The organism is Variovorax sp. 3319 (assembly GCF_031456585.1).
Classification (GTDB): domain Bacteria; phylum Pseudomonadota; class Gammaproteobacteria; order Burkholderiales; family Burkholderiaceae_C; genus Variovorax; species Variovorax paradoxus_P.
On the sequence record NZ_JAVDUZ010000001.1, the window covers coordinates 391713 to 503583 of the forward strand.

The 111871-nt window shown below is 65.1% G+C and carries 109 protein-coding genes (2 of these 109 only partly in view); 53 read left to right on the forward strand and 56 right to left on the reverse strand.

The features are described from left to right. On the reverse strand, positions 1–1173 hold the 5' portion of the coding sequence (locus J2X67_RS01885; protein ID WP_309949975.1) for an aminotransferase class I/II-fold pyridoxal phosphate-dependent enzyme. It extends 102 nt beyond the left edge of the window; only the first 1173 of its 1275 coding nucleotides appear in the window; it begins with the start codon at positions 1171–1173; its stop codon lies beyond the left edge, outside the window. A 95-nt stretch (positions 1174–1268) separates the two neighbouring features. Then, entirely contained in the window at positions 1269–2267 is a 999-nt protein-coding gene (locus J2X67_RS01890) for a DMT family transporter (protein ID WP_309949977.1), read from the reverse strand. Here J2X67_RS01890 and J2X67_RS01895 point away from each other — a divergent pair. Continuing rightward, positions 2238–3122, forward strand: coding sequence for a LysR family transcriptional regulator (locus J2X67_RS01895; protein ID WP_309949978.1), 885 nt, complete (start codon positions 2238–2240; stop codon positions 3120–3122). The two genes, J2X67_RS01890 and J2X67_RS01895, sit on opposite strands and share 30 nt — an antisense overlap. A 22-nt stretch (positions 3123–3144) precedes the next feature. Here the strand turns inward: J2X67_RS01895 and J2X67_RS01900 are convergent, their stop codons facing one another. From J2X67_RS01900 to J2X67_RS01910, 3 genes are all read right to left on the reverse strand, one after another. After that, positions 3145–4302, reverse strand: coding sequence for an alpha-hydroxy acid oxidase (locus J2X67_RS01900; RefSeq protein WP_309949980.1), 1158 nt, complete (start codon positions 4300–4302; stop codon positions 3145–3147). Positions 4303–4439: 137 nt separating this feature from the next. Further along, a complete protein-coding gene (locus J2X67_RS01905) occupies positions 4440–5324 on the reverse strand; it encodes a LysR substrate-binding domain-containing protein (RefSeq protein WP_309949982.1) in 885 nt (294 codons plus the stop codon). 26 nt (positions 5325–5350) lie between these two features. Next, the gene (locus tag J2X67_RS01910) at positions 5351–5953 is read right to left on the reverse strand and encodes a helix-turn-helix domain-containing protein (protein WP_309949985.1); all 603 of its coding nucleotides are present in this window, start codon (positions 5951–5953) and stop codon (positions 5351–5353) included. A gap of 85 nt (positions 5954–6038) precedes the next feature. Between J2X67_RS01910 and J2X67_RS01915 the strand changes: the two genes are divergently transcribed. Further along, the gene (locus tag J2X67_RS01915) at positions 6039–6461 is read left to right on the forward strand and encodes a nuclear transport factor 2 family protein (RefSeq protein ID WP_309949988.1); all 423 of its coding nucleotides are present in this window, start codon (positions 6039–6041) and stop codon (positions 6459–6461) included. Positions 6462–6522: 61 nt separating this feature from the next. Beyond that, positions 6523–6966: a cyanase gene (gene cynS / locus J2X67_RS01920; RefSeq protein WP_309949992.1), complete on the forward strand. Its 444-nt coding sequence runs from the start codon at positions 6523–6525 to the stop codon at positions 6964–6966. 32 nt (positions 6967–6998) lie between these two features. On the opposite strand, the gene J2X67_RS01925 is transcribed toward cynS, so the two are convergent. From J2X67_RS01925 to J2X67_RS01935, 3 genes are all read right to left on the reverse strand, one after another. Continuing rightward, positions 6999–7748, reverse strand: a complete 750-nt coding sequence (locus J2X67_RS01925) for an SDR family oxidoreductase (protein ID WP_309949995.1) — start codon at positions 7746–7748, stop codon at positions 6999–7001. Positions 7749–7893: 145 nt separating this feature from the next. Beyond that, entirely contained in the window at positions 7894–8271 is a 378-nt protein-coding gene (locus tag J2X67_RS01930; RefSeq protein ID WP_309949997.1) for an Atu4866 domain-containing protein, read from the reverse strand. 344 nt (positions 8272–8615) lie between these two features. Beyond that, the gene (locus tag J2X67_RS01935) at positions 8616–9206 is read right to left on the reverse strand and encodes an NAD(P)H-dependent oxidoreductase (RefSeq protein ID WP_309949999.1); all 591 of its coding nucleotides are present in this window, start codon (positions 9204–9206) and stop codon (positions 8616–8618) included. 90 nt (positions 9207–9296) lie between these two features. Between J2X67_RS01935 and J2X67_RS01940 the strand changes: the two genes are divergently transcribed. Beyond that, complete coding sequence (locus J2X67_RS01940) at positions 9297–10103, forward strand: hypothetical protein (RefSeq protein WP_309950001.1); 807 nt, start codon at positions 9297–9299, stop codon at positions 10101–10103. 19 nt (positions 10104–10122) lie between these two features. Here J2X67_RS01940 and J2X67_RS01945 read toward each other — a convergent pair whose 3' ends face one another. The 3 genes from J2X67_RS01945 to pbpC form a co-directional block, all read right to left on the reverse strand. Beyond that, entirely contained in the window at positions 10123–11403 is a 1281-nt protein-coding gene (locus J2X67_RS01945) for an MFS transporter (protein ID WP_309950003.1), read from the reverse strand. A gap of 10 nt (positions 11404–11413) precedes the next feature. Then, positions 11414–12094 (reverse strand): FadR/GntR family transcriptional regulator, encoded by a 681-nt coding sequence (locus tag J2X67_RS01950; RefSeq protein WP_309950004.1) that lies wholly within the window; start codon positions 12092–12094, stop codon positions 11414–11416. Between the two features lie 105 nt (positions 12095–12199). Further along, entirely contained in the window at positions 12200–14479 is a 2280-nt protein-coding gene (gene pbpC, locus J2X67_RS01955; protein WP_309950006.1) for a penicillin-binding protein 1C, read from the reverse strand. Positions 14480–14749: 270 nt separating this feature from the next. On the opposite strand from pbpC, the gene J2X67_RS01960 reads away from it, so the two are divergent. Beyond that, a complete protein-coding gene (locus J2X67_RS01960) occupies positions 14750–14959 on the forward strand; it encodes a thrombospondin type 3 repeat-containing protein (RefSeq protein WP_258504674.1) in 210 nt (69 codons plus the stop codon). Between the two features lie 18 nt (positions 14960–14977). Here the strand turns inward: J2X67_RS01960 and J2X67_RS01965 are convergent, their stop codons facing one another. The 8 genes from J2X67_RS01965 to J2X67_RS02000 all read right to left on the reverse strand — a co-directional run bounded on the left by J2X67_RS01965 (position 14978) and on the right by J2X67_RS02000 (position 20852). Further along, positions 14978–15604: a LysE family translocator gene (locus J2X67_RS01965; protein WP_309950009.1), complete on the reverse strand. Its 627-nt coding sequence runs from the start codon at positions 15602–15604 to the stop codon at positions 14978–14980. A 34-nt stretch (positions 15605–15638) separates the two neighbouring features. After that, positions 15639–15908, reverse strand: a complete 270-nt coding sequence (locus J2X67_RS01970; RefSeq protein WP_309950011.1) for a DUF2277 domain-containing protein — start codon at positions 15906–15908, stop codon at positions 15639–15641. A 14-nt stretch (positions 15909–15922) separates the two neighbouring features. Continuing rightward, positions 15923–16348 (reverse strand): GNAT family N-acetyltransferase, encoded by a 426-nt coding sequence (locus tag J2X67_RS01975; RefSeq protein ID WP_309950013.1) that lies wholly within the window; start codon positions 16346–16348, stop codon positions 15923–15925. A gap of 61 nt (positions 16349–16409) precedes the next feature. Then, positions 16410–17483 (reverse strand): tRNA 2-selenouridine(34) synthase MnmH, encoded by a 1074-nt coding sequence (gene mnmH / locus J2X67_RS01980; protein WP_309950015.1) that lies wholly within the window; start codon positions 17481–17483, stop codon positions 16410–16412. Further along, positions 17476–18279 carry a phosphonate ABC transporter, permease protein PhnE gene (phnE, locus tag J2X67_RS01985; protein WP_309950017.1) on the reverse strand — a complete coding sequence of 268 codons (804 nt, stop codon included), beginning with the start codon at positions 18277–18279 and terminating at the stop codon, positions 17476–17478. Before phnE ends, mnmH begins: the two co-directional genes overlap by 8 nt. Continuing rightward, complete coding sequence (locus J2X67_RS01990; protein ID WP_309950019.1) at positions 18276–19118, reverse strand: ABC transporter permease; 843 nt, start codon at positions 19116–19118, stop codon at positions 18276–18278. Before J2X67_RS01990 ends, phnE begins: the two co-directional genes overlap by 4 nt. A gap of 5 nt (positions 19119–19123) precedes the next feature. Continuing rightward, on the reverse strand, positions 19124–19963 hold the full coding sequence (locus J2X67_RS01995; protein WP_309950020.1) for an ATP-binding cassette domain-containing protein: 840 nt from the start codon (positions 19961–19963) through the stop codon (positions 19124–19126). Positions 19964–19994: 31 nt separating this feature from the next. Then, positions 19995–20852, reverse strand: coding sequence for a putative selenate ABC transporter substrate-binding protein (locus J2X67_RS02000; RefSeq protein ID WP_309950022.1), 858 nt, complete (start codon positions 20850–20852; stop codon positions 19995–19997). Positions 20853–20970: 118 nt separating this feature from the next. Between J2X67_RS02000 and selD the strand changes: the two genes are divergently transcribed. From selD to J2X67_RS02020, 4 genes are all read left to right on the forward strand, one after another. Beyond that, complete coding sequence (selD, locus tag J2X67_RS02005; RefSeq protein WP_309950820.1) at positions 20971–22059, forward strand: selenide, water dikinase SelD; 1089 nt, start codon at positions 20971–20973, stop codon at positions 22057–22059. A 101-nt stretch (positions 22060–22160) separates the two neighbouring features. After that, entirely contained in the window at positions 22161–22634 is a 474-nt protein-coding gene (locus tag J2X67_RS02010; RefSeq protein ID WP_309950024.1) for a hypothetical protein, read from the forward strand. Between the two features lie 13 nt (positions 22635–22647). Next, entirely contained in the window at positions 22648–23091 is a 444-nt protein-coding gene (locus J2X67_RS02015) for a ribonuclease HI family protein (RefSeq protein WP_309950026.1), read from the forward strand. Between the two features lie 41 nt (positions 23092–23132). Further along, positions 23133–23381 carry a DUF3297 family protein gene (locus tag J2X67_RS02020; RefSeq protein ID WP_021006088.1) on the forward strand — a complete coding sequence of 83 codons (249 nt, stop codon included), beginning with the start codon at positions 23133–23135 and terminating at the stop codon, positions 23379–23381. Between the two features lie 47 nt (positions 23382–23428). Here the strand turns inward: J2X67_RS02020 and J2X67_RS02025 are convergent, their stop codons facing one another. After that, on the reverse strand, positions 23429–23761 hold the full coding sequence (locus J2X67_RS02025; RefSeq protein ID WP_409050454.1) for a c-type cytochrome: 333 nt from the start codon (positions 23759–23761) through the stop codon (positions 23429–23431). 55 nt (positions 23762–23816) lie between these two features. Then, entirely contained in the window at positions 23817–29822 is a 6006-nt protein-coding gene (locus J2X67_RS02030) for an MG2 domain-containing protein (protein WP_309950029.1), read from the reverse strand. A gap of 153 nt (positions 29823–29975) precedes the next feature. On the opposite strand from J2X67_RS02030, the gene opgC reads away from it, so the two are divergent. Beyond that, positions 29976–31118: an OpgC domain-containing protein gene (gene opgC / locus J2X67_RS02035; RefSeq protein ID WP_309950031.1), complete on the forward strand. Its 1143-nt coding sequence runs from the start codon at positions 29976–29978 to the stop codon at positions 31116–31118. A gap of 6 nt (positions 31119–31124) precedes the next feature. Here the strand turns inward: opgC and J2X67_RS02040 are convergent, their stop codons facing one another. Further along, on the reverse strand, positions 31125–31934 hold the full coding sequence (locus tag J2X67_RS02040) for an SGNH/GDSL hydrolase family protein (RefSeq protein WP_309950824.1): 810 nt from the start codon (positions 31932–31934) through the stop codon (positions 31125–31127). Between the two features lie 270 nt (positions 31935–32204). Here J2X67_RS02040 and J2X67_RS02045 point away from each other — a divergent pair, with 270 nt between their 5' ends. The 3 genes from J2X67_RS02045 (at position 32205) to J2X67_RS02055 (ending at position 34712) form a co-directional block, all read left to right on the forward strand. Next, positions 32205–32759, forward strand: a complete 555-nt coding sequence (locus J2X67_RS02045; RefSeq protein ID WP_309950033.1) for a DUF3455 domain-containing protein — start codon at positions 32205–32207, stop codon at positions 32757–32759. 96 nt (positions 32760–32855) lie between these two features. After that, positions 32856–33392, forward strand: coding sequence for a hypothetical protein (locus tag J2X67_RS02050; RefSeq protein WP_309950035.1), 537 nt, complete (start codon positions 32856–32858; stop codon positions 33390–33392). 18 nt (positions 33393–33410) lie between these two features. Continuing rightward, positions 33411–34712, forward strand: a complete 1302-nt coding sequence (locus J2X67_RS02055; protein WP_309950038.1) for a hypothetical protein — start codon at positions 33411–33413, stop codon at positions 34710–34712. 18 nt (positions 34713–34730) lie between these two features. On the opposite strand, the gene J2X67_RS02060 is transcribed toward J2X67_RS02055, so the two are convergent. Both J2X67_RS02060 and argH read right to left on the reverse strand, forming a co-directional pair. Further along, positions 34731–36206 (reverse strand): rhomboid family intramembrane serine protease, encoded by a 1476-nt coding sequence (locus J2X67_RS02060; protein WP_309950040.1) that lies wholly within the window; start codon positions 36204–36206, stop codon positions 34731–34733. A 15-nt stretch (positions 36207–36221) separates the two neighbouring features. After that, complete coding sequence (gene argH, locus J2X67_RS02065; RefSeq protein ID WP_309950042.1) at positions 36222–37619, reverse strand: argininosuccinate lyase; 1398 nt, start codon at positions 37617–37619, stop codon at positions 36222–36224. Between the two features lie 22 nt (positions 37620–37641). Between argH and J2X67_RS02070 the strand changes: the two genes are divergently transcribed. From J2X67_RS02070 to J2X67_RS02080, 3 genes are read left to right on the forward strand one after another with little or no spacing between them, the layout of a single operon-like run. Next, the gene (locus J2X67_RS02070; protein ID WP_309950044.1) at positions 37642–38742 is read left to right on the forward strand and encodes a histidine kinase; all 1101 of its coding nucleotides are present in this window, start codon (positions 37642–37644) and stop codon (positions 38740–38742) included. Then, entirely contained in the window at positions 38739–39485 is a 747-nt protein-coding gene (locus J2X67_RS02075; protein ID WP_309950047.1) for a LytTR family DNA-binding domain-containing protein, read from the forward strand. The genes J2X67_RS02070 and J2X67_RS02075 overlap by 4 nt, the downstream gene beginning before the upstream one ends. Beyond that, on the forward strand, positions 39482–40777 hold the full coding sequence (locus J2X67_RS02080; protein ID WP_309950049.1) for an AI-2E family transporter: 1296 nt from the start codon (positions 39482–39484) through the stop codon (positions 40775–40777). Before J2X67_RS02075 ends, J2X67_RS02080 begins: the two co-directional genes overlap by 4 nt. A 19-nt stretch (positions 40778–40796) precedes the next feature. Here the strand turns inward: J2X67_RS02080 and J2X67_RS02085 are convergent, their stop codons facing one another. Both J2X67_RS02085 and J2X67_RS02090 read right to left on the reverse strand, forming a co-directional pair. Beyond that, entirely contained in the window at positions 40797–42053 is a 1257-nt protein-coding gene (locus J2X67_RS02085) for an MFS transporter (protein WP_309950051.1), read from the reverse strand. Continuing rightward, entirely contained in the window at positions 42040–42564 is a 525-nt protein-coding gene (locus J2X67_RS02090) for an N-acetyltransferase family protein (protein ID WP_309950053.1), read from the reverse strand. The genes J2X67_RS02085 and J2X67_RS02090 overlap by 14 nt, the downstream gene beginning before the upstream one ends. Before the next feature lie 49 nt (positions 42565–42613). On the opposite strand from J2X67_RS02090, the gene J2X67_RS02095 reads away from it, so the two are divergent. Continuing rightward, positions 42614–43573, forward strand: coding sequence for a LysR family transcriptional regulator (locus tag J2X67_RS02095; RefSeq protein ID WP_309950055.1), 960 nt, complete (start codon positions 42614–42616; stop codon positions 43571–43573). Here J2X67_RS02095 and J2X67_RS02100 read toward each other — a convergent pair. The 3 genes from J2X67_RS02100 to ppc form a co-directional block, all read right to left on the reverse strand. Beyond that, a complete protein-coding gene (locus J2X67_RS02100; protein ID WP_309950056.1) occupies positions 43536–44792 on the reverse strand; it encodes an MFS transporter in 1257 nt (418 codons plus the stop codon). The genes J2X67_RS02095 and J2X67_RS02100 overlap by 38 nt on opposite strands. A gap of 158 nt (positions 44793–44950) precedes the next feature. Further along, entirely contained in the window at positions 44951–45493 is a 543-nt protein-coding gene (locus J2X67_RS02105; protein WP_309950059.1) for a hypothetical protein, read from the reverse strand. Between the two features lie 31 nt (positions 45494–45524). After that, a complete protein-coding gene (gene ppc / locus J2X67_RS02110; RefSeq protein WP_309950061.1) occupies positions 45525–48371 on the reverse strand; it encodes a phosphoenolpyruvate carboxylase in 2847 nt (948 codons plus the stop codon). 81 nt (positions 48372–48452) lie between these two features. On the opposite strand from ppc, the gene hemC reads away from it, so the two are divergent. The 4 genes from hemC to J2X67_RS02130 are packed head-to-tail and all read left to right on the forward strand — an operon-like array spanning position 48453 to position 52553. After that, positions 48453–49379 (forward strand): hydroxymethylbilane synthase, encoded by a 927-nt coding sequence (gene hemC, locus J2X67_RS02115; protein ID WP_309950063.1) that lies wholly within the window; start codon positions 48453–48455, stop codon positions 49377–49379. A gap of 17 nt (positions 49380–49396) precedes the next feature. Beyond that, the gene (locus tag J2X67_RS02120; protein ID WP_309950065.1) at positions 49397–50179 is read left to right on the forward strand and encodes a uroporphyrinogen-III synthase; all 783 of its coding nucleotides are present in this window, start codon (positions 49397–49399) and stop codon (positions 50177–50179) included. Then, a complete protein-coding gene (locus J2X67_RS02125) occupies positions 50176–51267 on the forward strand; it encodes a uroporphyrinogen-III C-methyltransferase (RefSeq protein ID WP_309950066.1) in 1092 nt (363 codons plus the stop codon). Before J2X67_RS02120 ends, J2X67_RS02125 begins: the two co-directional genes overlap by 4 nt. A 2-nt stretch (positions 51268–51269) precedes the next feature. Beyond that, positions 51270–52553 (forward strand): heme biosynthesis HemY N-terminal domain-containing protein, encoded by a 1284-nt coding sequence (locus tag J2X67_RS02130; protein ID WP_309950067.1) that lies wholly within the window; start codon positions 51270–51272, stop codon positions 52551–52553. A gap of 128 nt (positions 52554–52681) precedes the next feature. On the opposite strand, the gene J2X67_RS02135 is transcribed toward J2X67_RS02130, so the two are convergent. Beyond that, positions 52682–55915, reverse strand: coding sequence for an Rne/Rng family ribonuclease (locus tag J2X67_RS02135; RefSeq protein ID WP_309950068.1), 3234 nt, complete (start codon positions 55913–55915; stop codon positions 52682–52684). 559 nt (positions 55916–56474) lie between these two features. Here J2X67_RS02135 and J2X67_RS02140 point away from each other — a divergent pair. Genes J2X67_RS02140 through J2X67_RS02155 form a run of 4 tightly spaced genes read left to right on the forward strand, consistent with a single transcriptional unit; the run spans position 56475 to position 59683 of the window. Next, positions 56475–57587 carry an RluA family pseudouridine synthase gene (locus J2X67_RS02140; RefSeq protein ID WP_309950070.1) on the forward strand — a complete coding sequence of 371 codons (1113 nt, stop codon included), beginning with the start codon at positions 56475–56477 and terminating at the stop codon, positions 57585–57587. After that, on the forward strand, positions 57580–58251 hold the full coding sequence (locus J2X67_RS02145) for an HAD-IA family hydrolase (protein ID WP_309950073.1): 672 nt from the start codon (positions 57580–57582) through the stop codon (positions 58249–58251). Before J2X67_RS02140 ends, J2X67_RS02145 begins: the two co-directional genes overlap by 8 nt. Before the next feature lie 14 nt (positions 58252–58265). After that, a complete protein-coding gene (locus J2X67_RS02150; protein ID WP_309950075.1) occupies positions 58266–58637 on the forward strand; it encodes a Rieske 2Fe-2S domain-containing protein in 372 nt (123 codons plus the stop codon). A 2-nt stretch (positions 58638–58639) separates the two neighbouring features. After that, positions 58640–59683 (forward strand): S49 family peptidase, encoded by a 1044-nt coding sequence (locus J2X67_RS02155; protein WP_309950077.1) that lies wholly within the window; start codon positions 58640–58642, stop codon positions 59681–59683. Between the two features lie 21 nt (positions 59684–59704). Here the strand turns inward: J2X67_RS02155 and J2X67_RS02160 are convergent, their stop codons facing one another. From J2X67_RS02160 to J2X67_RS02170, 3 genes are read right to left on the reverse strand one after another with little or no spacing between them, the layout of a single operon-like run. Further along, positions 59705–60856 (reverse strand): MFS transporter, encoded by a 1152-nt coding sequence (locus J2X67_RS02160; protein ID WP_309950078.1) that lies wholly within the window; start codon positions 60854–60856, stop codon positions 59705–59707. Between the two features lie 2 nt (positions 60857–60858). Continuing rightward, positions 60859–61623 (reverse strand): SAM-dependent methyltransferase, encoded by a 765-nt coding sequence (locus J2X67_RS02165; protein ID WP_309950080.1) that lies wholly within the window; start codon positions 61621–61623, stop codon positions 60859–60861. Beyond that, a complete protein-coding gene (locus J2X67_RS02170) occupies positions 61620–62201 on the reverse strand; it encodes a Maf family nucleotide pyrophosphatase (protein WP_309950081.1) in 582 nt (193 codons plus the stop codon). Before J2X67_RS02170 ends, J2X67_RS02165 begins: the two co-directional genes overlap by 4 nt. Before the next feature lie 82 nt (positions 62202–62283). Here J2X67_RS02170 and J2X67_RS02175 point away from each other — a divergent pair, with 82 nt between their 5' ends. The 22 genes from J2X67_RS02175 (at position 62284) to nagZ (ending at position 81723) form a co-directional block, all read left to right on the forward strand. Beyond that, positions 62284–62841: a DUF177 domain-containing protein gene (locus J2X67_RS02175; protein WP_309950082.1), complete on the forward strand. Its 558-nt coding sequence runs from the start codon at positions 62284–62286 to the stop codon at positions 62839–62841. Positions 62842–62987: 146 nt separating this feature from the next. Further along, entirely contained in the window at positions 62988–63170 is a 183-nt protein-coding gene (gene rpmF, locus J2X67_RS02180) for a 50S ribosomal protein L32 (RefSeq protein ID WP_007830466.1), read from the forward strand. Between the two features lie 61 nt (positions 63171–63231). After that, positions 63232–64329: a phosphate acyltransferase PlsX gene (gene plsX / locus J2X67_RS02185; protein ID WP_309950083.1), complete on the forward strand. Its 1098-nt coding sequence runs from the start codon at positions 63232–63234 to the stop codon at positions 64327–64329. Continuing rightward, the gene (locus tag J2X67_RS02190) at positions 64329–65306 is read left to right on the forward strand and encodes a beta-ketoacyl-ACP synthase III (RefSeq protein WP_309950085.1); all 978 of its coding nucleotides are present in this window, start codon (positions 64329–64331) and stop codon (positions 65304–65306) included. Before plsX ends, J2X67_RS02190 begins: the two co-directional genes overlap by 1 nt. 47 nt (positions 65307–65353) lie before the next feature. Further along, on the forward strand, positions 65354–66307 hold the full coding sequence (gene fabD, locus J2X67_RS02195) for an ACP S-malonyltransferase (protein ID WP_309950086.1): 954 nt from the start codon (positions 65354–65356) through the stop codon (positions 66305–66307). A 27-nt stretch (positions 66308–66334) separates the two neighbouring features. Then, complete coding sequence (fabG, locus tag J2X67_RS02200; protein ID WP_309950087.1) at positions 66335–67078, forward strand: 3-oxoacyl-ACP reductase FabG; 744 nt, start codon at positions 66335–66337, stop codon at positions 67076–67078. Positions 67079–67180: 102 nt separating this feature from the next. Further along, entirely contained in the window at positions 67181–67420 is a 240-nt protein-coding gene (gene acpP, locus J2X67_RS02205; RefSeq protein WP_007830471.1) for an acyl carrier protein, read from the forward strand. Between the two features lie 96 nt (positions 67421–67516). After that, the gene (fabF, locus tag J2X67_RS02210) at positions 67517–68761 is read left to right on the forward strand and encodes a beta-ketoacyl-ACP synthase II (RefSeq protein ID WP_309950089.1); all 1245 of its coding nucleotides are present in this window, start codon (positions 67517–67519) and stop codon (positions 68759–68761) included. Between the two features lie 13 nt (positions 68762–68774). Next, a complete protein-coding gene (locus J2X67_RS02215) occupies positions 68775–69257 on the forward strand; it encodes a hypothetical protein (RefSeq protein ID WP_309950091.1) in 483 nt (160 codons plus the stop codon). 9 nt (positions 69258–69266) lie between these two features. Beyond that, complete coding sequence (gene rpoE, locus J2X67_RS02220) at positions 69267–69941, forward strand: RNA polymerase sigma factor RpoE (protein ID WP_309950094.1); 675 nt, start codon at positions 69267–69269, stop codon at positions 69939–69941. A 29-nt stretch (positions 69942–69970) separates the two neighbouring features. After that, on the forward strand, positions 69971–70621 hold the full coding sequence (locus J2X67_RS02225; protein WP_409050455.1) for a sigma-E factor negative regulatory protein: 651 nt from the start codon (positions 69971–69973) through the stop codon (positions 70619–70621). Positions 70622–70644: 23 nt separating this feature from the next. Further along, entirely contained in the window at positions 70645–71712 is a 1068-nt protein-coding gene (locus J2X67_RS02230) for a MucB/RseB C-terminal domain-containing protein (RefSeq protein WP_309950100.1), read from the forward strand. Positions 71713–71802: 90 nt separating this feature from the next. Beyond that, positions 71803–73305 carry a DegQ family serine endoprotease gene (locus J2X67_RS02235; protein ID WP_309950102.1) on the forward strand — a complete coding sequence of 501 codons (1503 nt, stop codon included), beginning with the start codon at positions 71803–71805 and terminating at the stop codon, positions 73303–73305. A gap of 521 nt (positions 73306–73826) precedes the next feature. Further along, positions 73827–75638 carry a translation elongation factor 4 gene (gene lepA / locus J2X67_RS02240; RefSeq protein WP_126745754.1) on the forward strand — a complete coding sequence of 604 codons (1812 nt, stop codon included), beginning with the start codon at positions 73827–73829 and terminating at the stop codon, positions 75636–75638. A gap of 8 nt (positions 75639–75646) precedes the next feature. Beyond that, on the forward strand, positions 75647–76612 hold the full coding sequence (lepB, locus tag J2X67_RS02245) for a signal peptidase I (RefSeq protein WP_309950105.1): 966 nt from the start codon (positions 75647–75649) through the stop codon (positions 76610–76612). A gap of 31 nt (positions 76613–76643) precedes the next feature. Next, complete coding sequence (locus J2X67_RS02250) at positions 76644–77012, forward strand: DUF4845 domain-containing protein (RefSeq protein ID WP_309950108.1); 369 nt, start codon at positions 76644–76646, stop codon at positions 77010–77012. Between the two features lie 17 nt (positions 77013–77029). Beyond that, complete coding sequence (gene rnc, locus J2X67_RS02255) at positions 77030–77716, forward strand: ribonuclease III (protein WP_309950110.1); 687 nt, start codon at positions 77030–77032, stop codon at positions 77714–77716. A 7-nt stretch (positions 77717–77723) separates the two neighbouring features. Then, positions 77724–78683 (forward strand): GTPase Era, encoded by a 960-nt coding sequence (gene era / locus J2X67_RS02260; RefSeq protein ID WP_309950111.1) that lies wholly within the window; start codon positions 77724–77726, stop codon positions 78681–78683. Between the two features lies 1 nt (position 78684). Then, positions 78685–79458 (forward strand): DNA repair protein RecO, encoded by a 774-nt coding sequence (gene recO, locus J2X67_RS02265; RefSeq protein ID WP_309950112.1) that lies wholly within the window; start codon positions 78685–78687, stop codon positions 79456–79458. Continuing rightward, complete coding sequence (locus tag J2X67_RS02270) at positions 79455–80234, forward strand: pyridoxine 5'-phosphate synthase (RefSeq protein WP_309950115.1); 780 nt, start codon at positions 79455–79457, stop codon at positions 80232–80234. Before recO ends, J2X67_RS02270 begins: the two co-directional genes overlap by 4 nt. Beyond that, the gene (acpS, locus tag J2X67_RS02275; protein WP_309950119.1) at positions 80231–80632 is read left to right on the forward strand and encodes a holo-ACP synthase; all 402 of its coding nucleotides are present in this window, start codon (positions 80231–80233) and stop codon (positions 80630–80632) included. The genes J2X67_RS02270 and acpS overlap by 4 nt, the downstream gene beginning before the upstream one ends. Beyond that, a complete protein-coding gene (nagZ, locus tag J2X67_RS02280) occupies positions 80629–81723 on the forward strand; it encodes a beta-N-acetylhexosaminidase (RefSeq protein ID WP_309950122.1) in 1095 nt (364 codons plus the stop codon). The genes acpS and nagZ overlap by 4 nt, the downstream gene beginning before the upstream one ends. A gap of 7 nt (positions 81724–81730) precedes the next feature. Here nagZ and J2X67_RS02285 read toward each other — a convergent pair whose 3' ends face one another. The 4 genes from J2X67_RS02285 to J2X67_RS02300 all read right to left on the reverse strand — a co-directional run bounded on the left by J2X67_RS02285 (position 81731) and on the right by J2X67_RS02300 (position 85889). Beyond that, a complete protein-coding gene (locus J2X67_RS02285; protein ID WP_309950123.1) occupies positions 81731–82270 on the reverse strand; it encodes a YgjP-like metallopeptidase domain-containing protein in 540 nt (179 codons plus the stop codon). Further along, positions 82267–83535, reverse strand: coding sequence for an Hsp70 family protein (locus J2X67_RS02290; RefSeq protein WP_309950126.1), 1269 nt, complete (start codon positions 83533–83535; stop codon positions 82267–82269). The genes J2X67_RS02285 and J2X67_RS02290 overlap by 4 nt, the downstream gene beginning before the upstream one ends. After that, positions 83532–85094, reverse strand: coding sequence for a lysine--tRNA ligase (gene lysS / locus J2X67_RS02295; RefSeq protein ID WP_309950127.1), 1563 nt, complete (start codon positions 85092–85094; stop codon positions 83532–83534). The genes J2X67_RS02290 and lysS overlap by 4 nt, the downstream gene beginning before the upstream one ends. A 123-nt stretch (positions 85095–85217) precedes the next feature. Next, on the reverse strand, positions 85218–85889 hold the full coding sequence (locus J2X67_RS02300; RefSeq protein ID WP_309950128.1) for an LON peptidase substrate-binding domain-containing protein: 672 nt from the start codon (positions 85887–85889) through the stop codon (positions 85218–85220). A 25-nt stretch (positions 85890–85914) separates the two neighbouring features. On the opposite strand from J2X67_RS02300, the gene J2X67_RS02305 reads away from it, so the two are divergent. Continuing rightward, entirely contained in the window at positions 85915–86472 is a 558-nt protein-coding gene (locus tag J2X67_RS02305; protein ID WP_126745766.1) for a YggT family protein, read from the forward strand. 27 nt (positions 86473–86499) lie between these two features. On the opposite strand, the gene accD is transcribed toward J2X67_RS02305, so the two are convergent. The 19 genes from accD to J2X67_RS02400 all read right to left on the reverse strand — a co-directional run bounded on the left by accD (position 86500) and on the right by J2X67_RS02400 (position 106192). Further along, positions 86500–87372, reverse strand: coding sequence for an acetyl-CoA carboxylase, carboxyltransferase subunit beta (accD, locus tag J2X67_RS02310; RefSeq protein ID WP_281149595.1), 873 nt, complete (start codon positions 87370–87372; stop codon positions 86500–86502). A 64-nt stretch (positions 87373–87436) separates the two neighbouring features. Beyond that, complete coding sequence (gene trpA, locus J2X67_RS02315; protein WP_309950132.1) at positions 87437–88282, reverse strand: tryptophan synthase subunit alpha; 846 nt, start codon at positions 88280–88282, stop codon at positions 87437–87439. After that, positions 88282–89559, reverse strand: coding sequence for a tryptophan synthase subunit beta (trpB, locus tag J2X67_RS02320; RefSeq protein WP_309950135.1), 1278 nt, complete (start codon positions 89557–89559; stop codon positions 88282–88284). Before trpB ends, trpA begins: the two co-directional genes overlap by 1 nt. A gap of 51 nt (positions 89560–89610) precedes the next feature. After that, positions 89611–90306, reverse strand: a complete 696-nt coding sequence (locus J2X67_RS02325; RefSeq protein ID WP_309950138.1) for a phosphoribosylanthranilate isomerase — start codon at positions 90304–90306, stop codon at positions 89611–89613. Next, entirely contained in the window at positions 90303–91115 is an 813-nt protein-coding gene (truA, locus tag J2X67_RS02330) for a tRNA pseudouridine(38-40) synthase TruA (RefSeq protein ID WP_309950141.1), read from the reverse strand. The genes J2X67_RS02325 and truA overlap by 4 nt, the downstream gene beginning before the upstream one ends. Before the next feature lie 26 nt (positions 91116–91141). Next, positions 91142–93865 carry a FimV/HubP family polar landmark protein gene (locus J2X67_RS02335; protein WP_409050456.1) on the reverse strand — a complete coding sequence of 908 codons (2724 nt, stop codon included), beginning with the start codon at positions 93863–93865 and terminating at the stop codon, positions 91142–91144. Positions 93866–94126: 261 nt separating this feature from the next. Beyond that, a complete protein-coding gene (asd, locus tag J2X67_RS02340; protein WP_309950146.1) occupies positions 94127–95269 on the reverse strand; it encodes an aspartate-semialdehyde dehydrogenase in 1143 nt (380 codons plus the stop codon). Positions 95270–95358: 89 nt separating this feature from the next. Beyond that, the gene (gene leuB / locus J2X67_RS02345; RefSeq protein ID WP_309950150.1) at positions 95359–96447 is read right to left on the reverse strand and encodes a 3-isopropylmalate dehydrogenase; all 1089 of its coding nucleotides are present in this window, start codon (positions 96445–96447) and stop codon (positions 95359–95361) included. Between the two features lie 38 nt (positions 96448–96485). Further along, positions 96486–97136: a 3-isopropylmalate dehydratase small subunit gene (gene leuD, locus J2X67_RS02350; RefSeq protein ID WP_309950152.1), complete on the reverse strand. Its 651-nt coding sequence runs from the start codon at positions 97134–97136 to the stop codon at positions 96486–96488. Positions 97137–97162: 26 nt separating this feature from the next. Beyond that, entirely contained in the window at positions 97163–98584 is a 1422-nt protein-coding gene (gene leuC, locus J2X67_RS02355; RefSeq protein WP_309950154.1) for a 3-isopropylmalate dehydratase large subunit, read from the reverse strand. Positions 98585–98628: 44 nt separating this feature from the next. Further along, positions 98629–99582, reverse strand: a complete 954-nt coding sequence (locus J2X67_RS02360) for a LysR family transcriptional regulator (RefSeq protein ID WP_309950156.1) — start codon at positions 99580–99582, stop codon at positions 98629–98631. 274 nt (positions 99583–99856) lie between these two features. Further along, complete coding sequence (locus J2X67_RS02365) at positions 99857–99997, reverse strand: entericidin A/B family lipoprotein (protein WP_281149605.1); 141 nt, start codon at positions 99995–99997, stop codon at positions 99857–99859. A 156-nt stretch (positions 99998–100153) separates the two neighbouring features. Beyond that, a complete protein-coding gene (gltA, locus tag J2X67_RS02370; protein WP_126745779.1) occupies positions 100154–101464 on the reverse strand; it encodes a citrate synthase in 1311 nt (436 codons plus the stop codon). Positions 101465–101486: 22 nt separating this feature from the next. Next, on the reverse strand, positions 101487–101822 hold the full coding sequence (locus tag J2X67_RS02375; RefSeq protein ID WP_309950159.1) for a succinate dehydrogenase assembly factor 2: 336 nt from the start codon (positions 101820–101822) through the stop codon (positions 101487–101489). A gap of 19 nt (positions 101823–101841) precedes the next feature. After that, positions 101842–102543, reverse strand: coding sequence for a succinate dehydrogenase iron-sulfur subunit (locus J2X67_RS02380; protein WP_055804283.1), 702 nt, complete (start codon positions 102541–102543; stop codon positions 101842–101844). A 27-nt stretch (positions 102544–102570) separates the two neighbouring features. Continuing rightward, positions 102571–104379, reverse strand: a complete 1809-nt coding sequence (gene sdhA / locus J2X67_RS02385; protein ID WP_309950162.1) for a succinate dehydrogenase flavoprotein subunit — start codon at positions 104377–104379, stop codon at positions 102571–102573. Positions 104380–104386: 7 nt separating this feature from the next. Then, complete coding sequence (sdhD, locus tag J2X67_RS02390; RefSeq protein WP_055804289.1) at positions 104387–104752, reverse strand: succinate dehydrogenase, hydrophobic membrane anchor protein; 366 nt, start codon at positions 104750–104752, stop codon at positions 104387–104389. A gap of 13 nt (positions 104753–104765) precedes the next feature. Further along, a complete protein-coding gene (sdhC, locus tag J2X67_RS02395) occupies positions 104766–105212 on the reverse strand; it encodes a succinate dehydrogenase, cytochrome b556 subunit (RefSeq protein ID WP_309950164.1) in 447 nt (148 codons plus the stop codon). Between the two features lie 224 nt (positions 105213–105436). Next, a complete protein-coding gene (locus tag J2X67_RS02400; protein WP_309950166.1) occupies positions 105437–106192 on the reverse strand; it encodes a GntR family transcriptional regulator in 756 nt (251 codons plus the stop codon). A gap of 184 nt (positions 106193–106376) precedes the next feature. On the opposite strand from J2X67_RS02400, the gene J2X67_RS02405 reads away from it, so the two are divergent. From J2X67_RS02405 to J2X67_RS02425, 5 genes are all read left to right on the forward strand, one after another. Then, complete coding sequence (locus J2X67_RS02405; protein ID WP_309950168.1) at positions 106377–107363, forward strand: malate dehydrogenase; 987 nt, start codon at positions 106377–106379, stop codon at positions 107361–107363. A gap of 20 nt (positions 107364–107383) precedes the next feature. Then, complete coding sequence (gene tam, locus J2X67_RS02410) at positions 107384–108160, forward strand: trans-aconitate 2-methyltransferase (RefSeq protein ID WP_309950171.1); 777 nt, start codon at positions 107384–107386, stop codon at positions 108158–108160. Further along, a complete protein-coding gene (locus J2X67_RS02415; RefSeq protein WP_309950173.1) occupies positions 108157–109155 on the forward strand; it encodes an aldolase/citrate lyase family protein in 999 nt (332 codons plus the stop codon). Before tam ends, J2X67_RS02415 begins: the two co-directional genes overlap by 4 nt. Positions 109156–109187: 32 nt before the next feature. Beyond that, positions 109188–109739 (forward strand): hypothetical protein, encoded by a 552-nt coding sequence (locus J2X67_RS02420; protein WP_309950175.1) that lies wholly within the window; start codon positions 109188–109190, stop codon positions 109737–109739. Between the two features lie 79 nt (positions 109740–109818). Next, positions 109819–111871: the 5' portion of a bifunctional aconitate hydratase 2/2-methylisocitrate dehydratase gene (locus J2X67_RS02425; RefSeq protein ID WP_309950177.1), read on the forward strand. 581 nt of this gene lie beyond the right edge of the window; only the first 2053 of its 2634 coding nucleotides appear in the window; the start codon lies at positions 109819–109821; its stop codon lies beyond the right edge, outside the window.

Consider the following 111871-nt stretch of genomic DNA (forward strand, 5'->3'; position numbering starts at 1 on the left):
GGGCGGCAGCGGAACGTCCACCGTCAGATCCAGCATGCGGGTTGTCGCGGGCAATATGAGCCGAATCTCGGCCTGAGACAGACCAGGAAACATGAACTCCCAGTTCCAGAACGAACGGATATTGGGTCGTCCTAGCAAGCCGAAGCAGCGCGCGTCGACGCCCTCTGCGGCAAGGGCGTCGGCGGTCCATTGCGCATCCTGGGGGTCGGAATCTCGGAGTTGGAAGACGAGGTAGTGGCCCAGCGTGGCTTCCGGCACGCAGGAACTCCGGACCATCACTTCGGGATAGGCATCCAGGAACCGCAGCACACGCGAATAGTTGCGGCGAAGAGTCTCGACGCGGCGTGGCAGCTTCTCGAGTTGCACTCTTCCTAGGGCGCCCCGGATCTCATCCATGCGGAAATTGAAAAGCGGCACGGTCTGCTCGCGGATCTTGACGTCCCAATTGCAGTGTTTCTTCACTCGGGTTTCGTACGCGCCAGAGAATAGGACTGCCCGTTCGAACAACAAAGTGTCGTTCGTCAGCAGAAATCCACCTTCTCCCGTATTGAGGGACTTGTCAGCCTGCGTGCTGAAGGCGCCAAAGGTGCCAAACGTGCCGAGATAGCGCTCCCCGATGCTGGCGCCAAGGGCTGGCACCGCATCTTCGACGACGTGAAGGTCGTGGCGCCGTGCGACGGCCAGAATTTCCTCGATCTTCCCAGCCTGCCCACGCTGATGCACCACGAGGATCGCTTTCGTCTTATCAGTAATGCGTGTTTCGAGATCGACCGGATCCATATGACTATCGGGACCGACGTCGACCAATACAGGGGTTGCCCCGGCCAGCATGATGCCGCTTGGATCCGCGGCGAAAGCGAAGGATGAGCACAGCACTTGGTCGCTCGTCGTCACGCCGATCGCCATGAGGGCAACCGCAATGGCGGCGGTTCCGCTCGATACGGCCAGCGCGTGCTTGACTCCAAACTGCTTGCGCAGCGCTTCCTCGAAGCGACCGACCTCGGTCTCTTGGATTGGGCGTGTGTCGTAACGGAACAGAAGACGGCTACGCAGCACCCGATCTACTGCTTCAAGTTCCCGCTCGTCCACGTCCACATCCCCCTTGTCGAACCGCGGCCAGTAGCGGGTCCGGACCGGTGTACCCCCTTCAATTGCAAGACTCTTTTTTTTCAATGGTGACCTCCGCATACAGTGACAACACCGCTCCCTCGACGTTGCACGTCGGGTCGGCTTTCTTTTGATTTATAGGGCGCTCTAGCGCTGAGACGTTAAAGAAGACGGAGCTTTACTAGCAAAATACCCGTAAAGATGAGCACAGAGCACGCAATGCGGTGCCTGCCCAGTTGTTCCTTCAGCAGGTAGGTGGATATCAGCGCCACGAAGAGAACGCTGCTCTCTCGCAGGGCCGACACGGTGCCCATGGGCGCCTGCGCGAGTGCCCACACGGTGATCCAGTACGCGCCTATTTGCATGGTGCCTGCGATTGCGCTCATCGAGAGCGTTCGACGGTCGACAAGAAAAGCGGCGCGTCCTCTCCACCACAGGACGATCAATGCAGTCGCAATGCCATCCCCAATGGTCAGCAGCACGGCAAAGCCCAGTGCAGACTCCGACCTGCGCGCGCCCAGCGCGTCCACGACCGTGTAGGACGCGATCAGCAAGCTGATCGCCATTGCATAGAGCGTTCCCCTGCTTGCTCCCCCCTGCGCCCGGTGCTGAAAGGCGAACGCCAACACACCGATGCTGAGACACAGTACTCCGGCAATCTCTCCCGGTGAGGGCACTTCTCCCACCACAGACGCTGCGGCCAGTGTCACAAGCAACGGGGCCCCGCCCCGTGCGATGGGGTAGACGTGCCCCAGGTCGCCGTGCTGGTAGGCGATAGGAAGGGCAAAGTGGTAGACAGTGTGGATGCCTATCGATAGAGCGAGCAGAAGCCAGTCCGTCGATGCGAAAACACCAACAAATGGCAGCGCAACAAGAGAAATTCCACTCCCAATCAACGTGGTAAGCGCCATAACGGCAACCTTGTCGTCACCAATTTTTATGGCGCTGTTCCATATGGCGTTCATGAGCGCGGCCAGAAGAATGGCCAGGAATACGCCGTCGCTCATGTAAACGCCTTCTTCGATGAACTCATTCACGCTTCCTATTGATTTGGCGACGCGAGCAATGGTGGTTCCTCGATACCATTCCGTAAAGTTGAATTTCCTGCTCACCGAAGTCAGAAATCCTGAATGCGCAATCTCAATCTTGACCAAGTTCAAACGCTGATCGCCATCGCCGACCTTGGCACTCTGGCGGCTGCGGCGAAGGCGCTGCACTTCGCGCCGCCCACGGTCAGCTTGCACATCCGCGAGCTGGAATCGAGGCTTGGTGCGGTGCTTGTCGAAAGAGGGCGGCGCCAGGCTCGCCTGACGCCGGCCGGATTGGCGCTCGTGGAAGGCGGCCGGAAGCTTCTTGCAGGCGCGCAGGAGCTGAGCGATCAGGTCCGCAGAAAATCGGAGGGGCGCGAAGGCGTCGTTCGAATCGGGTCATCCGCCGGTGTCAGCGCGCATCTGCTGCCGGCACTGTTGGCCCGTCTGTCGAAGCGCAGCCCGGGTGTGGACGTCACTGTAAGCATCCTGAGTTCGGTCGAGGCCATCGCGCGACTGCAGGCCGGAACGCTCGATATCGGCATTGTCGCGATGCCCCAGGCTCCCTGTGCGGGCGTGAAGCTGATTGCATGGCGCAATGACCCGATGGTCGCTATCGTGCCTCGCAGCTGGAAGGCCCCGAAGCTGGTCACACCTCAATGGCTGGCCGAACGCCCTTGGATATCGTTCGATCCCGCCACGCAGATGTACAGACTGATCGCAGCATGGTTCGGCCACGCCGGACTCAATCCGCAAGCACGGATGCACCTCAACTATCCTGAGGCGATCAAGAGCTTGGTCGCCGCAGGCCATGCAGCGGCCATCTTGCCATTCGAGCCGCACAATAAGGACGCCATGGCAAATGCGTTGGTGCTGCGGCATCTGAAGCCAACTCTCAGCCGTCCACTGGGCCTTGCCTTTCGAGCTACCAAGAGCCGCGACAACGCTGTCCAGAGCGTGCTGCAAACCTTGGGTGAGTTCGGATGAAGGTCTGGGACAGGTGCGGGGCTTAGAAAGTACCCGGCAGCAAGATGCCCGAATCGACCTTCTCGATATTGGTGTGGCCGCAAAAGGCCATGGTGATGTCGAGCTCCTTGTGGATGATCTGCAGCGCGCGCGTTACGCCGGCTTGCCCATAGGCGCCCAGGCCGTACAGAAAGCTGCGGCCGATGAGCGTGCCGCGGGCGCCGAGCGCGCGCGCCTTCAGCACGTCTTGTCCGCTGCGCACACCGCCGTCCATCCACACCTCGATGTTGCTGCCCACCGCATCGACGATGACGGGCAATGCAGAGATGGAAGAGGGCGCGCCGTCGAGCTGACGCCCGCCGTGGTTCGAAACGATGAGTGCATCGGCGCCGCTGTCGGCGGCCAAACGGGCGTCTTCCGCGTCCATGATGCCCTTCAGGATCAGCTTGCCGCCCCAGCGCTTCTTGATCCATTCCACGTCGGCCCAGCTCAGCGCGGGGTCGAACTGCTCGGCCGTCCACGACGAGAGCGACGAGAGGTCTTTCACGCCCTTGGCATGGCCTGCGATGTTGCCGAAGGTGCGGCGCTTGGTGCCGAGCATGCCCAGGCACCAGTGCGGCTTGGTCGCCAGGTTGATCATGTTGGCGATGGTCGGCTTGGGCGGCGTCGAGAGGCCGTTCTTGATGTCCTTGTGGCGCTGGCCGAGGATCTGCAGGTCGAGCGTGAGCTGCAGGGCCGACACGTTGGCCGCTCGGGCGCGCTCGATCAGGCGCTCGATGAAGTCGCGGTCCTTCATGACGTAGAGCTGAAACCAGAACGGATGCCGGCCGGTGTGCTCGGCAATGTCCTCGAGCGAGCAGATGCTCATGGTCGACAGCGTGAACGGAATGCCGAAGGCCTTGGCCGCGCGCGCGCCGAGGATTTCTCCGTCGGCATGCTGCATGCCGGTAAGGCCGGTGGGCGCAATGGCCACAGGCATGGCCACGTCCTGGCCGATCATCGTGGACCGCGTCGAGCGGCCTTCCATGTTGACGGCCACGCGCTGGCGCAGCTTGATCTTCTGGAAATCGCTTTCATTCGCGCGGTAGGTGCCCTCGGTCCACGCGCCGGAATCGGCGTAGTCGTAGAACATTCTGGGCACGCGTCGCTTGGCGACTACCCGCAGGTCTTCGATGCAGGTAATCTTGGAAAGGTCGGGCACGAGCAGTCTCCTGGATAGTCTCTGTTTTTCGATCGCGCGAGCGGAGATTATGGGCAAGCTCCGTCGCGGGCCGAGTGTGGCGTCCGAAACGGACCGCGACCTGAAAAATACCCGAGCGAGACCTGAAAAGAATTCAGTCAGTCCCGCAGCGCCTGACGCAGCCATTCGACGAAGGTTGCGCACTCCCAGCGCTCCATTGCCCCCGGCCGCCAGCACAGGAAGTAGGCATTGGGCGAGGGCACGCTCTCTGCCGAAAGCCGGACGAGGCGCCCGTTCTCCAGCCAGGCGCTGCCGAGCTTCAGGTGCATCAGCACCACGCCGAAGTCTTCGGCCGCCGCATCGAGCGCCAGGCCCAGGTCGTTGAACTGGTGGCCCGTGGCCGGCTCCGGCAGGCCGATGCCGCGGGCCTTGAACCAGGTGCGCCATGACTCGAGCGGCGTGCGCAGCAGCTGCACGCGCGAGGCCTCCGCATCGGTTGCAAAGCCGTCGAACGGCCCGTGGCGCTGCAGGTACGCCGGGCTGCAGGCAGGCGCGACGTCGTCCGCCAGCAACTGGCAGAACTCGCGGTCGTGAAAAGGCCCGGTACCGAATCGCAGTTCCAGGTCGGCCTCTTCGGCCGTCATATTGCGCACAGGCATCGTCACCTGAAGCATCAACTCGATGTTCGGATAGGCATCGCGAAACCTCGCGAGCCGGGGCAGCAGCATCTGGCGGGAGAACGTGGGAGTCACCGCTACCCGCAGCCGCCGCACTTGCGATGCGGGCTGCCGGCCGGGCACCTGCTGCAGTGCCGCAATGGCCTCGCGCACGCGGGCCAGGTAGGCCACGCCGTCGGCGCTCAGACCGAAGTCGTTGCCTGCAAAAAGCTTGAGTTCGAGCAGCGATTCAAGTTGCCGTATTCGGTGGCTCACCGCGCTGGGCGTAACGCTGAGTTCTTCCGCCGCAAGATTCACGCTGCGCAGCCGTGCCAGGGCCTCGAAGGCCTGCAGGCCCTGCGTCGAGGGGAGTCGCGTCGATGCCATGTGTGTTGCTGAGTCCGGAGCGGATGTTATCGAGTCGCGCCCGGCGCCGACGCGGCAACCAGCGCCTCGAGCAGGCGGCGAAGGTCGTCCACCGCCTCGCGCGCCAGCGCCGCACCGCCCATTTGCGCCTTGACGATGGCCCCGTCCACCCCCAGCGCGGCGGCTTGCGCAAGGGCCGTGCGCGCGGGCGAGCCGGCGGGCAGCAGGCCCGCGATGACCTCGACCATCTCGCGCTTGTGTTCGCGCGCACGCTCGGCCGCGCCTTCGACGCTGCCGCCCACCTCGGCGACTGAATTGATGAACGCGCAGCCCCTGAAGACCGGGTCGGCAAACCATTCGGCCATGACCTCTGGCAGCAGCAGCAAGGCGCTTGCGTTGCCGGCGCGCTCGTGTGCGCCGCGCCGGCCCAGCGCATCGACGAACCATGCCATCCACAGAGCATGGCGATGATCGAGAAACTCGCGCACCAGGTCGTCCTTCGACGGAAAGTGTCGATAGAAGGTGACCTTGGTCACGCCCGAGGCCGCAATGACGCGGTCGATGCCCGTGGCGCGAATGCCGTCCGCATAGAAGAGGTTGTGCGCCGTGTGCAGGATGCGCTCGCGCGCGGGCAGTGCGGAGATGTCCATGGCGGTATTGTAGGCATGTAGACAGGTCTGTCTACATGTGGCACATTGCGGACCTTCGCCATCCACCGATCAATGAAAGACCGCCATGGAATCCCGCCCGCCGCTGCCTCCCTTTACCCTTGAAACCGCAACCAAGAAAGTGCAGGCTGCAGAAGATGCCTGGAACACGCGCGACCCGGTCCGCGTAAGCCTGGCCTACACGCCCGACACGGAGTGGCGCAACCGGGCCGACTTCATCAATGGGCGCGAGCAGGTGGTGCAGTTTCTTGCCCGCAAGTGGGAGCGGGAGCACGACTACCGCCTGAAGAAGACGCTCTGGGCCTTCATGGACAACCGCATTGCCGTGCGCTTCGAGTACGAATGGCACGACGCGGCCGGGCAATGGTTTCGCAGCCACGGCAACGAGAACTGGGAGTTTGCCGCGAACGGGCTGATGCAGCGGCGCTACGCGAGCATCAACGACCAGGCCATTTCCGAATCGGAACGCAAGTTCCGCTGGGAACGCTGAACGTGCGCGCCGGCTCCCGGGCACGGGTGTTGCTTGCCAGCGGTGCAAGGAGCAAACCCCAATGAACCGCAACGACGTTACCGAGAAGATCATCACCGTGAAGGTGTCCAAGGGCATTCAATGGGCCGACGTGGCCAGGAAGGTGGGCCTCTCCAAGGAGTGGACCACCGCCGCATGCCTGGGGCAGATGACGCTGGACGACAAGCAGGCCAAGGTCATCGGAAAAATCTTCGGGCTGACCGCCGAAGAGCAGAAGTGGCTCAAGGTCGTGCCCTACAAGGGCTCGCTGCCCACGCCGGTGCCGACCGATCCGCTCATCTACCGCTGGTACGAGGTGGTGAGCGTGTATGGCACCACCATCAAGGAACTGATCCATGAAGAGTTCGGCGACGGCATCATGAGCGCCATCGATTTCAGCATGGACATCCAGCGCCAGCCCGACCCCAAGGGCGACCGCGTCAACGTGGTGCTCTCGGGCAAGTTCTTGCCCTACAAGACCTACTGACGCGGCCGACCGGAATCAGGCGGCATCGCCGGTCAGAGCGCGTGCTCGGCGGGCTTGGGCCGCCAGGCCTGGCGCCGGGGTGCCGAGATGCTGCTGCCTTCGACGGCGCCGGCAATCGAGCGTGCCACGGCCTCTACCGGCACCGCGATGCGCCGCTGCGTGACCATGCGCTCGAAGCTGCTGCACGAGGCAATGCGGTCGGCCAGCGTGTTGTCTGCCTCGCTCACGTCGGGGCGCACCACCGTCACGCGCACCCGGCCGGCATGCTCTTGCCGCAGCCCTTCGGAGATGGCGTCCACCGCATACTGGGTGCCGCAATACACGGCTGAATTGGGCGACACGCCATGCGCGGGCACCGGCGCCACGTTGACGATATGGCCCCAGCCTTGCTCCTGCATGGTCGGCAGCACCGCTGCAATGCCCAGCAGCACGCCGCGCAGGTTCACGTCGATCATCAGTTCCCACTCGTCGATCTTGCGTGTCCACAGCGGCGAGCGCGGCATCACGCCCGCGGCGTTCACCAGCACGTCGATGCGGTCGTGCTGCTCGAGTGCGAATTCGGCAAACGCTTCCACGTCGGGCCGGTAGGTCACATCGAGCCGCTGGAAGCTCGCCGTTCCGCCCGCTGCCGTGATTTCTTCGGCCAGTGCCTCGAGCTTGTGGGTGCGGCGCGCACCGAGCACCACCTTGGCGCCGCGCCGTGCCAGCAGCCGTGCGGCCGCTGCGCCAATGCCACCGCTTGCGCCCGTGATGAGGACGACTTTTTCCTGGATTGCGCTCATAAGAAACTCCTCGTGCTGGTCTGTGTGAACCATGGCGCAACGTTGCGCCGGCATGGTGACAAGTTTCGCGCCGATGGTGCCGCGGGCGTTATACGAATCGAACGGCGTTCTTGCCCGATTCTGCAAAAAACACGCGTGCCTGCGCTCAGCGCCGCGGCGTGCTTTCGCGGTAGAGCACCATTCCGGCGTGGTACAGCACGCCGTCGCGAAAGTCGCCATCGGCCGTAAAGCCGGTGTCGTCGATGTAGTCGATGTGATCGCCGCGCAGCGTGTAGCGGCCCTGGTAGGCGCTGCGGCGGTTGCCGCGCGCCTCGTCGTAGCGGCCGCCAGGCAGCAACTCGTGGCGGATGTAGCCGTCCTTGGTTACCCACATGCCGACATAGCGGTTCTGGTCAGTGGGCGCGCCCGCCGCGGCGGTGTGCGAATGCGAAGGCGCGGAAGCCATCGCGAGCGAAAGCGAGAGTGCGGCAAAGGTGCTGCCGCCGCGGTGCATGGTCGTCGTTGTGGATGTGTTCGGGGACATGGTGTGCGCCTTTCCTTCGATGGTGTGGATCGAAAAGCCTGTTCGGCTTCGCGTGTCGGGCCATTGTTAAAAAGGCACCCCTGCGAGCGTTATCCGCTCCGTGTCGATTTCTTGCCCGATTCTGCGGAAGAGTGGAGTGCCCTGAGGCCCGTCGCCGAAAACCTCGAGACGCCGAGCCATGCACATGCGCGCTGATGGGCCTGCCGAGGCCTCGTGAGCATGGCCCGCAATCTTGAAGAGCATTGCGCTGTGCAATGCGTACATCGAACGCGGCGATGACGTTCATGCGCTCACGGCCCGAATACCCCGCCAGCTCTGGCAGGAACACCACCATGTCCGGCCTGTCAGTAAGGCGGCGCCTTGCGCGCCCGCTGCTCGCGCGCGGCTTCGGTCCACCAGGCCAGGTCGTCGGCAAAGCGGCCGAACGAACGCTGCAGAGATTCGCCCGCACTGCCCGTCGGCTTGGCGTCCGCATCCAGCGTTTGTGAAATCGGCCCGACGGCGAGCGTGCTCGAGACGACCACCATGCCCATTTCCGAAAGAATCGAATGCCACACGGTGCCCGATCGCACGCCCGAGAACCGGCCGGCCGAGTAGCTGGCAACCGCGGCGGGCCGCCAGAACCATTCCTCGAGAAAGTGGTCGGTGAGGTTCTTCAGGCCCGGCTGCGGGCCCCAGTTGTATTCGCCGGTCACAAAGATGAAGGCGTCCGCACCGCGTATCTTTTGCGCCAGCGCTTCCATCGGCGCGGGCGCTGTGCCTTTGGGATATTCCTTGTACATGCGGTCGAGCATGGGCAGGCCGACGGCCTGGGCGTCGATCAGTTCGGCATCGGCGCCGCGCGATTTCAAGCCCGCCACCAAATAGTCCGCCAGGCGAATGCCCATGCGGTCCGACCTGTAGGAACCGTAGAAAACCAGGATCTTGTCAGCCATTGATTGCTCCGTTTCAAGGCCGGGCGGCCAAGGCAGAAGGCTACAACATTGGTGTGCAAGCGCATTTCGTAGCAGCATCTTTCAGAGCCTGTGGCTACCATCGCCGCCATGAACAAGCTGCCTGCTTTTTGCCCCGCCACCCTGGCGCTCGCCACGTTGCTGGCGGGCCATGCGTTTGCCGCACCATCGGCACAGTTGCTCGATGCTGTCAAGAAGCCGCAAGCGATCGACCCGGAATGGCGCACGCGCCTGTGCGCACTGCTGCCCCAGCCCTGCGACCCGCAGGAATTGGGCTTGTACCGGATGCGGGGCGCCTCCGCGAGCGACTTTGCGGTGCTCTCCGCCGAGCCGCTGGCCATGGCACGTGTCAGGCGCGACAAGGACGCGAAGGCGTGGCAGCTCGAGAGGCTGCATGACTTCAGCGCCTATGTGGCCAGCATGAAGAAGGACGCCAGCGCGGGCCTGTCCGACACGCGCCTTTCGCTTGCGCCGGCGCTCTACCCCGTGGCCGAAGGGCAGTGGGCCATGGCAGTGCTGCAAACGGTGTCGGAGATGTACTCGGGCGGCGGCGCCTCGTTCAGCAAGGCCGACTTCGTGCCGCTCGACGGCACGAGCGCCGTGCACGAAGGCATTCCTTTTTCCTGCTCGAAGATGATCCGCGCCTGCTTCAGCGAGAAGGAATACAAGAACTCGAAGCACTGCCACGACGAGAGCAGCGGCAGCCTTCGCATTGCGTATGAAGAGCCCGGCAGGCCGGGTGGCCCCTACAGCTGGCAATACACGTGGCTGCAGAGCGAATGGCCCTCGGACACGCCCGCAAGCGGGGCCACCACCACGCGCCTTCACTTCACGGCCAGGACGACCGAAAGGGTGGGCTTCTGCGGCGGACCGCAGTAGCCGCCGCGGAGCGTTTGGCTCAGCGTCGAGGAACCGTCACCGCACCCACAAGCATCGTGCGCCCCGCGCCCAGGCCTGCAATGACCAGCGCAATGCCCAGCCCGATGAAGAGCCATGACGACGCGCGGAAGCTCCCGGTCCAGCCGTGCAGGAGGCCGGCGACCAGCGGGCCGCACGCGGCCACCATGTAGCCCACGCCCTGCGCCATGCCCGAGAGGTGTGCTGCCACATGCGAATCGGGTGAGCGCAGCACCATGAAGGTGAGCGCAAGAGCAAACGTGCCGCCTTGCGCAATGCCCAGCAGCACGGCCCAGAACCACACGCCCGAAAGCGGCGCGAACAGCATTGCCAGCATGGCGGCAAGGGTCAGAAGGGCAAGGCCCACCGCAAGGCCGCGCTGGTTGCGTAGCTTGACCGCCACCGCGGGAACGACGAGGCAGGTCACCACCTGCGTCATGACTGCGAGCGACACCACGTAGCCCGCGGTTTCGCCGCCGAGCCCGCGCTCGCGCAAGATCGGCGCGAGCCAGCCCATCACGATGTACGCAAGGGCCGATTGCAAGCCCATGAAGAAAGTGACTTGCCAGGCCAGCCGGTCGCGCCAGAGTCCGCGCACGGTAAAGCCGGATTCGCTTGCCACCGGCTTCACCGGCAGGGCCTGCGGCGCCCAGATCAGCGTGACCAGCAGCGCGGGCAGCGCCCACATGGCCAGCGCATAAGTCCAGCCGCCGCCCAGCGCATGTTCGAGCGGTACCGTGAGCCCTGCCGCGCTTGCGGCGCCTCCGCACACCGCCATGGTGTAGAGGCCCATCATCAACGCCGCCTGTCCGGCGAAGTCGCGCTTCACCAGGCCCGAAAGCAGCACGTTCGACACCGCGATGCCGCTGCCTGCAATGGCCGACGCCAGGAACAGCAGCGGAACGTTGCCCGTGCCGCGCAGCGCGGTGCCCACCAGGATGAGCACCATGCAGCCGAGCAGTGTGCGTTCGGTACCAAAGCGCCGGCCGAGGCCAGGCGCCAGCGGCGCGAACGCGCCCAGGCAGACGATGGGCAAGGTGGTCAGCAAGCTCGCGGCAGTGGCCGAAAGGCCGGTGGCGGCCATGATTTCGGGCAGCATGACCGAAAGGCTGGCAAACACCGGGCGCAGGTTGAAGGCAATCAGCACCACGCTTGCGCCCAGCAATATGCGGCGGGCCAGGCTTGGCGCCGGTGTGGGGTGCGGCGCGGGCAGGCTGTCTGCCTCGGCGTCTATCAGCAGTTCACCGGCGGCGCGGTTCGTAGAAAAAGGCACGGCGCTCATCGAATCGCTTTCATGCCTCGGCTTGCGAGAGTGCATCGATCATGGGAGCCATGAAGGCGCGAACTGCTTCGGCGGCGCGATCGGGGTCGCGGCTTGCAATGGCCTCGACGATGGATTCGTGCGCCGCGTTGTCGGGCTCCGGCAGGCTGGTGCCCATCGAACTGGCAATGGTGTCCTTGATGTAGCCGGTAATGAAGCGGCAGGTTTCGGCCAGGGCCAGGTTGCCCGAGATGTCGACGATGGCAAGGTGAAAATCCAGGTCGCGCTGGATGAAGCTTGCCCCGCCGTCGCTTTCGTCCGGCAAGCCGCGCCTGGCGAGCAGGGCCTTGAGGTTGCGCAGGTCCTTGGCGGTGTGGCGCACGGCGGCAAGCCGCGCGGCCTCCACCTCTAGCGCGCGGCGCACTTCGAACTGGTCGCGCAAGCTCGCGCGCCGCATCTTCTGCAAGTTGGCCGAGGGATCGAATCCCGAGCGCACATAGGTGCCCGAGCCTTGCCGCACTTCGAGCAGGCCGCGCGAGACCAGCGTCTTGACGGCCTCGCGCACCGTGCCGCGGCTTACGCCCAGAAGCAGCGCAAGCTGCGGTTCGATGGGAATGCGCGAGCCGACTGTCCAGCGGCCGGCCGAGATTTCGGCGCGGATGCTGTTGGCAGCGGTATCGGCAAGAGAGGTTCGAGGTGCTTGGGCCAGCATATGAATTAGAAAGACCTATTCATTGAATCATTAGATGAATTGTCGGCCGAGTTCAATGCCGCAGTCGAAAGCAGGGGATTGGCGGGTGCCGGAGCGCCCGGCAATCTAGCGGCTGTTTTTTGCCACCACGCCCGCGCCGCGCACTTCGAGCCTGCGCTGGTCGACCACCTTGCCAGTTGCGTCGACCAGTTCGATCACATGGCGCCCCGGCCAAGGCAGCCATTGCGCGCTGTTGCCGCGCGCAAAGTGCTTGCCGTCGATGCGCCATTGCACCCCCCGGCCTTCGGATTCGAACCGCACGCGCTGGTGCAGGGGCGGAATGTCCGGATCGAGCGCGATGATGGTGCCGTCCACCGGCGCCGTGATGCGCGCGGCCGCGGTGTTTGCCGGAGTGCCGGCGCCGGTGTCCAGCGCAAAGAGCGGCTGTTCCGTGCCCTGCAGGAACCACTCGCTGCGTGAGGCTTCCAGCGGATTGCCGTCCGCACCGGGCCCGAACGTTACGCGCGCCTCGACCAAGCCCGCGGGCGGCCTGGGCGCGCGGCTCGGCTCGCGTGCGTGCAGGAAGCGCATTACTTCGGCCCACACCGGCGCTGCGCCGCTGGTGCCGCTCACGTCCCACATCGACGCGCCGCTTGCGTTGCCGACCCACACGCCCACCGTGTAGCGCTGCGACCAGCCCACGGCCCAGTTGTCGCGCATGTCCTTGCTGGTGCCGGTTTTTACCGCGGTCCAGAAGCGCGTCGAAAGAATGCTGTCGAGCCCGAAGGTGCGCGTGCGCGCATTCGCGTCCGACAGGATGTCGCCGACGATGAATGCCGTGGCAGGGTCGACGATGAGCGGGGCGGGGCTTTCAGCGGGCTTTGCTTTCGCCGATGCGGCTGGCGCCGGCGTGGGCATGCGTGCTGTCAGCGTGGTGGTGCCGTAGCGCCCCCCGTTGGCCAGCATGCGATAGGCATTGGTGAGCGACAGCAGCGATACCTCGGCGCTCCCCAGCGCGAGGCTGTAGCCGTAGTAGTCGCCGCTTTCGCGCAGCGGCAGCCCGGCCGCGCGCAGCTGCCGCGCAAAAGATTCGGGCGACACCATCACCAGCGTGCGCACGGCCGGCACGTTGAGCGACGCGGCAAGCGCGGTGCGCGCCGACACCGGCCCCTTGAACTGGCGGTCGTAGTTCTGCGGAATGTAGAGGCCGCTCGCGGTGTTGATCTGTGCCGACGAATCGTCGATCAGCGATGCCGCGGTGAGCCGGCGCTCGGCAATGGCCTGCGCATAGAGCAGCGGCTTGAGCGTGGAGCCGGGCTGGCGCAGCGCGGTGACCGCATCGACCTCTGCCGCCTGGCTCAGCGGGCCTGAGGAACCGACCCACGCGAGCACCTCGCCGCTCGCGTTGTCGAGCACCACAAGCGCGCCGTCTTCCACGTGGCGCCCGCGAAGTTCCTTCAGGTGGCGCTGCAGCGCGTCGAGCGCAAAGCGCTGCAGCGGCGCGCGCAGGGTGGTGCGCACGGCCGCTTCCTTCGGGGCCGGTTGCCGCGCGGCCGCGGGCTGTGCGGTTGGGGCCTCGCCGGCATCACCCAGCTCCTTCAGCACGCGCCGTGCCGCATGCGGTGCAATGCCTTCGTTCGCATCGAATGCCCGCCGCTGCACTGCTGCGCTGGTGAACATGTCGATTGCGTCGCAGTCGATTTTCTGGCCCGGCTCCATGGCGCGCATGACCTCGCACGCGCGCTGCGCCACGATGGCGGGCTTGGCGTTGGGCGCGCGCACCAGCGCCGCGGCCACGGCGGCCTCGCGCACGTCCAGGCCGCTGGGCGCCTTGCCGAACAGCGTGCGCGAGAGCGCGTCGATGCCCACGATCTCCCCGCGGAAGGGCACCGTGTTGAGGTAGGCCTCCAGGATCTGGTCCTTGCGCCAGTTGCGCTCCAGCTGCGCAGCGGCCACCGTCTGGCCGATCTTCTGCGTGAACGAGCGGCCGCTGTTGGCGCGGCGCAGGTCTTCGTCGAGCAGGCCCGACAGCTGCATCGTGATGGTCGAGGCGCCTCGTGTGCGCGTGTTCCACAGGTTGGCCCATGCGGCGGAAGAGACCGCGCGCCAATCGATGCCGCTGTGCTCGTAGAAGCGCCTGTCTTCGCTCAGCACCATGGCCATGCGCAGCGCCGGGGAAACATCGGCCAGCGCAATCCATTGGCCGCGCCGCACCGAGGCGTCGGTGCGCACGCGCTGCAGCAGTTCGCCGTTGCGGTCGAGCACCGCGGTGTCTGAAGAGCGGAAGCCGCGCTTCACTTCATCGAAGCCCACCGCACCGGCGGCAAATGCAAGGGCCGGCTGCATGCAGGCAGCCACGATCAATGCAGCGGCAAGATGGCTGGCGGTAAACGGCGGGCGATGCATGAAGGGCGTGAACTTGAGGCGGGCAAATCGATGGCGAAGCCGCGCCATTCTCGGCGATGCGCCCACGGGAACTGCACCTACTCCGACTCGGGCGTGCCGCTGCCTCTCTTGCTCAGCAATTACGCCCAAAGTTCGCAGCAAGGTTCCACATCCGGTAACGAACTTCACGCCCCCGCTTCATTCGGGATACGTAGCCGTGACGGAGGTGGCCTTCAATGCAGACGTCGGCTTGCGGAGGCAGGCCGCGTTTGAAAACTCCAAGGAGAAATCATGAAAAAGACATTGGCAATTCTGCTTGCCGCATCGGCTGTCCTGGCCGGCTGCGTGGTTGCACCTTACGACCGTCCGCCACCGCCGCGCGGCCAATACTATGGCGGCGACAGGGACCGCGACGGCGTGCCCAACCGGTATGACCGGGACCGCGATGGCGACGGGGTGCCCAACCGCTACGATCGCCGGCCGAACAACCCGTATCGCTGATCCAGGCTGCAGGGCGCCTCAGGTGGGCCGGCGCGCGAGCAGCGCCCACACGCCTGCCGCGCTCAGCAGCGAACCGCCCGCAAGGTTGAAACGCCGCTGCGCACGCGGCGACGAAAGCAGTTTGCGGGCCGAGCCCGCAAACACCGCGTAGAGGGTGGCATTGAGCGCCGCCATGGCCACGAAGGTGACCGCCAGCACCCACAGCTGGCGCGTCATGTCGGCCCCGGGGCTCAGAAACTGCGGCAGGAACGCCACGAAAAACACGATGCCCTTCGGGTTCAGCGCCGTTACCAGGTAGGTATTGGCGAACAGCCTCCAGCGCGAATCGGGAGCGGCAGGCGCCGCGAGTTCGGACGACGTGATGCCCGCACGCAGCAGCTTGATGCCAAGGTACAGCAGGTACAGGCCGCCCACCCACTTCACCACCGTGAACCAGAACGCAGAGGCGGCCAGCAGCGCGCCCAGGCCGAGCAGCGAAACCACCAACGCCGTTGAATCGCCCAGCGCCACCGCTGCAACCAGCGGAACGTTGGCGCGCCGGCCATGCGACATCGAATAGCTGATCACCGTGAGGATGGTCGGGCCGGGAATGATCAACAGCACGGCAGACGCCGCAACGAAGGCGAGCCAGAGTTCAAGGGGCATGAAGGTTCTCCAGGGGTGTTGCAGTTGTTGGGGGTCAGGTGCCGAAGCGCGCGGCCGACCTGGCCTTTGCGCGCTCCGCCTCGATGGCCCGGTCGCGCGGCTCGGCGGTGGTGACCAGCGAATCGATCAGGCGCGTGGCCGTTGCGGCCACCTCATCGACCGCGCGCTCGAAGGCGTCCTGATTGGCCTTGGAGGGCACGCTGAAGCCGCTGAGCTTGCGCACGAACTGCAGCGCAGCCGCGCGGATCTCCTGCTCGGTGGCCGGAGGCTCGAAGTTGTAGAGGGTCTTGATGCTTCTGCACATGGGCGAACTCCATTTCACTCGATCAGCCCGCGCTCCGCGGCCTGCGCCTGGTCTTCGAAAATGGCCATGGCCGTCTTCATGCGCCGAAAGCCGAACTTCTCGTAGAAGGTCTCCTTGCCGGCCACCGCATACAAGATGATCTTGCGGTGCCCCTTCGAAAGATCCATGAGCCGCGAGACGATCTGCTTGCCAAGACCCGTGCCCTGGTGGGTCGGGTGCACGGCCACGTCGCAGATGTAGGAGCAGTCGAGCCCGTCGGCCACCGCGCGTCCGGCGCCGACCATGCGGCCGTCGTCATACACGACGCACTTGAACATGCTGTTGGCGAACACGAGCTTCAGGCCGTCGGGCTGCTTGTTGCCGAGCGGTGCGGCCTGGTAGAGCCGGGCGAGTTCTTCCCAGTCGATGTCTTCATGCGAGTGGCGCCATTCGAGTGTCATTGAGCGTGCCTCTGGTTGCGTTGCGTTGTAGCGAAGCGTGGCGGCAGCCGGAGCGAACACCTCACCCTGCGGCATTCAGCCGAATGATCGCGTCCGCCACTGCTTCGATGCCCTGGTCCGTGAGGTCGGGCGCCGCCACATGCTGCCGCAGAGGCCACTTCTCGAAGTGGCGCGCCTGCGAGCGCTCGTAGTGCGGATCGTAGTGAAGCGCCATCAGTTCTGCAAAAAGCTGCGGCAGATTACCCTCGAGCGCCCACTCCTGCCAGCGCTGCACTACCGCCTTGCCCTGCATTTCCTTCAGCCTGCCGAGCTGCTCCGCAAGCGCTGCGCGGTCGTCGCCCAGGTAGGCGTAGTCGCGCAGCAGGTAGTCGAGCCGCGCGGCCGCGTCTGCCTGAACTTCTATGCATGCGGCGGCGCGCATGTGCGCTACCAGGGGAATGGGAACAGAGAGCCTGCCGATGCGGGCGCTCTCGCCTTCCACATACAGCGTGCGCGAGAGGTCGAGCGCATCGAAGCAGGTTGCTATGCGCGTTTCGAACTGCTTCTGCGAGGGCTGCGGCACGCCGGGCAGGGCACCCAGCAGCGAGCCTTTGTGGCTTGCGCAATGCTCCAGGTCGAGCACCTGTTCGCCGCGCTCGGCCAGCGCCTGCAGCACGCGCGTCTTGGCACTGCCGGTGGCGCCGCAGATCACCTTGAGCCGCAGCTTGGGGGAGGTGGCTTCGATTTGCGCCAGCACGTGGTGGCGAAAGCTCTTGTAGCCGCCGGCAAGCTGCTGCGCGTCCCAGCCGACAAGGCGCAGCCAGGTCACCATGGAACCGCTGCGCAGCCCCCCGCGCCAGCAGTACACGAGCGGGCGCCAGTTGGCGGGCTGGTCGCCGAAGCGTTCGCGCAGGTGCCGTGCGAGGTTGGCTGCCACCATGGCGCCGCCCACGCGGCGCGCTTCGAAGGCGCCGGTCTGCTTGTAGATGGTGCCGACGATGCGGCGCTCTTCGTCGTCGAGCACCGGGCAGTTGATGGCGCCGGGGATATGGTCGAGCGCAAATTCCGCGGGTGAGCGCGCGTCGATGACGGTGTCGAACCGGGGCAGGTCTGCCACGCGAGTGGGCTGGTGGCGCGGGTTGTCGTGTTCACGCATGGGCGTGCCCCAGGTTGCGGCGCAGCCGGCCGCTTGCCAGGTCGACAAGCGCCACCAGGACGAACATTGCAATCAATACGGTCATGGCCTGCTGCTGTTGAAAAATCGACAAATGAAAGTAGAGAAGCTGGCCCAGGCCGCCGCCGCCCACAAAGCCCAGCACCGCGGCCATCCGGATGTTCATTTCCCAACGATACAGTGCATACGCCACCCATTGCGGCAGCACGAGCGGCAAGCTGCCGTAGGCAAAGGCCGCAGCCGCACCGCTGCCGCTGAGCGACAGCGCCTGTTCGGGCTCGCGAGGTGCGTTCTCCAGGCTTTCGGCGAACAGGCGGCCCAGCACGCCCGTGGTGTGCAATGCGAGTGCAAGCGCACCGGCAAAGGGGCCGATGCCCGCGGCCAGCACCATGAGCGCGGCCCACACCAGCTCGGGCACGCTGCGCAGAAAGTTGAGCACGAAACGGCAGCCTTGCCGCACCACGAGGCCTGAGCGGCCCGAGGCGGGCAAAGCCAGCGCGGCGGCCCCTGCGGCGGCCAGCAGCGTGCCCAGCGCCGAAACGGCCAGCGTCTGCAGCGCGCCCCATGCGGTCTTGGCAAGAAAAGCGCTCGACAGATCGGGCGGAAAGAACTCGGCGATGAACTTGCCCATGAGGCCTATCGACTCGGTGGTGAACAGTGCGCGGTAGTCGATGGCCAGGTAGGCAAAGCTCGCCACCGCGGCTGCGAGCACCAGCGCCGACGCCACCCAGCAGCGGACGCAGCGAGGCGGCTTGCTCAAGTCGACGTGCCCGTTCATGCCAGCAACCGCCGCAACGCGTTGCTCAGCGCATCGGCGAGCAGCACCAGCACCAAAAACACCAGCAGGATGCTGCTGGCCTCGCCGCCGTTGAGCATCTTCATCGACTGGTCCATGAGCTGGCCCAGGCCGCCCGCGCCCACAAAGCCCATGACCACCGAGGCCCTGACTGCGCATTCCCATCGGTACACGGTGTAAGAGATGAGCTCTTGCGCGCAATTGGGCAAAAGGCCGTACGCCAGTGCGGCAAAGCGGCCGCCGCCGCTTTCCATCAACGCGCGGGCGGGCCGCGTGTCGGTCGATTCGAGCACCTCTGCGTACACCTTGCCGAGCATGCCGCCGTAGGTGATGGCAAGCGCGAGCACACCTGCGGCGGGGCCCAGGCCGAGCGCACGCACGAAGACCAGCGCCCACACGATTTCAGGAATGGCGCGCAGCACCATCAGCACCGAACGCCCGGCCTGCCGCGCCATGGCGGCTCGCCCGCGGCCCGGGCCCGGCCCGATGCGCGACACCGAGAGCGCGCGCGTGGTCACGAAAGCCAGCGGCGCGCCGATGACGAATGCCAGCGCGGTACCGGCGGTGGCCATGGCGAGCGTCTCCAGGGTGGCCTTGGCCAGCAGCGCGAGAAAGCCTGGAGCGGTTTCGGGCGGCAGAAAGCCGGCCAGGAAGCCGCCGATCACCTGCAGGTTGCCGGGCGCGAACAGGGCCGATGGCGCAAAGCCTGACAGCTGAAGCATCGGCCATGCAACGAGGAGTGCAGCCAGCAGCCACACCACACGGCGCCGCGCCAGCGGATCGCGCAGCGCGGCGGCCGTTTTCGGGGGCAGGGGCTGCATGGTGCTCACAGGCAGTCCGGCCGTTCGATGGAGTTCACCGCGCCCGAAGCGAGCGCACCTCGAGCAATGTCCAGCGGCTCTTCGCGCGCCTGCACCGGCAACCCGCCTTCGCTTGCATAGAGCGCTGCCAGCATCGATTCGGTCACATTGCCCACGGGTTCATCGAACACCACCTGCCCGTTGCGCATGCCAACGATGCGCGGAAACCAGCGCAGCGCCAGGTCGATCGCATGCAGCGATGCCACGAGGGTCGCGCCGGTTGCTTCGCTCTGGGCCACCAGCTGCTGCAGCGTGGCGTCGGCCAGCGTGGGGTCGAGCGCGGACACCGGCTCGTCCGCCAGCAGCAATGCAGGCCGCTGGTAGAGCACGCGCGCAATGCTCACGCGCTGCAACTGGCCGCCGGAGAGGCGGTCGCAACGGTCGAACAACCGGTCTTCGAGCGAGAGGCGCGACAGCACCTCGTGCGCCCCCGCAAGGTCTGACGGGCGCAGCAGCGAGGCCAACGCGCGCATGGCGCTCCATTGCCCCAGCCGCCCCGAAAGCACGGCAGTGACCACGCGCAAGCGCGGCGCGATCGGTGGGCTCTGGTGCACGGTGCCGATGCGCGAGCGCAGCTCGCGCAGGCGCGGCGCCGGCATGCTCCATGGCGATTCGCCGAGCAGTTGCACGGTGCCTTCGCCGGGACGCAGCGCAGCGCCGAGCACGCGAAGCAGCGTGGTCTTGCCCGCGCCCGAAGGCCCGATGACGGCCACCCGCTCGCCCGCGCGCGCGGCAAACGAGACGCCTTGCAGCGCGCGATGGCCGTTCGGGTGAACCAGTCCCACCCGGTCGAGCGAGAAGCTCACGCGACGGCTCCGCTGGCGCGCCGCAACGGCATCACTTGACCAGGCCTGCCGACTTGGCGGCCGCCTCGATACCGTCGTAGTTGGACGACTTGGTGGCAACGAACTTGCTCGCGCGCTGCAGGTTCATGATGTCCTTCATGGCGGGATTGGCCGGGTCGAGCTTCAGGAAGGCTTCGGTGAGCTTCTTGGTCAGCGCCGGATCGAGGCCGGGGCGCACCGTCCAGTTGTAGTCGTAGTAGGTGGGTGTGGTGGCCAGCACGCGCACCTTGGCGGCGTTGGGGTTCTTGCTTTCGACCAGCTTCTCCCACACCGATGCGTTCAGCACGCCCGCCTCGGCGCGCGATGCGGCCACGAAAGCCACGGTGGCGTCATGTGCGCCCGAAAAAGCCACGGTCTTGAAGTCTTTCTCGGGGTCGATGCCCGCCTGCATCAGGAAGTAGCGCGGCATCAGGCTGCCCGAGGTGGAAGAGGGCGCGCCGAACGCGAAGGTCTTGCCCTTCAGGTCGGCCAGTGTCTTGGCCGTGCTGTCCTGCGGCACGATGAACTTGCTGGTAAACACCTCGTCTTCCGCGCGCTGCACGATCGGCACCACGCCGCCGTTGGTGCGGATGCGGGCCTGCACAAAGGTAAAGCCGCCGAGCCATGCCAGGTCGATCTTGTTCGTGGCCAGGCCCTCGACTACCGCGGCGTAGTCGGTCACGGGCGTGAACTGCACGTCCATGCCGGTTTCCTTCTTCAGGTAGTCGCCCAGCGGCGAGAACTTGCGCTGCAGTTCGGTGGGCGCCTCGTCGGGAATGGCGGACACGCGCAGCACCTTGCCTTGTGCAAAGGCACCCAGGGCGAAGGCGGAAAGCGAAAGTGCAAGGGCAATGCGGAGGATGGGTTTCATGGGATGGCGCGGCGTGGCGCAAGGAAGGACGGACAACCTTCGATTGTAGAAACCCGTGCCCGGGCGCCATTTGCGCCCGGCTTCGATAATGGACGCCTGCCCCGACATGAACCGCGCCATGACCGACACCTCGACGAATTCCGTGCCTTCCGTGCTCAACCCGCTGGCTCCGCTGCGGCTCACCAGCTTTTCGCACGGCGGCGGGTGCGGCTGCAAGATTGCGCCCGGCGTGCTGTCCGAAATACTGAAGAACAGCGGTGGCGGCCTGATTCCGCCCGAGCTGATGGTGGGCATTGAAACCGCCGACGACGCGGCCGTGTACCGCCTGAACGACAAGCAAGCGCTGATTGCGACCACCGATTTCTTCATGCCCATCGTGGACGATCCCTACGAGTTCGGCCGCATCGCCGCAACCAATGCCATCAGCGACGTGTATGCGATGGGCGGCAAACCGATCATGGCGCTGGCGCTGGTGGCAATGCCCGTCAACCAGCTGCCGGTGGAGGTCATCGGCGACATCGTGCGCGGCGGCCAAGACGTGTGCCGCGCGGCCGGCATTCCAATTGCGGGCGGCCACACCATCGATTCGGTCGAGCCGATCTATGGGCTCGTGGTGATGGGCCTGGTCGATCCGGCCCACGTCAAGCGCAACGCCGAGGCCCGCGCGGGCGACGTGCTGGTGCTGGGCAAGCCGCTTGGCGTGGGCGTGCTCTCCGCCGCGCTCAAGAAAGAAAAGCTGTCGCTCGCAGGCTACCGGCAACTCATCGACAACACGACGCGGCTCAACACGCCGGGCATTGCGCTTGCCACCATGCCGGGTGTGCATGCGCTCACCGACGTGACGGGCTTCGGGCTGGCTGGCCATGCGCTCGAACTCGCGCGGGGTGCGGGGCTCACTGCCACCATCGAGTGGCCGCGCGTGCCGCTGCTGGAAGGCGTGACCGAGATGGTGACTGATGGTTTTGTGACCGGTGCCTCCGGCCGCAACTGGGCCGGATACGGCGCGGACGTCGAGCTTGCGGGCGGCCTTCCCGCCGCCGCGCAGGCATTGCTGAGCGACCCGCAAACGTCGGGCGGCCTGCTCGTCAGCTGCGCCGCCGATTCTGCCGATGCCGTGCTGCAGGTTTTCAGGAGAGAAGGCTTTGCGGATGCTGCGGTTGTCGGCCGCATGGAGCGAGGCCCTGGGCGCCTGCGCGTGCTGGCTTGAAGGCCGCACGGAAGACGCCGCAAACCCCTGCTTCGGGCCAGAATGCTGCCAGGGGAAGACAACAACGCCAGGCTTCGGCCGCGAACAGCGAGGGTCGCGTGATGCGCACATCGGTTCTTTTCATTTCGGTCTTTGCAGCCGCAGTCATGGCGCATGCTGCGGACGTGGTGCGCTGCACCGACGCGAGCGGCGGCATCGTCTACACGCAGGGCCAGTGCCCGCCCGGAACCAAGCTCTCGCGCCAGGTGCCCATTTCAGAGCCGCTGACGGTGGTGCCGCCCACGTCGTCCGAAGAACCGCGGCGCCCGGCCTACACCCCCCCGCCCAGCGCGGCATTGCCGCAGCCCCCGGCAAACAACGTGCCGCAGGGCCCCGCCATCATTCCGCGCAATGTCGAAGAGCCGCGCGTGGCGCCTGAACAGGGGCCGCCGGTGTACAGCTGGGGCCCCGATCCGTACTACGACGGTGGCCGCCCGGTCGTTCGCCCACGGCCTCCGCGCCCGCAAGACCAGGGTCCGCCTCCGGGCCAGCGGCCTTGCCAGAACCTGGCGGGCATCAAGCGCAGCAACTGCTGAGCGGGCGCGGCCGATGCAAGACCGCCACTGGACGGTGTACTGCGATGGCAGCGCCATGCCGAACCCCGGCCGCATGGGTGCCGGCGCGGTTATCACCGAGCCCGACGGCACGCGCCACACCCTCTCGCAGGCCAGCCACGCCACGGGCTGCAACAACGAGGCAGAACTGCGGGCGCTGACCCTCGCGCTCGAGGAACTGAAGGCCAGGGGCGCGACCGCGGTGCTCGCCTATACCGACAACAGCATCCTCGTCGAGCAGCTTGGCGAATCCGGCGCAAAGCCGATTGCGCGCCTGGCCGGCTTGTTCGACGATGCGCGTGCGCTGCTTGGCTCGTTCGAAGAGGCAAGCCTGCGGTGGGTGCCGCGGCACCGCAACCACGAGGCCGATGCGCTCGCGCGCGCTTCGCTCGGGTTTGCGCCCAAGGCGCCCGCCAAGGCAACAAGGAAGCGGCGTTAAGCTGTGCGGTTCAGTTTTTCAGATAGATAACCGTTTATTCCATGACCGAAGCCAATTCCCTCCCGCCTCTGCCTGACCACCTGTCTACCGACCCGCGCAGCCCGCACCATGTGGCGGCCGTTTTCGAGCACGACATCGGCATTCGCTTCAACGACAAGGAGCGGCTCGATGTAGAGGAATACTGCATCAGCGAAGGCTGGATCAAGGTGCCCGCGGGCAAGACGGTGGACCGCAAGGGCAAGCCGCTGCTGATCAAGCTGAAGGGCAGGGTCGAGGCGTTCTACCGGTAAAGCCCTGCCGGTGATCCGATCGGCCGTGATTCGCGGCGGATCGAAGCTCAGGGCGGTGGCGAAGGCTGGGAAAGAACCCACTGCGCGAGCAGCCGCGCTTCCTCTTCCGTGACGCGCGGCTGGCGCGGCATGATGACTCGCCCCCACCTTCCAACGCTGCCGTTTCGGATGTTTGCCGCGAGTTGCGACGGAGCGGCCGGATCGTTGCGATACCGATCCGCGATTTGCGCGAACCCGGGGCCGACTTGTTTTCGAACCATGCCATGGCATGCGGTGCAGCCGTGCTCACTTGCCAAGGCGCGCGCCCGCTCTTCGGCGGCGGTGGCATCGGCAACCGGTGCCATCAACCCGAGGAGCAGCGCCAGCCTGAAAAAACTCATGGCTCGAGCGGTGTAGAAGGCGAACCGCCGCCGCGTGAACGGCGGCCGGTTGCGCTTACTTGGCCGCCTCCACCTTCACCCGCGCGTTCGGCGTTTCGCCGAACATCTCGGGCGCGTACATGGCCTCGACGCGGCTCGGGGGCAGCGCAAAGTCGCCCACGTTGTTGAGGCGCACGGTGTATTCCATCTTCACCACGCCCTTGGGCAGGTACTCGTAGTAGCTGCGGAAGGCCTCGAAGCTGCGCTCCTCGAAAGCCGGCCAGCCGGCGCCCGACTTCTTCTCGCCCTGCGTGGCAATCTGCGAGTCGCGGCCCAGGCCGCTGCCAAGAATGGTGGCGCCGCCGGGAATCGGATCGCTGACCACCACCCAGGTCATGTCGGCGCTGGCGTTGACCTCGATGGTCACGCGCAACACGTCGCCGCGCGTGTATTTGCCCGCGATGGCCTGCTCGACGGGCGTGATGGTCTTCTTGATTGCGTACCCGGCGGCAAACGGGGCCTTCAACTGCACCGCGGCAATCGACTGCATCGTGAGCCACGGCTTGCCGGTGCCTTGCTGGGTAACCAGAAGCGTGTCGCGCACGGGTGCGCCCGAAGGCGATGCCGCCCAGGGGAGGAACATCGTGTTGTTCTTCAGGTTGCCCGGCGAGGCGGGCGCGCCGAAGAAGGTGCCCTGGTTGGGTGCGCCGGCCGCGTCGGTCGTCTTCACGCGGTCGACCTTGCTCCAGTCGACCTGCGCCTTCGCCGCACCGAGGGTGGCGGCGGTCACACCTGCCACCGGCGTGCTTTCGAACACCTTCGAGAACTTCTCGAGTGCGAGCCCGCCCCAGAGGTTGGCGGTGGTGGTGTGCCAGGCGCCGTTCTGCTGGCGGCCGATGAAGCCATTGGCGAGCTTGCCGATGTCTTCCTTCCACGCCGGGTCGTCCATCACGCTGAGCAGCAGGCGAGCGGTGTTGACGTCGCCGTTGGTCATGAGCCACCACCAGTAGTCGTCGCGCTCGGTGCTGAAGATGAGCTTGGTGCCCTGGTACGAAAGGCGCGCCTTCAGCACGTTGTTGGCCTCGTCCAGCCGCTGCTGGCGCTGCGGCACGTCGGGCATGCGCTTGAGGATGTTGAGCCAGTCGATCACGGCGCTGGTGGGCCACTGGTTCGGCGCAATGGTGATGCTGCCGATCATGCTGGCCTTGGCGCTGCCGTAGCGCGACAGCGCCTCGAGCGCGGCAAGCTTGCGCACGTCCAGGTCCTTGCGCGGGCTCCAGAACTCGCGCTGGATGCGGCCTTCCACAAAAGCGATGAGGCCCGACTCCATGGGTGCGCGCACGTCGTCCGCCAGCGCGAAGTCCGGGTTCAGCGCAGCAGCCTCGTGCGTCGCCGCAAGCAGGTACGAGGTCAGGATGTCGCTGCCGCGGTTGGCTTCGCCGTCGCGTGGCGGAAAGTAGTTGGCCAAGCCGTCGCTGTCCAGGTAGGTGGGCAGCTGGGCAAGCACACCCTGCCACATCTTCGCGTCGCGCAGGCCCACCGACTTGCTGGTCTTTTGCTCGAGGCAGATGAACGGGTAGTTGGCAAACCAGTCGCGCACGCCCGGCAGGCCCTCTGCGAGCTTGGGCTGCAAGGCGAGCTTGAGGCCGCCGCGGCCGGGCAGCGCATCGGCGGGCGGCGCCACGTCGATGGTGAAGGGGCCGTCGAGCTGCACCAGCGTGGCCTGCTGCACCGTGAGCGGCACCGAAGGCACGATGCGCTGGCGCACCTTGAGCGCATCGCGCGCGCCGCCGATGGTGTCCTTTGCCTCGATCTCCCAGAGGATGGCCTCGGCACGCGTCTGCGCAAGCTGTGCGGGCGCGGTCACGGTCCATGCAACTTCACGCGCTTCGCCGGCGGGGATGTCGACAGTCTGCTTTTCGAGCGTGAGCAGCGTGGCGCGCGGCGCGGCTTCCACCTTCATCGGCTTTTGCGTTGTGTTGCGCAGCGTGATCTGGGCACGGAACTGGTCGTCCTCGCGCACCAGCGGCGGCAAGCCGCTGATGATCTGCAGGTCTTGCGTGGCCTGGATGCTGGCCTGGCCGGTGCCGAAGAGGCTGGTGCCCGCATCGGCCACCGCCACGATCTTGAAGGTGGTGAGCGCGTCGTTGAGCGGCACCGTCACCACGGCCTGGCCGTTGGCATCGAGCACCACCTTCGGGTTCCACAGCAAGAGGGTGTCGAGCAGCTCGCGGCTCTGGCCCTTGCCACCGCCGCCGCCCGCGGGCACGGCCTTGCGTCCGTAGTGCCGCCGGCCGACGATTTCCATCTGCGCGGTCGAGGTGGAGACACCCCAGCTGCGCCGTTGCAGCATGGCGTTGAGCAGGTTCCAGCTGTCGTTGGGCATGAGCTCCAGCAACGCCTGGTCGACCGCGGCCAGGGCCACTTCGGCACCGGCTGCGGGCTTGCCGTCCGGCAGCTTGGCGGAGATGGTGATCTGCGCCTTGCTGCGCACGGGGTAGCTCGGCTTGTCGCTGGTCACGGTCACGTCGATCTGGTGTGCGCGCGTGCCGACGCGGATCTCTGCCATGCCCAGCCGGTAGGCGGGCTTGCTCAGGTCGACCATGGCGGTGGGTGCGACGTATTCCTTGCCTTCGTACCAGAAGGCCGTCCACCATTCGCGCGGTGCCTTGAAGCCCCACGTGAAGAAGCTGTACCACGGCACTTCGCGCAGCCGGCCGCGCAGGGCGAGCACGCTCACATAGGCGTTCGGGCCCCATTCGGGCTTGACCTCCAGGCTCACGGTCGGGTCCTTGCCGTTGAGCTGCACCACGTGGGTTTCGATGACGCCTTCGCGTTCGACGGACACCAGCGCAGTGGCAAAGCGGAAGGGGCTGCGCACCTGGAACTTGGCGATCTCGCCGGGCTGGTAGCTCTTCTTCTCGGGCAGCACGTCAATGCGGTCGTTGTCCTCGCCGCCGAACCAGAGTTCGCCCTGCTTGGTCACGTACACCGAGCTGGCGGCGCGGCTGTCGCGGCCTTCGCTGTCGGTGGCGCTGGCCACCAGCTCGACCTCGCCGGCCTCCTTGAGCTCGGATTCGCACAGCAGCAGGCCGCGAGCGTCGCTCTTGCCGCTGCAGACCGTGCCGATGTCCTTCGTTTCGGTCTTGTTGTCGTAGGTGTAGAAGCCGCCCACCATGCGCTTGCGGCTGGTGGTGGTGATGCGCGCCACGGCGCGCACATTCAGCGTGACGCCGGCCTGGGGCTTGCCCGAAAGGTCGAGTGCAAGCGCCTGGTACTTGAGCTTCTGGCTGGTGGAAACCCAGCCTTCGGTCTTGATGCCGGCAATGACGGAGGAGGGCCACAGCGTCTGCGTGCTGCGGATGGTCTGCACCTCGCCGTTCGGGTCGGCATAAGTGGCCTCGAGCAGCAGCTCGCGCGCGGCCCGGGCCTTGGGCACCTTGTCGATGGTGACCTTGCCGGCGCCGTCCTTGTTGAGCGTGAGCGGCAGCTTGTCGGCAATCACGCGGGTGTCGCTGGCGCTGTTGATGTCTTCTTCGCTGCCTGCGGTGTCGGCGGCGGATGCTGCCGCCTGGGCACCATCGGCCTGCACGCGCGGCGGGCTGAAGCTGAAGGCCTCATGGTCGGCAAAGCTCAGGCTCTTGCCGCGCACCATGGCCGACACGCGCACCGGCAGGTTGGCGGCGCCGCCGCCCGAAACGTAGTTGATCTGCACGTCGGCCGGCACCGCAGTCACGCTGACCAGCGGCTTTTTCTCGGCGGGCGCAATGCGGCCTTCGAGCACCGGCAGGCGGAATTCCTCGACGCGGAACTGCCCGGTGGAGAAGCTGCGGTTGTAGTCGCCGTCTTCGCCCTCGCCGTCGGCATCGTCGCCGGTGCGCAGCACGACTTCGTACACGCCGAGCTTGGCGGCAGGCGGAATCGCAAACGTGTTTTCGGCGCTCAGGCCGCCGGTCGGCGTCTTGCGCCATGCAAGGGGCTGCGTAAAGCGCTGGCCGCTGCCGGTGTGGGTGACAACCAATGTGTCGGGCCGGTTCTCCGGCAGGCCGAAGCCCTTGCTGGTCTGCGTGCGGATCAGGTGCTTCATCGACACCGTTTCGCCGGCGCGCAAGAGCGTGCGGTCGAAGATGGTGTGGGCGACGCGGTCGGGTTCGGCCTGCAGGCTGGTGGGCACATTGAAGCGCCAGGGCTCGATGCCGCGCTGCCAGTCGCTCCAGGTGAAGGCCAGGTCTTCAACGCCCTTGTCGTCCTTGGCGCGCGCGCTCACGAACCATGCGCCCGCGGTGTATTCGTCGGGGCCGCTGCAGTTGGGTGCATCGGGCGCAACGCCAGCCAGGTTGACGATGCCGTTGGCGTCGGTCTTGCCCGACGCCACGGCCACGCCGCGGCAGTCGGAAACGCGAACCTCGGCGTTCGGCACCACCTTGCCCTTGTCGAGCGTGGTGACCCATGCCACCGAGTTTTCACGGCCAAGCTTGAAGTGCACCGCCAGGTTGGTGGCCAGCGCCGTGGTGCGCACGTACATCGTGCGGCTGGCGCCGTAGCGCTCGTCCAGCAACGCGTCGCCGAGCTTTTGCGAAGCGATTTCGAGCACGTGGAAGCCGGGCGTCAGCGGAATGCCGATGACTTCGAACGGACGCGGATCGCCGCTTTCGGCCTTGGGCATGTCGAGTGCCTTCACGCCGGGCTGGCCCGCAAGAAGAGACAGCATGCGGGTCTGCAGGCTGGTGCGGTCGTCCTTGTCGATGACTGGCGGCAGCGCGCCCTTGATGTCCTTGCGCGCCTGTTCTCGCGAGACGGTGTAGTTGTCGTAGCGGCGCACCTTGCGGAACCACGCGATGATTTCAGCGTCGGTCTTGGGGTTCATGTCGCTCACCTTGCCGGGCGTGAGCGCCTGCACCATGAGCGCGGGTTCCACGCGCCGCACGGTCACCGGCATCATGGCCGGCGTGCCGGGTTCGGCCAGCCGCTCGACCACGCCGAAGGGCGAGGCGGCAAACTTGGCCAGCGGCGGCATGGCGCCGGTTGCAACCTTCAGCGGAAAGCTGCCGGGCGAAGCCAGCGGCCGGCCCGAGGCGTCTTCGAACTTGGCGGGCAGTTCGATCGTGAACTTGGTGTTCTCGGCAAGCGGCGGCTCGAAGCTCGCCGAGCTGACCACGTCGTCGTCGCTGGGCGATCCACCGCCGCTCTCGAGCGAAGGCGCAACGGAATCCTTGCCGCCCTTGAGCTGGATCTGCGAAGCCATCTTGCGCGTGACCGGCGCATTGAACTGCAGCTGCATGGGGCGCAGCGGCAGGCAGCCGGCCTGCGCGTTCTCGCGCTCGCAGGTGAACGAAACGGCAAACGGCTCGCGCACCTGAAAGCTCAGCCGGCGCTCCACGTTGTTTGCCACGCCTGACGGTGTAGCCACGCCCTTGCCATAGACGATCTGCACCTTGCTGCCGGGGGTGAGGGTGCGGTTGCATTGCAGCGCAATGAAGCGCAGGGGCTCCTTGGCGGCTTCTTTCTCGCGGCTGAAGGCCTTGAGCAGGCCCGTACGCTGCTCGCCTTCGAGCAGCCGCACGGGAATGCGCTCGCCCATGCCCTCGGCCGCGCACCACACGTTCTGGCGCACGCTTTCCACGGTGGCCGGGCCATTGAGCTCGAGCACGAACATCTGCTGCTCGTCGATCCGGCCATAGCTGCCGGGCATGAAGTTGCGCACGAACGGCCCACCGCTATTGAATTGATAGCGATCGGGGCCGGTGAGTTCGCCGCCGGCGCTCGGCTTGAACGTGGAGATGCGCGTAACGGTGCAGCGCACACCGGGCGGCAGGTCGTTCTCGAAGTCGTAGACCCATTGCTTGGCATCGGTCCATCGGCCGGTTCCCTTGCCGGCCTGCGCATCGGTGCAGCTCACTGCCAACGGTGCCGGCGCCTTGGGATCGCCGAAGTTAACGGCCGCCTGGTCGAACTTGGCGACGATCTGACGCACCCGCGACACTTCCCCTTGGGGTGTCAGGCTGGTGATCTGGAGGGCAAAGCCCGGGCCGGCAAAAAAGGCACTGCCGGCCAGAAGCAATGTTGGAATAATTTTTTTCACTTGTTTTCTCTCCGCCTTGAAGCACCGCGCAGCGTAGCCGATTTGCAAGGCGGTTCGGCAGTGCCAGGAGTCATATGCCGCCGCGCTCTTCATACAATCGGGGCTGTCGTGCGTGCGCCGCGCTGACTGCCACCAAGACCTCGCCGCCGACCGATGAAACGCTACTGGGAAATAGACGCCTTGCGCGGGCTGATGCTCGTGCTGATGACCGTCACCCATCTGCCGACGCGCCTTACCGACCCGCTGGGCCAGCCTTTCGGCTTTGTTTCGGCCGCTGAGGGCTTCGTGCTGCTGTCGGCCTTCGTGGCGGGCCTGGTCTACAGCCGCATCGGCCATGTGCGCGGCGTCGATTCAATGCGCCAGGCCTTCTGGCGGCGCGTGCTCAAGGTGTATCTCTGCCAGGCGGCGATCCTGCTGTTTCTCTTTACGGTCATTGCCGCGCTCGGCCTGCACATCGACCAGCCGGCCGTGAAAAACCTGGTGTCGTACTACCTTGCGGAGCCGCGCGACGGGTTCCTGTTCGGGCTGCTGCTCATCTACGAACCGGCGCTGCTCGACATCTTGCCGATGTACATCTTCTTCATGTTGATGAGCCCCTGGGTGCTCGCATTTGCCATGCGCCACGGCTGGGCGCTGGTCATGGCGGTGAGCGCCACCGTGTGGGCCATGGCCCAGTTCGGGCTCAGCGAATGGATCTACGGGTTGGCGGTGCACTACCTGGGCATTACGGTGCCGTTCCATGAAATGGGCGCCTTCAACAGCTATGCGTGGCAATTTCTCTGGTTTGCGGGACTGTGCATCGGCGCCAGCCGCAACCTGCCCGGTGCGCAGCCAATGCGTTTTCCGGCCTGGCTCTGGGTGCCCGCACTGGCCATTGCGCTCTATGGTTTCTGGTGGCGCCACCACGGCATCAACGGCCAGGCACCGTTTGGCGGAGACGTGGAGCTGAACCTGCTGTTCGACAAGTGGCAACTGGGCCCGCTGCGCCTCGTCAATCTTGTTACGCTGGGCATCCTGGCGGTGCGCTTCGGGCCGTGGCTCATGCGCAAGATTCCGCGGCTGCATTGGCTGGAGGCCATGGGCTCGGCCTCGCTGCCCGTTTTCTGCGCGCACCTGGTCGCGGTGTTGCTGGTGCTGGCCTTCTACGGCGACAGCCAGACCGCGCGGCCCTGGTGGGGCGACGGCTTGCTGCTGCTGGCGGTTTTTGCCGGCATGTATGCGGTGGCGCGGTTCACGCGCGGGGCCGACGTACCGCCGCCGGCGGACGACGTGCCGACCGAACCCGCGCGCGCCTGATAACCGTCAGGGCAGGGCCGGCGCTGACGTGGGCGCAGATGCGGGCGTGGGTGGCTGCATTTGTGCGGGAACCGGGGTTGCCGCAACGGCCCCCGGCAGGCGCGCCGAGATGACCGACTGCCAGAGCCGGTAGCCCTCGTCCGTCATGTGCAGCCTGTCGCTTCGAAAAAGCTCGGGCCTCGGCCGGCCGTCGGCGCCGAGCATCGGCGTGAAGATGTCGATGTATTCGCTGTCGGGCAGCCGGTTGAGGTAGGCCGCGATCACGTTGTTGGTTTCGCGGATGAGCGGCATCAGGTGCTCGCGCGAGGGGCTCGGCTTGATCGAGATGAAGCTGATGCGCGTGTTCGGCAGTTCGGCGCGCACGGTGTTGGCAAAACGCGCAAAGGCTTCGAGCACCTGCAGCGGCGTGCGGCCTTCGGCCAGGTCGTTGTCGCCGGCGTACACCAGAACTTGCCGCGGCTTGTAGCGCACCACCAGGTCGCGCGCAAACAGGCTGCAGTCGGCCATGGTCGAGCCGCCGAAGCCGCGATTGACGATGCCGGGCACCTGCCGAAAGTCTTGCGCAAGGGTTTTCCACATGCGCACCGAAGAACTGCCTACGAACACCACGCCGCCGGGGGTCGGAAACTGCTGCTGGTCGGCGCGCGAAAAGGCCGCGAGCTCGTTGTGCCAGCGCGCCTTGGCCGCCAGGTATTCGGACGACGCGTCCACCGCCGTGCCGTCCAGCGACTCGTAGGGCAGCACGGCATTGTGGTTCTGGGCGTGCGAGGCAATTGCCGCTGTCAGCAGCAGTGCCGCGGCCAGCGCGGTTTTCATCGAAGGCATCGGAAGCGGGGCGGAACGCGGGTCGGAAGGTTTTTTCAATCGGGGAACGAGGCCGGGCGCCAGCGGGGGCACGCGAATGTCCGATTCTGACGCAGTCAGCCGGATCGCGGCTTCTTCGCGCCGGGGGGGGCAATCCATTTGCGGCCGGCGTGCGTAGAAGCATGCGAGGCCGTCCAGGCGCAGGGAGCCGACGCACGGACTCGCCCTTTTCACGGGCTCGCCTTTTCATTCATCTCTCGCTCTGCGACAAAGGAACCGACCATGACCATCCGCACCTTGACAGTTCTCGCGACCGCCGCAGTGGCCGCGGGCCTTGCCGCCTGTTCCGGCATGGGCGCCAAGCCTCCAATGTATTCCCAGGCCGGGCTGCCCGATGCGGTGAAGGTGCCCGCCGGCCACGCGGTGGCGATGGAAACGGTGGGCGCGGGCGACATTACCTACGAATGCCGTGCCAAGGCCAACATGCCCGGCCAGCACGAATGGGTCTTCGTCGGCCCGGACGCCAGGCTGATGGACCGCGCCGGCAAGCAGGTGGGCAAGTACTACGGCCCGCCAGCCACCTGGGAAAGCATGGACGGCTCCAAGGTGACGGCCACGCAAGTGGCGGTGGCAGCCAACGGTAGCGGCAACATTCCCCACCAGCTTGTAAAGGCCAACCCGGCCATGGGCATGGGCGCAATGCAGGGCGTGAGCTACATCCAGCGCGTGTCTACCCGGGGCGGCGTGGCACCGGCCGCGGCTTGCGCAGCCTCGAACTTGGGCGAGAAACAGGTCGTCAAGTACCAGGCCGACTACATCTTCTACCGCGCCGTCTAAGCGGCTTTCAGGCCCCGCGAGCCGCTCCAGGAAACATTCGGCAACGTATACTGCTTCGCAAAATCGGAGCGGAGCGCACCAGCGTGCGGGCGGGGAATGAAGCAAATTGCGATCGTTGTCGCGCTCTGCGTGGGGGCGTGGTACTTCTTTATCGGCGGGCGCAAGCTCGACGAAGCGATGGTGCGCTCGTACTACGAGAAGGAAGCCCACGCCATCTACTCGCGTGACGCGGACAAGCTGTGCAAGCAGCTCAGCAAGAAGGCCGTGGTCCAGAGCAAGACCGTCATGATGGGCCGAACGCAGGAAACCACCAGCGACCGCGACCAGGCCTGCGAAGGCGTGCGCAAGACTTTCAAGATGTTCGAGGTGGTGGGCGAGGGCATGGGCGGCATTCTCACCATCGAGTACGAGTACCACATCGACACCATCGAGGTTGCCAGCGACCGCAAGAGCGCCACGGTCGAAGGCACCAGCGTGCTGAAGATGGGCGAGGCGGCCATGCAGTTCAAGAGCAGCTTCACGCAGCGCCTGGAGCGCGAACTGGGGCAGATGCGGCTGGTACGCAGCGACGACGTCACGGTGGTGCGCCTGGGCGGGCGCGGCGCCATGAGCCAAAGCGATTTCTTCAAGTAAGCACGGGGCGCCGCCATCATGGCCATCAACGACTCGCAGCCGGCCCCGCCGCCTTTCTGGCACCGCCTCAACAGCTTCTTCGCCTTCCCGCTCCAGCTGCGGCCGTTCGTGTACGGCCTGCTGCTTGCATTCAGCAGCCTGTTGTTTCAGGCCATTCCGTTTCTGCACCCGGGGCTGTTGCTGATGGTGATCGAGCTGGGCATCGTGCTGGCGGCCAGCCGCTATGGCTTCAAGATCACTGCGCTGGGTTCGCGGGGCATCTGGCGTTCGGAAGACTTTCCGCGCGAGCTCAACGAGGACTGGGTCAACCTGCCGTGGAAGCTGTTTGCCATTTCGGTGGTGCAGGGCGCACTGATCGGCTGGCTGGCCTGGTACGAGCCTGTGCTGGGTACTGTCGGGGTGTTCGTGGTGTCGTTCACTTTTCCGGCTGCGGTGATCGTGCTGGTGCAGTCGGGCAGCTTTTTCCAGGCCATGAATCCGGGCCACGTGATGGATGCAATGCGCATCATCGGCTGGCCGTATGCGCTGCTGTGCTTCTTCCTCTTTCTGTTGAGCGCGGGTGCGCAGATTGCCATTGGCATGGTGCTGCCGATGATCGACGGCCTGATCGTGCTGCCGATCGCCAATTTCGCGTTCATCTACTTCGGCTGGGTCATGGCCAGCCTGCTGGGCTACGTGATGTACCAGCACCATGACGCCTTCGGCATCGACCTGCTGCCCGGCGGCGGGGTGGACGACGGCGCTCCGGTGGACCGCCGCACGCCCGAGCAGATTGCCGCGCAGCGTACCGATGCCGAAGTGGCGCAGCTGGTAACCGACGGCGACGTGGCTGGCGCGCTTGGCGTGGCCTACGAAGCGCAGCGCGTGGCGGCGCCCGACGACCTGGCGGCGCAGCGGCGTTACCACCGCGTGCTGCTGCTCATGCCCGACAAGGCGGCCACCTTGCTCGACCATGCGCACCGCTACATTCCGCTGCTGCTGCGGCGCGACCTGGCCTCGGAGGCGCTCAAGGTCTTCAAGGCCTGCCGCGAGAAAGACAAGGCCTTTGCGCTGGACGACGCGCCCACCGTCATGACGCTGGCAAAAGCCGAATGGCGCAACGGCGATGCGCATGCCGCACTGGCGCTGCTGTCGGGCTTCGACCGGCGCTTTCGCGGGCATGCGGCCATTCCGCAGGCCTATGAACTGGCGGCGCGGGTGCTGGTGCAGGGACTGGGCCGCGTCGATATGGCGCAGCCGATCCTGAAGACGCTCGAGTCGCGTTACCCGGAGAGCGAGCAGACGCAGGAAGTGCGCTGGCTGCTCCGTCCGGCGGCCTAGGCGGCCACCGGCCTGTTTTCAGGCGCGCTCGAGCGCGCGCGTCACCATGTCGTTCGGTGCGAGGCGCAGCAGATGCGGCAGCCAGCCCTTGGCCATGTCGCGCTCGCCTGCATGCAGCAATCCGTTGGCGCAGGCTGACAGCGTATCGGCCAGTTCCGGATGGTCCGGCGCAGTTTTCAGCAGCGCGCGGCACAGCTTGTCGGCATCCTGGAACTGGCGCACGCGCGTGAAGCGGCGCGCAAGGCGGGCCATGTCGTCGGGCTTCAGGCGCGCGCCGGGCTTTGCCTGGTCGAGGTAGGTGGTGTAGCTGGCGTGCTGCAGGGCCAGCGTGTCGGGGTCGGTGGCCGGCAGGCGGAAGATGCGGCGCGCGGCCTGGTGAAAGTCTTCGCTCGCGGGCTGCAGCCGCGCGGTGTTGAACCACGCGCGCAGCGTGTCGGTGTCGCCGGGTTGCAATGCGGCGGCCGCGCGCCATTCAGCCGCAGCGGCCTCGAACTTCATGGCGGCGCCCAGGCGGCGTGCCGCGGCCACGTGGCCGTTGAATTCTTCATCGCCGTTCGATTGCTCCGAAGCAACCGTCTCCGGCGTCTTGACCCGGTTCAGCGCCATGGCGCCGGCCATCAGCGCCGCGCCGGTCAAAAGGCCGCCCAGGTGCGCCATGTAGGCAATGCCCTGACCGCCTACCGCATGCTGGAGCAATTCGTTGGCAATCCAGGCGGGCAATAGCAGAAGCGCCGGCGCCGTGACGTAGTTGAAATAGAAGAACAACTGGTAGAAGAAGCGGATGCGCCGCAGCCGGTACATCACCGCGTACATGCCCATCAGCGCCGATACCGCGCCCGAGGCGCCGAGCCCGTAGCTGCCCTTGCCGGCATAGGCCCAGTCGGCCAGCACAGAGGCACCTATCGCACCCAGGATGTAGAAGCTCAGGTAGGTGCCGCGGCCCAATGCCAGCTCGACGGAAAAGCCGAACAGGAAGAGGAACAGCATGTTGCCCAGCAGGTGCCCGGTGCTGCCATGCAGGAAGGCCGCGGTAATCCACGTCCAGGGCTTGAATTCCGCGTCCTTCGTGTAGTCCTGCGCCCAGCGTTCGGTAAACGGAGCGGGCTTCATCGATTCGTATTGCTGCCGGTCGCGCTTCCACTCGGGGTACCGTGGGTTGGCGGGGGTGACCACGCCATCTGCGCGCAGCTTTTGCAGGAACGTCTTCTCGCGCTCCATGCCGTCGAGCAGCAGCCCCGTTTCCTTGCGAGCCAGCAGCCGCTGGGCTGCCTTGGCACGGGGCGAGCGCGTTTCTTCGAGCCACGCGACGAAGGGCGGCAGCTCCAGTTCGGGCAGCACGCTGTGCGCGTAGTAGTGGGCCGCGCGCTCGTCGGCCTTTTCTTCGCTGCGCTGCGGCCCCCAGAACACGATCATGTTCACGAGGATCAGCAGCACCGTCATCCACGGTGGGTTGCGCCAGCTCGGTTTATTCTCGAGCGGGATGGCGTAGAACAAGTGGCGCCCTGAAGATCAGGCAAGCCGTGCGCGATGGCGCGCGATTTGCGCCTTGACTTGCGCCGGCGCGGTGCCACCGAGGATGTTGCGCGCATTGAGCGAACCGCGCAGGCTCAGCACGTCGTACACGTCCTTCTCGATCTTCGGGTTGAACTGCTGCAGCACCGCAAGCGGCAGCTCGGCAAGATCGACCTTGTGCGAAGTGGCGGCCTTGACGGCGTGCGCGACGGTTTCGTGCGCGTCGCGGAAGGGCAGGCCCTTCTTCACGAGGTAGTCGGCCAGGTCGGTTGCGGTGGCGTAGCCGCGCAGGGCCGCGGCTTCCATGGCCTCGGGCTTCACGGTAATGCCGCCGATCATCTCGGCAAAGATGCGCAGGGTGTCCTTGAGCGTGTCGACGGTGTCGAACAGCGGCTCCTTGTCTTCCTGGTTGTCCTTGTTGTAGGCGAGCGGCTGGCCCTTCATCAGGGTGATGAGCGCCATCAGGTGGCCGACCACGCGGCCGGTCTTGCCGCGTGCGAGCTCGGGCACGTCGGGGTTTTTCTTCTGCGGCATGATCGAAGAGCCGGTCGTGAAGCGGTCGGCAATCTGGATGAACCCGAAGTTCTGGCTCATCCAGAGAATGAGCTCTTCGCTCATGCGGCTGATATGCACCATGCACAGGCTGGCTGCGGCGGTGAACTCTATGGCAAAGTCGCGGTCGCTCACGGCGTCAAGGCTGTTCTGGCACACGCCGTCCATCTTCAGGGTCTTGGCAACAAGCTCGCGGTCCAGCGGATAACTGGTGCCGGCCAGCGCGGCGGCGCCCAGCGGCAGGCGGTTGACGCGCTTGCGCACATCTTGCAGGCGCTCGGCGTCACGGCTGAACATTTCCACATAGGCCAGCATGTGGTGGCCAAAGCTCACCGGCTGCGCCACCTGCAGGTGCGTGAAGCCGGGCAGGATGACATCGACGTTCTTCTCGGCAATGTCCACCAGCGAGACTTGCAGGGCCACGAGCAACTCGGCAATCAGGTCGATTTCGCCGCGCAGCCACAGGCGCACGTCGGTGGCAACCTGGTCGTTGCGGCTGCGGCCGGTGTGCAGGCGCTTGCCGGCGTCGCCCACGAGCTGGGTGAGCCGGGCCTCGATGTTCAGGTGCACGTCTTCCAGGTCGAGTTTCCACTCGAAGGCGCCCGATTCGATTTCAGCGCGAATCTGCGCCATCCCACGTTCGATTTCGGCGTGGTCCTGCTTGGCGATGATGCCTTGGGCGGCCAGCATGCCGGCATGCGCCAGCGAACCCTCTATATCGGCCTGCCACAGACGCTTGTCGAAGAACACGCTGGCGGTGTAGCGCTTCACGAGGTCGCTCATGGGTTCGGAGAACAGGGCCGACCAGGCTTCGGATTTCTTGTCGAGTTGGTTTTGAGTCATGGGAGCCGTTCGAGAGGCAATAATGGGTTGGTTACCCAATGTATCTGTGATGCGCAACCCGGCGATTTTATCGGCCACCTCCAACCCCACGCCTCCGTCCTCGCCGGAAAGAGGGCGTTTGCCTGCGCGCGGCGGCTCCTGGCTGTTCGACGCCTGCCAGATCGGGGTGGTCCTGCGCACGGTTCTCTTCGTGGAGGCGCTGGTGGCGACCGCCACGCTCTTCGTGTCGTCGGGCCCCGGCGAATGGCTGGTGCAGACCGCCACCGTCACGGGGGGCGCGCTGCCTGCCACCTTGCTCTGGCTGGTGGTTGCCTGCGCACTGAAGAAGCCACTCGGGCGCCTGCCGCGCCAGGCGCAGTACGCGGCCGGTGCCAGCCTTGGCGCCATTTCATCCCTTTACGGCTGCGGCCTTTTGCGCCTGACCGGCGTGCTGGGCACGGCGCCCTGGCTTGCCAGCGCGGTGGCGGGCGCTTTCATCGCCGGCATGGTCATGGCCGCGATGGTGCTGCGCGCGCGCGGCCAGACGCCCGCCGCCATGACCGCCCGGCTGGAAGAACTGCAGTCGCGCATCCGCCCGCACTTTTTGTTCAACACGCTCAACAGCGCCATTGCGCTGGTACGCGAGGAGCCCGCCAAGGCCGAGACCATGCTGGAAGACCTGGCCGAGCTTTTTCGGCAGGCGCTGGCCGACCCCGGCGAATCCGGAACGCTGGCCGACGAAATTGCGCTGGCCGAGCGCTACCTTGCCATCGAGCAGGTGCGTTTTGGCGACCGCTTGCGCATCCGCTGGGATCTCGACGCGGCGGCCAGCAGCGCGCGCCTGCCGCCGCTGCTGCTGCAGCCGCTGGTCGAAAACGCCATCAAGCACGGCGTGGAGCCCAGCCCCGAAGGCGCCAGGCTGCGCATTCGCACCGAGCGCCGCGGCGACGTGGTGGTGATAGAGGTGGTCAACAGCCTGCCGCCCCTGCGCTGGGCCGACGAGCCCTTGCCGCGCGGCCACGGTATTGCGTTGGCCAACGTGCGAGACCGGCTGCGGCTGCTGCACGACATGCAGATGCAGTTCAGCGCCGGCATGGACCAGAAGAACTACCGCGTGCGCATTGCCATTCCCGCCGAATCATGACCCTCAAGACCCTGATCGTCGACGACGAAACCCTTGCGCGTTCACGCCTGCGTACCTTGCTGCGCGACTGCCGCTCGCCGGACGCCGAAGTGGTGGCCGAAGCCGCCCAGGGCGCCGAGGCGCAGCAATACCTGGCGAGCATGGAGCTCGACCTGGTGCTGCTCGACGTTCACATGCCGGGCGTGGATGGCATCGAGGTGGCGCGCACGCTGCGCGAGCGCGCGGACGCGCCGGCCGTCGTGTTCGTTACCGCCCATGCGGCCCACGCAGTGACAGCGTTCGATCTCGATGCGGTCGATTACCTGACCAAGCCGGTGCGGGCCGAGCGTCTGCAGCAGGCACTGCAGAAGGCCGAGCGCTTCTTGAAGGAGCGACGGGCGCTGCAGGCGAGCGCCGTTCAAGACAGCGTGCTCATCCAGGACAGGGGCCGCGCCGAGCGGGTGCCGCTCTCGGAGGTGCTCTACCTGAAGTCGGAGTACAAGTACCTCACGGTGCGCACCGCCACCCGCAGCCACATCCTGGACGGCTCGCTCAATGAGTTCGAAGAGCGCTACCCGGGGCACTTTCTGCGCGTGCACCGCAATGCGCTGGTGGCGCGCGCGGCCATTCGCGCGCTCGAGAAATACGATGACGGCGAAGACGCCGAAGGCTGGGCCTTGCGCCTGGACGCGGTTCCCGAACCCGTCGCGGTTTCGCGGCGGCAACTGGCTGCAGTGCGAGAAGTGCTGAAGGAAGCCCGATGACCGATCACAAGAAAACCGCCGCCGAGACAACGGCAGGGCAGCCTCCCCCGGGAACAGCCGAGCCCGTGGAACCCCCTCCCGAACTGCCGCCCGAACCTGCGCCGGCTCCAGTTGCGCAAGCGCCGGCCGGCGAGCCCGGACCGAAACCTGAACCGGCGGCCGAAGCAGAACCGGAGCCCGAACCCCCGCGCATGATGCTGCACATGCCCGTCGATGTGCGCAGCGCTTCGCTGGTGGTGCTTGCCATATTGGCCGGTATCTTTGCCTTGAGATGGGCTGCTGCAGTGTTCATTCCGCTGATGGTGAGCTTGCTGCTGAGCTACGCGCTGTCGCCGTTGGTCGACCGGCTGGAACGCTGGAACGTGCCTCGCTGGATCGGCGCGACGGTGATCCTGCTGGGCCTGACGGGCGGGCTGGGCTGGACGGGCTATTCGCTCTCGGGCAGCGCTTCGGAGCTTCTCGATGCACTGCCGGTCGCCGCGCAAAAGCTGCGGCAGGCAACGCGCAGCAACAAAAGCGCCACCGCCACGCCGCTGGACAGCGTGCAGCAGGCCGCTGCCCAGCTCGAACGCGCGGCCGAAGAAAACTCCGCCCGCGTTGCGGCGCGCAAGGGCGTGGCGCGTGTCGTTATCGAGCGGCCGGCGTTCAACGTGCGCGAGTACCTGTGGAGCGGCACCGTCGGGCTGCTGGCCGCCGCGGGGCAGTTCACGCTGGTGGCCTTTCTTACCTTCTTTGCGCTGTGCTCGGGCAACACGTTCCGCCGCAAGCTGATCAAGATCACCGGCCCCAGCCTCGAGAAGAAAAAGATCACGGTGCATGTGCTGGACGACATCACGCGCAACATCGAGCGCTACCTGCTGATGCAGATACTCACCAGCGCGCTGGTCGGTGTTGCCACGGGGCTCGCGTTCTGGGCCTTGGGGCTCGAGAACGCTGCGGTGTGGGGCATTGTTGCGGCGGTGACCAACCTCATTCCGTACATTGGCTCCGTCATCGTCATGGGTGCTGCGGGGCTGGTGGCGTTTTTGCAGTTCAACACTCTGCAAATGGGGCTGCTGGTGGCCGGCACGTCGTTGCTCATTCACACGCTGGTGGGCAACCTGCTGCTGCCTTGGCTTACCAGCCGCACCAGCCGCATGAACCCGGTGGCTGTGTTCGTCGGCGTGATCTTCTGGGGTTGGCTGTGGGGTGTGTGGGGGCTGCTGCTGGGCATTCCCATCACCATGGTGATCAAGTCGATCTGCGACCGGGTGGAAGACCTGCAGCCCATCGGGGAACTGCTGGGCGAATAGGCAGCTTGCGCGCCACGCATCAACCTGGCTGCACGCGCGCTCGATGCAGCCTGGCGAAGCGCACGATCATCCAGGGGCCCACGAGCGCGCCGAGCCCGACCGAGCTCCATGCCGCGACCCAGCTGTAGGTGCTGCCCAGCCCGAAGCGCGACTGGCCCCAGTCCAGCGCGAGGCCGAATACCCAGGGGCTCAGCGCACCCGCTCCAAAGCCCATGACCGATCGCACCGAGTACGCCACGCCCAGGCGGTGCGGCGCCACCACGTCGGCCAGCGCGGTCGAATAGACCGACGAGTCCGCGATGGCAAGCAGGTTGTAGGTGGCGGCCATTGCTGCAAGCAACCACAGCGGCCAGGTCCACATCCAGCCGAAGCTGAAAGACATGCACACGCTGGCAACGGTAGCGACCATCATGATTCGCGCGCGGCCGAACCGGTCCGATGCCGCGCCGCCTGCAATGCTGCCGAACACGCTCGCCAGGTGCGCCAGCGCGGCCAGCGCAATGCCCGCGCCTTGCCACGGCGCACTGCCGCCTGCCGATGCGACGAGATAGGCGGGCAGCCATGCCCACAGAGCCATCAGCTCCCAGCAGTGAAATGCGTAGGCCCAGTTGCCGGCCATTGCGGGCTTGTCTCGCACTGTTTCGCGCAGCGCGTGCCAGGTGCCTTCGCGCGGTTCGGCTGCGCCGGCATGCGGTGCGGGCGGGCGCATGCGCCGCAGCGCGGGCATGGTGAGCAATGCGCCGGCAAAGGTGCAACCCGCTGCCGCCCACAAGCCGAGCCGCCAGTGCTGCACATGGCTCAAGACCGCCACCAGCCCGAGCGACAACGCATACCCCAACGATGCCGAACCGAGGAAGAGCCCCATCGCCCGACCGCGCACCGCAGGCTCGGCGTTGCGCGCCAGGAGTTGCAGCCCCGGCGTGTACGAGGCGCCTGCGCAGAGGCCCGCCAAGCCGTAGAGCAGCATCGCGGAAAGGCGGTCGTGCGCAAAGACCGCGAAAGCCGCCGCCGCAACCGCACTGATGGCGCTGCCAATCAAGAAGACGCGATGCGGGCCGAAGCGGTCGGCCAGCAGCCCCACCGCGAACAACGAACTCATGTAGCCCACGTGCCAGGCGCTCTGGATCGAGCCCGCCTGCGCTGCGGTCATGTGCCAGTCGGCCATCATGAAGGGCAGCACGCCGGAGTAGGCGGTAACGATCATTGCCTGCAGCAGCCGGCTCGCGCACAGCAGCGCCAGCCATCCGCGCGCGGGCGCTGCCTCAGCGCAGTGCACGTTGCATGAGCACGGTGTCTACCCACTGCCCGAACTTGAAGCCGACGTTGCGCAGCACGCCCACAGTTTCGAAGCCAAGGCTTTCGTGCAGGCGTTGCGATCCGGCGTTGGCACTGTTGCCCACCACCGCAACCATTTGCGTAAAGCCGCTTTCGGCACAACGCTGGATCACTGCCTGGAGCAAGGCCTTGCCAATGCCATGGCCCTGCATGCCTTGGGAGACGTAGACCGAATCTTCGACCGTGTGGCGGTAGGCGGAGCGGCTGCGGTAGGGGCTGGCATAGGCATAGCCGGCCACCTCGCCGCCTTTCAGTGCCACGAGGTAAGGCAGGCCGCGCGCAAGAACGTCGGTGCGCCGTGCCTGCATCTGCTGCACGGCGGGCACTTCTTCTTCGAAAGAGCACAGGTCGTGCAGCACGTAGTGGCTGTAGATGGCCTGCACCGCGGGCATGTGGTGCGGCTCGGCGCCGAGGATTTCAATGGAGGTAGCGGCGTTGGGCTGTGAGGGCATGCGCCGGATCTTGACGCTCCTGCAGAGATAAGTGAAGCTTCGGTCGCCTATGCAAAGCATAAGAAATACTTTGAACAAGACACTGAACCTCGACCAGCTGAAGTCTTTCGGGCTGGTGATCGAAACCGGCAGCTTCTCCGCTGCAGCCGACCGGCTCGGCCTGACGCAGCCTGCGGTGAGCCTGCAGATCCGCCAGCTGGAGCGCAAGCTGGCGGTGCGCCTCGTGGAACGTGTGGGCAGGCGAGCCAAGGCCACGCCGGCCGGTATTGCACTTTTGCAGCATGCACAGCACATTGAAACCGCAGTGGAAAACGCCATCGACGCCTTGGCGGACCACACCAGCGGCGTGACGGGCCGCGTGCGCCTGGGCACCGGCGCAACGGCGTGCCTGCATTTTTTGCCGGCATTGCTGCGCAGCCTGCGCGAACAGTTTCCGGCGCTCAGCATCGTGGTGAGTACCGGCAACACCGACGACCAGGTGCGCAAGGTCGAAGAAAACAGCATCGACCTGGCATTGGTCACATTGCCGGCAGCAGGGCGCTCGCTGAGCGTGATGCCGGTGCTCGACGACGAGTTCGTCGCCATCGGCCGCAGCGATCTCGCGCCGCTGAAGGCCCGTGTGGGGCCCGGCGACCTTGCTGCACTGCCGCTGGTGCTGTTCGAACCCGCCGCCAACACGCGCAAGCTGGTCGACCGGTGGTTTGCCGCTGAAGGCCTGCAGCCGCAGCCCGTCATGGAGCTGGGCAGCGTGGAGGCAATGAAGGAGATGGTGGCGGCGGGGCTGGGCTACGGCATCGTGCCGCGAATGTCCATGGCGGGCCGTGGCGCCCACCCCGATTTGAAGACGAGCCGCCTGGAGCCCGGCATGCACCGCACGCTGGCCATCGTGATCCGGCGTGACAAGCCGGTCAGCAAGGCCTTGCGCGTGGTGCTCGATGCAATTCTTGCAGCGGGCAAGAAGGGGAGCCTGGTTACTCCGGCGAAAAAGTCGAAGACGCAGAAGAAGTAGCCAGCGCCCCGCCGTTACGCGTACGTCCCAGCGTGCCGACAATCAACGCGGCAACCAGCACCAGCGCGCCGCTGAGCACCATGGCGCTCGAGATGCCGAAGTTGTCGACCGTCACGCCGCCGATCAGCGCGCCCGAGGCAATCGCCACCTGGAAACCGCTCACGAGCAGTGCCTGGCCGGCTTCGGGGGCGTCGGGTACGGCTGCCATCATCCAGCCGGTGAGCGCCACTGGAATCAGGCCGAACGCCACGCCCCAGATAAAGACCACGACCGCGCCCGCGACGAAGCCGGTTCCGATGACCGTGGAGAGCAACAGTGCCGTTGCGAGCATGAGCGCTGCGAGCAGGGTGGTGCCGCGCACGCTGCGTGCCATCAGGCTGCCACCAAGGAAGGTGCCGATGAAGCCAACGGCGCCATACACCAGCAGCAGTGTCGAGACCGAATGCGGCGCCAGGCCGAACACCTGCTGCAGCAGCGGCTTCAGGTAGGTGTAGGCCGCAAAGTGGCCCGCAATGAAGAACAGCACCGCGAGCAAGCCCACTTGCGCCATGCGGCGGGTCAACGGCGTGAGCAGGTCGCGCGCACCAATGGCACGCACCGGCGGTATGGCGGGCAACAGCCACAGCTGCACGAGCAACACGAATGCGGCAAGCGCGCCGGTCACCGCGAACGATGCGCGCCAGCCGAAGAGCGTGCCAAGGAGGGACCCCGCGGGTACGCCGAGCACCGTGGCCGCGGAGACGCCCGCCAGCACCAACGACATGGCCCGTGCCTGCGAGGCTTCAGGCACCAACTGGGTGGCGGCAGCGGGCGCAAAGGTCCAGAAGCCGCCCACGCACAGGCCCAGCAGGAGCCGGGCGACCAGCATCGTGGCGAAGTTGGGTGCAAAGGCGGCAAGCAGGTTCGAGGCGATAAGCAGCGTGGTGAGCGCGATCAGCACGGTGCGCCGGTCGAGCCGGCCTGAAGCAACGATCAGCGCGGGGCCTGCGAAGGCCGCGAGGACGCCGGGCATGGTGATCATCAGTCCGGCGGTGCCGTCCGACACGTTGAGCCCGCGGGCGATGTCGGTCAGGAGGCCGATGGGCATGAACTCGGTCGAGACCATTGCGAAGGTGCCGACGGCAATCGAGCTCACGGCAAGCCAGGCGGAGCGGTTGGTCCTGGCCGGCTCGCGCGCCAGATCGTCCACGCAGGGGTTGCTGCTGGGTGAATTCATCATGAGAAAGGTCCTGGAGTCGCATCGGCCAAAAAGCGCGCACCGATGCGTTTGTTTGCGGAAGGCCATCCAGTGTCGAAGCGGACAGGTCTTTCACAAAGGGCCTTGCCAGCAGTAGTCAGTTTCCCGTCGGCGAACAATCGCCGGTATTCAGCGCGGGGTCAGATGGCTGGCGCGTGCTGTTGCAGCACCCGGCCGTCGGCGATGAACGAGTCGCCGACCAGAACACGAAAGGCCCCACCCTCGGGAAATCGCGCGCTTGCCACGCCGGGGGACAGCAATTCGACATCGAGCGCGTGCGCCTTTCCGCGTTCGAGCTGCTTGCCGTGGGGCACGAGCCAGCGCGCGGAAAAGCCTTCGTTGTCGACCACCAGCGCGCAGCGGTACTCACCGGGGGCCAGCGGCACGTCGTGCGAAGGAAGCGCGGGCGGGCGCAGCGTGAGCTCTACGCGCAGGTGCGGCGTGAACGTGCTTGCCGTGTCGAACGTGGCGGGCTCGGCAGGCGGTGCGCGCCGGGGCAATTTGCCGATGAGCCAGGCGATGACGTTGCCGATGATGGGCACCCACAACACCATCAGCAGCGTGCCGATGTCGCGCGTGGTGGAGCCCGGTGTTGCGTAGTGCCGCACGACGGCGCCACCGACCGCCACGCAAAGCAGGATCGCGACGATGAGCTTGCGGCGGGCCTGGATGGTGCTGCTCATGCCGGAGCGGTTGCCTGTGAGTTCATTCGCATCAGCCCGTGTTGCGCAGGCCAGCCGCCACGCCGTTGATCGAGATGTGAATGCCCCGCTGCAGCCGCTCGCCGCCTTCGCCCGCACGGTAGCGCCGCATCAGCTCGACCTGCAGGTGATGCAGCGGATCGATGTACGGAAAGCGATGGCGCACCGAGCGCTGCATTTCGGCATTGCCTTCGAGCCGCTGCTTTGCGCCGGTAATGAGCGTGAGCGCATCGGAAGTGCGATGCCATTCGGTGTCGATCATCGAGAACACCTTCTGGCGCAGCTTGCGGTCGCCTACCAGTTCGGCGTAGCGCGATGCCAGGGCAAGGTCGCTCTTGGCGAGCACCATGTCCATGTTGGAGAGCAGGGTGCGAAAGAACGGCCACTGCTCGTACATGCGGCGCAGCAGCGCCACGCGTTCCTTGCGCGCTGCCGGTGTTCCGGCGGATGCCAGGAACTCGTCTACGCCCGAGCCAAAACCGAACCAGCCGGGTATGGTGAGGCGGCATTGCCCCCAGCTGAAGCTCCATGGCACAGCACGCAGGTCGTCGATCTTGTGGCTTGGGTTGCGCGAGGCCGGACGCGAGCCGATGTTGAGTTCGGCAATCTCGCGGATAGGTGTGGAGCCGAAGAAATAGTCGCCGAAGCCCGGGGTTTCATAAACCAGCTTGCGGTACGCCGCCATGCTTGCTGTCGACAGCTCGGAAGCCGCCGAAAGAAAAGTGGCGGGTGCCGACTTGCCCTGCGGCAGCAGCGTGGCTTCGAGCGTGGCGGCCACCAGCGTCTCGAGGTTGCGGCGGCCGATCTCGCGGTTGGCGTACTTCGAGCCGATGACCTCGCCCTGTTCGGTAAGGCGGATCTGGCCGCGCACCGTTCCTGGCGGCTGCGCAAGGATGGCTTGGTAGCTCGGACCGCCGCCGCGCCCCACCGTGCCGCCGCGCCCATGGAACATGCGCAGGCGAATGGGGTTGGTTTTCTTTTTCTTGTTGAGTTCGTCGAACAGCGACACCAGTGCAATGCCGGCGCGGTAGAGCTCCCAGTTGCTGGTGAAGATGCCGCCATCCTTGTTGCTGTCGCTGTAGCCGAGCATCACGTCCTGCTCAGCGCCGGAGCGCTCGATCAGCTGTGCAATGCCGGGCAGGGCGTAGAAGGCGCGAACGATAGGGGCGGCATTGCGCAGGTCTTCGATGGTTTCGAACAGCGGCACGACGATCAGGTCGCAGGTTGCATTGCTGTTCATTGCACCGCGCAGCAGGCCCACTTCTTTTTGCAGCAGCAAGGCTTCGAGCAGGTCGCTCACCGTTTCGGTGTGGCTGATGATGTAGTGGCGGATGGCCGCCGCGCCGTAGCGTGCACGCGCGGTGCGTGCGGCGGCGAAGATCGCGAGTTCACTCTTCGCAAGCGGCGAATATTCGGCATCGGGCACACGCAGCGGGCGTGCGTCGTCGAGCAGCTTGAGCAGCAACTGCTGCTTGGCTTCTTCGGCCAGCGACGCATACGAAGGCTCGATGCGTGCGGTGGCAAGCAGCTCGGCAATCACGGCCTCGTGCTTGTCGGAGCTCTGGCGCAGGTCGACCGTGGCCAGGTGAAAACCGAACACTTCCACCGCCCGGATCAAGGGCCGCAGGCGCGGTGCGGCGAGCACGCTGCCGTGTTTTTCATTGAGCGACTCTTCCACGGTGCGAAGGTCGGCCAGGAATTCTTCGGCTGCGGTGTAGGGGTTTTGCGGCGGCACCGCGTGGCGCGCAGCCTCGCCGCCGGTAAGGTCGCGCAGCGTGGCCGCCAGGCGCGCATACACGCCGGTGAGTGCGCGCCGGTAGGGCTCGTCCTTGCGGTGCTCGCTGGTGTCCGGCGAGCGCTCGGCCAGCGCCTGCATCTCGACCGACACATCCACCAGCGTGGCCGAAAGCGAGAGTTCCCCGCCGAGGTAGTGAACCTCTGTCAGGTAGTGGCGCAACGCCAGCTCGGCCTGTCGGCGCAATGCGTACTCGAGCGTTTCGGCCGTGACGTTGGGGTTGCCGTCCCGGTCGCCGCCGATCCACTGCCCCATGCGCAGGAAGGGGGCGACCGAAGGCACGACGCCGTTCTGGCCCAGTGTCTTTTCCAGGTCGGCATAGACGCGCGGTATTTCGCGCAGGAAGGTGGCTTCGTAATAGCTCAGCGCGTTTTCGATTTCGTCGGCCACGGTGAGCTTGGAGAAGCGCAAAAGGCGCGTCTGCCAGATCTGCGTCACGCGGATGCGCATCTGCGTTTCGTTCTCTGCAAACTCGAGCGGCGTGAGCGCGTCTTTGCCGCCCGCGTAGGCGCTCTGGCGTAGCTTGATTTCGTCGCGCGTGGTGAGCAGCTGCGCAATGGCGCGCTCCGCGTCGAGGATGCTCTTGCGTTGCACTTCGGTGGGGTGTGCGGTGAGCACCGGCGACACATAGCTGTGCGCAAGAGACGCCACCACCTCATCGGGCTTGACGCCGGCCTTGCGAATGCGCGCAAGCGCAGTCTGCAGATCGCCATCGGCGTTCTCGCCGGCACGCTCGGCCTCGGTACGGCGGCGAATCAGGTGCCGGTCTTCCGCCAGGTTGGCCAGGTGGCTGAAGTAGGTGAAGGCGCGAATCACGCGCACCGTTTCGGCCGCGCTCAGGCCCTTGAGCAGGTTCTTGAGAGCGCGGTCGGCCGCATGGTCTGCGTCGCGGCGAAAAGCCACCGAGAGCGTTCGAATCTTTTCGACCAGTGCATAGCTCTCTTCGCCCTCCTGCTCGCGGATGACGTCGCCGAGGATTCGGCCCAACAGCCGGATGTCGTCGATCAGTGGCTGGTCTTCGGCTTGCCGGCGCTTGGCGGGCGCAGGAGTCTTGCTGGCTTTCATTCGATGTTTTTCCTGGACTAGAAAGGAGACGTCGCCTGCGTTGCTGCGGCGCAACATGCTAGCATTCCGGCGGTCTGAAACATGTACTTTTTGGGAGCGATCTTGAGCAACATCGTGATCGCCACGCGCGAAAGCCGGCTGGCCCTGTGGCAAGCCGAACACGTGCAAGCGCTGCTGCAAGAAAGAGGCCACACGGTCAGCCTGCTGGGAATGACCACGCGGGGCGACCAGATCCTGGACAAGTCGCTCAGCAAGGTGGGCGGCAAGGGCCTCTTCGTGAAAGAACTCGAACTCGCCCTGGAGGAGGGCCGCGCCGACATCGCGGTTCATTCGCTCAAGGACGTGCCGATGGATTTGCCCGAGGGCTTTGTGCTGGCCTGCGTGCTGGAGCGCGAAGACCCGCGAGACGCGCTGGTGTCGCCGCGGTATGCCTCGATTGAAGAGCTGCCGCAGGGGGCGGTCGTGGGCACCTCCAGCCTTCGGCGCGTGGTGCTGCTGCGCGCAATGCGGCCCGACCTGCGCATAGAGCCGCTGCGAGGCAACCTGGACACCCGGCTGCGCAAGCTCGACGAAGGCCAGTACGACGCCATCGTGCTGGCGGCGGCCGGGCTCAAGCGGCTTGGCCTGGAAGAGCGCATCCGGGTGGCATTCGATCCCGACACCATGCTGCCGGCCGCAGGGCAGGGCGCACTCGGCATCGAGGTGCGGGCCGACCGTGCCGATCTGATCGCATTGCTCGCGCCTCTGTCGTACCGCAGCGACTGGCTGGCCACCGCCGCCGAACGCGCGGTGAGCCGCTCGATGGGCGGCAGCTGCTCGATGCCGCTGGCGGCGCATGCGCGTTGGCAGGTGGACGGCATGTTGCGCATCGACGCCGCCTGGGGCGACCCCGAAGGAAACGCCCCGCTGGTACGGATTCACGCGCAGGCCGAAGCGGCCGATTTTGCGCAGGCCGGAGCCCTCGGCGAACGAGCCGCCGCCCTGCTGCGCGACGCCGGCGCGCACTGAGCGCGGCCGACAGACAGATGGCTGCCAAGCCCGTCATCGTCACGCGGCCGGCGCGCGAGGCCGCGCAGTGGGTGGGCGACTTTCGGGCTGCCGGATTGGCTGCAACGGCGCTGCCGCTGATCGCCATCGAACCGGCCGCCGATGCTGAACCCCTGCGGGCCGCATGGCGCCGCATTTCGGACTACGCCGCCCTGATGTTCGTGAGTGCGGCTGCCGTCGAGCACTTCTTCCTCTACGCGGAAAACGCAGAAAAGAATGCCGTTGCGCCGGGTCCGCGCTTCTGGGCCACGGGCCCCGGCACGGCGCGCGCACTTCGACGGGCGGGCGTGCCTGAAGAAGCCATCGATGCACCGCCGCCCGATGCCGTGAGCTTCGACTCCGAAGCACTGTGGCAAAGGGTAAGAGCACAGGTCTCGCAAGGCGTGCGCGTGCTGATCGTGCGAGGCGGCGACGCGGCGGGCAACCCCAAGGGGCGCGACTGGCTCGCGAACGAAGTCGATGCCGCGCATGGGTTGCGCGACACCGTGGTCGCTTATCGCCGCCTGCCGCCGGCCTTTGGCGACAACGAGCGCGCGCTGGCACTCGACGGTGCAGAAGGGCGTGCGGTCTGGCTGTTCAGCAGCTCCGAGGCGATAGCCAATCTGCGGCTGGCAATGCCCGAAACAAGCTGGCGGGCGGCCAGCGCGGTGGCAACGCACGCACGCATCGGCGAAGCCGCGCGCGCTGCGGGATTCGCTTCGGTGCGCGTGTGCAACCCCCAGCTTGAGGCGTTGATCGCGTCGATAGAATCCTTCTCATGAGTGCCGCGTCTCCGTCCGACGACTTGTCCCCCCCATCTGCCGCCGCGCCGGTGCCCGCAACGCTTGCGGCGCCGCAGTCGCCGGAAGCACTGGCGGCCGCCGCAAAAACGCTCTCCCGTATCGGCTTCGGCCTGCTGGCTCTCGTGTCGCTGGTGGCCCTGGCAATTGCGATCGCGCTTTGGCAAAAGGTGAGCGGCATGCAAGAGCAGTTGGCGCGCCAGAGCGCGGATGCGCAGGCCCAATCGCTCGAGGCGCGCACGCTCGCGCGGCAGGCAATGGACACCGTGCGCGACACCGCCGCGCGAGCCGCCCTCACCGAAACCCGCGTTGCCGAAGTCGCGCTGCAGCGCTCGCAGCTCGAAGAACTCATGCAAAGCCTCTCGCGTTCGCGCGACGAGAACCTGGTGGTCGATATCGAATCGGCCGTGCGGCTTGCGCTGCAGCAAGCCCAGGTCACGGGCAGCGTGGAGCCTTTGCTGGCGGCGTTGAAGTCCGGCGACCTGCGCATTGCCCGCGCCGCGCAGCCGAGGCTCGCGCCGCTGCAGCGTGCCATGCAGCGCGACGCCGACCGCCTGCGCAGCAGCGCAAGTGCAGACAGCGGCGAGGCGCTGCAAAAGCTCGACGAGTTGATGCGCAGTGTTGACGATCTGCCGCCGCTCAACGCGGTCGCCATGCGCGGCTCCGGCCTCAACGCGTGGCAACCCGAGCCGATTCCGGCCGATGCGGCCTGGTGGGAGCGGGCGCTGTTGACGGTGCGCGCCGAACTGCGGTCGCTGGTGCGCGTTGGCCGCATCGAGCGCCCCGAAGCTGTGCTGCTGGCGCCAGACCAGACCTATTTTCTGCGCGAGAACCTCAAGCTCAAGCTGCTCAATGCGCGGCTTTCATTGCTGTCGCGCCAGGTGGATGCCGCGCGCACCGACCTCGCTACGGTTTCCGCATCGCTGAACCGCTATTTCGATCCCGCGTCGCGGCGCACGCAAGCGGCCGCCACGCTTTTGCAACAGCTCCAGTCACAGGTGAGATCCTCCGAGCCTCCGCGCATCGACGACACGCTGGCCGCGCTGGCAACCGCAGCGGCAGGGCGCTGATCATGCGGGCAGCACTCTGGCTTCTGGCGCTGTTCGCCATTGCCGCGGCGGTGGCGCTGTTCGCGGGGAACAACCAGGGCACCATCACCGTTTTCTGGCCCCCTTGGCGCGTCGATCTCTCGCTCAACCTGGTGCTGGTCATTTTGCTGGGCGCCTTCGTCCTGCTGCATCTTGCGTTGCGGGGCCTTGCGGCGCTTTTCTCTCTTCCGACCCAGGCTCGGCAGTGGCGGCTGCAGCAAAAGGAGCGCACCCTGCATTCGGCTTTGCTCGATGCAATGGTGCAACTGCTGTCAGGCCGTTTCTCGCGTGCGCGCAAGGCTGCACAAGCTGCACTGGTGCAAGAAAAAACGCTGTCCGCCCTCGGAGCCGACCTGCCGCAGGCGCAGCAGGTTCGGGTGATCTCGCATTTGCTGGCCGCCGAGAGCGCGCAGGCGTTGCAAGACCGGCCGGCGCGCGATGCCCATCTGCAGCAGGCGCTCAACGAAAGCGTCGACCGGACAGTGCTCGCCAGCCCCGAGACGCGCGAGGGCGTGCAGCTGCGCGCCGCTCGCTGGGCACTTGAAGACCACGATCCCGCAGGCGCACTGGCCCGGCTCGAAGAGCTGCCCCAGGGTGTGCAGCGGCGAACGCTGGCGCTGCGCATTCGGCTGAAGGCGGCCCGCCAGGACCGGCGCACGCTTGAAGCGCTGGAAACCGCACGCCTGCTCGCCAAGCACCGGGCCTTTTCCGACGCTGCGGCGCAGAGCATCGTGCGCGGCCTGGCCACCGAACTATTGGGCAGTGCGCATGACCCGGCGCAATTGCTTCGCGCCTGGGGTGAGCTTGATGCCACCGAGCGCGAGATGCCAGAGGTGGCAATTCACGCCGCCCAGCGAATGGTGGCCTTGCGCGGCGATCTTGCCTTGGCCCGCGGCTGGCTGCTGCCCGCATGGGAACGCATGGTCTCGCAGCCGCGCGGCCTGGGCGACGCATTGCGCGTAAGGCTGGCACGCGCGCTCGAGGCGGGGCTCGATTCGGTGGATGCCGATTGGCTTGCCCGCATTGAAACGGCGCAACGCAACAACCCGAGCGATCCCAACCTGCAATACCTTGCCGGCATGGCCTGCATGAAGCGGCAGCTGTGGGGCAAGGCCCAGCAGTTGCTCATGCAAGCGGGCCTGGGTTTGCAGGACACGGAGCTTTATCGCCGTGCATGGCTTGCGCTGGCCGAACTGGCCGAGGCCCGTGGAGACGCGGAGCAGGCTGCAGCAGCGTGGAAGAGGGCTGCGCAGGTCGAGAAGGCCTGAGCATTTGCTTGCGGCGTAGCGGCTGCTGCGGGTCGTTGTTGCAGGCAGGTATCCCTTCGTTCCCCATAAAAAAACGGCGCCAATTGGCGCCGTTTTTATTGCTGTCAGGCCCGAGGGCCTGAGCGTCTTCAGTTCACGCCTTGAGCGTCGGTCGATGCCTTCTCGAATGGCAGCGTCATCGCGCTGAGTTCGCGGCGAGTTTCAACCAGCACCAGCGGACCTTCGTCGAGCGTGATTGCGGGCGGGCGTTCGCGCGGCACGTGCACCGGCTTTGGCTCGGCCGCAATGGCTGCGCGGGCCTGCGCGATGCGCTCGGCGTCCGAGTTGACCCACTGCAGACCCGAGCTCTCGGCGATTTGCGCGAGTTCGTTCAGCGGCAGTTCGAAGGGCTGCACCTTCGGCAGCAGGGCACGGCCGTTGGCGGCGGGCTTGCTGCCGGTGCTCTTCTCGACGGCGATGGGCGCCACGACGGGTGCGGGAGCGAGGTTTGCCGCCGGTGCAACAACTTCCACGGGTTCAACGGCTTGCACAGGTGCCACCGGAGCAGCAACGGGTGCAGGCGCCGCTGCAGGGCGGTCGAAGTAGCTCCGCGGTGCGGGTGCACGCGCTTCTTCTTCGGGCATTGCAGTGCGGGCTTCATTGGGCTCGGCCGCGAATGCGTTGTCGGCCGATCCGCCGGCCACGTTGGCTTCGCTTTCGTCGCGCGGTCCGCGTTCACGGCGATCGCGGCCGTAACGGTCGCGCGAACGGCCGCGGCGCTCGTCGCCTTCACGGCGCGGTGCCTGCTCGTTGGCATTGCCTTCGCCTTCAGCGCCTGAAGCGATGGCATTGGTTGCCTCGTCGGCAGGTGCCCGTGCTTCGCCCTGTACTTCGCCGTTTGCGAAACGCGGCTGGCCTTCGCCGCGGCGTTCGCGGCGGCCGTCGTTGCGCTCGCCGCGCTGGCCTCGCTCTTCACGGCCGTTGCGCGGTGCGCGTTCGGCTTGCGAATCGTCTTGTGCGGCCGCGTTGTCGCTGCCCGAAGCCTCACGCGGTGCATCGCTGCCATTGCGCTGTTCGCTGCGTTCGCCGCGATCAGCACGGTCGCCGCGCTCGCCACGTTCGCGGCGTTCGCCGCGGGCACGCGGTGCGCGTTCTGCCGAGGCGCCTTCGTCGTTGCCGGCAGTGGCGCCGGGTGCGAGTTGCTGCGCGTCGAGGTTGCCGTCGATCAGTTCGGCCGACACCGGGCGCGCTTCGCGGCCTTCGCCTTCGCGGCGCTCGCCGCGGCCACCACGGCGTTGTTCGCCCTCGCGCGGACCGCGTGCCTCGCGGGGTTCGCGTTGCTCGCGCTGTTCGCGCGGCTGCTGTGCGGCGTCGTTGCGCAGTTCGCTGCTGCGGCCTTCACGGCCTTCACGTCCTTCGCCACGGCGCTCGCCGCCACGGCCGCCGCGGCGTTCGCCGTCGCGGCCGCCGGCGCGTGCACCGTTTTCGCTGCGGCCTTCGCCGCCGCGGCCACCGCGGCGCTGTTCGCCATCGCGGGATCCGCGTGCTTCGCCGTCGCGGCCGCCCCGGCCGCCGTCACGGCGCGCGGGCTTTGGAGCTTCGACCGGAATCACGGCCGGCGCGGGGGCCGGAGCCGGCGTGCCGGCGAACCAGCTCTTGATGCGGGCAAAGAAGCCCATTTCGGCCGGCGCGGGGGCGCTTGCCACTGGCGGCGCGACCGGTGCCGGAGCAACGGCGGGTGCGCGCACTGCTTCGGGCTTGGGAGGCACCACGGGCGCCGGCGCGTCGGGCAGCACGCCCTTGATGACCGGCGTCTGCTTGTTGGTGGGTTCTTGCGAGCGGCGCGTGACGGCCGTCGGATCTTCGATCTCGTCGGCCATCTTGTAGCTGGCTTCGATGTGGTCGAGGCGCGGGTCGTCGTGCTTCAGGCGCTCGAGCTTGTAGTTGGGCGTTTCGAGCGTCTTGTTGGGCACCATCAGCACGGTGACGCGTTGCTTGAGCTCGATCTTGGCGATTTCGGGGCGCTTTTCGTTCAGCAGGAACGATGCCACTTCGACCGGCACCTGAACGTGCACGGCGGCCGTGTTGTCCTTCAGGCACTCTTCCTGGATGACGCGCAGGATTTGCAGCGCGCTCGATTCGGTGTCGCGGATGTGGCCCGAGCCGCCGCAGCGGGGGCAGGGAATCGACGATCCTTCGCTGAGCGCCGGCTTCAGGCGCTGGCGGCTCATTTCCATCAGGCCGAACTTGCTGATCGAGCCGAACTGGACGCGGGCGCGATCCTGGCGCAGCGCGTCGCGCAGGCGGCTTTCGACTTCGCGGCGGTTCTTCGACTCGTCCATGTCGATGAAGTCGATGACGATCAGGCCGCCCAGGTCGCGCAGGCGCATCTGGCGGGCCACTTCGTCGGCGGCTTCGAGGTTGGTGCGGGTGGCGGTTTCTTCGATGTCGCCGCCCTTGATGGCGCGGGCGGAGTTGACGTCGACCGAAACCAGTGCCTCTGTGTGGTCGATCACGATGGCGCCGCCCGAGGGCAGCTGCACGGTGCGGGCATAGGCCGATTCGATCTGGTGCTCGATCTGGAAGCGGCTGAACAGCGCGGCGTCGTCGCGGTAGCGCTTCACGCGGGCGGCATGCTCGGGCATGACGTGCGCCATGAACTGCTGCGCCTGGTCGTAGATGTCGTCGGTGTCGATCAGGATGTCGCCGATGTCGTGATTGAAATAGTCACGAATGGCGCGAATGACGAGCGACGATTCCTGATAGATCAGGAAGGCGCCCTTGCCGCCCTTGGCCGCACCGTCGATGGCGGTCCAGAGCTTGAGCAGGTAGTTCAGGTCCCACTGGAGTTCGGGCGCCGAGCGGCCGATGCCGGCGGTGCGCGCGATGATGCTCATGCCCTTGGGGTACTCGAGCTGGTCCATCGCCTCTTTGAGCTCGGCGCGGTCGTCGCCCTCGATGCGCCGGCTCACGCCGCCGCCGCGCGGGTTGTTTGGCATCAGCACCACATAACGGCCGGCCAGCGAAATGAAGGTAGTGAGGGCCGCGCCCTTGTTGCCGCGTTCTTCCTTCTCGACCTGGACGGTGAGTTCCTGGCCTTCCTTGATGACGTCCTGGATACGTGCCTGATTGGCGGAAACGCCTTCGGCAAAGTATTGCTTCGAGATTTCCTTGAACGGCAGGAAGCCGTGGCGGTCTTCGCCGTAGTCGACGAAACAGGCTTCCAGCGAGGGCTCGACGCGCGTGACGACTGCCTTGTAGATATTGCCCTTGCGCTGTTCGCGCCCTTCGATCTCGATTTCGTAGTCGAGGAGCTTTTGCCCGTCGACGATGGCCAGGCGGCGTTCTTCGGCCTGCGTGGCATTGATCAGCATCCGCTTCATGATGCGTTGTCCTTATATGTATCGTTCTACAGGCCCATGACGGGCCAACGATGCACGGACGACGCCCGCGAAACGAGGGGAATTGCCGCTTGGCCCCGGATGCTGTCACTGTCGCGGCAAGCGCGATCAGGCCTCTTGAGCGTCAGCTCAAGAAGACAGCCGGGGTGGGGGCGCGTGGATGGGCGCGAGCCAGATTCGGTGTTGAGCAGCTATCTTATTGATAGCTGGTTGCGCAATGGTGGCGCGCGGTGCGGATGACTCAATGCCCGAGGCCGCTGGCAAAAGCCAGGTGGGCCAACGCAGGCACAGTTGAATCAGCAGCATCAACACAAGGGACTCGCTTCGATCCGCCGGCAGCTTGGAAGCTGCAGGCTGGGTATTCCGTATCGGTGTTTCGTGGGTGTCGGCTTGACTTGGGCGCAGGGCCTGCCACTTTGCGCAATTGCGCGGGGTTTGCAGTCTCGGCGCCAAAGCGGCATCGACCTCGCAGCGTTGTCCTGGGCGTTTGACTGCAGTGATCTAAACTTCTGTCTAATCAAGCACTTACACGACCGCGCTGGTGAAAAACATTATAGGTGCGAAGCGAAGCCCCGCGGCCGCTCCAAATCCCGCAGTTCCCGATCCCGCAGCTCAAAAAGCCGCGGAGGGTGCGGGGGCGCCGCACGCCTCCATCAAATTCATTACCGTGGATGCAGAATCCGCGGGCCAGCGGCTCGACAACTTCCTGTTTCGGCACCTGAAAGGCGTGCCCAAGACACACGTCTACCGGATCATCCGGTCGGGCGAGGTGCGCATCAACAAGGGGCGGGCGCAGGCTGAAACCCGTATCGAGGTGGGCGACGTGCTGCGGCTGCCACCGGTGCGCATATCTGCCCGCGCCGAAGAAGGCGCCACGCCGCCGGCACCGGCACGCGAATTTCCGGTGCTGCTGGAGGACGATGCGGTGCTTGCCATCGACAAGCCGGCCGGCGTAGCGGTGCATGGCGGCAGCGGGGTGAGCTTTGGCGTGATCGAGCAACTGCGAACCGCCCGCCCGGCCGCGAAGTTTCTGGAGCTCGTGCACCGGCTCGACCGCGAGACCTCCGGCATTTTGCTGGTGGCAAAGAAACGCAGCGCGCTCGTGGCCCTGCAAGACCAGTTCCGCGAACGAGAAACGGGCAAGACTTATCTCGCGCTGGTCGAGGGCGCCTGGCCCGCCAACAAGAAGGTACTGGATGCGCCGCTTGCCAAATACCTGCTGCCAGGCGACGGCGCAGGCTCGGGCGAGCGCCGCGTGCGCGTGGTTGCCAAGGACCATCCCGATGCCATGCGCGCCGTAACATTGGTGCGTGTGCTGGCGCGGCTCACGCTGCCGGGCGATGCCCCGCCTCTGTCATTGCTGGCCGTCACCATCAAGACAGGCCGCACGCATCAGATTCGCGTGCACCTTGCTTCGGCTGGCCATCCGATTGCGGGCGACGACAAGTATGGCGAGTTCGAACGTCAGCGCGCGCTGCAAAAACTCGGCCTCAAGCGCATGTTTCTGCACGCCTGGCGCTTGCAGTTCAACCATCCTGCGACCGGGGAGCGCGTGGCGCTGCAAGCCGGCCTGCCGCCCGAACTGCATGCCTTGATGCCGCCCCAGGCGCTCGAGGCGCTTGACCAACACCCCACTCCCACGGCCAATGACTGATTCTTCCCGCCCCCTGCGCTTCGACCTGATCGCCTTCGATTGGGACGGCACGCTTTACGACTCCACCCGGCTCATCGTGCGCTGCATCCAGGCGGCGGTGATCGACGTCGGCGGCGCCAAGCCGAGCGAAAACGATGCCGCCTGGGTCATCGGACTTGGCTTGGCCGAGGCCCTGGCGCGTGCGGCGCCCGATGTGCCGAAAGAAAAATATGCCGAGCTCGGCGCGCGCTACCGCTACCACTACTTGCAGCACCAGGACGACCTCGTGCTGTTCGACGGCGTGCTCCAGATGATCGACGCCCTGCGGGCACGCGGGCACAAGCTTGCCGTGGCTACCGGCAAATCGCGCCGCGGACTGAACGAGGCGCTGAAGACTGTCGCCCTGCGAGACCGTTTCGACGCTTCGCGCACCGCCGACGAGACATTCGGCAAGCCGCATCCGCGCATGCTGCTGGAACTGATGGAAGAGCTCGATGTGCCAGCCGAACGCACCCTGATGATCGGCGACACCACGCACGACCTGCAGCTGGCGCTCAACGCCGGTTGCGCGAGCGTGGGCGTGAGCTACGGCGCACACGAGCCCGAAAGCTTCGACGAGCTGAAGCCGCTGTTCGTTGCCCATTCGGTGGCCAGCCTCGAGGCGTGGCTCCTGGACAACGCCTGACTGAAAATCCCGTCATGAGCGAAGAAGAGCCGATTCCCCTTTGCAATGCATCGGACTTGGTCGAGGGCAGCCTTGCCGTGCCTTTCGACGTGGTGTACGCCGGCGAAACCTGCCGCGCCTTCGCGGTGCGCTTTGAAGGGCAGCTGCACGCCTACCTGAACCGATGCAGCCACGTGGCCATGGAAATGGATTTCCAGCCCGACCGCTTCTTCGACGATAGCGGCCAGTGGCTGCTCTGCGCCACGCACGGCGCGGTCTACAAGCCGGACACAGGCGAATGCGCCGGTGGCCCGTGCCGCGGCGGCCTGGTGAAGATCGCCCTCAGCGAACGTGACGGCGTGGTGCACTGGCATACTGCCTGGAACCTCCATCCCCTGACCTTTTGACAATGACCGACCCGAACCGCACGGAACCTGAAGGTTTTGATCCTTTTGAGCCGGCCACTCCCATTGCGTCCTCGCAGGGCGCGCCGAAAAACATGGCCAAAGACCCCACGCAGCGTCCCGGATGGGAGCGTGCAACGCTCGAGAAGCTCGCCTTCGCTTCCTTGAACGAACAGAAGGCCGCGCGCCGCTGGAAGACCTTCGTTCGCCTTTCGTGGCTTGCGTTTTTCATTTTCCTGGTGTGGCTCGCAATGTCGCGCAGCACGCCGAGCACTGCCAAGACCACTGCCCACACGGCTGTCGTCGAGATCAAGGGCGAAATTGCCAACGGCGGCGACGCCAGCGCGGAATTCGTCGTTGCCGCAATGAAGACGGCCTTTGAGGACGAGGGCGCCAAGGGCATTGTGCTGCTCATCAATTCGCCCGGTGGAAGCCCCGTGCAGGCCGGCATCATCAGTGACGAAATCAAGCGCCTGAAGGCCAAGCACAAGAAGCCGGTGTACGCGGTGGTTGAAGAAACCTGCGCCTCGGCCGCCTACTACATTGCGGCGGCCACCGACAAGATCTTCGTCGACAAGGCCAGCATCGTTGGCAGCATCGGCGTGCTGATGGACGGTTTCGGATTTACCGGCGTGATGGACAAGGTTGGCGTGGAGCGCCGGCTGCTGACGGCCGGGGAGAACAAGGGCTTCCTCGACCCGTTCAGCCCAATGAGCGATGCGCAGCGCGCGCATGCCCAGACCATGCTGAACCAGATTCACCAGCAGTTCATCAACGTGGTGAAGGCCGGGCGCGGCGATCGGCTCAAGCTCGATACCCCGGGCCTTTTCAGCGGCCTGTTCTGGAGCGGCGAGCAGGCCGTGGAATTCGGCCTGGCCGACCAGCTGGGCAACGTCGACTACGTCGCGCGCGAGGTCATCAAGGCGGAAGAGGTGACCGATTACACGCGGCGTGACAACGTAGCCGAAAAGCTTGCCAAGAAATTCGGTGCAGCGATGGGCGATGCCACCGTGCGCTCGCTGCAGACCGTCACGCCGGCACTGCGCTAGTCAACCCGTCGGCAGGCTCAGTCAAGCCTGGTCGCCGCTGCCCGTGAAGCGGGCCGACGCGGCCAATGCCACTGCAAAAACCACCACCACATAAAGCGCGGCCGTGAGCGAACTCGCCCGCGCCAGCAGGCCGATGACTGCCGGGCCGGCCATGAAGCCGAGGTAAGCCACGGCCGAGACGGCGGCAATGCCGGTGGCGGGTTCTACGCCTGGCACGCGCGCCGAGGCGCCGAACAGAATTGGCACCACGTTTGCAAAACCAACGCCCACGCCGGCAAAGCCGATCAGCGCGAGCCAGGGTTGGTCGGTCAGCAGCACCAGCGTCATGGCGGCTGCCGCGAGCGCTCCGCTGCCGAGCAGCAACGCAGCTGGTGAAAAGCGGGCACGCATGGCGTCACCGCCGAAACGCGCAGCGGCCATGGCCGCCGAGAAGCTCGCGTAGGCCAGCGCGGCCTGCTTTTGCGGGCTGCCGAGTTCCTGCTGCATGTAGAGCACGCTCCAGTCGTAGATGGCGCCTTCTGCAATCAGGCCCAGGGCGGCCAGCACGCCAAGCACGGCAAGTGCGCCGCGGGGTAGCCGGAACTTGCGGTCCACGGGCGCTGCATCGCTGGCGGCGGGTGGATTGGGCAGCATGTGCATCGCAGACACGGCCACGGCAAGCGTCATGGCCGCCGCGACCCACAGGAGGTGCGCCTGCGCACCGAGCCCGGCCGCCAGTGCCGCGCTGCCGCTCGCTGCGCCGGCCATGCCGCCCAGGCTGAACATGCCGTGCATTCCGCTCATCAGCGGCTTGCCGCCATGCAATTCAAGTTGCGCCGCCTCGGTGTTGATTGCCACGTCGAATACGCTGGTGACAAGGCCGAAAGCCGCCAGCAGCGCCAGCAAGGCGAGGTAGCCGGGCATGGCAATCAGCCCGGCCAGCAGCAGGGCGTAGACACAACCGCAGACACCCGCCATGCGCCGTGGGCCGTGGCGACCGATCCAGCGACCGGCGCTGGTCAGGCCGAACATGGCTCCGGCACCGGCCGCGAGCATTGCGAGCCCGAGTTGGGCTTCGTCGATGCCGTAGTGCGCCTTGACCGTCGGGACATGCACGCCCCAGGTCGCGAAGATGAAGCCCGAAGAAAAAAACTGCACGCGCGAGGCCCAGCGGGTGCCGGCGGTTACCACCATCTTCAACGTCCGATCGCAAATACCGCGGGCAGCCGTTCGTCTGTAGCGGCGCCGGGCGCCTTGGCGCGCCAGGCTTTCACCGTTTCGCTGCGCACATGGGCGGTCGCTAGCGTCAGGCCGCGTGCCACGGCAAGGCGGGTGTTGTGCTGCAGCGTTTGAACCAGCGCCTGGTGCAGCGCGGCGTTGCGGTAGGGGGTTTCAATGAACAACTGCGTCTGGCCAGTCTTGAGCGCCAGCGCCTCGAGTTCGCGGATGCGGCTTTGGCGCTCGCCCGAATCCTGCGGCAGGTATCCGACGAAAGCGAAGTTCTGGCCGTTGAGGCCGCTCGCGGCCAGTGCCAGCAGCAGCGAAACCGGGCCGGTGAGCGGCACCACGGAAATGCCCAGGTCGTGCGCAGCACGCGCCACCGAAGAGCCTGGGTCGGCCACCGCCGGCATGCCGGCTTCGCTGAGCAGGCCGATGTCGTGGCCCTCGAGTGCGGCTGCCAGCAAAGGCCGGGCATCGAACTGGCCTGCGTGGTCGCCCTTCTTGTGCACTTCACGCGGCAATTCGCGGATGTCCTGCGCCTGCAGCGGCGCGGCCAGAGGGACGACGGCGTCGATCCGCTTGAGGTAGGCGCGCGCGGACTTGGCGTTTTCGCAGATCCAGTGGGTGATGCCGGCAGCGGCCTGAAGCGTGCCGAGGGGCAGGGCGTCCTGGAGCGGCGCCTGGGTGTCGCAGCCGAAATCGAGCGGCGCGGGAACGAGATAGAGCTTGCCGGGGGTCACAGCAATTCGATCCCGGCTGAACGCAGCATGCGGCAGGTGCGGATCAGCGGCAGGCCGACCAGGGCGGTGGGGTCGTCGCTGTCGATCGCGCTCAGCAGCGCAATGCCGAGCCCTTCGCTCTTGGCGCTGCCCGCGCAGTCGTAGGGCTTTTCGGCCTGCAGGTATCGCTCGATGGCCGCGTCGCTGAGTTCGCGGAAAACAACCCGGACCGGCGCCAGGTCGCGTTCGGCAAATCCTGTGGCTTGGCACACGACGGCCACCGCGGTCTGGAATATGAGTGTCTGGCCGCGCATCTTGCGCAATTGCGCAGTAGCACGTGCATGGTCGCCGGGCTTGCCCAGCGCCTCTCCGGCAAGATCCGCCACCTGATCCGAGCCGATCACCACGGCCTCAGGAAAACGGGCGGCAACTGCTCGGGCCTTTTCCAGTGCCAGGCGTTCGGCCAATTCGCGCGGGGTTTCGCCGGGAAGCGCGGTTTCGTCGACTTCCGGCGGCTGCACATCGAAAGGCAAATGAAGGCGGGTCAGCAGCTCGCGCCGGTAACGCGAGGTCGAGGCAAGAATCAAAGGGCGTTGCATGGCAACGATTGTGCGTGACCTCTGCAAATGCCTTTGACCGCGCCGCGCCAATTCCCTTGGCTGGCGCGCTAGACTGGTGCGGATGAAGAGAGAATTTGTTCCCCAGCGGCTCGACGTGGCCGCCTTTGCCGCCGAAGCCGCCGTGCTTTCGGCCGACGAAGCGGTTTCGAGCTACCCCCGGCTGACACAAGAACTGGCCTCGCCTGCCACAGATTCCCTGGTGCACTGGGAGGCGATCGGCGAACAGCGCGCCGGCGCTGACGGAAAGGCCGAGCCTTGGCTGCACTTGGCGGCCGAAACAACCGTTCCCCTGGTTTGCCAACGTTGCCTGGCGCCGGTGGATACGCTTGTTGCATCTGACCGATGGTTCCGTTTTGTGGCCGACGAAGCCACGGCCGATGCCGAGGATGACGAGTCGGACGAAGACTTGCTGGTCGTCAGCCGCGATTTCGACCTCCATACCCTGATCGAGGATGAGCTTTTGATGGAAATTCCCGTCATGCCCGTTCACGAGGTGTGCCCCACGCCAATCCAGCTTTCGTCCAGCGACGAGGACTTCAAGGCTGCGGAAGAGGCCAAGCCCAACCCGTTCGCGGTGCTTGGCGCGTTGCGTTCGCGCAAGCCGGAAGAGGGCAAGTAGCCCTTTCTCGCAGGCTGGGCTATAATCATGGGCTTCGCGCGCGCCGCCGTGAGCAGCAAGACAGTTCAAGGCATTCCATACATGCCCCTGTATTGCCACCGCAAGAGAGCGCATCCAATCACTCACCTAACAGTCCAGGAGCCATCATGGCCGTCCAGCAAAACAAGAAGTCGCCTTCCAAGCGCGGCATGCACCGTTCCCACAATGCGCTGGTCGTGCCCGGCATTGCCGTGGAACCGACCACCGGTGAAACGCACCTGCGTCACCACATCAGCCCGAACGGCTTCTACCGTGGCCGTCAGGTCCTCAAGAACAAGTCTGAAGCCTGATTTCGCATCCCAAGGCCAAGGCCCGAAGCTACTTTTGCTGTAGCGTCGGGCCTTTGTTTTGATGGTTACGTCTTCCTTCCCAGAATCTGCCGCCGCACCCGCTGCAATCACGCTTGCCGTGGATTGCATGGGTGGCGACCACGGGCCGCGCGTTACGCTAGCGGCCTGCCGCGCCTTTCTCGATCGGCATGCAGAAGCATCGCTGTTGCTCGTGGGCGCGCCCGCTGCATTGGCCGGCTTCGGCGAGCATCCCAGAGCGCGCATCGTTGCCGCCAGCGAAGTGGTGGGCATGGACGACCCTGTGGAAATCGCGTTACGCAAGAAGAAGGACTCTTCCATGCGCATCGCGATCCAGCAGGTCAAGGACGGTGCCGCCCAAGCAGCCATTTCGGCCGGCAACACCGGCGCATTGATGGCAATTGCACGCTACCTGCTCAAAACGCTTGACGGCATCGATCGCCCCGCGATTGCGCCGCAGCTGCCGAACATCAAGGGCGGCGCTACGACCGTGCTCGACCTGGGCGCGAATGTCGACTGCGACGCTGAAGACTTGTTGCAGTTTGCCGTGCTCGGTTCGGCGCTTGTATCGGCGCTCACGGGCAACGATTCACCTTCCGTTGGTTTGCTGAACGTGGGGGAAGAAGCGATCAAAGGCAGCGAAACGATCAAGAAAGCCAGCCAACTGCTGCGTACCGCGGCTAACTCGAAAGATCTGAATTTCTACGGAAACGTGGAAGGGAACGATATTTTCAAGGGAACCACCGACATCGTCGTTTGTGACGGTTTCGTCGGAAATGTGGCACTGAAGGCGAGCGAGGGTGTCGCGTCGATGATCGGCGAGTTCATCCGCGTCGAGTTTTCGCGGAGCATTTTGACCAAAGCAGCGGCAATCGTTGCCTATCCGGTGCTAAAAGCGTTTAAAAACCGCCTAGATCATCGTCGATACAACGGTGCTGCCCTGCTGGGACTCCGCGGGCTGGTTTTCAAGAGCCATGGCTCGGCTGACGAAGTGGCTTTCGGTCATGCGCTGGATCGCGCTTATGATGCCGCTCGCAACAACCTGCTCGATCGCGTGCGGGCCCGCATTGCCCACGCCGCGCCATTACTTGCGCGGCAGGAACCAGCGGTGCCAACGGACGCGACGGCCCTTCACGTTTGATGAGCCCTTTTTCACGCATCACCGGCACCGGCAGCTATCTGCCTCCGCGCCGGGTGACCAACGACGACCTTGCCAAAGAACTGGCAACGCGCGGCATTGAAACTTCGGATCAGTGGATCGTCGAGCGCACCGGCATCCATGCGCGCCACTTTGCCGCGCCCGAGGTAACGAGCAGCGACCTCGGTCTTGAAGCCGCCCGCAACGCACTCGAGGCGGCCGGGCGCAAGGCGGAAGAGATCGACCTGATCATTGTCGCCACGTCGACGCCAGACATGGTGTTTCCGTCGTCGGCCGCCATTCTCCAGAACAAGCTGGGCATTGCTGGTTGCCCGGCGTTCGACGTCCAGGCGGTTTGCAGCGGCTTTGTCTACGCGCTGACCGTGGCTGACGCCATGATTCGCACCGGCACCGCGCGCTGCGCGCTGGTGGTCGGCGCTGAAGTGTTTTCGCGCATTCTCGATTTCAACGACCGCACCACCTGCGTGCTGTTCGGCGACGGCGCCGGTGCTGTTGTGCTCGAGGCGAGCGAAGAACCCGGCATTCTGGCAAGCGATCTGCATGCCGACGGCAAGCATGTCGGCATTCTTTGCGTGCCGGGCCATGTTTCGGGCGGCAATGTGCTGGGGACGCCCCTGCTGCACATGGACGGCCAGGCCGTGTTCAAGCTTGCCGTGCGCGTGCTCGAAGAGGCTGCGCGCGCCACGCTTGCAAAAGCCGGCAAGACCGACGCCGACATCGACTGGCTCATTCCGCACCAGGCCAACATCCGCATCATGGAAGGCACAGCCAAGAAGCTGAAGCTTCCACGCGAGAAGCTCATTGTCACGGTCAATGAGCACGGCAATACCTCGGCCGCCTCGATTCCGTTGGCGCTCGATGAAGCCGTTCGGTCTGGCAAGGTGAAAAAGGGCGAGACCCTCATGCTTGAAGGCGTGGGCGGCGGCTTCACCTGGGGTGCGGTGCTATTGAATCTGTAGCGCTGCGATGGCCTAGGGGCTGCAGTGCGACATCGACACATAGAACAATGAAATCCTTCGCTTTTGTTTTTCCCGGGCAGGGCTCGCAAGCCGTCGGCATGCTGGACGCCTGGGGCGACCATCCGGCCGTGATTGAAACCCTGCGCGAGGCCTCCGAGGCACTGGGCGAAGACATCGCCGCGCTGATCAAGAACGGCCCCAAGGAAGAGCTGGCGCTTACCACCAACACCCAGCCGGTGATGCTGGTGGCTGGCGTGGCTGCCTGGCGTGCATGGCTGGCCGAAGGCGGCGCAGCCCCTTCCGTCGTGGCGGGGCATTCGCTGGGCGAGTATTCCGCGCTGGTGGCGTCTGGCGTGCTCACGCTGGCGCAAGCTGCGCCGCTGGTGCGTTTTCGTGCCCGAGCCATGCAGCAGGCGGTACCGGTGGGCGTCGGCGCAATGGCGGCCGTGCTCGGCATGGAATCCGGCAAGGTCGTCACGGGTTGTGCGGAAGCTACCGCTTCCTTCGGTGCAGGGAGCACCGAGATCGTCGAGGCGGTGAATTTCAACGATCCGATGCAAACCGTGATCGCGGGCAGCAAGGCAGCCGTCGACAAGGCATGCGAACTGCTCAAGGCCAACGGCGCCAAGCGTGCGCTGCTGTTGCCCGTGTCGGCGCCGTTTCACTCGAGCCTGATGAAGCCTGCGGCCGAAGCCCTGCGCGAAAAGCTCAGCACCGTCACGCTTGCGGCGCCGCAAATCCCTGTGCTCAACAATATCGACGTGGCTGTCGAAACCGACCCGGCCCGCATCCGCGAAGCCCTGGTGCGCCAAGCCGCCGGCCCGGTTCGATGGGTTGAGAGCGTTCAGGCCTTGAAACTGCGCGGTGTAGCCGCCATCATCGAGTGCGGGCCTGGCAAGGTGCTGGCCGGAATGGCCAAGCGCATCGCCCCCGAGCTCGAAGCCGCATCGGTTTACGACCCGGCAACGCTCGCGGACACCCGTCAACTGCTCGCCGCCTGAACGGCGAAAGGCCCGGATACTTCTTTTATGAGCATTCCCAAATTCGAAGGGCAAGTCGCCCTGGTCACCGGCGCGTCCCGCGGCATTGGCGCTGCAATCGCGCTCGAACTGGCGCAGCGCGGCCTGAAGGTGGTCGGCACCGGCACCACCGAAGACGGCGCCGCAAAGATCACTTCGGCGCTCAGCGCCTTCGATGGCCGAGGCCGTGCACTCGACGTGAACGACGGCGCAGCCGTCGAAGCGTTGATCGACGAAATCGTGAAGGCCTATGGTGCCATTCACGTGCTGGTCAACAACGCCGGGATCACGCGCGACACGCTTGCCATGCGCATGAAGGACGACGACTGGGATGCCGTGCTCGACACCAATCTCAAGGCTGTCTTCGGCCTTTCGCGCGCCGTGATTCGCCCGATGATGAAGCAGCGCTATGGCCGCATCATCAGCATTACAAGCGTGGTCGGCGCTTCCGGCAATGCCGGCCAGGCCAACTACGCGGCAGCCAAGGCTGGTGTGGCCGGCATGACCCGTGCACTCGCACGTGAACTCGGTAGCCGCAACATCACGGTCAATTGCGTTGCGCCCGGCTTCATCGAAACCGACATGACGGCCAGCCTGCCCGACGCACAGCAACAGGCGCTGCTGCAGCAGATTCCGCTGGGCCACCTGGGCAAGCCGGCGGACATCGCGCATGCTGTAGCCTATCTCGCGTCGCCCCAAGCTTCCTATGTGACGGGGCAGGAGCTGCACGTCAACGGCGGCATGCACATGTAATAGCCGCAAGGCGCAATCTTTCCCCGCCCCGGGCGCATGGCAAATGCCACAATGCGCCCGGCTAAAATCCACCGATTACCTACAACCCTCAGAGGGAACCAAATGAGCGATATCGAAGCACGTGTCAAGAAAATCATCGCCGAGCAACTCGGCGTGGAAGAGTCCCAAGTAACGAACGAAAAGGCCTTCGTGGCCGACCTCGGTGCGGACTCGCTCGACACGGTCGAACTGGTGATGGCACTCGAAGACGAATTCGGCATTGAAATTCCGGATGAAGACGCCGAGAAGATCACCACGGTGCAAAACGCCGTCGACTACGCCACCAAGAATCAAAAGGCCTGATCGGGCCGGCTGCAACTGCTACGGCCGGCGGCGCTTCTTTTCAGCACCGTACGCGCCGCCAGCAGCTGTTCAGCGCTTCCAGAAAGGTTTGCCGGCATGACCAAACGCCGCGTCGTCGTGACCGGGCTCGGTTGCATCGCTCCTGTCGGAAACACCGCAACCGAATCCTGGGCCAACCTGTTGGCCGGGAAGTCGGGTATTGCGAACATCACCGCTTTCGATGCAAGTGCCTTCGCCTGCAAGTTCGCAGGTGAGGTGAAGGGTTTCGACATCACCCAATACATCTCGGAGAAAGAAGCGCGCCACATGGACCGCTTCATTCATCTGGGACTTGCCGCCGCAATGCAGGCGGTACAAGACAGCGGACTGCCGACCGGCGAAGCGCTGTCCTATGAAGAAGCCGTGCGCATCGGATGCAACATCGGCTCGGGCATCGGCGGCCTGCCGATGATCGAAGAAACGCACGGCGAATACGCGAGCCGGGGCCCTCGCCGCATTTCGCCGTTCTTCGTGCCTGCATCCATCATCAACATGATCTCGGGCCACGTCTCGATCAAGTACGGCTTCAAGGGGCCGAACATCGCCGTCGTGACCGCCTGCACCACGGGCCTGCACGCCATCGGCACGTCGGCACGCATGATCGAATACGGCGATGCCGACGTCATGATTGCGGGCGGCGCAGAGTCGACCATTTCTCCGCTCGGCATCGGCGGCTTTACAGCGCCGCGTGCACTGAGCACCCGCAACGACGATCCCGCCACGGCTTCGCGTCCGTGGGACAAGGACCGCGACGGGTTCGTGCTGGGCGAAGGCGCCGGCGTGCTGGTGCTCGAGGAGTACGAACACGCCAAGGCGCGCGGCGCCAAGATCTATGCGGAAGTCGCGGGCTTCGGCCTGACGGGCGACGCGTACCACATGACCGCGCCCGACGTCGACGGCCCGCGCCGCTCGATGACCATGGCGCTGGCCAATGCAGGCGTCAATGCCGACGAAGTGCAGTACCTGAATGCGCACGGCACCTCTACGCAGATCGGCGACCTCAACGAGACCAATGCGGTCAAGCTTGCCTTCGGGGACCACGCGAAGAAGCTGGTCGTGAATTCGACCAAGTCGATGACCGGCCACTTGCTGGGCGGCGCCGGCGGCATCGAGTCGGTGTTCACCGTGCTTGCGCTGCACCATCAGAAGAGCCCGCCGACCATCAACATCTTCAACCAGGATCCGGAGTGCGACCTCGACTACTGCGCCAACGCGGCGCGCGATCTCAAGATCGATGTCGCGGTGAAGAACAACTTCGGCTTCGGCGGCACCAACGGCACGCTGGTGTTCAAGCGCGCTTGAGCCTTGCTCTTTCATGCACAGCGCGCCGTCGGTGACCTATCCGGTGGGGCGCTCGCGCGGCGCTACCCGGATTCTGATTGCCACATGGGCCTTGGGCGCTTGCTGCGCGGGGCTTTCCTGCTATCTCTTCGATAGTGCCGGCTGGCGCCAGTTGCTGCTCATCCTGAGCGTGCTGTTTTCGGGCGTCGCGGCCGCGGTTGGGCTGCGAAGCGATGGCGCCGGTGTGCTGCATTTCGACGGGCTTCAATGGGCCCTGACGGGTACGCACAGGGGCCGAGCCGTTCGGGCGGCACGAGCTTCGGTGGCGCTTGATCTTCAATCACTGCTGCTGGTCCGGCTCATTCAGCCGGGCCGTGCCGCACGATGGATTTGGATCGAGCAGCGCGCCATGCCCGCGCGCTGGCGCGACTTGCGTCGCGCGGTATATTCGCGCCCCCCATCCGCGTCGCCCGCCGGCGAGCCTTGGCGAGCGACCGCGCCCGCCGATGCGCCCTGATCCTGCCCGATGACAACTTCTCCGCCGCCAGTGCCACCGGACTCCGGCTTGACCGATGTGTCCGTCGAGGCTCCGCGCCCGGGCGAAGTCGACCTCCAACTGGTTCAGCGAACAGTTGCGGGTGACCAGAAAGCATTCGAACTGCTGGTTATTAAGTACCAGCGCCGGATCGAGCGCCTGATCGGGCGCATGGTGCGCGATGTCGACCTGGTCGAAGACATCGCCCAGGAAACCTTCATCCGCGCTTACCGGGCGCTCCACCAATTTCGCGGCGACGCCCAGTTCTACACCTGGCTCTACCGGATCGCGGTCAACACCGCGAAGAAGGCGCTGGTCGACATGAAGCGCGACCCGACCATCTCCGAAAGCGCCATGAGGCCGTCTTCTGAAGAAGACGATGAAACTTACCGCCCCGGAAACGAACCAATCAGCGACGAAACCCCCGAATCGGTCTTGGCGGCGAACGAAATCGCCCGCGTTGTCGAGGCGGCCATGGACGCGCTCCCTCCCGAACTGCGCCAGGCTGTCACGTTGCGCGAGATCGAGGGCATGAGTTACGAAGAGATTGCCGAGGTCATGGATTGCCCTATCGGCACGGTGCGCTCGCGTATTTTTCGGGCGCGTGAGGCCATTTCGGCCCGGGTCAAACCGCTGTTGGACAACCAGTCCGGCAAGCGTTGGTAGGTAAGCAGGTGAATGAAATGAATCAGACGATGACGGCTCTTGAACAAGTGTCTGCACTGGCCGACGGTCATTTGCAGGGCGAAGACTTCGCGCGGGCAATTGACGCCGTTTGCGCTGAAGACGACGCGCGTGGTGCCTGGCGGTCTTATCACCTCGTGGGCGATATCTTGCGCTCGGGCGCGCATACGCCTTGCAGCAATACCGATGCCTTCCTGACCCGGTTCCAGCAACGGCTTGCCGCCGAGCCCGTGGTCGCGACGCCCGTCCTGGCGCCTGTGACGGCGGCCGAGGTGATCACGATGGAGCGCAAGGCCGATGCGGCCAACGAGCCGGTGTTCCGCTGGAAGCTGGTGGCCGGTGCGGCATCTCTGGTGGCAGTGGCCGCGATCAGTTGGACCTTGGTGGGTAACGGAGCCGGGTTCTCGTCATCGGGGGCCCAGATTGCGTCCCAGCAGCCAGCCGCCAATTCGGTGCTGGCTGCCGCCGCTACCAACGGCGCGGCGCCCGCCGCCACCACGCTCACGCCGACCCGCGTGGTGGTTGGCAACGGCAGTCCGCAGGTCATGCTGCGCGATCCGCGGCTTGACCAATTGCTCGAGGCGCACCAGCAAGCCGGCGGCGCCTCGCAAATGCCTTCGGGCTTTCTGCGCAACGCGACCTTCGAGGGGCCCACGCGCTGATTGCGCGCCCCGTTGTCGCTTCAATGACCGTTCAGATGCCGATCTCCGCACGCGCGTTCGCGCTGGTGTTCGCTGCTTTTTGTCTTGCGCAAGTCGCGACCGCACAGCCTCGTTCGGGCGCTGTGAATGCCAAGGGGGCGGCCCCGGCGCAGACTGGCGATGCGCCGCCGCCCATGGGTGTCGTCGAGTGGCTTCAGCGCATGCACACCGGAGCCAGGCAGCGCAATTACGTCGGCACTTTTGTCGTGTCCGCAGCTGGCGGCGACCTGTCGAGCGCTCGCATCTGGCATGTGCGGGACGGCGACCTGCAGATCGAGCGCATCGAAGCGCTGTCCGGGCCGCCGCGCTCGACGTTCAGGCGCAATCACCATGTGATGACCTTCCTGCCAGAGGCAAAGGTGGTCAAGGTTGAAAAGCGCGAGAACCTCGACATTTTTCCCAACCTGCCCGACAAGCCGGATTCGTCAATCGGCGACTTCTACGATGTGCGGGCGATCGGCAAGGACCGCGTGGCGGGCTTCGATGCAGACGTGGTGCAGCTCGTGCCGCATGACACCTTGCGTTTCGGTTACCGCATCTGGAGCGAGCGCCGCTCCGGCCTTGTCATCAAGCTGCAAACGGTGGACGGCGAATCACGCGTGGTGGAGCAGTCTGCGTTCTCCGAACTGCAGCTCGATGCGCCTGTGAAGGCGCAGGCCATTGCGCAGATGATGAACAACACCGGCGGCTATCGCATCGAGAAGCTGGAGCTCGAGCGCACCAACGCGCAAGACGAAGGCTGGGTTCTCAAGACGCCCGTAGCCGGTTTCAAGCCGCGGAGCTTCTATCGGCGCCCGGCAGGCAGCGACAAGACCGGACAGGACCGCACCGTTCAGTGGACCTTCTCCGATGGCCTGGCTTCGGTGTCGCTTTTCATCGAGCGGTACGATGAAAAGCGCGCACCGCGCGACGGCGTGCTTACCATTGGCGCAACCAATGCCATTCGCCGGCGGTTGCCGGAGCCGGCGAGCGACTGGTGGCTGACTGCCGTGGGCGAGGTGCCCCAGCAGACGCTCAATGCATTTGCCCAGAGTCTCGCGCGCACACGCTAACCCCGTCGTGCGCAGATGGCGCTGAACCAAGTCCGAATCACAGACTCATAGCTCTTCTTTTGGTCGCTCTGTTCTTTTGAAAGAAAACCGATGATGTTCAAAGTCGAGGGACACAAGCTTCGTTCCTATCTCTTCGCATTTGGCTTGGCGTGCACGGCCACCGCTGGCTTCCTGCCGGCAACGTCGGCCAACGCTCAGGCACCCCAGACACCGCAAGCGCGCGGGCTGCCCGATTTCGCCGATCTCGTGGAGCAGGTGGGGCCAGCCGTGGTCGGTATCCGCACCGTCGAAAAAGTGTCGAGCCGCAGCGGCGGTGGCGGAGAAATGGACGAGGAAATGCAGGAGTTCTTCCGGCGCTTCTTCGGACAGCCGCTGCCTGGCAACCCGCGACCCGGCCCGCGCCCGAACCGTCCGCAGCAGCCCCAGGAAGAAGAGCGCCCGCGCGGCGTGGGCTCGGGCTTCATCCTGACTGCCGACGGCTATGTCATGACCAATGCCCACGTAATTGAAGATGCGTCCGAAATCCTGGTCACGCTCACCGACAAGCGTGAGTTCAAGGCCAAGCTCATCGGCGCCGACAAGCGAAGCGACGTTGCCGTGGTCAAGATCGAGGCGACGGGCCTCCCGGTGGTGAAGGTCGGCGACATCTCGCGGCTGCGCGTTGGCGAATGGGTCATGGCCATCGGCTCGCCTTTCGGCCTGGAGAACACCGTTACCGCCGGCATCGTCAGCGCGAAGCAGCGCGACACCGGTGACCTGGTGCCGCTCATCCAGACGGACGTTGCCATCAACCCGGGCAACTCTGGGGGACCCCTGATCAACCTGCGCGGCGAGGTAGTGGGCATCAACAGCCAGATCTACTCGCGTTCGGGCGGCTACATGGGCATTTCGTTCTCGATTCCCATCGACGAGGCCATTCGCGTCAGCGACCAGTTGCGCGCTACCGGCCGCGTCTCGCGCGGCCTGATCGGCGTGACCATCGGCTCGGTGTCGAAGGACGTGGCCGAGTCCCTTGGTCTGGGCAAGGCGCGCGGCGCCGTGGTGAGCAGCGTGGTGCCGGGTTCGGCGGCCGACAAGGCCGGCGTGCGGGAGGGCGACATCATCACCAAGTACGGCGACAAGGTCATCGAAACGCCGAGCGATCTCTCGCGTTCGGTCGCCAGCACCAAGCCGGGCGTAAAAAGCACACTGACCGTGTTCCGCAACGGCAGTTCGCGTGAACTTGCGATTACGGTTGCAGAGGGCGATCCGGAGGCAAAGCCTTCGAGCAAGCGCCAGTCGGATCGCGAAGAGCCGCAGGCCAAGCCGTCTTCCACAGCCGGAAAATCGATCGGCCTGGTAGTTAGCGACCTGACCGATGCGCAGAAGAAAGAACTCAAGGTACGCGGCGTGCGCATTGACGCCGCGAGCGACGCCGCTGCCCGAGCCGGCCTGCGCGAGGGGGACGTAATTCTCTCGGTGGGCAACATCGAAGTGACGAGCGTCAAGGAATTTGAATCCGCACTTGCCAAGGCCGACAAGGGCAAGCCGCTGAGCGTGCTGTTCCGCAGGGGCGAGTGGGCGCAATATGCGCTCATTCGACCCGCACGCTGATACGGCGCCGTCGTCAAGTGGCCCCACCCGACAGTCGGGTTTGGGGCCTTTTTTTGAGGTGTTTGCGACGTTCCAGCGGCTGGCCAAAAATTTTTTTTGGAGGTCTTCAGGCTTCAATATTGTTAGTGATAACTAACTTTTCGACAAGCTTAGGACGGTTTTCGGTAGAATACGAAGCCTGGAGCGCTTGGTCTATGCATAAGGAAGGCAATTTCCTTCACCATGCGAGATGTCAGACAGCAGTCCACCGCTGCTCCACAGATCGCCCACAAGTTGTTCATCGAGTGCTCCACCGATCCTGTGGATAAGTTGTTTATATCTTTCATGTTGTGGACCCGCAACGACCCGTTTCGACCCTGTCCCCGGATGTACGTGCCTCCCTTTTTGCCTACAATGAAGTTCCAACTACTGCAGTTGCCATTGCTTGTTGGTTCAGGGCGCGTCTCCAGAAGACGCGCCCTTTTTTCTTGCCTGTCGCACTCTGCGCACGAGCCAATTCAAGTACTTAAGCGTTCCCGTTGATGAATCACATCAGAAATTTTTCGATCATTGCGCACATCGATCACGGCAAGTCGACGCTCGCCGATCGTTTGATCCAGCGTTGCGGCGGTCTCGCGGAGCGCGAGATGGAGGCGCAGGTGCTCGACTCGATGGACATCGAAAAAGAGCGTGGGATAACCATCAAGGCGCAGACCGCTGCGTTGCACTACAAGGCGCTCGATGGACAGGTCTACAACCTCAATCTGATCGACACGCCGGGCCACGTCGACTTCTCTTATGAAGTGAGCCGCTCGTTGTCGGCATGCGAAGGTGCGCTGCTCGTCGTCGATGCATCGCAAGGTGTCGAAGCGCAGACGGTGGCCAACTGCTACACCGCACTCGACCTTGGCGTGGAAGTTGTGCCGGTGCTCAACAAGATGGATTTGCCGAATGCAGATCCGGACAACGCGCGCAAGGAAGTCGAGGACGTGATCGGCATCGACGCGACCGACGCGATTCCGTGTTCCGCGAAGACGGGGCTCGGCATCGAGGAAATCCTCGAGGCCATCGTGCACAAGATGCCGCCGCCGCGCGGCAACCCCGACGGCCCGCTGCGCGCGATGATCGTCGACAGCTGGTTCGATCCGTACGTGGGCGTGGTCATGCTGGTGCGCGTGGTGGACGGCCGGCTCGTCAAGGGCGAGCGCATCAAGATGATGGCGTCCGGCGCCATGTACAACGCCGACAACATCGGCGTGTTCACGCCGGCCAACGAACCGCGCGCATCGCTCGAGGCGGGCGAGGTGGGCTACATCATCGCGGGCATCAAGGAACTGCAGGCCGCCAAGGTCGGCGACACCGTGACGCTCATCAAGCCGGGCACCGGCGGCGCGGCAGCCACTGCCACGGAGGCGCTGCCGGGTTTCAAGGAAATCCAGCCACAGGTGTTTGCCGGCCTCTACCCGACCGAAGCCAGCGAGTACGACTCGCTTCGCGACGCGCTCGAAAAACTCAAGCTCAACGATTCGTCGCTGCGCTACGAGCCCGAGGTGAGCCAGGCGCTGGGCTTCGGCTTTCGCTGCGGCTTCCTGGGCCTGCTGCACATGGAAATCGTGCAGGAGCGGCTCGAGCGCGAGTTCGACCAGGACCTGATCACGACTGCGCCAAGCGTGGTGTACCAGGTGGTGCGCAACGACGGCGAAGTCATCATGGTCGAGAACCCGTCCAAGATGCCCGACGTGGGCAAGATGAGCGAGATTCGCGAGCCGATCGTCACGGTGCACCTTTACATGCCGCAGGAATACGTCGGCGCGGTGATGACGCTGGCCAACCAGAAGCGCGGCGTGCAGATGAACATGGCGTATCACGGCCGCCAGGTCATGCTGACCTACGAGATGCCGCTCGGCGAAATCGTGCTCGACTTCTTCGACAAGCTGAAGTCGGTCAGCCGGGGCTACGCCTCGATGGACTACGAGTTCAAGGAATATCGCGCGTCCGACGTGGTCAAGGTGGACATCCTGCTGAACGGCGAGAAGGTCGATGCGCTGTCGATCATCGTGCACCGCACCCAGTCGCAATACCGCGGCCGGGCGGTGGTATCGAAGATGCGCGAGATCATTTCACGCCAGATGTTCGACGTTGCCATCCAGGCGGCCATCGGAGTGAACATCATTGCGCGTGAGACAATCAAGGCCCTGCGCAAGAACGTTCTTGCCAAGTGCTACGGCGGCGACATCACCCGCAAGAAGAAGCTGCTCGAAAAGCAGAAAGCGGGCAAGAAAAGAATGAAGCAGATCGGCTCCGTCGAGGTCCCGCAAGAGGCCTTCCTCGCCATTCTGCAAGTCGAAGACTGATCTCAAAAATGGCATTCATCACTACTCTGGTCCTTGCGGCCTTCACCGGCTACGTCGGTGCCTGGTACTTTGGTGCCATTGAAGGCAACTTCGCGCTGCTCCTGTTCTGCGCCACGGTGGTCACCGGTCTTTACTGGCTGGCCGAGCGCTTCTACTTCTTGCCGAGGCGCGAGCGTGCCGCGGCCGCGCTCGAGTCTTCGCTGAGCGAGCGCAACGCGCGCCTGGCGGGCCAGGGCATCACGCAGGTGGACACCGTGGACGCAAAGGCGAGCGAGCGCTTGCTGATGCAGCCGTGGTGGCTCGATTGGACTGCCGGGCTGTTCCCGGTAATTCTCGTGGTGTTCCTGCTGCGCTCGTTCCTGTACGAGCCCTTCAAGATCCCGTCGGGTTCGATGATGCCCACGTTGCTCACGGGCGACCTGATCCTGGTCAACAAGTTCACCTACGGGCTTCGCCTGCCGGTCATCAATACCAAGATCACGGACGGCACCCCGCTTGCGCGCGGCGACGTGGTGGTGTTCCGCTACCCGCCCAAGCCCAGCATGGACTACATCAAGCGCGTCGTCGGCATTCCGGGCGACGAGGTGGCCTACCTGAACAAGAAGCTCACGATCAACGGGCAGCCGGTTTCCAAGAACCCGATGGCCGACTACCTCGACGGCGACTCGATGCGGCTGCTCAAGCAGTTCAACGAAGACTTGGGCGGCAAGCAGCACAGGTTGCTCAACGACGACGCCGGTCCGGCTTTCGTCCAGGGCGCAAGCGACTTCCCATTCCGCGAAAACTGCCGCTACTCTGTCGAAGGCGTGGTTTGCAAGGTGCCGGCGGGCAACTACTTCATGATGGGCGACAACCGCGATAATTCGGCGGACTCCCGTTTCTGGGGCTTCGTTCCGGACAAGAACATCGTGGGCAGGGCGTTCTTCGTATGGATGAACTTCGGCGATCTGGGTCGCATCGGTCCATTCCAATAAGTAATCAGCATTGTTCGAGGGGTAAGAGGGCATGAGAACAAATCGGTTCATCCGCAGCAAGGCCGCGCACCAGCGCGGCATCTCGTTCATCGGCCTGGTGTTTGTCGCCGCGGTGCTGGGGTGCCTGGGCGTGGTCATCGCGCAGGTCATTCCGACACTGATCGAATATCAGGCCATCGACAAGGCCGCCAACAAGGCCAAGGAAGGCACCACCGTGCCTGAAGTGCGCGCCATCTTCGACCGCGCGCAAGCCATCGACGACTTCAAGTCGGTTTCGGGCAAGGACCTGGACATCAAGAAGGTCGGCGACAAGGTTGTCGTGTCGTATGCCTACGAGCGGGAAATCCCGCTGTTCGGCCCGGCCTACCTGGTGCTCAAGTACAAAGGCGAGACCCGCTGAACGCGGCGACACGCAAGGTGGACGGCGGCCTCGTAGCGCTGCAGGAGCGCCTCAAGCATTCGTTCTCCGACACCCGGCTGCTCCAGCTCGCGCTAACGCACCGCAGTTTTTCGGCTGACCACAACGAGCGCCTCGAGTTTCTGGGCGACTCGGTGCTCAACCTCGCGGTGTCGCACCTGCTCTACACCCGCCTTTCGGCCTTGCCCGAAGGCGATTTGTCCCGCGTGCGGGCCAACCTGGTCAAGCAGGACACCTTGCATCGCCTGGCGCTCGAACTGCAGTTGTCGCCATTGCTGCGCCTTGGCGAAGGCGAGGCGCGCTCCGGCGGGCCCAACCGACCCTCGATCCTGGCTGATGCGCTGGAAGCGCTGATCGGCGCTGTCTATCTCGATGCGGGCTTTGTGACCGCCGAGGCATTGGTTCGCCGCCTCTACGAATCCGTCGAGATCAATCCGCGCATGGAAGCGGCCGCGAAAGACCCGAAGACCGAATTGCAGGAATGGCTGCAGGGTCACAAAATGAAGCTGCCGGTGTACCGCGTGGCGGCTACGCTCGGGGCTGCGCATAAACAGACTTTCGATGTCGAGTGCGAGGTGCCGGAGCTGGGCCTGCGCGAACGAGGCATCGGTGGCTCGCGACGTGCCGGCGAGCAGGCTGCCGCGGCGGCCATGTTGATCCGGCTCAAGGCACGCGGGGCCGCGTGAAACCAGAATGAACGACGCTATAAATTCAGCAGCAGAAAGCCCGGAAGACGCAGCCGGTGCAACGGGGCCGCAGCATTGCGGCTTGGTGGCCATTGTCGGCAAGCCCAACGTGGGCAAATCGACGCTGCTCAACGCGCTGGTGGGCCAAAAAATCAGCATCACCTCGCGCAAGGCACAGACCACGCGGCACCGCATCACGGGCATGCGCACCCTGGGTGCCACGCAGTTCGTGTTCGTCGACACCCCGGGTTTCCAGACCTTGCACGCCAACGCGCTCAACAAGTCGCTCAACAAGACTGTGCAGGGCGCGGTCGGCGATGTGGACCTGATTCTCTTTGTGGTCGAGGCGGGTAGCTTCACGCCCGCCGACGAGCGAGTGCTCAAGCTGCTCGGCAAGGGCATTCCAACCGTGCTGCTGGCGAACAAGCTCGACAACGTGCACCGCCGCGGCGACATCGCGCCCTGGCTGCAGACCATGCAGGCGAAGCACCCCTTTGCCGAGTTCGTGCCGATGTCGGCCAAGAACCCGAAGGACGTCGAGCGCCTGTTCGGCATCTGCGAGAAATACCTGCCCGAGCAACCCTGGTTCTACGCCGAGGACGAGCTCACCGACCGCAGCGAGAAGTTCCTGGCGGGCGAGCTGGTGCGCGAGAAGCTGTTTCGCCTGACCGGCGACGAGTTGCCCTACACCTCGACCGTGATCATCGACAAGTTCGAGGAAGAGCCGCCGCAGAAAAAGGGCCAGAAACGCCTGCTGCGCATTGCCGCCACCATCGTGGTGGAGCGTGACGGCCATAAGGCCATGGTCATCGGCGACAAGGGCGAGCGCATCAAGCGCATCGGCATGGAAACCCGGGTCGAGCTCGAAAAGCTGGCCGATGCCAAGGTTTTTCTCGAACTGTGGGTCAAGGTGCGCTCCGGCTGGGCCGACGACGAGGCTCGGGTGCGGTCGTTCGGTTACGAATGAAGTGGCGACTGCCCACCGCGTCTCGCATGAGCCGGCGTATGTGCTCCATCGCTACGACTGGAGCGAGTCGAGCCTGATTCTCGAGGTCTTCACCCGCCACCACGGGCGCATTGCACTCGTGGCCAAGGGGGCGAAGAGGCCGAGCTCCAACTTCAGGCCTGTGCTGCTGCCGCTGCAGCCGCTGCAACTCAACTACGGCGGCGACGCCGAGATCCGCACGCTCAAGGGCGCCGAATGGATGGGCGGCCACGTCATGCCCACCGGCGAGGCCCTGCTCTCGGGCTACTACGTCAATGAACTGCTGCTGCGCCTGCTCGCACGGGACGACGCCCACGAAGCGCTTTTCGACGCCTACGCGGGCGTGGTGCAGGTCCTGGCCGGGGACCACGCCGGCGCGCAGGCTGCAACCCAGGCCGCGGCATTACGCGCCTTCGAACTGCTGCTGCTGCGCGAAGTGGGCCTCTTGCCCTCGCTAGATGTTCAGACCCTCACGCTCGAACCGCTCGTTGCCGAGGCGCGCTACAGCCTGGTGCCGGAAGCGGGTTTGCGGCTGGCAGGCGAGGGCGAGGCGGCACTGGCCGGCGCCGATTGGCTGTCGCTGCAGGGCGTGCTCGACGATCGCGCCCCCTTTACCGCCACGCTGCGGGAGGTCGCAACCATGAACGCCGGCAGCAACAGTGCCCTCAGAAACCAGCTGCGCGCCTTGCTCAACTACCATTGCGGTGTGTCCACGCTGCGCACGCGGCAGATGATGAGAGATTTGCAAGCCCTATGAGCATTCCCGGCCATTCCGCTACCACTTCGTTGTCGGTCAACCTCAACAAGGTGGCCCTTGTGCGCAACACGCGTCACCTGGGCATTCCGAGCGTGCTCAAGGCCGCCAGTGCCTGCCTCGCCGCAGGTGCGCAGGGAATCACCGTGCATCCGCGGCCAGACGCGCGCCACATTCGCGCGCACGACGTGAGCGACCTCTCCGCGCTGCTTGCAAAGGACTGGCCGGGCATCGAGTTCAACATCGAGGGCAATCCGTTTCACAACCTGATGGACTTCGTGCGCGAACTGAAGCCGCACCAGGCCACTTTTGTCCCCGACAGTGAATCGCAATCGACCAGCGACCACGGCTGGAGCTTTCCCGAAGACGCCGAGCGCCTGCGCCCGGTGATTGCCGAGGCCAAGGCCCTTGGCGTTCGGGTCAGCCTCTTCATGGATCCGATTCCCGGGATGATGGCTGCTGTGAAAGCCGTGGGCGCGGACCGCGTAGAGCTCTACACAGAAGGCTATGCCGCATCGCGCGGCACCCCGGACGAGCAGGCGGTGCTTGCCCGCTATGTCGAATCGGCCCGGGCGGCGCAAGCAGCTGGTTTGGGCGTGAATGCCGGCCACGACCTGAGCCGCGACAACCTGACCGCCTTTCTCCGCGCGGTGCCTGGCGTCCAGGAGGTCTCGATCGGCCACGCCTTTATCGCCGACGCGCTCGAACTGGGCTATACAGCCACCACGCGGGAATACCTGCGCTGTATCGCCGAGGCGCAATCGGCACGGCCTGCATGATCTACGGCATCGGCACCGACATTTGCGACCTGCGCCGCATCGCAGCCACCTTCGAGCGTCAGGGCGAGCGATTCGCGCGAAAAGTGCTCAGCGACGCCGAGTTTGCAGTGTGGAAAGCTCGCAGCGAGCGCTGGCCCAAGCGCGGCCTGAGCTATCTCGCGACGCGCTTTTCCGCCAAGGAGGCCTTCAGCAAGGCAATCGGCATGGGCATGCGCATGCCCATGACCTGGCGCCTGTGCGAAATCGCCAACCTGCGCAGCGGCAAGCCCGTCATCGTGCTGCACGGTGAATTGAAAGAATGGTTCGAGGCCAAGGGCCTCACGGCGCACGTGACGGTGACCGACGAGACCGAATATGCCGCGAGCTTCGTGGTGGTCGAATACAAGAACGAGGCATGACCCTGGCAACGACAACCATTCACGCGCCGCTGATCATCGATGTGGCCGGCACGGAACTCAACGATGCGGATCGCCGCCGGGTCGCAAACCCCTTGGTCGGTGGTGTGATCCATTTCGCCCGCAACTGGCGGGACCGCGCGCAGATGACCGCGCTCAACGCCGAACTGAAAGCCATTCGCCCCGACCTGCTGATTTGTGTCGACCACGAAGGCGGCCGCGTGCAGCGGTTTCGCACCGATGGATTCACGCGCCTGCCCTCGATGCGCGCCTTGGGTGAACTGTGGATGCGCGATGCGATGCGCGCTACGAAGGCCGCGACGGCAACCGGCCAGGTGCTTGCGGCCGAGCTGCGTGCCTGCGGCGTCGACTTCAGCTTTGCGCCGGTGCTCGACCTGGACCACGGTGGCAGCAGCGTCATCGGCGATCGCAGCTTTCACCGGGACCCGCGGGTGGTTGCGCTGCTGGCAAAGAGCGTGATGCACGGCATGCTGCAGATGGGCATGCGCAACTGCGGCAAGCACTTTCCGGGGCATGGCTTCGTCACCGCCGATTCGCATGTCGAGATTCCGGTCGACCGCCGCGGCCTGAAGGCGATCCTGGACGATGACGCACGGCCTTTCGACTGGCTGTCGGGCACGCTCACGGCCGTGATGCCGGCGCACGTGATCTACCCGAAAGTGGATAAACGGCCCGCGGGTTTCTCTTCGAAATGGTTGAAGGATGTGCTTCGCACCCGGCTCGCTTTCGACGGCGCGATCTTCAGCGATGACCTGAGCATGGAAGCGGGGCGTTACATCGGCGGCCAGCTGCTGAGCTATGCCGACGCCGCATTGGCAGCGCTCGATGCGGGCTGCGACCTCGCGATGCTGTGCAACCAGAGCATCGGCCAAGGCCAGGCGCTCGACGAACTGCTCGACGATTTCGGTGCTGTCGCCAAGGCCGCGCGCTGGCAGCCCGAAGCCGGTAGCGAAGCGCGCCGGCGGGCGCTGCTGCCCGACACGCCGCACCCCGACTGGAATACCCTCGTCGGCTCGACGGGATACAAGCAGGCAAGGCAAGTGCTGGCGAAGGCCGGCCTCACCAGCGCCTGAGGCTTCGCTAGGGCGCCGCGCCCGAAACCGAAGGCGCCGCCGAGTTCGCCCATAGACGCTCGCCGCCAGTGTCAAGATGCGTCAGGTACAGCCGAACATCGAATTCCAGCCGGTGATAGCTGGGCTCCATGTGTTCGCAGAGAGCGTAGAAACTCTTGTCATGCTCGCGCTCCTTCATGTGCGCGAGTTCATGGACAACGATCATCCGCAGCCATTCGAGGGGCACTTCCTTGAACAGGGTCGCCACTCGGATCTCGCGCTTGGTCTTGAGCTTGCTGCCCTGCACGCGTGAAACGGTGGTGTGCGTGCCGAGCGCATTGCGGATCACGTGCAGTTTGCTGTCGAACGCCACCTTGGAGAGGGGCGGCGCCTTGCGCATGAAGTCGCTCTTGAGTTCGCTCACGTACTCATAGAGCGCGCGGTCCGTCTGCACCTCGTGCATGGGGCCGGGATAGCGGCTGCGCAGCAGCGGCGCGAGTCCTTCGGTGTCGATCAGTTGCCGGACTTGTGCCAGCAGCGTGGGCGGATACCCCGCGAGATATTTCATGCAGCTGAGGCGGTGCACGCGAGTCCGGTGGCAACACCGCCGAACAGGTCGCCTTCGACGAGCGTTACGCCGGCAAAGCTCTTGCGCAGGGCCTGCTGGAATGGCCGCAGGGCCGAAGAGCCACCGGTCAGGTAGATGGCGTCGAGATCGCCGCTGCGCAGCCCGGCGCGCTTGACGCAGGCGTGCGCGCAGGCAACCACGTTCTCGAGCAGGGGCGCGAGCTGCTGCGCCATGTCGGCAGGCGAGAGCGACGCAGCCAGGCCAGCTTCCGCGCACGAAAGATCGATTGCGGTAGGCGCATCATTCACGGAGGTGTCGATCTTTGCCTGCTCCACTTCGCTCGCAATGCGGTGGCCGTGCCGTTCTTCGAGCACAGCCATCAACCGGTCGTGCAGCCGGGTATCGCTGTAGCTGGTGCGCAGGTCTTTTGCCTGCCGAACCGCCTTGGCGGCGTAAAGCCAGTTGATCAGGTGCCAGGACGAAAGCTCGAAGAACACCTTGCTCGGTACCTCACGTCCCTGCGGCCCCGTGTGGCGAAAGCCGAATTCCGGCATGACGCGGTCGAGGTTCAGGCGCTGGTCGAAGTCAGTGCCACCGATGTGCACGCCGCTGGTGGCCAGCACGTCATCGCTGCGGTCTTCACGCGCCGCGCGGTCGGGGCCGACCCGCACCACGGTGAAGTCGGACGTGCCGCCGCCCACATCGACGATCAGCACCAGCGACTCTTTCGTGATGCGCTGCTCGAAATCGAAGGCAGCGGCAATAGGCTCGAGTTGAAAAGCGATGTCGCGAAACCCCGCGGCGCGGGCCGCATGGCGCAAGCTTTCTTCCGCGCGCTCGTCGCGCTTCGAATCGTCGTCGACAAAATGGACCGGACGGCCGATCACCACACGCTCGGGTACCCCGCCCAGTTCACGGCCGGCCCGCGCGGCGAGTTCGCGCAGGAAGCGCGCAATGATGTCCTCGAAACTCACGAGGCCGTCGTAGACGGCTGTTTTTTCCTGCATCAGCGCGCTGCCGAGCAGGCTCTTCAGCGAACGCATCAGGCGGCCTTCGACGCCCGAAAGGTAGAGCGCAACGGCATCGCGGCCGAAGTGCGTGGTGCGGTCTTCGGCGTTGAAGAAGATTGCGGTGGGCAGCGTGGTGGCCGCACCTTCGATGGGCAGCAGGCGGGCGACGCCGTCGACCCGGCACGCCACGGCGGAATTGGAGGTGCCGAAGTCGATGCCGATCGTCGGCAGCGACGACGGTAACTTCACGCTCAAGATTCCCTGCGCAGCGCGGGGAACAGGATCACGTCGCGAATGCTCGGCGAATCCGTCAGCAGCATCATCAGCCGGTCGATGCCAATGCCGCAGCCGCCGGTGGGCGGCATGCCGTATTCGAGCGCGCGAACGAAGTCGTGGTCGTAATACATGGCTTCGTCGTCGCCGCTGTCCTTGGCGGCCACTTGGGCGTTGAAGCGCGCGGCCTGGTCTTCGGCGTCGTTGAGTTCGCTGAAGCCATTGCCGAACTCGCGGCCGGTGATGTAGAGCTCGAAGCGCTCGGTGACCTCCGGCCGCTCGTCGTTGGCACGCGCCAGCGGCGAGATCTCGGTGGGGTGTTCCATGATGAAGGTCGGCTGCCAGAGCTTTTCTTCCACCGTCTCTTCGAAATACATCACCTGCAGGCTGGCAAGGCTGCGCTGAGAGAGCTTGTCTTTTTCTTCGCTCAGGCCGATTTTGCGCAGCGCATTGATGAGCCACGCGCTGTCGTCCACACCGTCGCCGGCGTCGGTGTACTTGAGGATGGCTTCGCGGATCGTCAGGCGCTCGAAGGGCTGGGTCAGGTCGACCGGCTTGCCCTGGTAGGTGAGCTGCTGGGTGCCCACGGCCTTGTCGGCAATGGTGCGGATCAGGGTTTCGGTGAAGTCCATCAGGTCGCGGTAGTTCCAGTAGGCCGCGTAGAACTCCATCATGGTGAACTCGGGGTTGTGCCGCACCGAGATACCCTCGTTGCGATAGCTCCGGTTGATTTCGAATACGCGCTCGAAGCCGCCGACGATGAGGCGCTTGAGGTACAGCTCGGGCGCAATGCGCAGGAACATCTCCTGGTCGAGCGCGTTGTGATGCGTCTTGAAAGGCTTGGCGTTTGCGCCGCCCGGAATCGGGTGCAGCATGGGCGTTTCGACTTCGAGGAAGTCGTTGGCCACCATGAACTCGCGCAGCGCGCTCACGGCCTTGCTGCGAGCGGTGAAGCGCACGCGCGCCGATTCGTCGGTGATCAGGTCGACGTAGCGCTGGCGGTACTTCTGCTCCTGGTCGGCCATGCCGTGGAACTTGTCGGGCAGCGGACGCAGGCTCTTGGTGAGCAGGCGCAGCTTCGAGACCTTGACCGAAAGCTCCCCGGTCTTGGTCTTCATCAGCGTGCCTTCGGCACCGACGATGTCGCCCAGGTCCCAGCGCTTGAAATCGGCATACGCCTCTTCGCCGAGGGCGTCGCGCGTCACGTAGAGCTGGATGCGGTCGGTGGCGTCCTGCAGGGTCGCAAAGCTCGCCTTGCCCATCACGCGCTTGAGCATCATGCGGCCGGCTACGCTCACGGTAACGGCCTGCGCTTCGAGTGCTTCGGCTTCTGTGGCGCCGTGCGCAGCGACCAAGGCAGCCGCACGGTGTCCCGGCTTGAAGTCGTTGGGAAACGCGACACCCTTGCCCTCGGCCTGTGCGGTGCGCAGCAGCTTGAGCTTTTCGCGGCGTTCAGCGATGAGCTGGTTGTCGTCGGCAGCAGGTGCGGAAGCTGGGGCCGCAGCAGGCGTGGGAATGGAAGGGATCAGGTGGTCGGACATGGAGAGCGGAGGAGGGCGCAACTGGAGCGTGCGCAACCCGCCATTTTAGCCGATAGGGTTCAAACGGAACCGGCCTTCAGTGCCCGTCAAACCTGTGCAATACGCTATGAAAAAAGTAGCAATCTATTCAGTGATACCCGCACGCGCCAGCAGATCGCTCACCAGTTCGAGCCGCATCAACGGGCTCTCGAGCTCCATGAGCCGCTGGCGCAATTCGAGCTGCATGGGCACCAGTTCGCACCAGCGGTTGGCCACCCAGCCGCAGTCGTTGAACTGGTAAGGCTCGCCGATAGGCAAGCGCACAGCCTCAGCACCTTGGGCGCGGCGGCGTTCTTCGAGCGTATCGACCAGGCGCCGCAGCGCAGTGGCGGTGTGCTCGAGGTCGTCGGGAATCTCGAGTGCGGTGTCTGCCATGACGGCTTCAACTTCGGCAACCCACAAACCGTATTTTTGCAACTCGGTATGGCGAACCCGAAAACGCTGGGTGCCGACGCACTCGATCTGCAGCAACCCGCTCTGGGGCGAGTCGAACTCGCGAATGACGGCCAGCGTGCCGATGGCGGCAAAGCTTTCGGCATCGGCACCGGCCTTGCGTACTTCGCTGCCGCTGGTGAGGCTGACTACGCCGAACGGCGCATCGGCCTTGCGGCATTTGCCCACCATGTCGAGATAACGTACTTCAAAAATACGCAGTGGAAGCACACCGCCCGGAAACAGAACCGTACCGAGCGGGAACAATGGCAGTGAATGCAGAAGGGGCTGTGTCGTCATCGAGGAACCTTGCATGGCTATCATCGCATTCCGCTCACGACCCTGCGCCATGCTCTACCAGATCCCCTCGTTTCTTCTCGACGTGATCGTCGGCCTGCTCGGCGGCGCTTGCCTGCTGCGCCTTTACATGCAGTACCACCGGGTGCCTTTCGGCAATCCGCTCGGGCGCTTCGTGTTTGCGATTACCGACTGGATCGTGCTGCCGCTTCGCCGCATCGTGCCATCGGTCAAGCGCTGGGACCTGGCGAGCGCAATTGCGGCCTGGCTGCTGGTGATCGTGAAGTTCTTGCTGCTGTGGCTGCTGATCGGCAACCTGGGGCGGATTGCGGCGCTGCCGCTGGTCTCGTTGGTGGGTCTGATGCAGCTTGCGGTGTCGGGCCTTACCGCGCTGCTGGTGGTCTATGCCGTGCTGTCGTGGATACCGGGCGCGTCGCCGATGCTGCTCGACCTGATCTCGCGCTTGGCCGAGCCGCTGGTGCGGCCGTTCCGCCGATTCATTCCGCTGATTGGCGGCGTGGACCTGTCGCCGCTGGCCGCCATTGTGGTGCTGCAGGTAATTGCCATTGTGCTGGGCAACCTGCTGGTCTGGGCCTACCGGTTGGGCTGAGGCCCGCCCGGCAGGATTTCCCGTCTGTCAGATGACTGCGTCGGCGGGCTGACGCAGCAGCATCGCCAGCGTGCTCGCAATGGTCTTGCGAAGCTCGCGGCGGTCGCTGATGAAGTCGATGGCGCCCTTGGTCTGAAGGAACTCCGCACGCTGGAAACCTTCAGGGAGCGTTACGCGCACGGTTGATTCGATCACGCGCGGGCCGGCAAAGCCGATGAGCGCCTTGGGCTCCGCAATGACCACATCGCCCACGAAAGCGAAGCCGGCCGAAACGCCGCCCATGGTCGGGTCTGTCAGCACGCTGATGTAGGGCAGGCCCTTTTTCGCGAGACGCGTGAGCGCCGCGTTGGTCTTGGCCATTTGCATCAGCGACAGCAGGCCTTCCTGCATCCGCGCGCCCCCGGTGGCGGTGAAGCAGATGAACGGCACCTTCTGTTCGATGGCCGTTTCGACGCCGCGCACAAAGCGCTCGCCGACCACGCTGCCCATGCTGCCGCCCATGAATTCGAATTCAAAGCAGGCCACGACCACGCTGATGCTGTGGACCGAGCCGCCCATGACGACGAGTGCATCGGTTTCACCGGTGTTCTCGAGCGCTTCCTTGAGCCGCTCGGGATACCGGCGGCTGTCCTTGAACTTCAGGGCGTCGACGGGGAGCACTTCTTGCCCGACTTCGTAGCGGCCTTCAGCGTCGAGGAAGGCGTCGAGCCGTGCGCGGGCGCCGATGCGGTGATGATGGCTGCAGCTGGGGCAGACATTCTGGTTGTGTTCGAGGTCGGTCTTGTAGAGAACCGTCTCGCAGGCGGGGCACTTGATCCACAGGCCCTCGGGCACCTGGCGGCGCTCCGACGGGTCGGTTTGTGCGATCTTGGCGGGTAGCAGTTTTTCAAGCCAGCTCATAGGACTCCGAATTAGCTCCCCTTTTCCGCAATGCGGAAAAGGGGCTGGGTGAGGGCAACCGCGATTATCGACCAGCCGCGTTCTTGGGGGTAGCTGCGGGCAGGGCGTCGAGCGCCTCGCGGATTCCGGCAAGAAATTCGCGCACGGCGGGCACAACCTTTTCGCGCGGCTGCCCGTCGATCAGCTGGATGATCTTGGTGCCGATCACCACCGCATCGGCGGCCGATCCCACGGCCTGGGCCGTGCGCGCATCGCGAATGCCGAAGCCCACGCCGACAGGGATATTCACATGCTCGCGGATGCGCGGGATCATCTGGCCCACGGCCTCGGTATCGAGGTGGCCAGCGCCCGTCACGCCCTTGAGCGACACGTAGTAGACATAGCCGCTCGCAATGCGCGCGACCTGCGCCATGCGCTCGCTGGTGCTGGTGGGGGCCAGCAGGAAGATCAGGTCGATGTTCGCGGCCTTGAGTTCCGCGGCAAAGTCCTCGCATTCTTCGGGCGGGTAGTCGACCACCAGCAGGCCGTCGACCCCGGCGGCGGATGCATCGCGAATGAACGCCTTCTTGCCGTGCACGAGGTCGTATCGCTCGACCGGATTGGCGTAGCCCATCAGCACCACCGGCGTGGTCGGGTCTTTCTTGCGAAACTCGCTCACGATGGCAAGCACCTGCTTCATTCCGACGCCCATGGCCAATGCGTCTTCGCCGGCCTTCTGGATCACCGGACCGTCGGCCATGGGGTCCGAAAACGGCACGCCGAGCTCGATCACGTCGGCACCGGCCTCGACCATGCCGTGCATCAGCTCGGGCGTGATGTCGGCAAAGGGAAAGCCGGCCGTCACGTAGGGAATCAATGCGCGGCGGCCGTCTTTTTTCAGCGCGTCGAAGGTGGCGGCAATGCGGCTCATCACTTGCCTCCCTTCACGCTCAGGCCGCGCATCGAGGGACGGTCGTAGAAGTCGACACCCGACAGGTCGGCCACGGTGCCGATGTCCTTGTCGCCTCGGCCCGAGAGATTCACCAGGATCGACTGGTCCGGCCGCATGGTCTTGGCAAGCTTCATGGCGTATGCCACGGCGTGGCTCGATTCGAGTGCCGGAATGATGCCCTCGGTGCGGCACAGGTAGTGAAAGGCCTCGAGCGCTTCGGTGTCGGTGATGCCGACGTACTCGGCGCGGCCAATGTCGGCCAGGTGGGCATGCTCCGGGCCCACGCCGGGGTAGTCGAGCCCGGCGCTGATGCTGTGGGTTTCGGTGATCTGGCCGTCTTCGTTCTGCAGCAGGTAGGTTCGGTTGCCGTGCAGAACGCCGGGGCTGCCGCGGAGGATGGAGGCCGAATGCTTGCCGCTGTCCAGCCCCTCGCCGGCGGCTTCCACGCCCACCAGGCGCGTGCCTTCAAACGGAATGTAGGGGTGAAAAATACCCATGGCGTTGCTGCCGCCGCCCACGCAGGCCACCACCACGTCGGGCTGCCGGCCTTCCGCTTCGCCGGTAATGCCTTGCGCCGCGAGCATGGCCGGCATCTGCTCGATGCATTCAGTGCCGATCACGCTCTGGAAGTCGCGCACCATCGTTGGGTAGGGGTGAGGGCCGGCCACGGTGCCGATGATGTAGAACGTGTTTTCCACATTGGTCACCCAGTCGCGCATGGCCTCGTTGAGCGCGTCTTTCAGTGTCTTGCTGCCCGACTCCACCGGCACCACGGTAGCGCCGAGCAGGTTCATGCGGTAGACGTTGGGGCTTTGGCGTTTCACGTCCTGGCTGCCCATGTAGACCACGCATTCGAGGCCGTAGCGTGCGCAGATGGTGGCCGTGGCCACGCCATGCTGGCCCGCGCCTGTTTCGGCGATGACGCGCGGCTTGCCCATGCGGCGCGCGAGCATCGCCTGGCCGATCACGTTGTTGATCTTGTGCGCGCCGGTGTGGTTGAGGTCTTCGCGCTTCAGATAGATCTGCGCGCCGCCCATCTCGCGGCTGGTGCGCGCAGCGTGGTAGACCGGGGAGGGGCGGCCGACGAAGTGCTTCAGCTCGTAGTGGAATTCGGCGAGAAACGCCGGGTCGTCCTTGAACCTGGCGTACGCGTCGCGCAGTTCGTTGATTGCGTGGGTGAGCGTTTCGCTAGCGAAGGTGCCGCCGTAGTTGCCGAAATGGCCCGTGGCGTCTGGTTGCTGGTAGTTGCTTTGCATGGTTCTCGATCGTGTTGGGCCGCAGCCCGAATTCACGATCGGGTGCGGCGGCTAACTGGAGAAGGACGAGGCGTCCGCAGCTCTGACAGCTGCGACGAATTGCCGGATTTTTTCGGCGTCCTTCAGGCCCTTGTTTCCCGGGCCGTCTATTTCGACGCCCGAGCTCACATCAACGGACAGCGTCTTGCAGCGCGTCCGCAGGATGCGAATGCCATCGCTCACGTTTGCAGGTGTGAGCCCACCACTCAAGACGAGGTGAGCGTCGACGGCGGGTGGAAGAAGTGACCAATCGAATGCCTTGCCGCCACCGCCGTAACCTTCGACATGCGCGTCGAGCAGGATGGCCTGGGCGTGGGAGTAATCGGAAGCGTATTTTACGAGGTCGAAGCCGGCTCCGGCAGCCCCCAGTGGAATGCGGGCGGCGCGCATGTAGCGAAAGCGGCCCTGGCCGGCAGCTTCTTCGCATTGCTCGGGCGTTTCTTCGCCGTGGAACTGCGCAATCGAGCCCTTGACGCGCGCGAGGGATGCTACGACTTCAGGAGCGGCCTGGTTGACGAACAGCAGCACCGGTGTGATGAACGGCGGCAGGCGCGAGGCCAGATCTGCCGCGCGCTCCGCGGTTACGGCGCGCGGACTCTTGGCGTAGAGCACGAAGCCGACGGCATCGGCGCCGGCCTCGACTGCCGCATCCACATCGGCCTCGCGCGTAAGGCCACAAATCTTGATGCGGGTGCGGGGCGAGCTCATGGCGGTCCATCATAAGGAGCGCCGCCAGCTTGCAGCGTGGCCTCGGCCGGCAGACCCCACTTGGCGTCGTACAAAGGCCCCAGAAAGTACAGGCCGTCGGCGGAGAAAGTGGGCGCAGCCACCTTGCGGCTGCGCGCCTCGAGCACCTCGGTGATCCATTCAGGCCGCTCGTCGCCGCGGCCGATGCGAACCAGGCAGCCCATTAGATTACGGATCATGTGGTGCAGAAAAGCATCGGCTTCGAACTCGAAGTGCCAGCGGCAGCGATCGCCTTCGCCGTGGCGCGTGATATCGATGCGCCGAAGGTCCTTGACGGGCGAGCGCGCCTGGCAAGCAGAGGCGCGAAAAGAGCTGAAGTCGTGCTTGCCCACCAAAAGGGCGGCCGCCGCGCGCATGGCATCGGCGTCGAGCGCATGCATCGACCAGCCGACCCGGCCCGAATTGAGGCTCGGCCGCACCGGTGATTGCGACAGCACGTAGAGGTAGCGGCGGGCCAGGGCACTGGCGCGGCAATGAAACTCGTCGGGCACCGGGTGCGCCCATTGCACGGCGATGTCGTCGGGCAGGTAGCGGTTGGTGCCGCGCATCCAGGAGAAGGGCTCTCGTTCGACGTCGGTGTCGAAGTGCACCACCTGCATGAGCGCGTGCACGCCAGCGTCGGTGCGGCCCGCGCACAGCGTGCCGATGGGCTGTGCGGCAAATTTGCCGAGCGCAGTTTCCAGCTTGTCCTGAACCGTGCGGCCCGAGCGCTGGCTTTGCCAGCCCTCGTACGCCTGGCCGTTGTAGCGGATGCCTAGCGCCAGCCTCACGAATTCAGAAACAGGGAGAAAGCCGCTTAGCGCAGCTCGGCGAGCAATTGCCTTGCCTGGGACTTGAGGTCGCCGGCGCTTTCGGCTTCGACTTCTTCCACCAGCGAGCGGGCGCCTTCGACATCGCCGATGGCCTGCAGCTCGCGGGCCAGCGACAGCTTGACCGCGTGGGGGCTGTCGTCGCCGTCGTCTTGCGGCATGGCTGCAGCAGGAGGGGTTGTTTCGGCGGTGCCGGCCACCGGGCGGGCGGGAAGGCCGGCCAGTGCGCTCATGTCGAATTCGATGAAGCCCGAATCCGCCGGAAGGCTGTCGGCGCTGCGCAGCGTGGCTGGGCGGGTGTTGTCGTTGGCATCGTTCAGCCCCACGGGGCGGCTGATCGGGGCCAGCGCGCCGGGAGCGGTGTCGAAGTCGTTTTCCAGGTCGACGGGTGCCGGTGCATGCGCGTGGCCGTTGGACAAAGGTGCAGCTGAGGCGGGTGCGTAAGCGGTCTTCGGCAGGCTCGCGCTCACCGGGGCGGCGGTCGGAGCGAGTGCCGCGGGTTGGCTCAGGTCCAGGTCAAAGTCCAGCGGTGCAACCGACGGAACGAAGGCCGGCGCGGCGACAGCTGCCGCCACTGGGGCGGGCGCTGCGGCAGGGGGCGTTGCAGTAGCGGGCTTGGCCGCAGTGGCCAGCGCGCCTGCGAAAGCGGCGCTCTCGGCAGGGCTCACTCCGCCACGGGCTGTGCCCGATTCGTACAGCGGATTGCCCGGATCGAGGTCCTTGCCCATGTCGACCACGCGGTTCCAGTCGGAGCCGGTGCCGTTGGTCAGCTTGTGCACCTCGGTAGCCAGGCCTTCATAAGCGCGGACGTCGCGCCGCTTGGCGTGGATTTCGAGCAGCTTGAGGTGAATGGCCGTGCGGTCGGGGTTGACGCGCAGGGCTTCACGCAGGATTTCCTCGGCTTGCAGGTCGCGGCCATAGGCAAGGTACACGTCGGCTTCAGCCACGGGGTCGACATCGCCGGCGTCGAGCTGGCTTGGAGAATACGACAGGGACGAGACGGTGGAGTCGCCACGGTGCTTGGTGTCGACCGATTCACCGCCACTGGCACCGAAGAACGAGTCTTTCGGAATGCGGCTTTCGAGGAACACGCTTTCGCTCATTTCCTCGCGCCGGCGGCCCAGCACGCGGTACAGCAGGAAGCCGATGAGCAGTGCGATCAGTGCCGCACCAGCCAGCATCAGCGGGTTGTCCATCAACTCGTCGAAGAAGCTGCGTTCTACCGGAGGCGGCGGCGGGGCGGCCTTGACTACCGGCTTGGGTGCCGGCGCCGGAGCGGCAGCGCTTGCAGCCGCGGCGGGAGCGCCGGGCATGGTTTCGGCCGTTGCATTGGCATCAGGTGCCGCGGCGGCGGCGGGAGCGGAGGCTGCGGGCATTGCTGCCGTGGCGGGCGACGCTGCTTCTGCGGGTGCGGGTGCGGGTGCAGCAGCGGGCGTTGCAGTCGGGGTGACGGGTGCAGCAGGCGCCGCCGCAACTGGTGCCGCCGGTGCCGGGCTGGCCGCCGTTGGTGCGGCCGTGGCGGCCACGCCTGGATTGGGAACGGAAATGCCCGGGGTTGCCGGTGCCGGAGCTGCCGCCGCGCCTGCGGCCGGGGCCGCAGAACCGGTGGCTGCCTTGAGCTTGGCCAGATCGTTGATGTTCTTCGAAAGCTCCGCGACGCGGTTGTTGCTTTCCTGTGCCTGGCGGGTCTGCGCCACCTTTTCTTCGGCGGCACGGGCGGTCGCGCTGCCCTGCGAAATCGTCAGCTTGTCGGGTGCGCTTGCCGTGGCATTGCGGTCTTCGACATTGGCTTGCACCTTGCCAGAGGCATTGCGGCCGGCAGCAGCCACGTTTGCCGTGGGCGCGTTTTCGGCCAAGCGCTGGCGGTAGGCGCCGAAATCGCGGCTTTGCGCCGTAACCGTGCGCTTTGCTTCCGCGGGCGGAATGGCGCCTGCTTCAGCTGCGCCCGGAAGATCGAGCACCGCACCGGCCTTGATGCGATTGACGTTGCCGCCAATGAATGCATCGGGGTTGGCAAGCAGCAGTGCAACCAGCATCTGGTCGAGCGATATGTCGGCCGGCTTGTGGGCACCGGCAATCTTGCTGGCGGTATCGCCGCGCTGTACCGTGACCTGCTCGCCGCCGCCCGCAGCGCGAGCCGGCGCCGCAGCGCTGGGTGCTTGCGGAGCCGAATTGGCAGGCGCAGCAGGCGCGGGTGCGGCTGCCGGCGGTGCGGTAACAGGCACAACTGGTGCGCGCTCACGCCGTGCACGCGCCGCAGCCTGCCCCGGGCGTTCTGCCGGGGGCATGCTGATCTGCGGTGCAGAAGGAGAAATGGGCGCGCTCGGCGCCGCCTGCCGCGTTACCGGCGGGTCGAGCAGCACCGTGTAGTCGCGCACCATGCGACCCGAGGAGCCGTTGGCTTCGAGCAACAGGTCGATGAATGGATCGTTGAGCGGGCGGGTGCCTGTCAGGCGAACCACATACTGGCCCCCGGCGCGGCGCTGCAGGGTGGCCTTCACGTCGCTCAAGGCTGCGTTGTACGGAACGCCCGCGTTCTTGAAAGCGTCGGCGCTGGCAACGTTGATCTTCAGGCTGTCGGCTTCGGCGGCCGCCATTTCGGTGACGTCGATTTCAGCGCGAAGGGGCTCGCCCAGTGCCGATTGCACCTTCAATTGGCCCAAAGCGAAGGCGCTCGCATCGGTGCTCGCAACGCCCAGGGCGACCGCCATGGCGGCACCCAGGACAGAAAGGCGAAGGCCTTTCAGGGGCAGAGAAGGGCGAGCGGCCGATGGGCGGGCCGCGGGCAACAGATGTCTTGTCATGCTGATAGGGGGCGGCTCAGGCCCAGAAATTGTAAGAGGACGTTAGCACCAACACCGGGTACTGACAAGGCGGTGCGCCTGTTCTACCCAGTACGCGCATACTTACGCACACATCTTCCGTTGCTGTGGAGCAACATTTTGGGCTTTGGGTGAGCCGGCGCGCCCCCATCAAGCCTCAAGCAAGATGCGCAGCATGCGGCGCAGCGGTTCGGCCGCGCCCCACAACAGCTGGTCGCCGATTGTGAAAGCGCCGACATATTCAGGGCCCATTGCAAGCTTGCGGATGCGGCCCACAGGAATGCCCATGGTGCCCGTTACGGCAACAGGCGTCAGGTCCTTGAGGGTAGCCTCGCGGGTGTTGGGCACAACCTTCGCCCATTGGTTGTCGGCTGCGATCATGGCTTCGATGTCCGCCAGGGGCACGTCCTTCTTGAGCTTGAAGGTCAATGCCTGGCTGTGGCAGCGCATGGCACCGATGCGCACGCAAAAGCCGTCGACCGGGACGGCGGCGGTGCCAAAGCCCGCGCCCTGGCCCAGGATCTTGTTGGTTTCGGCGCCGGCCTTCCACTCTTCCTTGGACATGCCGTCGCCCAGGTCCTTGTCGATCCAGGGAATCAGCGAGCCGCCGAGCGGGGCGCCGAAATTGGCGGTTTCGGCTGCGCCCAGGTTCTGCTGCTTGTGCAGCACCTTGCGGTCGATTTCGAGAATGGCAGACTTCGGGTCGTCCAGCAGGGCGCGCACCTCGGCGTTCAGGGTGCCAAACTGCGTCAGCAGTTCGCGCATGTGCTGCGCTCCGCCGCCCGAAGCCGCCTGGTAGGTCATGCTGGTCATCCATTCGACCAGGCCAGCCTTGTAGAGGGCGCCCACGCCCATGAGCATGCAGCTCACGGTGCAGTTTCCGCCGATCCAGTTCTTGCCGCCGTTGGTGAGCGCGTTCTGGATCACCGGCAGGTTGACCGGGTCGAGCACAATGACCGCGTCGTTGTTCATGCGCAGCGTGGAAGCGGCGTCGATCCAGTGGCCGCTCCAGCCTGCGGCCCGCAGCTTGGGGAACACCTCGCTGGTGTAGTCGCCGCCCTGGCAGGTGATGATGATGTCGCACTTCTTCAGTGCGTCGATGTCGTTCGCATCCTTCAGCGCGGTTTCGTTCTTGGCCATTGCCGGGGCCTTGCCGCCGGCATTGGAGGTCGAGAAGAACAGCGGCTCGATGAGCCCGAAGTCGCCTTCGGCCTCCATGCGGTCCATGAGGACCGAGCCGACCATGCCACGCCAGCCTACGAGGCCGACCAGAGGTTGAGATGCGTTCGCCATTTCAGTTTGCCCTTGTGAAAAAGAAAGAAATTGTCTTTTTTGCCCCCGACTCGTCGAGCCGGGGAGGGGCGTGACGAAGCGGGCTGCGGTTAGCCGGTAATCGTCTTTTTGGTGATTGCTGCAACAACCGCGTCGCCCATCTCACGGGTACCGACGCGCTTCGTACCTTCAGACCAGATGTCACCCGTGCGCAGCCCCGAGGCGAGCACATGCTTGACTGCCGACTCGATACGGTCGGCAGCTTCGGCTTGGTTGAGTGAAAAGCGGAGCATCATGGCAGCGGACAGTATTGTAGCCAAAGGATTGGCAACCCCTTTGCCGGCAATGTCGGGGGCGCTGCCGTGGCTGGGCTCGTACAGGCCCTGGTTGCTCGAATTGAGCGACGCCGAGGGCAGCATGCCGATGGAGCCGGTGAGCATGGCCGCCTCGTCCGAGAGGATGTCGCCGAACATGTTGCCGGTGACGATCACGTCGAACTTCTTGGGCGCCTTTACCAGCTGCATGGCCGCGTTGTCGACGTACATGTGGTCCAGTTCGATGTCCGGATAGTCCTTGTGCACCTCGGTCACCACGTCCTTCCAGAACTGGAAGGTTTCGAGCACGTTGGCCTTGTCGACACTGGTCACGCGCTTGTTGCGTTTGCGGGCGGCTTCGAAGGCCACGCGGGCGATGCGCTCGATCTCGGGGCGCGAATAGCGCATCGTGTCGAAGGCTTCTTCAGCACCCGGAAAGTGCCCGTCCACAGCGGTGCGGCGGCCGCGCGGCTGGCCGAAGTAGATGTCGCCTGTCAGCTCGCGAATGATGAGGATGTCCAGGCCGGCGATGAGTTCGGGCTTGAGGCTCGATGCGTCCACCAGTTGCTCGTAGCAGATGGCCGGGCGGAAATTGGCGAACAGGCCAAGGTTCTTGCGCAGGCCGAGAATGGCCTGTTCGGGGCGCAGCGGGCGGTCGAGCTTGTCGTATTTCCAGTCGCCGACCGCGCCGAACAGCACCGCGTCCGCTTCTTTCGCGAGCTTGAGTGTCGACTCGGGGAGCGGATGGCCATGCGCCTCGTAGGCCGCGCCGCCGACCAGCGCAGTTTCCATTTCGAACGAGAGGTCGAGCGCGTCGAGCACGCGGATGGCCTCGGCCACGATTTCGGTGCCGATGCCGTCACCCGGGAGAACTGCGATTTTCATAAGTTGGTCTGAGGTTTGAAATTTGGAGATGCGAAGCTTCAGGCGATCATCGTGTGCGCGAGCCAAGGCTTCTGCGCCAGCCGCTCGGCTTCGAAGGCCTTGATCTTGTCCTTGTGGCGCAGCGTCAGGCCGATGTCGTCCAGTCCGTTGACGAGGCAATACTTGCGGAAGGCCTGCACGTCGAAAGCGAATTCGCCGCCATCGGGCTTCACGACCACCTGGCGCTCCAGGTCGATGGTCAGCGTGTACCCGGGGAAGGCAAATGTCTCGTCGAAGAGCTGCGCCACCTGCGCTTCGGGCAGCACGATCGGCAGCAGGCCGTTCTTGAAGCTGTTGTTGAAGAAGATGTCGGCATAGCTCGGCGCAATAATCGCGCGAAAGCCGTATTGGTCGAGCGCCCACGGCGCATGTTCGCGCGACGAACCGCAGCCGAAGTTCTTGCGCGCCAAAAGAATCGATGCGCCGGCGTAGCGGGGCTGGTTCAGCACGAAGTCCGGGTTCGGCTTGCGGCTGGCCGGGTCCTGGCCCGGAAAGCCGGCGTCCAGATAGCGCCACTCGTCGAACAGGTTCTGGCCAAAGCCGGTGCGCTTGATCGACTTGAGGAACTGCTTCGGAATGATCGCGTCGGTGTCGACGTTCTCGCGGTCCATCGGGGCGACAAGGCCCTTGTGCACGGTGAATTTCTGCATGTGAATCTCTCTTGTCTTTTTTTTGCTCAGGCGAAGGTGCGAACGTCGACAAAGTGGCCGTGCACCGCGGCAGCGGCGGCCATGGCAGGGCTCACCAAGTGGGTGCGGCCACCGGCACCCTGGCGGCCTTCGAAGTTGCGGTTGCTGGTCGATGCGCAGCGCTCGCCGGGCTCCAGGCGGTCGGCATTCATGGCCAGGCACATCGAGCATCCGGGCTCGCGCCACTCGAAGCCCGCAGCCTTGAAGATCACGTCGAGGCCTTCGCGCTCGGCCTGTTCCTTCACCACGCCAGAGCCCGGAACCACCATTGCGAGCTTCACGTTCTTCGCAACCTTCTGCCCGAGCTTCTTCACCACGGCAGCGGCTTCGCGCATGTCCTCGATGCGGCTGTTGGTGCAAGAGCCGATGAACACCTTGTCGATGAAGATGTCGTTCATCGCCTTGTTGGGCTCCAGGCCCATGTAGACCAGCGCGCGTTCGATGGCGCCGCGCTTGCTGGCGTCTTTTTCCTTGTCGGGATCGGGCACGCGGCCATTGATGTCGACCACCATTTCGGGCGACGTGCCCCAGGTCACCTGCGGCTGGATCTGCGTCGCGTCGAGTTCGACCACGGCGTCGAACTTCGCGTCGGGGTCGGACTGCAGCGTGCGCCAGTAGGCCACGGCCTGCTCCCACTCGACGCCCGCAGGAGCGAGCGGGCGGCCCTTGATGTAGTTGATGGTCTTTTCGTCGACCGCCACGAGTCCCGCGCGCGCGCCCGCCTCGATGGCCATGTTGCAGACCGTCATGCGGCCTTCCATGCTCAGGTCGCGAATGGCAGAGCCCGCGAATTCGATGGTGTAGCCCGTGCCACCCGCCGTACCGATCTTGCCGATGATCGCAAGCACGATGTCCTTGGCCGTGCAGCCGAACGGCAGCTTGCCTTCGACCTTCACCAGCATGTTCTTCGCCTTCTTGCCGAGCAGCGTTTGCGTGGCCATCACGTGCTCGACCTCGCTGGTACCAATGCCGTGCGCCAGCGCGCCGAATGCGCCGTGCGTGGAGGTGTGCGAGTCGCCGCAGACCACGGTCATGCCGGGCAGCGTGGCGCCCGATTCAGGCCCGATCACGTGCACGATGCCCTGGCGCTTGCTCAGGAACGGAAAGAACGCCGCGGCGCCGAACTCCGCGATGTTCTTGTCGAGCGTGGTGACCTGCTCCTTGCTTGTGGGGTCGGCGATGCCTTCGTAACCGCGCTCCCAGCCCGTGGTGGGCGTGTTGTGGTCGGCAGTGGCCACCACCGAGCTGATGCGCCACAGCTTGCGGCCGGCTTCGCGCAGCCCCTCGAAGGCCTGCGGGCTGGTGACTTCGTGCACCAGGTGGCGATCGATGTAGAGGATGGCGGTGCCGTCTTCCTCGGTATGGACGACGTGTTCGTCCCAGATCTTGTCGTAGAGCGTGCGTGCCATGTCGGTCTCTTGTCTTTCGTGGGGAGGTGAATTGTCTTGGGTTTCTATGCGGCGAGCGGCTCGGCGGCGTCGCGGGCGGCCGCCGGCGTATGCAGGTGATTGACCAGTGTGCGCGCGGCCACCGGCAGCGTGGAGAAGTCGCGCGCTACCAGGCGGATCTCGCGGTTCGACCAAGCGTCGTTGAGCGCCACGCTGCGAAGACGGCTGCCAATGCCCGCCTGCAGCAGATCGAATGCGCGCTGCGGCATTACGCCAACGCCCAGGCCGTTGTCGATCATGCGGCACATGGCGTCAAGGCCGGTCACATGGATGCGCAACTTGACGCTGCGGCCGGCTTCGACCGCCGCCTGGTGCATGGCGACGTAGATCGAGCTGTTTGTGTGCAGGCCCACGTGGTCGAAATCGAGCGAGGCTGCGAAATCGATGGGCTCTTGCGTGGCAAGCGGGTGCCCGGCGGGCACGATCAGCACGAGCCGGTCGTGGCGGTAGGGCAGCGTCTGCAATTCGTTCGTGCCGTCGGGAATATGGCAAATACCTAGGTCGGCGGCGCCTTCCTGCACCGCGCGCACCACTTCGTTGCTCAGGTGCTCTTCGAGATCGATCTTGATCGCGTCGTGCTCGCGCGTGAAGGCGCCGAGGTCTTCAGGAAGAAACTGCACGATGGCTGAGATGTTGGCGTGCACCCGCACATGGCCACGCACGCCCTCGGCGTATTCGCTGAGTTCGCCCTGCATCTTCTCGAGGCTGTAAAGCACCGAGCGCGCATGGTGCAGCAGGCTTTCGCCCGCGGGCGAAAGATCGACCCCGCGCGCATGGCGATAGAGAAGGGTGGTGCCCAGGGTGGCTTCAAGGTCGGACAGCCGCTTGCTGATGGCCGACGCCGCGATGAATTCGCGTTCCGCAGCCCGCCCGATACTCCCAAGCTCGCAAACGGCCACGAACAACTGCAGCGACGTGAGGTCGATGCGTCGGGCGAAATTGCGTTCTGAAGTGCTCATGGGGCGTTGGGCATCGCATCTGGCGATGAGTTCGCCATTTTCTCTGGGTTTTGTTCAACTTGCCATCGTCATCTGAGATGGGTTTGTTGCCCTGAGGCGAGGAGCTACGCCGGCCGAGCCCGAACGCCCATGGGCTTTTGCTGCGCCGCACACGGTAAAACGCCCCGCGCCTCGCCTTTGCAGGCGAAGGGACGGGGCGTGCGCCAGAGCGCGTACAGCGAGGTGAGCCGCCGAATGCGCCTGGGGAGGTCTCGGAAGACCCTGGAGCGGTGCCTTACTGGCGCTTCTTGGCGGCGTCTTCTACTTTTTCGCCGCCCTTTTGGATGTCCTGGCCGGCACCCCGGAAGGTGTTGCAGCCGGAGAGGGGTACGGCAAAAGCGAAGGCGACGGTAATCAGCGCGGCAATTTTCTTCATGACGGATCTCCTGAAGTCGTTGAAAAAGGCGGCCCGATCCCGGACCTCCGATGCACAACGTACCGACGCCCAATTGCAAATCCTGTCAGCCAAGACGCAAAAAAGCTGCCCGAAGGCAGCTTTCCGCAGTGAGCGAGAGTGCCGCCTTCAGCGAGCTCAGCGCTTGCCGATGGGTTGCACGTCGCGCTTGGGCGAGCCTTCGAACAGCTGGCGCGGGCGGCCGATCTTGTACTCCGGGTCGCCGATCATTTCGTTCAGTTGGGCAATCCAGCCAACCGTGCGGGCCAGCGCGAAGATTGCGGTGAACAGCGGCACCGGAATGCCAATGGCGCGCTGAACGATGCCCGAGTAGAAGTCGACGTTTGGATAGAGCTTGCGCGAGACGAAGTATTCGTCTTCGAGGGCAATCTTTTCCAGTTCCTTGGCCAGCTTGAAGAGCGGATCGTTTTCCAGGCCCAGCTCGGTCAGCACTTCGTTGCAGGTCTCCTGCATCAGCTTGGCGCGCGGGTCGTAGTTCTTGTACACGCGGTGGCCAAAGCCCATGAGCTTGACGTTCGAGTTCTTGTCCTTCACCTTCTTGATGAACTCGCCGATCTTCTCCACGCCGCCTTCCTTCTGGATGTCGTACAGCATGTTGAGCGCCGCTTCGTTGGCACCGCCGTGGGCAGGGCCCCAGAGACAGGCCACGCCGGCCGCGATGGCTGCGAAGGGATTGGTGCCCGACGAGCCGCACAGGCGCACGGTCGAGGTCGATGCGTTCTGCTCGTGGTCTGCGTGCAGGATGAAGATGCGGTCGAGCGCGCGCTCGAGCACCGGGTTCACCTTGTACTCTTCGCACGGCGTGGCAAACATCATGTGCAGGAAGTTGCCCGCGTAGCTCAGGTCGTTCTTCGGGTACATGTACGGCTGGCCGATCGTGTACTTGTAGGCCATGGCCACGAGCGTGGGCATCTTCGCGATCAGGCGGATCGCGGCGATCTCGCGGTGCTCGGGATTGTTGATGTCCGTGCTGTCGTGATAGAAGGCCGACAGGGCGCCCACCAGGCCGGTCATGATGGCCATCGGGTGCGCATCGCGGCGGAAGCCGCGCAGGAAGAACTGCATCTGCTCGTTGACCATCGTGTGGTTGGTCACGAGCTTGGTGAAGTTGGTCTTCTTGGCCTGGTCGGGCAGCTCTCCGTAGAGCAGCAGGTGGCAGGTTTCAAGGAAATCGCAGTTGGTTGCGAGCTGCTCGATGGGGTAGCCGCGGTACAGCAGTTCGCCCTTGTCGCCGTCGATGTACGTGATGGCCGACTGGCATGCGGCGGTCGACATGAAACCCGGGTCATAGGTGAACATGCCGGTCTGCGCATACAGCTTGCGGATGTCGATCACGTCCGGGCCCACGGTGCCCTTGTAGATCGGCAGTTCGACGCTGTCGCCGCCATTGCTGAACGACAGCGTGGCCTTGGTATCGGAAGCTTTCATTTCGGGTTCTTTCAGAGAGTATTCAGGAAGGCGAAGAGGAAACGGAGGCGGAAACGGAGGTCTCGGGACGCTGTGCACCGTCGGTGCGCATCAGCTGGAGCAACTCGACCACCTCGGCCCCGGCCCATCCGGGCTCGGGCTCCTTTCTTCTCAGCAGAAGATCGAGGAGGTCGTTGTCCGACAGGTCCATCAATGTCTCCATCGCTCCCGCCTGGCCGACGGTCATGTGCGACTCGTGCCGCTCGAAGAAGCGCGCGATGAACAGGTCGTTCTCGAGCAGACCGCGCCGGCAGCGCCATTTCAGCTTGCTCAGCGCACGTTCGCTGAGAGGCTGTGCGAGTTCGGCGGCGGTTTGCATTGTTTCTCTCGGAAAAGGATCAGATGGCGCGGCGCACCATCAGTTCCTTGATCTTGCCGATCGCCTTGGTCGGGTTCAGGTTCTTCGGGCACACGTCCACGCAGTTCATGATCGTGTGGCAGCGGAACAGGCGGTACGGGTCTTCGAGGTTGTCCAGGCGCTCGGCGGTGGCTTCGTCGCGGCTGTCGGCAATGAAGCGGTAGGCCTGCAGCAGGCCTGCCGGACCCACGAACTTGTCGGGGTTCCACCAGAAGCTCGGGCAGCTCGTGGAGCAGCTCGCGCACAGAATGCACTCGTACAGGCCGTTGAGCTCGTCGCGCTCTTCGGGCGACTGCAGGCGCTCCTTCTCGGGCGGCACGTTGTCGTTCTGCAGGTACGGCTTGATCGAGTTGTACTGCTTGAAGAACTGCGTCATGTCCACGATCAGGTCGCGGATCACGGGCAGGCCCGGCAGCGGCTTCAACACGATCGTGCCCTTGAGCGTGAGCATGTTGGTCAGGCAGGCGAGGCCGTTCTTGCCGTTGATGTTCATGGCGTCGGAGCCGCAAACGCCTTCGCGGCACGAGCGGCGGAACGACAGCGTGGGATCTTGCGCCTTGAGCTTCATCAGGGCGTCGAGCAGCATGCGCTCATGGCCGTCGAGTTCGATCTCGATGGTCTGCATGTAGGGCTTGGCGTCCTTGTCCGGGTCGTAGCGGTAGATCTGGAATGTGCGCTTCATCGTGAAACCTTGTGATGTTGTTCTTGTTTAGAACGTACGGACCTTGGGAGGAACGGAGTCGACCGTCAGCGGCTTGAGGTTGACCGGCTTGTAGGAGAGTCGGTTGTCCTGGCTGTACCAGAGCGTGTGCTTCATCCAGTTGGCATCGTCGCGGCCGAGCGGTGCAACCGGGTCGTCCGACGGACGCTCGTAGTCTTCCACCGTGTGGGCGCCGCGGCATTCCTTGCGGGCGGCAGCCGAAACCATCGTGGCTTGCGCCACTTCGATCAGGTTGTCGACTTCGAGCGCTTCGATGCGCGCGGTGTTGAACACCTTGGACTTGTCCTTCAGGCCGATGGCGTTGACGCGCTCGCGCACGGCCGCGATCTTGACCACGCCTTCGTCCATGGAAGCCTGTTTGCGGAACACTGCGGCGTGCTGCTGCATGACGGCGCGGATTTCGCCGGCCACGTCTTGAGCGTATTCACCGCCGGTAGCTGCCTCGAGGCGGTTCAGGCGCTCCAACGTGCGGTCGGCGGCATCCGCCGGCAGCGGCTTGTGCTCTTTTTGCTTGTCGTTGAACTGGACGATGTGGTTGCCGGCCGCACGGCCGAACACCAAGAGGTCGAGCAGCGAATTGGTGCCCAGGCGATTGGCCCCGTGCACGCTCACGCAGGAGCATTCGCCCACCGCGTAGAGACCGTTCACCACGGCGCTGTTCTGGTCGCCCTGCTGCACCACGACCTGGCCGTTGATGTTGGTCGGGATGCCGCCCATCTGATAGTGGATGGTCGGCACCACGGGAATCGGTTCCTTGGTGATGTCGACGTTGGCGAAATTCACGCCGATCTCGTACACCGAGGGCAGGCGCTTGTGGATGGTCTCGGCACCGAGGTGGTCGAGCTTCAGCAGCACGTAGTCCTTGTTGGGGCCGCAGCCACGGCCTTCCTTGATTTCCTGGTCCATCGAGCGCGAGACGAAGTCGCGCGGTGCCAGGTCTTTCAGCGTGGGCGCATAGCGCTCCATGAAGCGTTCGCCATTGCTGTTGAGCAGGATGGCGCCTTCACCGCGGCAGCCCTCGGTCAGCAGCACGCCGGCACCGGCCACGCCGGTGGGGTGGAACTGCCAGAACTCCATGTCCTGCAGCGGAATGCCCGAGCGAGCGGCCATGCCCAGGCCGTCGCCGGTGTTGATGAAGGCGTTGGTCGATGCCTGGAAGATGCGACCCGCGCCGCCGGTTGCCAGAAGCACCGTCTTGGCCTGCAGGATGTGCAGGTCGCCGGTTTCCATCTCAAGGGCCGTCACGCCAACCACGTCGCCTTCGGCGTCGCGGATCAGGTCGAGCGCCATCCACTCGACGAAGAACTGGGTGCGGGCTTCAACGTTCTTCTGGTAGAGCGTGTGCAGCATGGCGTGGCCGGTACGGTCGGCCGCGGCGCAGGCGCGCTGCACGGGCTTTTCGCCGTAGTTGGCCGTGTGGCCGCCGAACGGGCGCTGGTAGATCGTGCCGTCGGGATTGCGGTCGAACGGCATGCCGAAGTGCTCGAGCTCGTACACGACCTTGGGTGCTTCGCGGCACATGAACTCGATGGCGTCCTGGTCGCCGAGCCAGTCGGAGCCCTTGATCGTGTCGTAGAAGTGGTAGTGCCAGTTGTCCTCGCTCATGTTTCCGAGCGACGCGCCCACGCCGCCTTGGGCAGCGACCGTGTGCGAACGGGTGGGAAACACCTTGGAGAGCACCGCTACGTTCAGGCCGGCGCGGGCCAGCTGCAGCGAAGCGCGCATGCCGGAGCCGCCGGCACCGACGATCACGACGTCGAACTTGCGCTTGGTGATTTGTTCTTTTGTGTAGGTCATGGTGGGGTCAGATCTTCCAAAGCACTTGAATGGCCCAACCCGCACAACCGACAAGCCAGACGATGGTGAAAATTTGAAGGGCGAGGCGAATGCCGACGGGCTGGACGTAGTCCATCCACACGTCGCGCATGCCCACCCACACGTGGTAGAGCAGGGAAACAATCACGGAGAAGGTCAGCACCTTCATCCACTGCGCGGCGAAGATGCCGGCCCAGAGGTCGTAGCCGAGCGGGCCACGCGTGAAGATCAGTTGCGCGAGCAGGATGATCGTGAAGAGCGCCATCAGGCCGCCCGTGATGCGCTGGCTGAGCCAGTCGCGCAAACCGTAATGTGCGCCGACGACGATGCGCTTGGAGCCGTAATTCACAGACATGGTTGGCTCCTTCTCAGTACAGGCCGAACAGCTTGGCGCCGAGCGCCAGCGTGAGGATGATGCTTGCGCCCAGCGTGAAGAGCGCAGAGGTGTGGCCGAACTCCTTGGTCACGGCGGCGTGGCTCACGTCCATCCAGAGGTGGCGCAGGCCCGCGATGAAGTGATGCAGGTAGGCCCAGATCAGCGCAAGGGCAACCAGCTTGAAGAACCAGCCCGGAACGAAACCAAGGCCGCTGTTGAATGCGGCCTTGAACTTGACGAACGAATAGTCGGATGAAAGCGAGGTGTCGAACATCCAGATGATGAACGGCATCAGCAGGAACATGAGCACACCGCTCACGCGGTGCAGGATCGACACGATGCCTGCGGGCGGCAGCCGGTAGGTCGTGAGATCGGTAAAGGCATTGATGTTCCGGAATTCGCGGCGCGGCGGCCGGGGAGGGGTTGCAAGCTCTGTCATTGGGGGAGGCTTTCGTGGCTTGGTGGCTTGTTCTGATAGCGAACGCTTTTGTTTCTTCTGCGGAATGCAAACAACGCAAAATTCTATTGCAATGCACCATTGCGTGGCGGAGGTGCCCGCGTCGGCGCAGTACCGCAGTCGGATGCTATTGACTTCGGAGCGTGCTGCGCAAGGCGCGTTGGCGCAGCAATGCGGTTCAATCGTGGTTTCATCTTCGCGCAATCTCAGCCGAGCTGGTTCCGGTAGTGATGCGTGTCGGTGCGATACAGGCCGCGGCGCAATTCCATCGGCGTGTCGTGGTACGTGTGGGCCAGCCGCTCCACGCTGAGCAAGGGCATTTGCAGCGACACGTCGAGCAGTTCTGCCTGCTCTGCATCGGGCAGCACCGCGCGGATTTTTTCTTCGGCGCGCACCATGCGCACGCCAAATTCGGTTTCGAACATCGCGTACATCGGCCCGGGCCAGGCTCGCAGCCGCTCGGCAGTAAGGCCCTTGAACGGTGCGCCGGGGAGCCACAGGTCTTCGAGGATGGTCGGCACCCCGCCGTAGGCAAGCACGCGGCGCACCTGCAGCACCGCGTCGCCCGTGCGCAGGCCCAACGCGCGCGCCACGTCGGCTGAAGCACGCTGGCGGCGGCAATCGACGATGGTGCGCTCTGCGGGGCCTTCGGTGCTTGGCGTGCCGACATCCGGCACGAGCTTGAGAAAACGGTATTGCACGTGCTGCTCGGCGTGCGTGGCAACGAAGGTGCCCTTGCCCTGGCGCCGCACCACCAGGTTTTCGGCGGCCAGTTCGTCGATGGCCTTGCGCACGGTGCCCTGGCTCACGCGGTACCGCACGGCAAGGTCCATTTCGCTGGGAATCGGCTCGCCCGGCTTCCACTCGCCGGCCTGCAGGCTCTGCAGGATCAAGGTCTTGATCTGCTGGTAGAGCGGACTGAAGGAGGGCGTCGCAGAGTCTTCGAGGACGGTGGCATTCATGGCAGCGGTGGAGTGCGCCGTGGCGGAACCTCCGAGCATATCTTATATAAGACATAAGACGAGTCACATTGATTCGGCTTAAAATGCGGGCCGGCCTGCGCCGCGGGAAGGATTTCCGCCCTGCAGGACACCGGCGCCAAGCGCGCCCGCCGATACCGTTTTCATCATCTTCTGGAGTCTTCCCATGAGCAAAAAACCCGTCCGCGTTGCCGTCACCGGTGCCGCCGGCCAAATCGGTTACGCCCTGTTGTTCCGTATCGCGTCGGGCGAAATGCTCGGCAAAGACCAGCCGGTCATCCTGCAACTGCTCGAAATTCCCGACGAAAAGGCCCAGAAGGCGCTCAAGGGCGTGATGATGGAACTCGACGACTGCGCTTTCCCGCTGCTCGCCGGCATGGAAGCCCATGGCGACCCGATGACCGCATTCAAGGACGCCGACTACGCCCTCCTGGTCGGCTCGCGTCCGCGCGGCCCGGGCATGGAACGCGCCGAGCTGCTGGCTGTCAACGGCGCCATCTTCACGGCCCAGGGCAAGGCGCTCAACGCCGTTGCCAGCCGCAACGTGAAGGTGCTGGTGGTCGGCAACCCCGCCAACACCAACGCCTACATCGCCATGAAGAGCGCCCCCGACCTGCCGCGCAAGAACTTCACCGCCATGCTGCGCCTGGACCACAACCGCGCCGCCAGCCAGATCGCCGCCAAGACCGGCAAGCCCGTGGCCGACATCGAGAAGCTCGTCGTTTGGGGCAACCACTCGCCCACGATGTACGCCGACTACCGCTTTGCCACCATCAATGGCGAGAGCGTCGCCAAGATGATTAACGACCAGGAATGGAACGCCAACACCTTCCTGCCCACCGTGGGCAAGCGCGGCGCGGCCATCATCGAAGCGCGCGGTTTGTCGTCGGCTGCCTCGGCCGCCAACGCCGCCATCGACCACATGCGCGACTGGGCCCTGGGCACCAACGGCAAGTGGGTCACCATGGGCATTCCGTCGGACGGCCAGTACGGCATTCCGAAGGACACGATGTTCGGCTTCCCGGTTACCTGCGAAAACGGAGAGTACAAGCTGGTCGAAGGCCTGGAGATCGATGCATTCAGCCAGGAGCGCATCAACAAGACCCTGGAAGAGCTGCAGGGCGAGCAGGCGGGCGTCGCTCACCTCCTGTAATTGCAAATCGCAGCAACGGCATGCTCGACTGGAACCCCGCGCTCTATCGTCGCTACGAAGACGAGCGCACCCGACCCGCACAGGAGCTCCTGGCGCGGGTGCCGTTGTCCGAGGCGGCCCGTGTGGTCGACCTTGGCTGCGGGCCGGGCAATTCCACCGAGCTGCTGTTTCAACGGTTCCCGAGGGCGCGCGTCGTCGGGACCGACAACTCCGAAGCCATGCTGGGCAGCGCGCGCGAGCGCCTGCCGCAAGCGCAATTCGAGTTGAGCGACATTGCGACCTGGGCGCCGCAAGAAGCGCCCAACCTCATTTATGCCAACGCAGCATTGCAGTGGGTGCCGGATCACGAAAAATTGATCCCGCGCCTCTTTGCCGCGCTGGCCCCGGGTGGCGTGCTCGCCATCCAGATGCCCGACAACCGCCAGGAACCCACGCACCGCCTCATGCGCGCAGTGGCTTCCGAGGCGCCGTGGGCCGAGCCCATCGGCGACGCCGACCGCATGCGCACGCTGCTGCTGCCGCTCGGCGGCTACTACGACCTGCTGGCGCCCGCAGCGGCCAAGGTCGATGTGTGGCACACCATCTACCAGCACCCCATGGCCGACGCTGCAGCCATCGTCGAATGGGTGCGCGGCACGGGGCTGAAGCCTTTCGTCGACCGGCTGCCGGATGAGCTGCGCGCAAGCTATCTGGCCGAATACGAGCGCCGTGTCGACCAGGCCTATCCGGCGCATACCGACGGCAAGCGGTTGCTCGCCTTTCCGCGCATGTTCATCGTGGCGCAGAAGAAGGCATGACGAACACAGCCCATCCTGCTCAAGTGCTGCTCGGCGCACAGGCGGGTGCCGTGACGCTGCCGGTGTGCGACCACTACAGCGGCGTCGAAGCTCGCATGAAGAAGAGCCTCGCGCTCCAGGCCGAAATGGCTGAAGAGTTCGGCGCCTGCGTGTTCGACGTCACTCTCGACTGCGAAGACGGCGCTCCTGTCGGCGGCGAGGCCGACCATGCCGTGCTCGTCACTGAACTGGCGCTCGCTGCAAAGCCGGGCATGCGCGTCGGCGTGCGCGTTCATCCTGTAGATCACCCGGCGTTCGCCGGCGACGTAATCACCATTGCCGGGCGCGCCGGCCACCGCCTCAGCCACCTGATGGTGCCCAAGGTCGAGTCTGTGGCCGACGTGGTGCAGGCCGTGGCGGCGCTCGAAGCGGCCGATGCCGATGCATTGCCGTTGCATGTGCTCATCGAGTCGCCGCTGGCCGTTCATAACGCGTTTGAAATTGCGGCGCATCCGCGCGTGCAATCGCTGAGTTTCGGCCTGATGGACTTCGTTTCCGCTCATGCCGGTGCCATTCCTGCCGACGGCATGGGGGCAGCAGGCCAATTCACGCATCCGCTGGTTGTGCGTGCCAAGCTGGCCATTGCATCCGCTGCGCATGCCTACGGCAAGGTGCCTTCGCACTGCGTCGTCACAGAGTTCAACAACACCGACGCCATGCGCACGGCGGCCCGCAAGGCGGCCTCTGAATTCGGCTACACGCGCATGTGGAGCATTCATCCGAATCAGATCCGCCCCATCCTTGAGGCATTTGCGCCGGACGAGGCCCAGATTCAAATTGCCACAAAAATCATTACAAATGCCGCACTCGCGAATTGGGCGCCGACACAAATTGATGGCACATTGCACGACCGCGCGAGCTATCGCCATTTTTGGCAAGTGCTGACGCGTGCCCACGCAACAGGGCGCGCGTTGCCTCCAGAGGCAAAAGCCTGGTTTGCACTCGCGGCCTCCTGAAACCTATGAATCCAGCCTCAAGGAAACATCCCATGAAGAAAATCGCTCTGATCGCAGCCCTGGCCCTGGCGCTCCCGTTTGCCGCCACGGCGCAAACCCCCGCTGCAAAGCCGGCCGCCAAGGCTGAAGCCAAGAAGGCTCCTCCCAAGAAGCAGGTCACCCGCAAGGCCGCCAAGGCCGTCGAAGAAGTGACGCCCATTGCCGATGAAACCAACATCGTGCTGACCGACGCCGACCTCGAGGTTGCCAAGCGCGTTTCTCTTGGCAAGGCCCAATGCGAACTCGGCGCCGACGTGACCGTGGCCGCCGACGAGAAGAAGCCCGGCTTCTTCAACGTGTCGACCAAGGGCCTGAAGTACCGCATGCACCCGGTCGAAAGCCGCACCGGCGCCATCCGCCTCGAAGACCCCCGCGCCGGCGCCATGTGGCTGCAGCTCGGCAACAAGTCGATGCTGATGAACCAGAAGGCGGGCCTGCGCATTGCCGACGAATGCCAGACGGCCGAGCAGGTCGCGTTTGCCGAAGAAATGAAGAAGAACCCGCCCAAGAGCCTGTTCGAAGGCGCCGACGCGGCCAAGAAGTAATCGTACCAAACACGGGGTGCGGCGCGGCTCTTGCTTGCCGCACTGCACGCCCGCCAGCCCAGTTTCCGGAGAAAAGAAGATGTTGCAAGCCTACGTTGACCATGTTGCCGAACGCGCCGCGCTCGGCATTCCGCCGCTGCCATTGAGCGCAAAGCAAACCGCCGAAGCCATCGAGCTCCTCAAGAGCGCGAACGCCAAGGACGGTGCCTTCCTGCTCGATCTGCTCACCTATCGCGTGCCCGCCGGCGTCGACGACGCGGCCAAGGTCAAGGCGAGCTACCTGGCGGCCGTGGCCCACGGTACCGAGAAGAACGCGTTCATCACGCGCGCCCGCGCTACCGAATTGCTCGGCACCATGCTCGGCGGCTACAACATCAGCCCGATGATCGACCTGCTCGACGACGCCGAAGTTGGCGCCGTGGCGGCCGAGGGCCTGAAGAAAACCCTGTTGATGTTCGACCAGTTCCACGACGTCAAGGAAAAAGCCGACAAGGGCAACACCCACGCCAAGGGCGTGCTGCAAAGCTGGGCCGATGCCGAATGGTTCACCAGCCGTCCCGAAGTGCCGCAAAGCCTGACCGTCACGGTCTTCAAGGTTCCCGGCGAAACCAACACCGATGACCTGTCGCCCGCGCCCGATGCCACCACGCGCCCCGACATCCCCATGCACGCGCTGGCCATGCTCAAGAACAAGCGTGAAGGCACGGCGTTCGAGCCTGAAGAAGACGGCAAGCGCGGTCCGGTCAAGTTCATCGAATCGCTGAAGCAGAAGGGCCACCAGGTTGCCTACGTGGGCGACGTGGTCGGCACGGGCTCCAGCCGCAAGTCGGCCACCAACTCGGTGCTCTGGTTCACGGGCGACGACATTCCGTTCATTCCCAACAAGCGTTTCGGCGGCGTGTGCCTGGGCACCAAGATCGCTCCGATCTTCTACAACACCATGGAAGACGCGGGCGCGTTGCCCATCGAACTCGACGTGAGCCAGATGGACACGGGCGACGTGGTCGAACTGCGCCCCTACGAAGGCAAGGCACTGAAGGACGGCAAGGTCATTGCCGAGTTCAAGGTCAAGAGCGACGTGCTGTTCGACGAAGTGCGCGCCGGCGGCCGCATTCCGCTGATCATCGGCCGCGGCCTCACGGCCAAGGCGCGCGAAGCACTGGGCCTGCCGGCTTCCACGCTGTTCCGCCTGCCGCAAAGCCCGGTCGACACCAAGAAGGGCTTCTCGCTTGCACAGAAGATGGTCGGCCGCGCCTGCGGCCTGCCTGAAGGCCAGGGCGTGCGCCCGGGCACCTACTGCGAACCCAAGATGACCTCGGTCGGCTCGCAGGACACCACCGGCCCGATGACGCGTGACGAGCTGAAAGACCTGGCCTGCCTGGGCTTCTCGGCGGACCTCGTCATGCAATCGTTCTGCCACACCGCGGCCTACCCCAAGAAGGTGGACGTGAAGATGCACCACGAACTGCCCGACTTCATCAGCACGCGCGGCGGTGTGTCGCTGCGTCCGGGCGACGGCGTGATCCACAGCTGGCTCAACCGCCTGCTCACCCCCGACACCGTGGGCACGGGTGGCGACAGCCACACCCGCTTCCCCATTGGCATCAGCTTTCCGGCCGGCTCCGGCCTCGTGGCCTTCGCGGCCGCCACCGGCGTGATGCCGCTGGACATGCCCGAGTCGGTGCTCGTGCGCTTCAAGGGCAAGATGCAGCCCGGCGTCACACTGCGCGACTTGGTCAACGCCATTCCGCTGTACGCGATCAAGAGCGGCCTGCTCACGGTCGAGAAGAAGGGCAAGAAGAACATCTTCTCGGGCCGCATTCTCGAGATCGAAGGCCTGCCTGACCTGAAGGTGGAGCAAGCCTTCGAGCTGAGCGACGCCTCGGCCGAACGCTCGGCCGCCGGCTGCACGGTGCACCTGAACAAGGAACCGATCATCGAATACATCAACAGCAACATCACGCTGATGAAGTGGATGATTGCCGAGGGCTACGCCGACGCCCGTACGCTGGCACGCCGCATTGCCGCGCAGGAAGCCTGGCTCAAGGACCCGCAGCTGCTCAAGGGCGACGACGACGCCGATTACGCGGCCGTCATCGAGATCGACCTGGCCGATATCCATGAGCCGATCG

Bases quoted from the DNA above. Each gene is read 5' to 3' on its own strand.
- J2X67_RS01895 (WP_309949978.1), top strand. From the start codon at position 2,238: ATGCGCAATCTCAATCTTGACCAAGTTCAAACGCTGATCGCCATCGCC.
- J2X67_RS01905 (WP_309949982.1), bottom strand. From the start codon at position 5,324: ATGGCATCGACGCGACTCCCCTCGACGCAGGGCCTGCAGGCCTTCGAG.
- J2X67_RS01910 (WP_309949985.1), bottom strand. From the start codon at position 5,953: ATGGACATCTCCGCACTGCCCGCGCGCGAGCGCATCCTGCACACGGCG.
- J2X67_RS01915 (WP_309949988.1), top strand. From the start codon at position 6,039: ATGGAATCCCGCCCGCCGCTGCCTCCCTTTACCCTTGAAACCGCAACC.
- cynS (WP_309949992.1), top strand. From the start codon at position 6,523: ATGAACCGCAACGACGTTACCGAGAAGATCATCACCGTGAAGGTGTCC.
- J2X67_RS01925 (WP_309949995.1), bottom strand. From the start codon at position 7,748: ATGAGCGCAATCCAGGAAAAAGTCGTCCTCATCACGGGCGCAAGCGGT.
- J2X67_RS01930 (WP_309949997.1), bottom strand. From the start codon at position 8,271: ATGTCCCCGAACACATCCACAACGACGACCATGCACCGCGGCGGCAGC.
- J2X67_RS01935 (WP_309949999.1), bottom strand. From the start codon at position 9,206: ATGGCTGACAAGATCCTGGTTTTCTACGGTTCCTACAGGTCGGACCGC.
- J2X67_RS01945 (WP_309950003.1), bottom strand. From the start codon at position 11,403: ATGAGCGCCGTGCCTTTTTCTACGAACCGCGCCGCCGGTGAACTGCTG.
- J2X67_RS01950 (WP_309950004.1), bottom strand. From the start codon at position 12,094: ATGCTGGCCCAAGCACCTCGAACCTCTCTTGCCGATACCGCTGCCAAC.
- pbpC (WP_309950006.1), bottom strand. From the start codon at position 14,479: ATGCATCGCCCGCCGTTTACCGCCAGCCATCTTGCCGCTGCATTGATC.
- J2X67_RS01960 (WP_258504674.1), top strand. From the start codon at position 14,750: ATGAAAAAGACATTGGCAATTCTGCTTGCCGCATCGGCTGTCCTGGCC.
- J2X67_RS01965 (WP_309950009.1), bottom strand. From the start codon at position 15,604: ATGCCCCTTGAACTCTGGCTCGCCTTCGTTGCGGCGTCTGCCGTGCTG.
- J2X67_RS01970 (WP_309950011.1), bottom strand. From the start codon at position 15,908: ATGTGCAGAAGCATCAAGACCCTCTACAACTTCGAGCCTCCGGCCACC.
- J2X67_RS01975 (WP_309950013.1), bottom strand. From the start codon at position 16,348: ATGACACTCGAATGGCGCCACTCGCATGAAGACATCGACTGGGAAGAA.
- mnmH (WP_309950015.1), bottom strand. From the start codon at position 17,483: ATGCGTGAACACGACAACCCGCGCCACCAGCCCACTCGCGTGGCAGAC.
- phnE (WP_309950017.1), bottom strand. From the start codon at position 18,279: ATGAACGGGCACGTCGACTTGAGCAAGCCGCCTCGCTGCGTCCGCTGC.
- J2X67_RS01990 (WP_309950019.1), bottom strand. From the start codon at position 19,118: ATGCAGCCCCTGCCCCCGAAAACGGCCGCCGCGCTGCGCGATCCGCTG.
- J2X67_RS02000 (WP_309950022.1), bottom strand. From the start codon at position 20,852: ATGAAACCCATCCTCCGCATTGCCCTTGCACTTTCGCTTTCCGCCTTC.
- selD (WP_309950820.1), top strand. From the start codon at position 20,971: ATGACCGACACCTCGACGAATTCCGTGCCTTCCGTGCTCAACCCGCTG.
- J2X67_RS02010 (WP_309950024.1), top strand. From the start codon at position 22,161: ATGCGCACATCGGTTCTTTTCATTTCGGTCTTTGCAGCCGCAGTCATG.
- J2X67_RS02015 (WP_309950026.1), top strand. From the start codon at position 22,648: ATGCAAGACCGCCACTGGACGGTGTACTGCGATGGCAGCGCCATGCCG.
- J2X67_RS02020 (WP_021006088.1), top strand. From the start codon at position 23,133: ATGACCGAAGCCAATTCCCTCCCGCCTCTGCCTGACCACCTGTCTACC.
- J2X67_RS02025 (WP_409050454.1), bottom strand. From the start codon at position 23,761: ATGAGTTTTTTCAGGCTGGCGCTGCTCCTCGGGTTGATGGCACCGGTT.
- opgC (WP_309950031.1), top strand. From the start codon at position 29,976: ATGAAACGCTACTGGGAAATAGACGCCTTGCGCGGGCTGATGCTCGTG.
- J2X67_RS02040 (WP_309950824.1), bottom strand. From the start codon at position 31,934: ATGAAAACCGCGCTGGCCGCGGCACTGCTGCTGACAGCGGCAATTGCC.
- J2X67_RS02045 (WP_309950033.1), top strand. From the start codon at position 32,205: ATGACCATCCGCACCTTGACAGTTCTCGCGACCGCCGCAGTGGCCGCG.
- J2X67_RS02050 (WP_309950035.1), top strand. From the start codon at position 32,856: ATGAAGCAAATTGCGATCGTTGTCGCGCTCTGCGTGGGGGCGTGGTAC.
- J2X67_RS02055 (WP_309950038.1), top strand. From the start codon at position 33,411: ATGGCCATCAACGACTCGCAGCCGGCCCCGCCGCCTTTCTGGCACCGC.
- argH (WP_309950042.1), bottom strand. From the start codon at position 37,619: ATGACTCAAAACCAACTCGACAAGAAATCCGAAGCCTGGTCGGCCCTG.
- J2X67_RS02070 (WP_309950044.1), top strand. From the start codon at position 37,642: ATGGGTTGGTTACCCAATGTATCTGTGATGCGCAACCCGGCGATTTTA.
- J2X67_RS02075 (WP_309950047.1), top strand. From the start codon at position 38,739: ATGACCCTCAAGACCCTGATCGTCGACGACGAAACCCTTGCGCGTTCA.
- J2X67_RS02080 (WP_309950049.1), top strand. From the start codon at position 39,482: ATGACCGATCACAAGAAAACCGCCGCCGAGACAACGGCAGGGCAGCCT.
- J2X67_RS02090 (WP_309950053.1), bottom strand. From the start codon at position 42,564: ATGCCCTCACAGCCCAACGCCGCTACCTCCATTGAAATCCTCGGCGCC.
- J2X67_RS02095 (WP_309950055.1), top strand. From the start codon at position 42,614: ATGCAAAGCATAAGAAATACTTTGAACAAGACACTGAACCTCGACCAG.
- J2X67_RS02100 (WP_309950056.1), bottom strand. From the start codon at position 44,792: ATGATGAATTCACCCAGCAGCAACCCCTGCGTGGACGATCTGGCGCGC.
- J2X67_RS02105 (WP_309950059.1), bottom strand. From the start codon at position 45,493: ATGAGCAGCACCATCCAGGCCCGCCGCAAGCTCATCGTCGCGATCCTG.
- ppc (WP_309950061.1), bottom strand. From the start codon at position 48,371: ATGAAAGCCAGCAAGACTCCTGCGCCCGCCAAGCGCCGGCAAGCCGAA.
- hemC (WP_309950063.1), top strand. From the start codon at position 48,453: ATGTACTTTTTGGGAGCGATCTTGAGCAACATCGTGATCGCCACGCGC.
- J2X67_RS02120 (WP_309950065.1), top strand. From the start codon at position 49,397: ATGGCTGCCAAGCCCGTCATCGTCACGCGGCCGGCGCGCGAGGCCGCG.
- J2X67_RS02125 (WP_309950066.1), top strand. From the start codon at position 50,176: ATGAGTGCCGCGTCTCCGTCCGACGACTTGTCCCCCCCATCTGCCGCC.
- J2X67_RS02130 (WP_309950067.1), top strand. From the start codon at position 51,270: ATGCGGGCAGCACTCTGGCTTCTGGCGCTGTTCGCCATTGCCGCGGCG.
- J2X67_RS02135 (WP_309950068.1), bottom strand. From the start codon at position 55,915: ATGAAGCGGATGCTGATCAATGCCACGCAGGCCGAAGAACGCCGCCTG.
- J2X67_RS02145 (WP_309950073.1), top strand. From the start codon at position 57,580: ATGACTGATTCTTCCCGCCCCCTGCGCTTCGACCTGATCGCCTTCGAT.
- J2X67_RS02150 (WP_309950075.1), top strand. From the start codon at position 58,266: ATGAGCGAAGAAGAGCCGATTCCCCTTTGCAATGCATCGGACTTGGTC.
- J2X67_RS02155 (WP_309950077.1), top strand. From the start codon at position 58,640: ATGACCGACCCGAACCGCACGGAACCTGAAGGTTTTGATCCTTTTGAG.
- J2X67_RS02160 (WP_309950078.1), bottom strand. From the start codon at position 60,856: ATGGTGGTAACCGCCGGCACCCGCTGGGCCTCGCGCGTGCAGTTTTTT.
- J2X67_RS02170 (WP_309950081.1), bottom strand. From the start codon at position 62,201: ATGCAACGCCCTTTGATTCTTGCCTCGACCTCGCGTTACCGGCGCGAG.
- J2X67_RS02175 (WP_309950082.1), top strand. From the start codon at position 62,284: ATGAAGAGAGAATTTGTTCCCCAGCGGCTCGACGTGGCCGCCTTTGCC.
- rpmF (WP_007830466.1), top strand. From the start codon at position 62,988: ATGGCCGTCCAGCAAAACAAGAAGTCGCCTTCCAAGCGCGGCATGCAC.
- plsX (WP_309950083.1), top strand. From the start codon at position 63,232: ATGGTTACGTCTTCCTTCCCAGAATCTGCCGCCGCACCCGCTGCAATC.
- J2X67_RS02190 (WP_309950085.1), top strand. From the start codon at position 64,329: ATGAGCCCTTTTTCACGCATCACCGGCACCGGCAGCTATCTGCCTCCG.
- fabD (WP_309950086.1), top strand. From the start codon at position 65,354: ATGAAATCCTTCGCTTTTGTTTTTCCCGGGCAGGGCTCGCAAGCCGTC.
- fabG (WP_309950087.1), top strand. From the start codon at position 66,335: ATGAGCATTCCCAAATTCGAAGGGCAAGTCGCCCTGGTCACCGGCGCG.
- acpP (WP_007830471.1), top strand. From the start codon at position 67,181: ATGAGCGATATCGAAGCACGTGTCAAGAAAATCATCGCCGAGCAACTC.
- fabF (WP_309950089.1), top strand. From the start codon at position 67,517: ATGACCAAACGCCGCGTCGTCGTGACCGGGCTCGGTTGCATCGCTCCT.
- J2X67_RS02215 (WP_309950091.1), top strand. From the start codon at position 68,775: ATGCACAGCGCGCCGTCGGTGACCTATCCGGTGGGGCGCTCGCGCGGC.
- rpoE (WP_309950094.1), top strand. From the start codon at position 69,267: ATGACAACTTCTCCGCCGCCAGTGCCACCGGACTCCGGCTTGACCGAT.
- J2X67_RS02225 (WP_409050455.1), top strand. From the start codon at position 69,971: ATGACGGCTCTTGAACAAGTGTCTGCACTGGCCGACGGTCATTTGCAG.
- J2X67_RS02230 (WP_309950100.1), top strand. From the start codon at position 70,645: ATGACCGTTCAGATGCCGATCTCCGCACGCGCGTTCGCGCTGGTGTTC.
- J2X67_RS02235 (WP_309950102.1), top strand. From the start codon at position 71,803: ATGATGTTCAAAGTCGAGGGACACAAGCTTCGTTCCTATCTCTTCGCA.
- lepA (WP_126745754.1), top strand. From the start codon at position 73,827: ATGAATCACATCAGAAATTTTTCGATCATTGCGCACATCGATCACGGC.
- lepB (WP_309950105.1), top strand. From the start codon at position 75,647: ATGGCATTCATCACTACTCTGGTCCTTGCGGCCTTCACCGGCTACGTC.
- J2X67_RS02250 (WP_309950108.1), top strand. From the start codon at position 76,644: ATGAGAACAAATCGGTTCATCCGCAGCAAGGCCGCGCACCAGCGCGGC.
- era (WP_309950111.1), top strand. From the start codon at position 77,724: ATGAACGACGCTATAAATTCAGCAGCAGAAAGCCCGGAAGACGCAGCC.
- J2X67_RS02270 (WP_309950115.1), top strand. From the start codon at position 79,455: ATGAGCATTCCCGGCCATTCCGCTACCACTTCGTTGTCGGTCAACCTC.
- acpS (WP_309950119.1), top strand. From the start codon at position 80,231: ATGATCTACGGCATCGGCACCGACATTTGCGACCTGCGCCGCATCGCA.
- nagZ (WP_309950122.1), top strand. From the start codon at position 80,629: ATGACCCTGGCAACGACAACCATTCACGCGCCGCTGATCATCGATGTG.
- J2X67_RS02285 (WP_309950123.1), bottom strand. From the start codon at position 82,270: ATGAAATATCTCGCGGGGTATCCGCCCACGCTGCTGGCACAAGTCCGG.
- lysS (WP_309950127.1), bottom strand. From the start codon at position 85,094: ATGTCCGACCACCTGATCCCTTCCATTCCCACGCCTGCTGCGGCCCCA.
- J2X67_RS02300 (WP_309950128.1), bottom strand. From the start codon at position 85,889: ATGATAGCCATGCAAGGTTCCTCGATGACGACACAGCCCCTTCTGCAT.
- J2X67_RS02305 (WP_126745766.1), top strand. From the start codon at position 85,915: ATGCTCTACCAGATCCCCTCGTTTCTTCTCGACGTGATCGTCGGCCTG.
- accD (WP_281149595.1), bottom strand. From the start codon at position 87,372: ATGAGCTGGCTTGAAAAACTGCTACCCGCCAAGATCGCACAAACCGAC.
- trpA (WP_309950132.1), bottom strand. From the start codon at position 88,282: ATGAGCCGCATTGCCGCCACCTTCGACGCGCTGAAAAAAGACGGCCGC.
- trpB (WP_309950135.1), bottom strand. From the start codon at position 89,559: ATGCAAAGCAACTACCAGCAACCAGACGCCACGGGCCATTTCGGCAAC.
- J2X67_RS02325 (WP_309950138.1), bottom strand. From the start codon at position 90,306: ATGAGCTCGCCCCGCACCCGCATCAAGATTTGTGGCCTTACGCGCGAG.
- J2X67_RS02335 (WP_409050456.1), bottom strand. From the start codon at position 93,865: ATGGCGGTCGCCCTGGGCGTTGCGAGCACCGATGCGAGCGCCTTCGCT.
- asd (WP_309950146.1), bottom strand. From the start codon at position 95,269: ATGGCGAACGCATCTCAACCTCTGGTCGGCCTCGTAGGCTGGCGTGGC.
- leuB (WP_309950150.1), bottom strand. From the start codon at position 96,447: ATGAAAATCGCAGTTCTCCCGGGTGACGGCATCGGCACCGAAATCGTG.
- leuD (WP_309950152.1), bottom strand. From the start codon at position 97,136: ATGCAGAAATTCACCGTGCACAAGGGCCTTGTCGCCCCGATGGACCGC.
- leuC (WP_309950154.1), bottom strand. From the start codon at position 98,584: ATGGCACGCACGCTCTACGACAAGATCTGGGACGAACACGTCGTCCAT.
- J2X67_RS02360 (WP_309950156.1), bottom strand. From the start codon at position 99,582: ATGAGCACTTCAGAACGCAATTTCGCCCGACGCATCGACCTCACGTCG.
- J2X67_RS02365 (WP_281149605.1), bottom strand. From the start codon at position 99,997: ATGAAGAAAATTGCCGCGCTGATTACCGTCGCCTTCGCTTTTGCCGTA.
- gltA (WP_126745779.1), bottom strand. From the start codon at position 101,464: ATGAAAGCTTCCGATACCAAGGCCACGCTGTCGTTCAGCAATGGCGGC.
- J2X67_RS02375 (WP_309950159.1), bottom strand. From the start codon at position 101,822: ATGCAAACCGCCGCCGAACTCGCACAGCCTCTCAGCGAACGTGCGCTG.
- J2X67_RS02380 (WP_055804283.1), bottom strand. From the start codon at position 102,543: ATGAAGCGCACATTCCAGATCTACCGCTACGACCCGGACAAGGACGCC.
- sdhA (WP_309950162.1), bottom strand. From the start codon at position 104,379: ATGACCTACACAAAAGAACAAATCACCAAGCGCAAGTTCGACGTCGTG.
- sdhD (WP_055804289.1), bottom strand. From the start codon at position 104,752: ATGTCTGTGAATTACGGCTCCAAGCGCATCGTCGTCGGCGCACATTAC.
- sdhC (WP_309950164.1), bottom strand. From the start codon at position 105,212: ATGACAGAGCTTGCAACCCCTCCCCGGCCGCCGCGCCGCGAATTCCGG.
- J2X67_RS02400 (WP_309950166.1), bottom strand. From the start codon at position 106,192: ATGAATGCCACCGTCCTCGAAGACTCTGCGACGCCCTCCTTCAGTCCG.
- J2X67_RS02405 (WP_309950168.1), top strand. From the start codon at position 106,377: ATGAGCAAAAAACCCGTCCGCGTTGCCGTCACCGGTGCCGCCGGCCAA.
- tam (WP_309950171.1), top strand. From the start codon at position 107,384: ATGCTCGACTGGAACCCCGCGCTCTATCGTCGCTACGAAGACGAGCGC.
- J2X67_RS02415 (WP_309950173.1), top strand. From the start codon at position 108,157: ATGACGAACACAGCCCATCCTGCTCAAGTGCTGCTCGGCGCACAGGCG.
- J2X67_RS02420 (WP_309950175.1), top strand. From the start codon at position 109,188: ATGAAGAAAATCGCTCTGATCGCAGCCCTGGCCCTGGCGCTCCCGTTT.